The organism is Mycobacterium gallinarum (assembly GCF_010726765.1).
In the GTDB taxonomy this organism is placed as follows: domain Bacteria; phylum Actinomycetota; class Actinomycetes; order Mycobacteriales; family Mycobacteriaceae; genus Mycobacterium; species Mycobacterium gallinarum.
In genome coordinates this window covers 4,263,320-4,378,662 of record NZ_AP022601.1, presented here as the reverse complement: position 1 = coordinate 4,378,662, position 115,343 = coordinate 4,263,320, and the positions used below count along the sequence as shown (strand labels likewise).

The 115,343-nt window shown below is 65.0% G+C and carries 105 protein-coding genes and 3 pseudogenes (1 of these 108 cut by a window edge); 46 read left to right on the top strand and 62 right to left on the bottom strand.

Annotated elements, in window-relative coordinates; genetic code table 11:
* The 6 genes from trxB to G6N42_RS21560 form a co-directional block, all read right to left on the bottom strand.
* Positions 1-647 carry the 5' portion of a thioredoxin-disulfide reductase gene (gene trxB, locus G6N42_RS21585; protein ID WP_163732582.1) on the bottom strand. It extends 328 nt beyond the left edge of the window, so the window shows 647 of its 975 coding nt (coding positions 1-647); it begins with the start codon at positions 645-647; the stop codon falls past the left edge of the window.
* 91 nt (positions 648-738) lie between these two features.
* Positions 739-1,347 (bottom strand): RsmA family anti-sigma factor, encoded by a 609-nt coding sequence (locus G6N42_RS21580; protein ID WP_163732578.1) that lies wholly within the window; start codon positions 1,345-1,347, stop codon positions 739-741.
* A 27-nt stretch (positions 1,348-1,374) separates the two neighbouring features.
* Positions 1,375-1,974, bottom strand: a complete 600-nt coding sequence (gene sigM / locus G6N42_RS21575) for an RNA polymerase sigma factor SigM (RefSeq protein WP_163732577.1) — start codon at positions 1,972-1,974, stop codon at positions 1,375-1,377.
* 66 nt (positions 1,975-2,040) lie between these two features.
* Positions 2,041-5,925, bottom strand: a complete 3,885-nt coding sequence (murJ, locus tag G6N42_RS21570; RefSeq protein ID WP_163732573.1) for a murein biosynthesis integral membrane protein MurJ — start codon at positions 5,923-5,925, stop codon at positions 2,041-2,043.
* Positions 5,922-8,345 (bottom strand): DUF6049 family protein, encoded by a 2,424-nt coding sequence (locus tag G6N42_RS21565; RefSeq protein WP_163737979.1) that lies wholly within the window; start codon positions 8,343-8,345, stop codon positions 5,922-5,924. Before G6N42_RS21565 ends, murJ begins: the two co-directional genes overlap by 4 nt.
* Before the next feature lie 56 nt (positions 8,346-8,401).
* Entirely contained in the window at positions 8,402-9,172 is a 771-nt protein-coding gene (locus G6N42_RS21560) for an NUDIX hydrolase (RefSeq protein WP_163732570.1), read from the bottom strand.
* Positions 9,173-9,226: 54 nt separating this feature from the next.
* On the opposite strand from G6N42_RS21560, the gene G6N42_RS21555 reads away from it, so the two are divergent.
* Positions 9,227-10,717, top strand: coding sequence for a CCA tRNA nucleotidyltransferase (locus tag G6N42_RS21555; protein ID WP_163737977.1), 1,491 nt, complete (start codon positions 9,227-9,229; stop codon positions 10,715-10,717).
* A 5-nt stretch (positions 10,718-10,722) separates the two neighbouring features.
* A complete protein-coding gene (locus G6N42_RS21550; protein WP_163737978.1) occupies positions 10,723-11,211 on the top strand; it encodes a pullulanase in 489 nt (162 codons plus the stop codon).
* On the opposite strand, the gene G6N42_RS21545 is transcribed toward G6N42_RS21550, so the two are convergent.
* Positions 11,212-11,988, bottom strand: a complete 777-nt coding sequence (locus G6N42_RS21545; protein WP_163732567.1) for a TIGR03084 family metal-binding protein — start codon at positions 11,986-11,988, stop codon at positions 11,212-11,214.
* A 9-nt stretch (positions 11,989-11,997) separates the two neighbouring features.
* Positions 11,998-13,284, bottom strand: a complete 1,287-nt coding sequence (locus G6N42_RS21540) for an MFS transporter (protein ID WP_163732564.1) — start codon at positions 13,282-13,284, stop codon at positions 11,998-12,000.
* A 138-nt stretch (positions 13,285-13,422) separates the two neighbouring features.
* Here G6N42_RS21540 and G6N42_RS21535 point away from each other — a divergent pair, with 138 nt between their 5' ends.
* On the top strand, positions 13,423-14,028 hold the full coding sequence (locus G6N42_RS21535) for a YqgE/AlgH family protein (RefSeq protein WP_163732561.1): 606 nt from the start codon (positions 13,423-13,425) through the stop codon (positions 14,026-14,028).
* 21 nt (positions 14,029-14,049) lie between these two features.
* Here the strand turns inward: G6N42_RS21535 and G6N42_RS21530 are convergent, their stop codons facing one another.
* A complete protein-coding gene (locus G6N42_RS21530; RefSeq protein WP_163732558.1) occupies positions 14,050-14,403 on the bottom strand; it encodes a hypothetical protein in 354 nt (117 codons plus the stop codon).
* An 82-nt stretch (positions 14,404-14,485) separates the two neighbouring features.
* Positions 14,486-15,496 (bottom strand): LpqN/LpqT family lipoprotein, encoded by a 1,011-nt coding sequence (locus tag G6N42_RS21525; RefSeq protein WP_163732555.1) that lies wholly within the window; start codon positions 15,494-15,496, stop codon positions 14,486-14,488.
* Between the two features lie 184 nt (positions 15,497-15,680).
* On the opposite strand from G6N42_RS21525, the gene leuS reads away from it, so the two are divergent.
* On the top strand, positions 15,681-18,530 hold the full coding sequence (leuS, locus tag G6N42_RS21520) for a leucine--tRNA ligase (RefSeq protein WP_163732551.1): 2,850 nt from the start codon (positions 15,681-15,683) through the stop codon (positions 18,528-18,530).
* 97 nt (positions 18,531-18,627) lie between these two features.
* Positions 18,628-19,485, top strand: a complete 858-nt coding sequence (locus G6N42_RS21515) for a DUF559 domain-containing protein (protein WP_163732548.1) — start codon at positions 18,628-18,630, stop codon at positions 19,483-19,485.
* Between the two features lie 37 nt (positions 19,486-19,522).
* Here G6N42_RS21515 and G6N42_RS21510 read toward each other — a convergent pair whose 3' ends face one another.
* Entirely contained in the window at positions 19,523-20,218 is a 696-nt protein-coding gene (locus tag G6N42_RS21510) for an SDR family oxidoreductase (RefSeq protein ID WP_163737976.1), read from the bottom strand.
* Between the two features lie 83 nt (positions 20,219-20,301).
* Between G6N42_RS21510 and ggh the strand changes: the two genes are divergently transcribed.
* Positions 20,302-21,642: a glucosylglycerate hydrolase gene (ggh, locus tag G6N42_RS21505; protein ID WP_163732546.1), complete on the top strand. Its 1,341-nt coding sequence runs from the start codon at positions 20,302-20,304 to the stop codon at positions 21,640-21,642.
* Positions 21,643-21,646: 4 nt separating this feature from the next.
* Here the strand turns inward: ggh and G6N42_RS21500 are convergent, their stop codons facing one another.
* From G6N42_RS21500 to G6N42_RS21445, 12 genes are all read right to left on the bottom strand, one after another.
* Positions 21,647-22,093, bottom strand: coding sequence for a MarR family winged helix-turn-helix transcriptional regulator (locus tag G6N42_RS21500; RefSeq protein WP_163732543.1), 447 nt, complete (start codon positions 22,091-22,093; stop codon positions 21,647-21,649).
* Between the two features lie 58 nt (positions 22,094-22,151).
* A complete protein-coding gene (locus tag G6N42_RS21495) occupies positions 22,152-22,892 on the bottom strand; it encodes an amino acid ABC transporter ATP-binding protein (RefSeq protein WP_163732540.1) in 741 nt (246 codons plus the stop codon).
* Positions 22,892-24,664 carry an ABC transporter substrate-binding protein/permease gene (locus tag G6N42_RS21490; protein WP_163732537.1) on the bottom strand — a complete coding sequence of 591 codons (1,773 nt, stop codon included), beginning with the start codon at positions 24,662-24,664 and terminating at the stop codon, positions 22,892-22,894. The genes G6N42_RS21495 and G6N42_RS21490 overlap by 1 nt, the downstream gene beginning before the upstream one ends.
* Before the next feature lie 48 nt (positions 24,665-24,712).
* Positions 24,713-25,390, bottom strand: a complete 678-nt coding sequence (locus G6N42_RS21485; protein ID WP_163732533.1) for a GntR family transcriptional regulator — start codon at positions 25,388-25,390, stop codon at positions 24,713-24,715.
* A 59-nt stretch (positions 25,391-25,449) separates the two neighbouring features.
* Positions 25,450-26,253, bottom strand: a complete 804-nt coding sequence (locus G6N42_RS21480; RefSeq protein ID WP_163732530.1) for an LLM class F420-dependent oxidoreductase — start codon at positions 26,251-26,253, stop codon at positions 25,450-25,452.
* 20 nt (positions 26,254-26,273) lie between these two features.
* A complete protein-coding gene (locus G6N42_RS21475; protein ID WP_163732527.1) occupies positions 26,274-28,346 on the bottom strand; it encodes a PhoX family protein in 2,073 nt (690 codons plus the stop codon).
* A gap of 187 nt (positions 28,347-28,533) precedes the next feature.
* Positions 28,534-29,442 carry an alpha/beta fold hydrolase gene (locus G6N42_RS21470; protein ID WP_163732524.1) on the bottom strand — a complete coding sequence of 303 codons (909 nt, stop codon included), beginning with the start codon at positions 29,440-29,442 and terminating at the stop codon, positions 28,534-28,536.
* Positions 29,443-29,523: 81 nt separating this feature from the next.
* On the bottom strand, positions 29,524-30,600 hold the full coding sequence (locus tag G6N42_RS21465; RefSeq protein WP_163732520.1) for an inositol-3-phosphate synthase: 1,077 nt from the start codon (positions 30,598-30,600) through the stop codon (positions 29,524-29,526).
* A 44-nt stretch (positions 30,601-30,644) separates the two neighbouring features.
* Positions 30,645-31,190 (bottom strand): PadR family transcriptional regulator, encoded by a 546-nt coding sequence (locus G6N42_RS21460; RefSeq protein WP_163688827.1) that lies wholly within the window; start codon positions 31,188-31,190, stop codon positions 30,645-30,647.
* Between the two features lie 115 nt (positions 31,191-31,305).
* Positions 31,306-32,166 carry a DUF1707 SHOCT-like domain-containing protein gene (locus tag G6N42_RS21455; protein WP_163732517.1) on the bottom strand — a complete coding sequence of 287 codons (861 nt, stop codon included), beginning with the start codon at positions 32,164-32,166 and terminating at the stop codon, positions 31,306-31,308.
* Positions 32,167-32,183: 17 nt separating this feature from the next.
* Complete coding sequence (locus tag G6N42_RS21450; protein ID WP_232076242.1) at positions 32,184-33,083, bottom strand: DUF1707 SHOCT-like domain-containing protein; 900 nt, start codon at positions 33,081-33,083, stop codon at positions 32,184-32,186.
* 24 nt (positions 33,084-33,107) lie between these two features.
* Positions 33,108-33,959 carry a DUF1707 SHOCT-like domain-containing protein gene (locus tag G6N42_RS21445; protein ID WP_232076239.1) on the bottom strand — a complete coding sequence of 284 codons (852 nt, stop codon included), beginning with the start codon at positions 33,957-33,959 and terminating at the stop codon, positions 33,108-33,110.
* 205 nt (positions 33,960-34,164) lie between these two features.
* Here G6N42_RS21445 and G6N42_RS21440 point away from each other — a divergent pair, with 205 nt between their 5' ends.
* Genes G6N42_RS21440 through G6N42_RS21430 form a run of 3 tightly spaced genes read left to right on the top strand, consistent with a single transcriptional unit; the run spans position 34,165 to position 38,856 of the window.
* Positions 34,165-34,599 carry a DUF5318 domain-containing protein gene (locus tag G6N42_RS21440; protein ID WP_041301577.1) on the top strand — a complete coding sequence of 145 codons (435 nt, stop codon included), beginning with the start codon at positions 34,165-34,167 and terminating at the stop codon, positions 34,597-34,599.
* A 46-nt stretch (positions 34,600-34,645) separates the two neighbouring features.
* Positions 34,646-37,156 carry a transglycosylase domain-containing protein gene (locus G6N42_RS21435; RefSeq protein ID WP_163737966.1) on the top strand — a complete coding sequence of 837 codons (2,511 nt, stop codon included), beginning with the start codon at positions 34,646-34,648 and terminating at the stop codon, positions 37,154-37,156.
* 35 nt (positions 37,157-37,191) lie between these two features.
* Positions 37,192-38,856 (top strand): glycosyltransferase family 87 protein, encoded by a 1,665-nt coding sequence (locus tag G6N42_RS21430; RefSeq protein WP_163737963.1) that lies wholly within the window; start codon positions 37,192-37,194, stop codon positions 38,854-38,856.
* Here the strand turns inward: G6N42_RS21430 and G6N42_RS31050 are convergent.
* Positions 38,829-40,757: a patatin-like phospholipase domain-containing protein gene (locus G6N42_RS31050; protein WP_197905547.1), complete on the bottom strand. Its 1,929-nt coding sequence runs from the start codon at positions 40,755-40,757 to the stop codon at positions 38,829-38,831. The genes G6N42_RS21430 and G6N42_RS31050 overlap by 28 nt on opposite strands.
* A gap of 95 nt (positions 40,758-40,852) precedes the next feature.
* On the opposite strand from G6N42_RS31050, the gene G6N42_RS21420 reads away from it, so the two are divergent.
* Both G6N42_RS21420 and G6N42_RS21415 read left to right on the top strand, forming a co-directional pair.
* Complete coding sequence (locus tag G6N42_RS21420; protein ID WP_163732514.1) at positions 40,853-41,584, top strand: SGNH/GDSL hydrolase family protein; 732 nt, start codon at positions 40,853-40,855, stop codon at positions 41,582-41,584.
* Positions 41,585-41,632: 48 nt separating this feature from the next.
* A complete protein-coding gene (locus tag G6N42_RS21415; protein ID WP_163732511.1) occupies positions 41,633-42,547 on the top strand; it encodes an alpha/beta hydrolase in 915 nt (304 codons plus the stop codon).
* A gap of 13 nt (positions 42,548-42,560) precedes the next feature.
* On the opposite strand, the gene G6N42_RS21410 is transcribed toward G6N42_RS21415, so the two are convergent.
* Complete coding sequence (locus tag G6N42_RS21410; RefSeq protein WP_163732508.1) at positions 42,561-43,868, bottom strand: adenylate/guanylate cyclase domain-containing protein; 1,308 nt, start codon at positions 43,866-43,868, stop codon at positions 42,561-42,563.
* A 142-nt stretch (positions 43,869-44,010) separates the two neighbouring features.
* On the opposite strand from G6N42_RS21410, the gene rpsF reads away from it, so the two are divergent.
* The 5 genes from rpsF to dnaB all read left to right on the top strand — a co-directional run bounded on the left by rpsF (position 44,011) and on the right by dnaB (position 48,823).
* On the top strand, positions 44,011-44,301 hold the full coding sequence (gene rpsF / locus G6N42_RS21405; protein ID WP_083126552.1) for a 30S ribosomal protein S6: 291 nt from the start codon (positions 44,011-44,013) through the stop codon (positions 44,299-44,301).
* A gap of 79 nt (positions 44,302-44,380) precedes the next feature.
* Positions 44,381-44,917 (top strand): single-stranded DNA-binding protein, encoded by a 537-nt coding sequence (locus G6N42_RS21400; RefSeq protein ID WP_163688831.1) that lies wholly within the window; start codon positions 44,381-44,383, stop codon positions 44,915-44,917.
* Between the two features lie 38 nt (positions 44,918-44,955).
* Positions 44,956-45,219, top strand: a complete 264-nt coding sequence (gene rpsR / locus G6N42_RS21395) for a 30S ribosomal protein S18 (protein ID WP_014210198.1) — start codon at positions 44,956-44,958, stop codon at positions 45,217-45,219.
* Between the two features lie 17 nt (positions 45,220-45,236).
* A complete protein-coding gene (rplI, locus tag G6N42_RS21390; RefSeq protein WP_163732504.1) occupies positions 45,237-45,695 on the top strand; it encodes a 50S ribosomal protein L9 in 459 nt (152 codons plus the stop codon).
* A 491-nt stretch (positions 45,696-46,186) separates the two neighbouring features.
* On the top strand, positions 46,187-48,823 hold the full coding sequence (dnaB, locus tag G6N42_RS21385; protein ID WP_163732502.1) for a replicative DNA helicase: 2,637 nt from the start codon (positions 46,187-46,189) through the stop codon (positions 48,821-48,823).
* An 835-nt stretch (positions 48,824-49,658) separates the two neighbouring features.
* On the opposite strand, the gene G6N42_RS21380 is transcribed toward dnaB, so the two are convergent.
* From G6N42_RS21380 to G6N42_RS21350, 7 genes are all read right to left on the bottom strand, one after another.
* Positions 49,659-50,351 (bottom strand): acyl-CoA dehydrogenase family protein, encoded by a 693-nt coding sequence (locus G6N42_RS21380; protein WP_163732499.1) that lies wholly within the window; start codon positions 50,349-50,351, stop codon positions 49,659-49,661.
* Positions 50,352-50,980: 629 nt separating this feature from the next.
* On the bottom strand, positions 50,981-51,466 hold the full coding sequence (locus tag G6N42_RS21375) for a DUF5994 family protein (RefSeq protein ID WP_232076237.1): 486 nt from the start codon (positions 51,464-51,466) through the stop codon (positions 50,981-50,983).
* A 59-nt stretch (positions 51,467-51,525) separates the two neighbouring features.
* Positions 51,526-52,047: a GreA/GreB family elongation factor gene (locus tag G6N42_RS21370; RefSeq protein ID WP_163732492.1), complete on the bottom strand. Its 522-nt coding sequence runs from the start codon at positions 52,045-52,047 to the stop codon at positions 51,526-51,528.
* A gap of 29 nt (positions 52,048-52,076) precedes the next feature.
* Positions 52,077-52,628 carry a GreA/GreB family elongation factor gene (locus tag G6N42_RS21365; protein WP_163732489.1) on the bottom strand — a complete coding sequence of 184 codons (552 nt, stop codon included), beginning with the start codon at positions 52,626-52,628 and terminating at the stop codon, positions 52,077-52,079.
* A 130-nt stretch (positions 52,629-52,758) separates the two neighbouring features.
* Positions 52,759-54,024: an NAD(P)/FAD-dependent oxidoreductase gene (locus G6N42_RS21360; protein ID WP_163732486.1), complete on the bottom strand. Its 1,266-nt coding sequence runs from the start codon at positions 54,022-54,024 to the stop codon at positions 52,759-52,761.
* Positions 54,025-54,488: 464 nt separating this feature from the next.
* A complete protein-coding gene (locus G6N42_RS21355) occupies positions 54,489-55,037 on the bottom strand; it encodes a DUF5994 family protein (protein ID WP_163732483.1) in 549 nt (182 codons plus the stop codon).
* Between the two features lie 62 nt (positions 55,038-55,099).
* Complete coding sequence (locus G6N42_RS21350; protein ID WP_163732480.1) at positions 55,100-55,315, bottom strand: hypothetical protein; 216 nt, start codon at positions 55,313-55,315, stop codon at positions 55,100-55,102.
* A gap of 171 nt (positions 55,316-55,486) precedes the next feature.
* Here G6N42_RS21350 and G6N42_RS21345 point away from each other — a divergent pair, with 171 nt between their 5' ends.
* The 5 genes and pseudogenes from G6N42_RS21345 to G6N42_RS21325 all read left to right on the top strand — a co-directional run bounded on the left by G6N42_RS21345 (position 55,487) and on the right by G6N42_RS21325 (position 61,879).
* A complete protein-coding gene (locus tag G6N42_RS21345; protein ID WP_163732477.1) occupies positions 55,487-55,840 on the top strand; it encodes a hypothetical protein in 354 nt (117 codons plus the stop codon).
* A gap of 219 nt (positions 55,841-56,059) precedes the next feature.
* Positions 56,060-57,583, top strand: coding sequence for a PucR family transcriptional regulator (locus G6N42_RS21340; RefSeq protein ID WP_163732474.1), 1,524 nt, complete (start codon positions 56,060-56,062; stop codon positions 57,581-57,583).
* 639 nt (positions 57,584-58,222) lie between these two features.
* Positions 58,223-59,486: pseudogene (locus tag G6N42_RS21335) on the top strand (NAD(P)/FAD-dependent oxidoreductase).
* A gap of 518 nt (positions 59,487-60,004) precedes the next feature.
* The gene (locus tag G6N42_RS21330; RefSeq protein ID WP_232076235.1) at positions 60,005-60,523 is read left to right on the top strand and encodes a GreA/GreB family elongation factor; all 519 of its coding nucleotides are present in this window, start codon (positions 60,005-60,007) and stop codon (positions 60,521-60,523) included.
* A gap of 180 nt (positions 60,524-60,703) precedes the next feature.
* Positions 60,704-61,879 (top strand): MSMEG_1130 family ribosome hibernation factor, encoded by a 1,176-nt coding sequence (locus G6N42_RS21325; RefSeq protein WP_163732468.1) that lies wholly within the window; start codon positions 60,704-60,706, stop codon positions 61,877-61,879.
* A 549-nt stretch (positions 61,880-62,428) separates the two neighbouring features.
* Here G6N42_RS21325 and G6N42_RS21320 read toward each other — a convergent pair.
* The 10 genes from G6N42_RS21320 to fdxA form a co-directional block, all read right to left on the bottom strand.
* Positions 62,429-62,740, bottom strand: a complete 312-nt coding sequence (locus G6N42_RS21320) for a hypothetical protein (protein WP_163732465.1) — start codon at positions 62,738-62,740, stop codon at positions 62,429-62,431.
* Positions 62,741-62,814: 74 nt separating this feature from the next.
* A complete protein-coding gene (locus G6N42_RS21315) occupies positions 62,815-63,330 on the bottom strand; it encodes a Dps family protein (protein ID WP_163732463.1) in 516 nt (171 codons plus the stop codon).
* A gap of 954 nt (positions 63,331-64,284) precedes the next feature.
* Entirely contained in the window at positions 64,285-64,476 is a 192-nt protein-coding gene (locus G6N42_RS21310) for a ferredoxin (protein ID WP_163732460.1), read from the bottom strand.
* A 109-nt stretch (positions 64,477-64,585) separates the two neighbouring features.
* Entirely contained in the window at positions 64,586-66,040 is a 1,455-nt protein-coding gene (locus G6N42_RS21305; RefSeq protein WP_163732458.1) for a catalase, read from the bottom strand.
* A gap of 246 nt (positions 66,041-66,286) precedes the next feature.
* On the bottom strand, positions 66,287-66,958 hold the full coding sequence (locus G6N42_RS21300; protein WP_434059592.1) for an Rv1733c family protein: 672 nt from the start codon (positions 66,956-66,958) through the stop codon (positions 66,287-66,289).
* Between the two features lie 297 nt (positions 66,959-67,255).
* The gene (locus G6N42_RS21295) at positions 67,256-67,594 is read right to left on the bottom strand and encodes a cupin domain-containing protein (RefSeq protein WP_163732454.1); all 339 of its coding nucleotides are present in this window, start codon (positions 67,592-67,594) and stop codon (positions 67,256-67,258) included.
* A gap of 17 nt (positions 67,595-67,611) precedes the next feature.
* Entirely contained in the window at positions 67,612-67,899 is a 288-nt protein-coding gene (locus G6N42_RS21290; protein ID WP_163732451.1) for a hypothetical protein, read from the bottom strand.
* A gap of 35 nt (positions 67,900-67,934) precedes the next feature.
* Positions 67,935-68,321: a hypothetical protein gene (locus G6N42_RS21285; RefSeq protein ID WP_163737957.1), complete on the bottom strand. Its 387-nt coding sequence runs from the start codon at positions 68,319-68,321 to the stop codon at positions 67,935-67,937.
* Positions 68,322-68,359: 38 nt separating this feature from the next.
* Entirely contained in the window at positions 68,360-69,055 is a 696-nt protein-coding gene (locus G6N42_RS21280; protein WP_163732448.1) for a helix-turn-helix transcriptional regulator, read from the bottom strand.
* Positions 69,055-69,399: a ferredoxin gene (gene fdxA, locus G6N42_RS21275; RefSeq protein ID WP_163732445.1), complete on the bottom strand. Its 345-nt coding sequence runs from the start codon at positions 69,397-69,399 to the stop codon at positions 69,055-69,057. The genes G6N42_RS21280 and fdxA overlap by 1 nt, the downstream gene beginning before the upstream one ends.
* A gap of 47 nt (positions 69,400-69,446) precedes the next feature.
* Here fdxA and G6N42_RS21270 point away from each other — a divergent pair, with 47 nt between their 5' ends.
* On the top strand, positions 69,447-69,737 hold the full coding sequence (locus G6N42_RS21270) for a DUF2249 domain-containing protein (RefSeq protein WP_163732442.1): 291 nt from the start codon (positions 69,447-69,449) through the stop codon (positions 69,735-69,737).
* A gap of 334 nt (positions 69,738-70,071) precedes the next feature.
* Positions 70,072-71,808, top strand: coding sequence for an aa3-type cytochrome oxidase subunit I (ctaD, locus tag G6N42_RS21265; protein ID WP_163732439.1), 1,737 nt, complete (start codon positions 70,072-70,074; stop codon positions 71,806-71,808).
* Positions 71,809-71,874: 66 nt separating this feature from the next.
* On the opposite strand, the gene G6N42_RS21260 is transcribed toward ctaD, so the two are convergent.
* The 3 genes from G6N42_RS21260 to G6N42_RS21250 all read right to left on the bottom strand — a co-directional run bounded on the left by G6N42_RS21260 (position 71,875) and on the right by G6N42_RS21250 (position 75,132).
* The gene (locus tag G6N42_RS21260) at positions 71,875-73,125 is read right to left on the bottom strand and encodes an NAD(P)/FAD-dependent oxidoreductase (protein WP_163732436.1); all 1,251 of its coding nucleotides are present in this window, start codon (positions 73,123-73,125) and stop codon (positions 71,875-71,877) included.
* A gap of 65 nt (positions 73,126-73,190) precedes the next feature.
* Positions 73,191-74,297 (bottom strand): transaldolase, encoded by a 1,107-nt coding sequence (gene tal, locus G6N42_RS21255; protein WP_163732434.1) that lies wholly within the window; start codon positions 74,295-74,297, stop codon positions 73,191-73,193.
* A 79-nt stretch (positions 74,298-74,376) separates the two neighbouring features.
* Complete coding sequence (locus G6N42_RS21250; protein WP_163732431.1) at positions 74,377-75,132, bottom strand: helix-turn-helix transcriptional regulator; 756 nt, start codon at positions 75,130-75,132, stop codon at positions 74,377-74,379.
* A gap of 91 nt (positions 75,133-75,223) precedes the next feature.
* Between G6N42_RS21250 and G6N42_RS21245 the strand changes: the two genes are divergently transcribed.
* The gene (locus G6N42_RS21245) at positions 75,224-75,703 is read left to right on the top strand and encodes a DoxX family protein (RefSeq protein ID WP_163732428.1); all 480 of its coding nucleotides are present in this window, start codon (positions 75,224-75,226) and stop codon (positions 75,701-75,703) included.
* Positions 75,704-75,883: 180 nt separating this feature from the next.
* Positions 75,884-76,069 (top strand): annotated as a pseudogene (locus G6N42_RS21240) (GTP cyclohydrolase I); the annotation flags it as partial.
* A 44-nt stretch (positions 76,070-76,113) separates the two neighbouring features.
* Here G6N42_RS21240 and G6N42_RS21235 read toward each other — a convergent pair.
* Positions 76,114-76,473: a DUF488 domain-containing protein gene (locus tag G6N42_RS21235; RefSeq protein ID WP_163732425.1), complete on the bottom strand. Its 360-nt coding sequence runs from the start codon at positions 76,471-76,473 to the stop codon at positions 76,114-76,116.
* Between the two features lie 200 nt (positions 76,474-76,673).
* Here G6N42_RS21235 and G6N42_RS21230 point away from each other — a divergent pair, with 200 nt between their 5' ends.
* On the top strand, positions 76,674-77,366 hold the full coding sequence (locus tag G6N42_RS21230; protein WP_163732422.1) for a helix-turn-helix domain-containing protein: 693 nt from the start codon (positions 76,674-76,676) through the stop codon (positions 77,364-77,366).
* A 171-nt stretch (positions 77,367-77,537) separates the two neighbouring features.
* Here G6N42_RS21230 and G6N42_RS21225 read toward each other — a convergent pair whose 3' ends face one another.
* Entirely contained in the window at positions 77,538-78,041 is a 504-nt protein-coding gene (locus tag G6N42_RS21225) for a VOC family protein (RefSeq protein WP_163732419.1), read from the bottom strand.
* Between the two features lie 1,212 nt (positions 78,042-79,253).
* On the opposite strand from G6N42_RS21225, the gene G6N42_RS21220 reads away from it, so the two are divergent.
* The 5 genes from G6N42_RS21220 to G6N42_RS21200 all read left to right on the top strand — a co-directional run bounded on the left by G6N42_RS21220 (position 79,254) and on the right by G6N42_RS21200 (position 83,050).
* Positions 79,254-79,826, top strand: coding sequence for a DUF5994 family protein (locus tag G6N42_RS21220; protein ID WP_163737953.1), 573 nt, complete (start codon positions 79,254-79,256; stop codon positions 79,824-79,826).
* 501 nt (positions 79,827-80,327) lie between these two features.
* Positions 80,328-81,236 (top strand): slipin family protein, encoded by a 909-nt coding sequence (locus G6N42_RS21215; protein WP_163732415.1) that lies wholly within the window; start codon positions 80,328-80,330, stop codon positions 81,234-81,236.
* Positions 81,237-81,333: 97 nt separating this feature from the next.
* Positions 81,334-82,107, top strand: coding sequence for a universal stress protein (locus tag G6N42_RS21210; protein ID WP_163732412.1), 774 nt, complete (start codon positions 81,334-81,336; stop codon positions 82,105-82,107).
* 105 nt (positions 82,108-82,212) lie between these two features.
* Positions 82,213-82,740, top strand: a complete 528-nt coding sequence (locus G6N42_RS21205; protein ID WP_197905546.1) for a DUF488 domain-containing protein — start codon at positions 82,213-82,215, stop codon at positions 82,738-82,740.
* Positions 82,700-83,050, top strand: a complete 351-nt coding sequence (locus G6N42_RS21200; protein ID WP_350310130.1) for an MGMT family protein — start codon at positions 82,700-82,702, stop codon at positions 83,048-83,050. Before G6N42_RS21205 ends, G6N42_RS21200 begins: the two co-directional genes overlap by 41 nt.
* A gap of 69 nt (positions 83,051-83,119) precedes the next feature.
* Here the strand turns inward: G6N42_RS21200 and G6N42_RS21195 are convergent, their stop codons facing one another.
* The 3 genes from G6N42_RS21195 to G6N42_RS21185 form a co-directional block, all read right to left on the bottom strand.
* Positions 83,120-83,800 carry an ANTAR domain-containing protein gene (locus G6N42_RS21195; RefSeq protein WP_232076226.1) on the bottom strand — a complete coding sequence of 227 codons (681 nt, stop codon included), beginning with the start codon at positions 83,798-83,800 and terminating at the stop codon, positions 83,120-83,122.
* Positions 83,801-83,935: 135 nt separating this feature from the next.
* The gene (locus G6N42_RS21190; RefSeq protein WP_174262128.1) at positions 83,936-85,747 is read right to left on the bottom strand and encodes a glycoside hydrolase family 15 protein; all 1,812 of its coding nucleotides are present in this window, start codon (positions 85,745-85,747) and stop codon (positions 83,936-83,938) included.
* Positions 85,744-86,787, bottom strand: coding sequence for a glucose 1-dehydrogenase (locus G6N42_RS21185; protein WP_232076224.1), 1,044 nt, complete (start codon positions 86,785-86,787; stop codon positions 85,744-85,746). Before G6N42_RS21185 ends, G6N42_RS21190 begins: the two co-directional genes overlap by 4 nt.
* A gap of 104 nt (positions 86,788-86,891) precedes the next feature.
* Here G6N42_RS21185 and G6N42_RS21180 point away from each other — a divergent pair, with 104 nt between their 5' ends.
* From G6N42_RS21180 to pstB, 3 genes and pseudogenes are all read left to right on the top strand, one after another.
* The gene (locus G6N42_RS21180; RefSeq protein ID WP_163732398.1) at positions 86,892-87,368 is read left to right on the top strand and encodes a MarR family winged helix-turn-helix transcriptional regulator; all 477 of its coding nucleotides are present in this window, start codon (positions 86,892-86,894) and stop codon (positions 87,366-87,368) included.
* Positions 87,369-88,166: 798 nt separating this feature from the next.
* Entirely contained in the window at positions 88,167-88,691 is a 525-nt protein-coding gene (locus G6N42_RS31780) for a copper chaperone PCu(A)C domain-containing protein (protein WP_163732395.1), read from the top strand.
* Between the two features lie 65 nt (positions 88,692-88,756).
* Positions 88,757-89,032: pseudogene (gene pstB, locus G6N42_RS31290) on the top strand (phosphate ABC transporter ATP-binding protein); the annotation flags it as partial.
* A 2-nt stretch (positions 89,033-89,034) separates the two neighbouring features.
* Here pstB and G6N42_RS21165 read toward each other — a convergent pair.
* Both G6N42_RS21165 and G6N42_RS21160 read right to left on the bottom strand, forming a co-directional pair.
* Entirely contained in the window at positions 89,035-89,280 is a 246-nt protein-coding gene (locus tag G6N42_RS21165) for a DUF6328 family protein (RefSeq protein WP_286201646.1), read from the bottom strand.
* Positions 89,281-89,530: 250 nt separating this feature from the next.
* Positions 89,531-89,902, bottom strand: coding sequence for a hypothetical protein (locus G6N42_RS21160; RefSeq protein ID WP_163732385.1), 372 nt, complete (start codon positions 89,900-89,902; stop codon positions 89,531-89,533).
* A 1,074-nt stretch (positions 89,903-90,976) separates the two neighbouring features.
* On the opposite strand from G6N42_RS21160, the gene G6N42_RS21155 reads away from it, so the two are divergent.
* From G6N42_RS21155 to G6N42_RS21135, 5 genes are all read left to right on the top strand, one after another.
* Positions 90,977-91,708 carry a general stress protein gene (locus G6N42_RS21155; protein ID WP_350310129.1) on the top strand — a complete coding sequence of 244 codons (732 nt, stop codon included), beginning with the start codon at positions 90,977-90,979 and terminating at the stop codon, positions 91,706-91,708.
* The gene (locus G6N42_RS21150; RefSeq protein WP_163732382.1) at positions 91,705-92,760 is read left to right on the top strand and encodes a S1C family serine protease; all 1,056 of its coding nucleotides are present in this window, start codon (positions 91,705-91,707) and stop codon (positions 92,758-92,760) included. The genes G6N42_RS21155 and G6N42_RS21150 overlap by 4 nt, the downstream gene beginning before the upstream one ends.
* Positions 92,761-92,980: 220 nt before the next feature.
* Positions 92,981-93,496: a nitroreductase family deazaflavin-dependent oxidoreductase gene (locus G6N42_RS21145; RefSeq protein WP_163732379.1), complete on the top strand. Its 516-nt coding sequence runs from the start codon at positions 92,981-92,983 to the stop codon at positions 93,494-93,496.
* A 233-nt stretch (positions 93,497-93,729) separates the two neighbouring features.
* A complete protein-coding gene (locus G6N42_RS21140; protein ID WP_197905545.1) occupies positions 93,730-93,975 on the top strand; it encodes a hypothetical protein in 246 nt (81 codons plus the stop codon).
* A gap of 791 nt (positions 93,976-94,766) precedes the next feature.
* Complete coding sequence (locus G6N42_RS21135; protein WP_163732374.1) at positions 94,767-95,690, top strand: DUF1295 domain-containing protein; 924 nt, start codon at positions 94,767-94,769, stop codon at positions 95,688-95,690.
* On the opposite strand, the gene G6N42_RS31740 is transcribed toward G6N42_RS21135, so the two are convergent.
* The 6 genes from G6N42_RS31740 to G6N42_RS21100 form a co-directional block, all read right to left on the bottom strand.
* Positions 95,662-95,964, bottom strand: a complete 303-nt coding sequence (locus tag G6N42_RS31740; protein ID WP_434059625.1) for a BCCT family transporter — start codon at positions 95,962-95,964, stop codon at positions 95,662-95,664. The two genes, G6N42_RS21135 and G6N42_RS31740, sit on opposite strands and share 29 nt — an antisense overlap.
* 248 nt (positions 95,965-96,212) lie before the next feature.
* Positions 96,213-97,103 carry an alpha/beta hydrolase gene (locus G6N42_RS21125; protein ID WP_410506705.1) on the bottom strand — a complete coding sequence of 297 codons (891 nt, stop codon included), beginning with the start codon at positions 97,101-97,103 and terminating at the stop codon, positions 96,213-96,215.
* Positions 97,093-98,016 carry an SDR family NAD(P)-dependent oxidoreductase gene (locus G6N42_RS21120; protein ID WP_197905544.1) on the bottom strand — a complete coding sequence of 308 codons (924 nt, stop codon included), beginning with the start codon at positions 98,014-98,016 and terminating at the stop codon, positions 97,093-97,095. Before G6N42_RS21120 ends, G6N42_RS21125 begins: the two co-directional genes overlap by 11 nt.
* 100 nt (positions 98,017-98,116) lie before the next feature.
* Complete coding sequence (locus G6N42_RS21115) at positions 98,117-99,376, bottom strand: cytochrome P450 (protein ID WP_410506706.1); 1,260 nt, start codon at positions 99,374-99,376, stop codon at positions 98,117-98,119.
* Positions 99,377-100,488: 1,112 nt separating this feature from the next.
* Positions 100,489-100,755 (bottom strand): hypothetical protein, encoded by a 267-nt coding sequence (locus G6N42_RS21105; RefSeq protein ID WP_163732365.1) that lies wholly within the window; start codon positions 100,753-100,755, stop codon positions 100,489-100,491.
* A gap of 50 nt (positions 100,756-100,805) precedes the next feature.
* Positions 100,806-102,566 carry an alpha/beta hydrolase gene (locus G6N42_RS21100; protein WP_163732362.1) on the bottom strand — a complete coding sequence of 587 codons (1,761 nt, stop codon included), beginning with the start codon at positions 102,564-102,566 and terminating at the stop codon, positions 100,806-100,808.
* Between the two features lie 822 nt (positions 102,567-103,388).
* On the opposite strand from G6N42_RS21100, the gene G6N42_RS21095 reads away from it, so the two are divergent.
* Entirely contained in the window at positions 103,389-103,640 is a 252-nt protein-coding gene (locus tag G6N42_RS21095) for a helix-turn-helix transcriptional regulator (RefSeq protein WP_232076222.1), read from the top strand.
* 252 nt (positions 103,641-103,892) lie between these two features.
* Complete coding sequence (locus G6N42_RS21090; protein WP_232076221.1) at positions 103,893-105,035, top strand: baeRF3 domain-containing protein; 1,143 nt, start codon at positions 103,893-103,895, stop codon at positions 105,033-105,035.
* Positions 105,036-105,325: 290 nt separating this feature from the next.
* Here the strand turns inward: G6N42_RS21090 and G6N42_RS21085 are convergent, their stop codons facing one another.
* Positions 105,326-106,315 (bottom strand): TerC family protein, encoded by a 990-nt coding sequence (locus G6N42_RS21085; RefSeq protein WP_232076220.1) that lies wholly within the window; start codon positions 106,313-106,315, stop codon positions 105,326-105,328.
* Positions 106,316-106,610: 295 nt separating this feature from the next.
* Between G6N42_RS21085 and G6N42_RS21080 the strand changes: the two genes are divergently transcribed.
* The 4 genes from G6N42_RS21080 to G6N42_RS21065 are packed head-to-tail and all read left to right on the top strand — an operon-like array spanning position 106,611 to position 111,613.
* Positions 106,611-108,131: a proton-conducting transporter transmembrane domain-containing protein gene (locus G6N42_RS21080; protein ID WP_163732356.1), complete on the top strand. Its 1,521-nt coding sequence runs from the start codon at positions 106,611-106,613 to the stop codon at positions 108,129-108,131.
* A complete protein-coding gene (locus tag G6N42_RS21075; RefSeq protein WP_163732354.1) occupies positions 108,128-110,686 on the top strand; it encodes a DUF2309 domain-containing protein in 2,559 nt (852 codons plus the stop codon). The genes G6N42_RS21080 and G6N42_RS21075 overlap by 4 nt, the downstream gene beginning before the upstream one ends.
* A 17-nt stretch (positions 110,687-110,703) precedes the next feature.
* Positions 110,704-111,003 (top strand): P-II family nitrogen regulator, encoded by a 300-nt coding sequence (locus G6N42_RS21070; RefSeq protein WP_232076219.1) that lies wholly within the window; start codon positions 110,704-110,706, stop codon positions 111,001-111,003.
* A 22-nt stretch (positions 111,004-111,025) separates the two neighbouring features.
* Positions 111,026-111,613: a carbonic anhydrase gene (locus G6N42_RS21065; protein WP_163732346.1), complete on the top strand. Its 588-nt coding sequence runs from the start codon at positions 111,026-111,028 to the stop codon at positions 111,611-111,613.
* 64 nt (positions 111,614-111,677) lie between these two features.
* Here the strand turns inward: G6N42_RS21065 and G6N42_RS21060 are convergent, their stop codons facing one another.
* Entirely contained in the window at positions 111,678-112,670 is a 993-nt protein-coding gene (locus G6N42_RS21060) for a zinc-dependent alcohol dehydrogenase family protein (protein ID WP_232076218.1), read from the bottom strand.
* 150 nt (positions 112,671-112,820) lie between these two features.
* On the opposite strand from G6N42_RS21060, the gene G6N42_RS21055 reads away from it, so the two are divergent.
* Positions 112,821-113,816 carry a GlxA family transcriptional regulator gene (locus tag G6N42_RS21055; protein ID WP_163732344.1) on the top strand — a complete coding sequence of 332 codons (996 nt, stop codon included), beginning with the start codon at positions 112,821-112,823 and terminating at the stop codon, positions 113,814-113,816.
* Positions 113,817-114,113: 297 nt separating this feature from the next.
* Here G6N42_RS21055 and G6N42_RS21050 read toward each other — a convergent pair whose 3' ends face one another.
* The gene (locus tag G6N42_RS21050) at positions 114,114-114,668 is read right to left on the bottom strand and encodes a CIA30 family protein (RefSeq protein ID WP_232076217.1); all 555 of its coding nucleotides are present in this window, start codon (positions 114,666-114,668) and stop codon (positions 114,114-114,116) included.
* Between the two features lie 119 nt (positions 114,669-114,787).
* On the bottom strand, positions 114,788-115,174 hold the full coding sequence (locus G6N42_RS21045; RefSeq protein ID WP_232076216.1) for a DUF4174 domain-containing protein: 387 nt from the start codon (positions 115,172-115,174) through the stop codon (positions 114,788-114,790).
* Positions 115,175-115,343 lie beyond the last annotated feature (169 nt).

Here is a 115,343-nt window from a genome sequence, read left to right as displayed (position 1 = left end):
CTGACCTTGGGATCGCCCTCGATCGAGATCACCTGGGTGTTGGTCAGGAAGGTGATCTTCTCGTTGGCGCGAGCGCGCTCCAGCATGATGCGCGATGCGCGGAACTCCTCGCGGCGGTGCACGATCGTCACGCTGCGGGCGAAGCGGGTGAGGAACGTCGCCTCCTCCATTGCGGAGTCGCCGCCGCCGACCACGACGATGTCCTCGTCGCGGAAGAAGAAGCCGTCGCACGTGGCGCAGGTGCTGACGCCCATGCCGATCAGGGCTTCCTCACCGGGTACTCCCAGGTGGCGGGCTTGTGCGCCCATCGCGAGAATGACCGCGCGCGCCTGATAGGTCTCGTCACCGACGGTGACGGTCTTGATGGGGCCCTCCAGCGAAACGGAGTCGACGTCCTCCATCCGCAGATCGGCGCCGAAGCGCAGCGCCTGTTCGCGCATCTGGTCCATCAATTCCGGCCCGGTGATGCCGTCGCGGAAGCCGGGGTAGTTCTCCACCTCGGTGGTGGTCATCAGCGCGCCGCCGAACTGGATGCCTTCGAATACCAGCGGGGCCAGCTGGGCGCGCGCCGCGTAAATGGCTGCGGTGTAGCCCGCGGGCCCGGATCCGATGACGATCAGGTCATGAACCGTGGGATTGGAGGTCATGGGCGCCTTTCGACCTTTCTGCCGATTCGCAACCGGCACGGGTGTAACACCAGCCTAGGCGTGGGTGTTCCCGCCCGGTCTGGTGGACAGATTACGTCCGACTGACCAAGGACTTCGCCAACAGGCCGGTGTGAGCTCCGCTGCAACCCGGCTCGACGACGACGGCCACGACATCGTCGGGTGAATCGCTGGGAAGCAGCAGCAACACCCCGGGCTGTCCCCGCATGTCCAGTGGCCGGGCACCCAGCACCGTCGTTCCCGGGGAATAGCCCAGTCCGCCGAGGCAGGAACCGCGGCGCCGGGGGTCTGTCAGCGGCCCGAAGTCCGGGGTCCGTGACAGCAGCTCGATGATCTGCGAATGCGGCAGCGGAATCGCGGCGGCCCGGTCGACGGTGATCATGTTGGCGGTCGGGCCCGCGGGAAACGTGGGTGGCTCGGGGCGGTTCACCATCACGGCCCCGACGATGACGGCGGCCACCGCGGCGCCGAGGCCGACGACGAGCCCGATGACCTGCAGCCGTCGCAACGGCGCCCGCGCGACCGTGTGGGCGGGTTCGACGCGCAGGGCGGCGAGGACGCGCTGCGTCACCTGCGGCGGCACGTCGGGCGCCGAAGCCTCGTCCGACCCCAGCTGGGCGAGATCGCGACGGACACGCTCGACCACCGCGGGATCGAGGTCGTCCTCGGTGCCGTTGTCCATCGCGTGCTCCCGCCGGTTGCCCTGACGTCAGCCAGTCTCCATCACCGGGGGATTAGACGACGACGAGGCCGCCGCGGTTCCATCGAGCGCGAAATAGTCCAGCGTCTCGGCGAGCTTGCGCCGGGCGCGCGAACAGCGGCTCTTCACGGTCCCCTCGGCGACACCGAGCATCCGCGCCGTCTCGACCACGGAGTAGCCCTGCATGTCGACCGCGACCACGGCCGCCCGTTGTTCGACGGGCAGCCGCATCAGGGCGCGCTCGACCACGATCGCAGTGTCCACGTGCGGCATGGGATCGCCGGCGTGGCAGGTGTCGTCGAGCAGTGTGGTGGTCGGGCGGGTCTTGTTGCGGCGCAACCGATCCAAGCAGGCGTTGACCACGATGCGATACAGCCAACTGCTGACGGCGGCGTCGTAGCGGAAGGCCGGAGCGGTGCGGTGCGCAGACAGCATCGCGTCCTGCAGCGCGTCGGCGGCGTCCTCCGGGTTGCGACTGGTCAGCTGGGCGAGCCGATACAGCTGGCGGTGATGGCGGCGGAACAGCTCCTCGAACGCGTATTGCTCACCCGCGACGTGCGCGGCGAGCAACTCTCCATCGGTGCGTTCCTGTTCGCCGAAGGTCCCCACAGCCGAACACTAAACGGCGCGCACGGGCCCCTCCGACACATCTTTGCCAGGCTGGGGATAGTTCGGTTAGCCCGCCGCCTTGAGGGTGATCTCCGCGATGTCCGAACGGTTCTCGCCATCGACGGTGCCCAGGGTCGACACCCAGACCAGCAGGTAGGACGTCGGCTCGGCGTTGTCGAGCTTGATGGTGTTCTGCCCGGGCTGCAGGCTGGTGGCCGACTTGAGCACGGTCGTGTCGGCCAGCGAGGCCGGCGTCTGCGACTGTGCCGACCGGATCTCCACGGCCGTGCCCGTGCTGTTGAGATCGATGTCGACCTCGCCGATCTTGGTGGGCTCGGGCAGCTGCAGAATCAGACCGACACCGTTCTTGAAGTTCGGGAACGGCACCGGGTCGGTGTACGTGTCGATCGGCCACACGGTGGTCGGGTTGCCGTCGATTGCGAGGCGGGCCTCGGCGGGCGCGTCCGCCTCGCCCTCGGGCGAAAAGACCGTTGCCGAAACGGGTTTCACGTCTTCCCCGGCGCCAACCTCGCCGGCCTCCGACGTACCCGGCGCATTGAGCCCCAGTTCGTCACCGCCGAGTCCATCGCCGACGTCGCCGAAGATCCGGGTCAGCACGGTGCCGAGCACCACCAGCGCGACGATGATGATCGCGCCGCCGACGCTGAGCCCGATCAGCAGAGCCTTGCGGCGGCGGGCTTGCGCGTCGGGATCCTCGGGGTCTCGCTCGCGGAACCGTTGCGGCGCCGGCGCAGCGACCGGCTCGTCGACCGGCTCGATGAGCTCGGTGCGATCGGCGACCGCGGTGGCCTGCTGTAGCAGGTTCAGCAGCGTCGGCGCACTACGAATCCCGCCGCCCTCCTGCACCGCGCGGGCCGCCGCCGCCGAGATCTGGAACGGAATCTGACGGTCGACGGAGCGCGGTTCGACGGGCTGTCCCGCGGGATCGAGTTCGGCGGATTCCAATCCGCTGCGCACGCCTTCCTCGCGCAACGGCCACTTGTTGACCAGCAGCGCGTACAGCGCCGCGCCGATACCGCGGATGTCATCTTCCGGGGTGGCATCGGGCAGCGTCGCCGGGAACGCCAGCGCGACGTCGCCCTCGATGCTCACCCGTATGCGGCTGGGGTGATCGATCGACATCGCCACACCCGCGCGATGCGCGGCCTCAGCGGCAGCCGCCAGGGATTGAATCGCCCGCGCGCCACCAATCGGGGAGGGCGACGTCTCGGCCACCTCCGCCAGGGACCCGCCCCGGATCCACTCCGAAACCACCAGACCACCGGAACCGGTGTTCGCCACGTCGAGCACCCGGGCGACACCGGGCATGTCCAAGCGGCTCAGCTTGAGTGTGGCGGCCAGGATCTTCTGCAGCTGCTCGTCGGGCAGCGTCGCGTCCGGGTCGACGAACGTCAGCGCCACCTGGCGATCGAGCGCGGTGTCCAGTGCCTGCCAGAACTGCAGCGTCGGGGGCCCGCCGTGGAAGACGAGCAGCCGGTATCGGCCGCCGCCGATGACCGCGCCGGGGATCAGATGGACATCCTCATCGGACGTCGCCGCCTCGATCGGCGGCTCGCGAGGCACGTCGAAGGGCAGCGATTCGCGGGTCGGATCGCCGCCGTAGTCCGACGGCGGCCGGCCGGATGCCGGGATCGGCGCGGTGCCGTTGGGTTCCGCCGTCGACAGGCGGGCCGTTGCGCCGAAGTCGACGGGCTCCTGCACGGTCGCCTTGAAATCGGCGGGCGACGGGGCGCTGGGGATATCGGGAGTCGGCACGTCGGGCTGGAAGTCGTCGGCGGCCACCGGTGATTCGTGGTCGGTCGGGGGCGGCGGTACCGGGATCTTCGCCGTGGCGGTGTTGTCGGGCGCGGAGCCGCCTGCGGGTTCGTTGCTCACCGCTGGTCCTTTCCCCATTTCATGCCTGACAACCTCCCCCGAGGGTTCGCGCCCTACGACCGGCGGGGCCGGGCGTCGTATTGACGCGGACGAATTCCTTTGACGAGCGTACGTGAGGGGAGTGCCCGGCGGAGGCTGGTCGGGCAGCATTCTCGGTGGTGAGGCCACCCTCGCCGGTGTCGCTGGCGCGGGTCGGGTGCGGCCCAGGCGACGACGCACCGCACCGAGGGCGGCCTCTGCTTCGGGTACCTTGGCGGCGAGAAGCACACCGGCGATCGTCGGCGCCATGATCAGGCCGAGCACCAGCAGCCGCAGCAACGACCCCGCGCCACCCCAGTTGGTGGTCAGCGACTCGAGGCCGAACAGTTGGTCGACGACGTGGGCGATCAGACCGGCGATCAGCGACGCGCAGATCGTGACGAGGATGGTGCGGACCACCTGCAGGCCGATGAGTCGTCCGCCGGGTGGGTTGAGGTTCGCGCGCAGCAGGAAGAAGCCGACTGTCGCGCCGGCGAGGAACCCCAGCCCGTTGGCCAGGCCGAGATAGCCGGCGACCAGATCAGGATCGTCGGTGAGGTGCGGCGCGGCCACCGACGCCGCGATCTTGACGACGGTGATCACGACGATCAGTGCGATCGGCGTCCACGGCTGCTCCCGGGCGTAGAACACCCGAAGCTGAAGCAACACCAGGGCATATGGGATCAACGTGAACGCGGACAGCGAGATCGCCATGCCGAGGTAGCCGGCGTCGACGTCGCCGAAGTTCCCGTAGGCGAACAGCGCGCTGCCGATGGCCGGACCGCCGACGGTCATCATCGCCACGATCGGGATGAGCGTCACCATCGTCAGCCGGGTGGCCAACGACAGGTCGGCCAGCACCGCCGGATTGTCGTTCGCCGCGGCGTTGCGGCTCAGCCGCGGCATCACCACCGTCAACACCGTCACCCCGATCATGCCGAACGGCAGCATCAGGACGAGCCAGGTGTAGTTGTAGATCGCCGGGCCGGAAGCCGCAGCGCCACTGGCGATTCGGTTGCCGACGATCAGTCCGATCTGACTGATCAGGACGTAGAGCACCATCGCCGACGCCATCGCACCGAACTGCTTCAACCGGGCATCGATGCCCCACAACGGACGCAGGCTGACCCGCTCGCGCCGCAACGCGACGAGGAGCACCACCACCTGAGTCACCGTCCCCAGCGTCATGCCGATGCCAAGGACAAGCAGCTTCGCGTTGCCCATCTGGACCGGATCCACCGAAAGCTCGCCGGGCACAACGAGATAGAGGCCAAGCGTGGCGATCGCGACGACGTTGTTGCACACCGGAGCCCACGCGGGCGGCCCGAACACGTTGCGGGTGTTGAGGATCGCCATGAACACCGAAGAAAGCCCGTAGAACAGCACCTGCGGCAGCAGCAGATATGCGAACGCCTTGGTGAGGTCGCGGTTCACCAGAGGGTCGGCGCCGAGCATCAGCTCGACCAGCAGCGGCGCCGACACGATGGCCAGCGCGGTGGTGAGCAGCAGCAGCGTGGTCGCCAGGGTGACCAGCCGGCGCACGAACGCCGTCCCGCCGTCGGGGTCGTCGCGTTCGGCGCGCGCGAGCACGGGCACGAAGATCGCGGTGAACGTCGCCTCCAGCACCAGCGCGGCGATGAGGTTCGGAAGTTGATAGGCCACCGAGAACGCACTGGACAGCGCGGCACCGAGGATGGTGGCGATCAGCACGATGCGGGCGAACCCGGTGAGGCGACTGATCAGGGTCGCGAATGCCATGCCCCACGAGCGCGAAACGACCGCGGCGTCGGACAATTCGGGGCGTCCGGCGCGGCGCCTGGGTGCGGGGCTGCGGGGCAGCCGTGGCGGTGGGGCCGAACGCCTGCGGGGCGGCGGCGGTGGGGGACCGGGCACCGGGTTGCGGGCACCGAACGGCCGCGGCGGCCCGGTGCGGGACCGTGGCGGCGGGGGGCCACTTAGGTCAACGCGGGGAGGGGGCGGCCCGGGGCGGCCGCGCGGGCCTGGGCCCACGCTCGGAGAGCCCGGGACGGTACTCATTTCTCCCCGGTCTGAGCAACCGTGTCCTCGTCGAAGCGCATCGCGACCTCGAGGGGATCGGGTCTGTCGAGGTCGGCGCGGTCGGGCTGGCCGCGGAATCGGTGCCAGAGCCGTCTGCCGACGAGCAGCGCGAGGATCGCCCCGCCGGTCAGCGTGATGAAGAAGAGCACCTTGCCGTACGCGTTGGAGTGCACTGAAAGTCGCACGGGTTCGCCGAGCGGCAGACCGTCGGCGGTGCGCAGTGCCACGTCGACGGCGACGCGCTGGGTGAAGTGCACCTCGATCGGAACCTTGAGCGGCAGGAAACCGGGCGGCGCCACGATCTCGCCGATGTCGGTCACGGTCATGCCCGGCGGCGCGTCAACGTCCAACCGCACCCGGATCGGCACGGGCAGGTTGTTGCGGACGGCGAGTGGGAGGGGGCTGCGTTCGGTCGCCAGCGTGTAGGAGCCGCCGGGGTTGACGATGGTTACCGCGTTGAAAAGGTCTTCGACCGTGCGGCTCACTGTCGTAAGCCGTTGCTGCGCAAGGCCGTTGCGCGCATCCGGTCGCACCGACTGGCTCAGCGCGCGCAGCGAGTCCTCGCGCAGCGGCGCCGTGTAGCCGTAGCCGGTGAGGCCCGTGCGTTCGTCGGTGGTCAATGCGGTCGTCAGACCCCACAGCCGGGCCGTTACCGCCGCGATGCCCGACACCACGGCGTCGTCGAACCGCCCGCGCGAATCTCCGAGGTTGGCGTCGGGCAGCGGCGCGATGCGCTGCGGCGGTACGGCATTGCCGTCGGTGATCACCTGGGTAAGCGGGCGCGGCCGCGCCATCCCGGCGTTGATCATGGTGGCCGCCGCGGTGAGGATCGCCTGTGCGTCCGCCGGCTGGGGGCTCCACGCCATCGGCGGCATCAGGATCTCGGTGCGGGGCTCGATGTCGGGCTGCAGTGCCCGCCACATCATCGCGCCGACGGCGTCTTGTCTGCGCGCCACGTCCGAACCGTGGTGCAGGGGAACGTCCAGCGAAGGGTCGACGTATGACGGTGTGACCGGTTCGGCGCCCGCCCCGGCCAGCGCGGCGCCCACCGCGGGGTCGAACGGCGCCGCGACGACGTTCGGCGCGTATCGCACCGGCCGCGTATCGGCGGGTTCTGGCGCGGTGCCGTTTGCGCTGTCGGCATCCGATGCCGCGACCTCGGCGGCGCCGATCGCGACGGTCTGCTCGCCGCTGCCCTGCGGGCGTGGGCCCAGTGCGGACAGCAGTTGCACCGCCGGCCCGGTGAGGGGTCCGTCGCCGATGAGGCTGGCGCCTCGGACCGACGCGATCCCGAGGATTTGGTCGACGATGTCGCCCGCGGATTTCACGGCGATGGTGGACAGCCCGGAATCACCGACCCGGTGCAGCGCGTCGAGGTCGGCCTGCGCGTAGGTGGTCGATACGACGCACATGCGCTGTGCGATGCCGCGGAGCCGGTTGAGCCAGGCCACGGCGGCGTCCTGGCCGGCGCCGGGGTGCGTCGGGGTGCCCGGCCCGGCGTCGGGACCATCGTTGACGACGTAGCCGCCCGTCATGGCGTTGACGGTGACGAGCAAGTCGGGGTCGACGGCCAGACACGTTGCGAGGCGGACGTTCCCGTCGGGATCGACCTGCGGGCCGGTGGCGAATTCGATGGCCGAAAGCAGGGTATCGAGCCGTCCGCCGGGTGCCAGGGACGTCGCGAGGTCGTCGTCGATGAATCGGATCGGTGTGGTGCCACCGGGTGCGCCCGCAGCCAGCCGCGGCCGGTCGGCGATGGGCCACAACAGGGTCAGGCCGACCGGTTTGGAGGTGTCCGGCGGGACCACCGCCGTCAGCGCGTCGTCGGTGTCGGAGGCAGGATCGGGCGGGACGCCGAGTACCGGCAGCAGGAACCGGGCGTCGTCGAGGCGTGCGGGCGACCCGTAGTCGGGCGTCCCGTTGACGTTGACCATCACTGGGTAGACACCGGGCCGCTCGATGCCGAGCGACGGTTGCTCCGCGGACCGCAGCGGGTAGGACAGAGTGAACGGGACAGCGCGCCCGCGCGCCAGTTCTGGTGCAAGAGTGACGAATTGGGCCACGGGTTCGAACTGATCGACGTTGCCTGCGAGGTTGGTGCGCAGCCCCGCTGACGACGTGACGGCCGCGGCGTCCTCGAGGCGCACCATCACGTCACGCACGGGACGGTCGCCGACGTTCTCCACGGTGCCGGCTACAGTCACGACGGGTTCGCTGGTCGTGGTGACGACCTCGGGGGTGACGCGGTCGATGCGTACCGTCAGGAACGGCGTCGAACCGGGTTCACCGGCGGCGGCGCGGGGGAGTGCGAACGGTACGACGAACAGTGCCACCAGCCCGATCGCGACGAGCAGGCGCGTCACTCCCCGACCTCCCCTGCGCTGCGCGCGTGGGCCCATCGGGTGTGGGCCCAGCCCGCCAGGCGTGGGCCCGGCGAGGGTCCTGCGCGGGGCGCTCACGGCCCTTGGCCGCAGCCGTTCGTCCGCCGAGTTGTCTTATCGTCGGGACGACGGTTGCGGGTGTGCGAGTGCGTCTGGGCCCGTCGCCGCGGCGAGGTCCGTGGCAGCGGCGGCAACGCGGCGGGCCCGTCCGCGTGCAATCGGTCGATGAGCTCACCGGCGACCTCGGCGAGCCGACGTTCGTCGGCGTAGGCCAGCCGCGACGGCAGCTCCTTCAGCGGCACCCAGGCCACCTCGCTGACCTCGACGTCCTCGTCGGACAGCTCTCCTTCAAGGAATCGCATCAGGTAATGGTGCACGGTTTTGTGCACTCGGCGCCCCTCGGTGACAAACCAGTAGTCGATGCTGCCCAGCGCGGCCAGCACGCTGCCCTGGATTCCGGTCTCTTCGGCGACCTCGCGAATGGCAGTCTGCTCGGCGGTCTCACCGAGTTCGATATGGCCTTTCGGCAGCGACCAGAGCATCCGGCCGCGCCGGTCGGTGCGCCCGATGAGGGCGGCTACCTGGCCGTCTTTGGGACCGTCGATGCCGTCGATGACGAGCCCGCCCGCTGAGGTCTCGTGGACTGTGCGCAGCCGGTCCGGTGGTCGGCGCGGACGTGACTTCTGCGGCTTGGGCTGGGCGTTTACCTGGTCTTTTGAGCCGTTGACGGACGAGTTGTTGTGGTGGTCGGCTGGCTGGGGACCGGCCTCGGGAGGACCTGCCGCGCGGCGGCCGCGACGTCGCCCGCGGCGCCGTCGTGGTCTTGCATGTTCGCCGTCCGACACCCAAGCGATAGTAGCTGCCACGAAGTATCGCTCCCGCCACACTCACCGGTCGTGATGGACCCGTTGCTATTAGGGTGTCCGAACGTGGCCGGATCGGGTGCTGATGCTGAACTGCTTGCCGCGGCGCAAGTTGCGCTGAACCGGCATGGCGACGTCCTGCGCGAGCTGGGCCGGGTGTTCGCTGACGCGGGGCACGAACTCTTCCTCGTCGGCGGCAGTGTGCGCGATGCCTTGCTGGGCCGTCTGGGCAACGACCTCGACTTCACCACCGATGCGCGGCCGGAGCAGCTGCAGGCGATGCTGCGCGGGTGGGCCGACGCGATGTGGGACACCGGCATCGAGTTCGGAACGGTCGGGGTGGGCAAGGGCGACGACCGCCTGGAGATCACCACGTTCCGTGCCGACACCTACGACCAGGTGTCACGCAATCCTGAGGTGCGGTTCGGCGACCGCCTCGAGGACGATCTGGTGCGTCGCGATTTCACGTCGAACGCGATGGCCGTGCGCATCACCGCCGACGGTCCCGGCGAGTTTTACGATCCCCTCGGCGGCCTGGCGGCGGTGCAGGCCAAGGTTCTGGATACCCCTGCGGCGCCGGAGATCTCGTTCGGTGACGACCCGCTGCGGATGCTGCGCGCGGCCCGGTTCGTCTCGCAGCTCGGGTTCACCGTTGCGCCGAGGGTGGTGGAGGCGCTGATCGAGATGGCGCCTCAGTTGCAACGCATCTCCGCCGAGCGCGTGGCCGCCGAACTGGACAAGCTGCTGCTGGGCGCGGACCCGGTCGCCGGTATCGACCTGATGGTGCAGACCGGGCTCGGCGACGTCGTGCTGCCGGAGGTCGGCGGCATGCGGATGGCGATCGACGAACACCATCAGCACAAAGACGTCTACTGGCATTCGTTGACGGTGCTGCGTCAGGCGATCGACCTGGAATCAGACGGCCCGGATCTGGTGCTGCGCTGGGCGGCGCTGCTACACGACATCGGCAAGCCGGCCACGCGCAGGCACGAAGCCGACGGCGGGGTGAGCTTTCACCATCACGAGGTGGTGGGCGCGAAGATGGCGCGTAAGCGGATGCGCGCGCTGAAGTATTCCAAGCAGATGATCGAGGACGTCTCGCAGCTGGTGTACCTGCACCTGCGGTTCCACGGTTACGCCGACGGCAAGGGGACCGGCAGGTGGAGTGATTCGGCAGTGCGGCGCTATGTCACCGACGCCGGCCCGTTGTTGCCGAGACTGCACAAGCTGGTTCGCGCCGACTGCACGACCCGCAACAAGCGGCGCGCGGCGCGCCTGCAGGCGGCCTATGACGATCTCGAGGCGCGCATCGCCGAGCTGGCCGAGAAGGAGGATCTGGCGCGCGTCCGGCCCGATCTGGACGGCAACGAGATCATGCGGCTGCTCGACATCCCGGCCGGGCCACAGGTCGGCGAGGCGTGGCGGTATCTCAAGGAGCTCCGACTCGACCGTGGCCCGCTGTCGCATGACGAAGCCGTCGAGGAATTGACCACATGGTGGAACGCGCGAGGCGACCACACCGTCTGATCGGTATGGAGTACTGCCTCGGCGACGGTGACGGGTCGGCCACCATCTGGAGCGCTGCCCCGGATATCGACCTGAACAGTGATGGTGCGCTCGACGCCGTCGGTCTGGACTTCGACGGGGACGGTCTGCTCGACGATGCGATGGCGGATCTGGATGCCGACGGTGTGGCCGATCACCTGGTGCGCGATCACCTGTCCGACGCGGCCTACTTCACCGACGACGGCACCGGCACGTGGGTGGTGAGCCTGGACCGGGGCGGGTCGTTGAGGTGGTTCGGGCTCGACGGCGTGGAGCACTCGGGGGGTGCGGTGGTCGACGTCGATGCGGACGGCCAGGTCGACGACCGGCTGCTCGACGTCAACGGCGACGGGCTGGCCGACCGCGCGGTGAGCGCCGAGCACGCCTTCGTCGACACCGACGGCGACGGGCGGTGGGATATCAAGCTGAGCGACGGTGACGCCGACGGCAAGGCCGATGGGGCTGACGAGCTCTGATCAGGCCCGCCCCGGTCCGGGTGGCCCGGCGAACGCCTGCGCGATGCCGAGCCACCGCTCGGCGTCCGCACCGGTGGCCGTCACATCGAGCTGCGACCGTGGCCGGCGCTGCGTGACCAGCATGCAGAAGTCCTGCGCCGAGCCGGTGACTCGTTGCGCCGCGTCGTCCGGCCCCCACGACCACGTCGACCCGTCCGGAGCGGACAGCTGGACGAGGAACGGATCTGCCGGTGGCGCAAGGCCGTTGACGGCGAAGGCGAAATCGCGGGTCCGCACGCCGATGTGGGCGATCGACTTCAGGCGCGCGGTGGCGGGCCGGTCGACACCGAGTGCGTCGGCGACGTCGAGACCGTGCGCCCACGTCTCCATCAGCCGTGCGGTCGCCATCGACGGGGCGCTCATCGGCGGACCGAACCACGGCAGCTTGCGTCCGTCAGCCACTGTCAACAGCTCGTCGTGCAGACGGCTGCGGGTGCGGCGCCAATCGGCCAGCAGTTCGTCCGGCGGCGTCAACGCCAGCTCTTCGGCGCCCGCATCGACGAATCCCGATGGATCCTTCGACGCCTCCTCCAACACGGCGGCGAATCCGGCTTCGTCCGTGACGGCGGTGAGTGCGACGCGATCGGTCCACAACAGGTGCGCGATCTGGTGGGCGATGGTCCATCCGGGCGACGGTGTGGACTCACTCCAACGTGCGGCGGGAAGGTCGGCCACCAGCGCGTCGAGTTCGTCGCTCTCGGCGCGCAGGTCAGCGACCATCGGCTCGGCACCAGCCATGCCGTCACCTTAGCCTTGGCGTCGGCTCCGCCCGAGCGTGGCGTGCGCGGCCAATCCGAGCAGGTAGATGCCGGCACCTGCGAGGACGAGCGCCGGTTGGTGGCCGCCGGGAGGAATCACCGCGGCGCACGCCGTCACGGCGAGGATGAATGCGATCCAGAACAGCGCGTCCTGGACGGTGAACACGTGGCCGCGTAGCGCGTCGTCGACGTCCAGCTGCATCGCGCTGTCCGCGCAGAGCTTGACCACCTGGCCGGCCAGTCCGATGAAGAAGCCGCACACCATCATCACCGCCAGCTGCAGGCCGGAGCCCAGTATCTGAATCACCGCGGCGATCGCCAAGGCCCCGTTGGCTGTCGCGTACCGGCCCCACCGTGCGACGGCGACCGGCATGACCGCGGCTGCCAGGAACTGTCCGATGCCGACGGCCGCGAAGAACAATGCCGTCGTCCCCAGACCCGCGACGTCCGGCACATCGACGTCGGCGTGCCGGACGAGCACAAGCACCAGCAGGCTGTTGATGCCGAGCACCATGCGGTGCGCGGCCAGCCCCGCGAGCGTCGCGGCCACCGACGGCACCGCCGCGACGGTGCGGGCGCCGTGTCCCCAACCGGTGGCCACCGCGTACACGATCGATCCGTGGACCGCGCGTTTGCTGTCGTCGGGACCGAGCAGATGCGGGGGGAAGCGCCACGACAGCCACAGCGCAAACGCCACCGGCACCGCGACGATGAAGATGATCGTCGAGGCGCCGACGTCGTTTGCCCCGAAGAGCCAGCGCGGCAGGAGCATGAAGATGGCGCCGAGGAAGGCGGCGGCCCCGCCGGCCGCGGTGGCGACCGAGTTCATCGACACCACCTGCTCTCGCGGCACCACGTGCGGCAGTGCCGCCGACAGACCCGAGGAGACGAATCGGGTGAAGCCGTTGACGATCAGCGCGGCCACCAGAATCGCCAGATCGTGAGCGCTGGCCGCGAGCAGCGATGCGACGACCAAGACCATGAGCAGGCGTCCGATGTTGGCGCCGATGAGCACCAGGCGCCGGTCCCAGCGGTCCAGCAGCGCGCCCGCGAACGGGCCGAGCAGCGAGTACGGCAGATAGAGCACCGCGAATGAACCGGCGATGGCCCACGGCGTCGCGGCCCGTTCAGTGCTGAACAGCAGCCCGCCCGCCAGGCCGGCGGCGAACAGCCCGTCACCGAACTGACTGACGAGCCGAAGCTCGAGCAGGCGTCGAAACTCGGGAAGGGCGCGTACCGATTGCCACAGGGCGAGCGGCGAACGTGCCTCGACCACGACAATCCCGTCCCTGCTGCATCGCCGGGGCGGCTTGCGGCGATCGATGTTCGGCGGCCCCCCGACCCACAGTACAAATATCCCGCCGGACCGGCTTTGTTCGCCACGTTCGCTGGTTGCTGATGCGATGATGGTGTGATGGCGCACTCAGAGGACCCGGAGGACTTCATAGCGCCTGCGAAACACCGGGTCCGCGCGGGCACACTCCTGCTCGCCAACACCGACCTGCTCGAGCCGACGTTCCGGCGCAGTGTCATCTACATCGTCGAGCACAACGACGGCGGCACGCTGGGTGTGGTGCTGAACCGGCCCAGCGAGACCGCGGTCTACAACGTGCTGCCGCAATGGGCGAAGCTGGCCACCAAACCGAAGACGATGTTCATCGGGGGCCCCGTCAAGCGCGACGCCGCACTGTGCCTGGCGACCCTGCGGGTCGGTATGGACCCGGCCGGCCTGCCCGGGTTGCGTCACGTGCAGGGCCGCATGGTGATGGTGGATCTCGACGCCGAACCCGATTCGATCGCACCGGTGGTCGAAGGGGTGCGGATTTTCGCCGGTTACTCGGGGTGGACCATCGGTCAGCTGGAGGGTGAGATCGAGCGCGACGACTGGATTGTGCTGTCCGCGTTGCCAACCGACGTACTCGCCGAGCCCCGGATGGACTTGTGGGCTCGGGTCCTGCGCCGTCAGCCGCTGCCGCTGTCGCTACTCGCGACGCACCCAATCGATATCAGCCGCAACTGAAAAGCGCTGCGCGCCAACCGTTCAGCCGCATGACAGCGTGCATGTCGCGCAGGCACCACCACAACCGTCCGCACCGCCCGCAGCGGCCGCCTCTCGGCTCGCGATGACCTTGGCCGCCTGCCAGCAGCCGGCCGCGACCGTGCTCACGGCACCGATTACGCAGACGACGACCACGACGAGCGCGGTGTCGGGGTGGCTTGAGAGCGCCACGGTGCCTGCGGAGGCCAGCATCGCCGCGGCGGCGAGCTGGGTCGGGGCCACCCCGCGGAGCACAGATTGGATCGGATCCGCCGTCCGTGGCCGAGTCAGCAGCCAAACACCGAGACCTGCGATCGCGACTGCGGCGCACAGGCACAACACCGCGACGATGAACATGCGCCACAGAATACGAGGCGGCGGTTCTTGGGTTCAGGGCGTCCCCCCGGGCGCCAGGCTTCGCCCGGGGGAACAGGCCCTGTTATCCAGTTAGTCCAATGGCCGGAGCCGCGGGGGCGGGCGCAGCCGGCTGACCCTGCGGTGCGGGAGCGGGTGCGCCCGGGGGCGGGGTTCCCGGGGGCGGGGTTGCGCCGGGGACGCCGACCTTGAAGCCCCGCACGATCGCGTCGGTGGCGTCGGCCGCCGCGACGACCTGGTCCACGCTAGTGGTCACCGCCAGCGACACCAGGTACTTGTCCGGACCCGCGGTGGCGATGATGTGTCGGCGCGACGTGTCCAGCGTCATGGAGTTGTCGCGGTAGGTGCCTTCGATGGTCGACGTCGGCAGCCCGGCGACCTCGGCGATCGACCCGTTGGTGGACCGCCAGGCGGGAAGCTGCTGGCTGTCGACGAACCCGTGGCTGATCGCCTCGCGCGGGTCGAAGTCGCCGACCAGCTTGTACACCACGACCTGGGCGTTCGAGGAGTACAGGCCATTGCCGCCCACGCGGTCGGCGATCACGGCGAACGCGTCGGGCACATTCGGATCCGGCACGTGTGCCCAGCCCCTCGGCATCGGCAGCACGATGTTGAGGGCCTTGAAGTTCTGGCTGACCTGAGGTTCCATCGCCACGCCCTTGGACTGGAAGAAGTCCGACAGCTTGCCCGCGTTGGCGGGGGTGATCGGTACCGCCGCCGGGGCGGCGACCTGCGGGGCCGTGACGCCGCCGGGCGCGGCCGCGGCGGCGACCGGCGTCGCCGGGGTCAGGGCGGGGTTGGCCATCGCCGGTGCGACCGCGGGATTCGGTGTCGACGGGACCGCCAGCGCGGCGTTGGGTGCGGCGGGGACGGTCAACGCCGTGTTGGGAACGGCGGGGGTGAGGGCGGCGTTGGGTGTCGCCGCGGTCTGCGACACCACGGCGGGACCGGGCTGCGGCGCGACCGGCTGCAGTGGCTGGGCCGCGGCGGGGACGCCGGCGAAGAAGAGGACGCCGACGGTGGCCGCAGCCACACCGGTAGCCGGAGTCCTCCAGCGTCGGGCGTTGTCGTTCATCGCCGTCGGTCCTTTCACTGTCGGGCTCGTCAGCCATGTGGTCAGGCGCCGACTGTATCCACGGCGAAGCGACGGTCACCAGGGCCGGAACCGACCTGGGATCAAGCTCTGACCGACCGGTGACGTAACCGAGACCAACCTGTGGCCGGCGAGAGCACGATCGGCGGGCTTATACCCTGTTCACGTGACTGAATCGCCCGACGCCGGCACTGATGTCCCGCAGCACCGCTATACCGCGGAGCTGGCCGGGCAGATCGAGCGTGCCTGGCAGCAGCGCTGGGCGGACTCCGGGACGTTCAATGTGCCCAACCCGGTGGGCTCGCTGGCCGAGCCTGATCGCGGCCCTGTCCCCGCCGACAAGATGTTCGTGCAGGACATGTTTCCGTACCCGTCGGGGGAGGGCCTGCACGTCGGACATCCGCTCGGCTACATCGCCACCGACGTCTATGCCCGCTACTACCGGATGACCGGGCGTAATGTGTTGCACGCGTTGGGTTTCGATGCCTTCGGTCTACCCGCCGAGCAGTACGCGATTCAGACTGGGACGCATCCGCGCACCAGGACCGAGGCCAACATCGTCAACTTCCGCCGCCAGCTGGGCAGGCTGGGGCTGGGGCACGATGCACGGCGAAGCTTCTCGACCACCGACGTCGACTTCTACAAGTGGACGCAGTGGATCTTCCTGCAGATCTACAACGCCTGGTTCGACCCGTCGGTGGACAAAGCGCGGCCGATCGCCGAGCTGATCGCCGAATTCGATTCGGGTAGCCGGACGTTGGATGATGGCCGGGTTTGGTCGGAGTTGAGCGCCGGTGAGCGCGCCGATGTCGTCGACTCGTACCGACTGGTGTACCGGGCGGACTCGCTGGTCAACTGGTGCCCGGGTCTGGGCACGGTGCTGGCCAACGAGGAGGTCACCTCCGACGGGCGAAGTGACCGCGGCAACTTCCCGGTGTTCCGGAAACGCCTGCGGCAGTGGATGATGCGCATCACCGCTTACTCTGACCGGCTGCTTGACGATCTCGACCTGCTGGACTGGCCGGACAAGGTCAAGACCATGCAGCGCAACTGGATCGGCCGGTCCACCGGTGCGGCGGTCCAGTTCGCGACCGACGCCGGCGACATCGAGGTGTTCACCACCAGGCCCGACACGTTGTTCGGCGCGACGTACCTGGTGCTGGCGCCTGAACACGAGTTGGTCGACAGGCTTGTGGCCGGCCAGTGGCCGGCCGACGCCGACCCACGCTGGACGTTCGATGCGGCGACCCCCGCCGAGGCGGTCGCGGCCTACCGCGCGACCGTCGGAGCCAAGTCGGATCTGGAGCGTCAGGAGAACAAGACCAAGACCGGCGTGTTCCTCGGCGCGTATGCGACGAATCCGGCCAACGGCCAACAGGTTCCGGTGTTCATCGCCGACTACGTGCTGCTGGGATACGGCACCGGGGCCATCATGGCGGTGCCCGGTCACGATCAGCGCGACTGGGAATTCGCCACGACGTTCGGCCTGCCGATCACCGAAGTGATTGCCGGCGGCGACATTTCGCTGCAGGCCTACTCCGGCGACGGCGAGCTGGTCAACTCGGACTATCTGAACGGGCTGTCCGTCGCATCGGCGAAGGAGGCCATCACCAATCGGCTGGTCGCCGACGGGCGCGGGCAGGCCCGCGTCGAGTACAAGCTGCGCGACTGGTTGTTCGCGCGGCAACGGTATTGGGGCGAGCCGTTCCCGATCGTCTACGACGCCGACGGCCGGGCACATCCGTTGCCCGAATCCGCGCTGCCCGTAGAGCTGCCCGACATTCCGGATTACGCCCCGGTGCAGTTCGATCCCGACGATGCCGACAGCGAGCCGTCGCCGCCGCTGGGCAAGGCGACCGAATGGGTGCACGTCGAGATGGATCTCGGCGACGGCCTGCAGCCCTACACCCGCGACACCAACGTCATGCCGCAGTGGGCGGCGAGCTCCTGGTACGAGTTGCGCTACACCGACCCGCTCAACAAGGAAGAGTTGTGCGCCAAGGAGAACGAGGCGTACTGGATGGGACCGCGCCCGGCCGAGCACGGGCCGGACGATCCCGGGGGCGTCGACCTGTACGTGGGTGGCGTCGAGCACGCGGTGCTGCATCTGCTGTACTGCCGCTTCTGGCACAAGGTGCTCTACGACCTCGGCCATGTGTCGTCGCGCGAGCCCTACCGCCGGCTGGTCAACCAGGGCTACATCCAGGCGTTCGCCTACACGGACGCGCGCGGTTCGTACGTGCCTGCCGCCGAGGTCGTCGAACGCGACGGAAAGTTCTACTGGCGCGCACCCGACGGTGAGATCGAGGTCTTCCAGGAGTTCGGCAAGATCGGGAAGAGCCTGAAGAACTCGGTGTCGCCCGACGAGATCTGCGACGACTACGGCGCGGACACGCTGCGGGTCTACGAGATGTCGATGGGCCCGTTGGAGGCGTCGCGGCCATGGGCGACAAAGGATGTCGTCGGCGCCTACCGCTTCCTGCAACGGGTGTGGCGGTTGGTGGTCGACGAGCAGACCGGCGCCGAGCGGTCGGCTGCCCACGAGGCGTTGGACGACGACACCCTGCGGGTGTTGCACCGCACGATCGCCGGAGTATCCGACGACTACACAAACCTGCGCAACAACACCGCCGCGGCCAAACTGATCGAGTACACCAACCACTTGACCAAGCAGGGGGTGACGGCGCGGGCGGCATTGGAGCCGTTGGTGCTGATGGTCGCGCCGTTGGCGCCGCATCTCGCCGAAGAGCTGTGGCGGCGGCTGGGCCACGACACCTCGCTGGCGCACGGGCCGTTCCCGGTGGCCGACCCGCAGTACCTCGTCGAGGACACCGTCGAACTGCCGGTACAGGTCAACGGCAAGGTCCGCGGACGCATCACTGTGCCCGCCGACGCCGATGCCGATGCGCTGGAGGCCGCAGCGCTCGCCGATGCCAAGGTGCAGGAGTTTCTCGACGGCAAGACGCCGAAAAAGGTGATCGTGGTGGCGGGTCGGCTGGTCAACATCGTCGCCTGATTGCGATTTCGGTGTAGTCGGTCGCGCTCACCGCGACTGTTGACACCGAAATCGCTGGCTAGGGAACCCGGCGGACCATCGCTGCGTCCTTGTCGAAGTGCTCAACGAGTATCTGCGTCGACACGACGGTGTGTTGACACTGCGACAGGCTCGCGATGTGGGACTGAGCAAGCACGCCGTCAATCGGCGAGTGCAGTCCGGTCAGTTTCGGAGATGCGCGCCTGGCGTCTACTTCTCAGACGACCGGCCCTTCACCGACGCTGCGCGAGTCCGCGCCACGGTATGGGCCTACGGCGACCTTGCAGTAGCGAGCGGCCTGGCGGCCGCATGGTGGCACGGTCTTACCAACTTCGCGCCGGATCGCGTCGAAGTGACATTGCCACGGAACGGAAGTGGGCGATCGAAGCCAGGTTCGGTCATGCGCAGGCGCGACTTGTCCCTCGCCGACATTGTCGAGCGGCGTGGCCTGCGTGTAACCGCACTGCCGTTGACGGTCATCGAGGCAGCAGTCAGGCAGCGCGGTGGGGTGAAGATCATGGACAAGGCCCTTCAACAGGATGTCCAGCTGTGCGAGCTGTGGGACGCGCACTTGCGGAACAAGGGTCGTTACGGGGCGCCGGCAGCGCGAATACGCCTGCAGGCGGCTTCTGATGGCGCACGGTCTGTCGCCGAACGCCTTCTCGTCAGATGCCTGCGCGAAGCGGGCATCACCGGTTGGCGGACGAATTACCCCCTCGGTGGCTACAAGGTTGACGTCGGGTTCCCTAGACAGAAGGTGGCGATAGAAGTTGACGGGCTTGCGTTCCACAGCGCTACCGAAGACTTCCACGCGGACCGATTGCGTCAGAACAACATCATGCTGATGGGGTGGCAGGTGCTGCGCTTCACCTGGCTGGACCTAACTGAATATCCCGATCGTGTGACCGCCATCATCCGAAACGCGATTTCGGTGTAGCCGGTCGCGCTCACCGCGACTGTCGACACCGAAATCGCTATCGGGGTCGGACGATCACCTCGTGGATGTGCGCGTCGGGCGGCGCGTTGACCGCGTCGGCTATGACTTTCGCGACAGTTTCGGGGCTCAGGTACTTCGAGGGGTCGTACTCACCGCCCTCGTAGGCGACCAGACCTTCCTGCATCTCGGTCGCGATCCGGCCCGGGTGCACCGAGGTCACCCGCAGCGACGGCTCGTCGTTGCGCAGGGAGTCCGCGAACCCGCGTAGTGCGAATTTGCTCGCGGTGTAGGACGCCAGGCCGGGAGACGCGTTGATGCCCGCCCCGGAGTTCACGAAGACGACGTGGCCTCTGGCTGCGCGCAGTGCAGGCAGCAGCGGCAGCGTAAGTGCCGCCGGACCAACGACATTCACGATCATGGTGGAGCGCCACTCGTCGACTGTCGAATCCGGAACGGTGGCCGGGTACGCGACGCCCGCATTGTGGATCAGGACGTCCAGCTCGACGATCGGTTCGACGGCGACCTCGATGGCGTCGAGGTCACCGAAATCGACCGGCCAGGTGGTGGCCCCGTACTCGGCGGCGACCGCGTCGAGTTCCGCCGACGGCCGCCCCGCGAGGAACAACGTGTGGGTGGGTGCGAGTGCGCGGGCGATGGCCGCACCGAGCCCGCGCGAGGCCCCGGTGATCATCGCCGTCGGCTTCGGAGCCGCGCCGGCGGCGACATTCGGCATCCGGGCCGCGTCGGCGGCGACATTCGACACGAAGTCACCCTACCGACCTGCAACTCGTGCCCGGCCGTCGCATCATTGACACGATGGCCCACGATTCCGGCTTCGCGCCGACGCAACTGGCGGCCCGCGCCGCGTATCTTTTGCGTGGCAACGACCTGGGCACCATGACCACGGCGGCGCCGCTGCTGTATCCGCATATGTGGAGCTGGGACGCCGCTTTCGTGGCGATCGGGCTGGCTCCGCTGAGTGTCGAACGCGCCGTCGTCGAGCTCGACACCCTGCTGTCGGCGCAGTGGGCCAACGGCATGATCCCGCACATCGTCTTCGCCAACGGCGTGGACGGATACTTCCCAGGACCGGCGAGGTGGGCCACGTCAGCGCTTGCCGCCAACGCCCCACGTAACCGCCACACATCGGGCATCACGCAGCCGCCGGTGCACGCGATCGCGGTCCAGCGCATCCTTGACCACGCCCGCAGTCGTGGCCGGTCGACCCGCGCCGTCGCCGAGGCGTTTCTCGACCGCCGGTGGGACGACCTGGTCCGGTGGCACCGCTGGCTCGCTGAGGCCCGCGACCCCAGATCGCGCGGCCGGGTCACGATGTACCACGGCTGGGAGTCCGGCATGGACAACTCGCCGCGGTGGGACAGCGCCTACGCCAATGTCGTCCCCGGCCGGCTGCCTGAATACCAGCGTGCGGACAACGCGATCGTCACCGACGCCAGCCAACGGCCGTCGGACATCGAGTACGACCGCTATCTCTGGCTGCTCGAGGAGATGAAGTCGGCTCGTTACGACGACGAGCTGCTACCCAAGGTGATGAGCTTCGCCGTCGAGGACGTGTTCGTATCGGCGATCCTCGCCGTGGCGTGCGATGTGCTGGCCGAGATCGGCGAGGACTACAAGCGGCCACGCTCCGACGTGCGGGACCTGTACGCCTGGGCCGAACGGTTCCGCAGGGGCGTCGTCGAAACCGCCGACGAACGTAACGGCGCGGCAAGGGATTACGACGTGCGGGCCGAGAAGTGGATAGCCACCGAGACGGTCGCGCAGTTCGCGCCGCTGCTGTGTGGCGGGCTGCGGCACGACAAGGAGCGTGCCTTGCTGCGGCTGTTGGAAGGGCCGCGCTTCTGCGGGCATCCGGACCTGAAGTTCGCGCTGATTCCGACGACGTCGCCGGTGTCGCGCGACTTCCGCCCCCGCGAGTACTGGCGTGGGCCGGTCTGGCCGGTGACGACGTGGCTGTTCTCGTGGTGCTTCGCGCGTCGCGGCTGGGCCGAACGGTCGCTGATCCTTCGGCGCGAAGGGCTGCGGCAGGTCAGCGACGGCACCTTCGCCGAGTACTACGAACCGTTCACCGGAGAACCGTTGGGCAGCATGCAGCAGTCATGGACCGCCGCGGCGGTGCTGGACTGGTTGGGCTGAGGGGTTATTCGGCGATGCGCTCGAGCGGGACCAGCGCCTTGGTCAGCGTCTCGAGGTCTTCGGGTCCGAGCTTTTCGAGCAGCTTGGCCAGGAAGGCCCGCCGATTGGCCAGCGCTTCCTGATGCTGGGCCAGGCCCTCGGGGGTGATGTCGACCAGGACCGCCCGTAGGTCGGAGGGGTCGCGGGAGCGCTTCACCAGCCCGAGTTTCTCCAGCCGGCGGATCGCGACCGTCGTCGTGGGTGTGCGCACCCGTTCGTGCGCGGCGAGCTCGGTCATCCTGATCGGTCCCTGCTCCAGCAGGGTCAGCAGAATCGACAACTGGGCAAGAGTCAGATCGCCGGTGGCGGCATCCCGACTGGGATCGCTCCGGCGGAGCACGGAGAACACGCGGGAGAGGACGCGCTGCAGCTCTCCGGCCAGCTCAGCGACCTGCGGTTCGGTCTCCACCATAATTTCGGCAGTCTAACCTGTCTGAGGCTGCCAAGTTGTGTGACGAGCACGTAAAAGCTCAGAGAACTTGCGAAAGGAAGCGTTGGAGCCGGTCCGTCTCGGCGGCCCCGAACACTTGGTCGGGTGAGCCGGACTCGACGACCTTCCCGTGGTCCATGAACACCACGGAGTCCGACGCCGATTGGGCGAACCCCATCTCGTGGGTGACGACGATCATCGTCATGCCATCGGCGCCGAGCTCGGCGATGAGCGCCAGGACGCCCTTCACCAACTCGGGGTCGAGCGCGGAGGTGGCTTCGTCGAAGAACATCACCTGCGGCGCCATCGCCAGCGCCCGCGCGATCGCCACCCGCTGTTGCTGCCCGCCGGACAGGGTCGACGGGCGCACCCCGGCCTTGTGCCTCAGTCCGACGCGGTCCAGTTGGGCCAACCCGAGTTCGCGCGCCTGCTCGGCGTCGAGCCGCTTGAGCTTGCGCGGCGCCAGCGTCACGTTGTCCAGCACGCTGCGGTGCGGAAAGAGGTTGAACTGCTGGAAGACCATTCCGATGCGCTGCCGCAACTGGTCCGGATTGTCGGCCAGTACCGACCGGCCGTCGAGCAGGATGTCGCCGCGATCGGGCTCGTACAACCGGTTCAGCGTCCGCAACAATGTCGACTTGCCCGACCCCGATGGCCCGATGACCGCCGTGGTGGTGCCCGCGGGGACGTCGATGTCCACACCGCGCAGCACCGCGTTGGGACCGAACGACAGGTGAATATCGTTGGCGCTCAACGATACCGGCTCAGCGGGGCTGGTCATCAGATCATCTCCTGACTTCGCGACAGCTCCAGCGGGTCGTCTTCCGCGGTGGGTTTGTTGCCGCGCCGCAATCGGCCGTCGATGTAGTTGACCAAATGTGTCAGCGGGACCGTGAGCAGCAGGTAGAAGATTCCGGCGGCGACCAGTGGCGACAGGTTGCCGGTCTGCGCGTTGAGGTCTCGGCCGACCTGGAACAGCTCGCGCTGGGTGGCGATCAGCCCGAGGAAGTACACCAGCGACGACGCCTTCAGCAGCGAGATGAACTGGTTCATCAAGGCGGGCAGCACCCTGCGGATGCCCTGCGGGATCACCACCAGGCGCATCGACGACGGATACGAGAAGCCCAGCGCGCGTGATGCTTCCATCTGCCCGGACTCGACGCTCTGGATGCCTGACCGGAAGATCTCCCCGACGTACGCGGCGGCCATCAGCCCAAGGGCGGCGATGCCCAGCGGATACGGGTTGTTTCCGGTGAGCCCGCCGACCACCGGGCCGAGCCCGAGTCCGATCAGCAGGATGATCACCACTTCGGGCAGTCCGCGGAAGATGTCGGTGTACACCCGCGCCGGCCAACGGAGCCAGCGATGCCGGGAGATGCCCGCCACCGCCAGTGCCATGCCGAGCGTCAAACCGATCACGGCCGCGCTGACCGTCAGAATCAGGGTGTTGGGCAGGCCGGTCTTGAACAGATCGGGAATGGCCTGTTTGTACAACTCCCAGTTGCCGAACGCCGCAGCCAGTTGGGACAGGGTCGACTTGGGCTCGGACGCAGCCGTAGGCGCCTCCTGGTTCTCGGCGGCGATCGCGGTGAAGTCGGGCAGCTGCGGTGCGGGCGCAGCCTTGGAGCCCGGTTTCCATCCGGGCGGCAGCGCGCGCGGCACCCAATCGGTGTAGAGCCGCGACCAGGTGCCGTCGGCGATGATCGCGTCGAGCCCGGAATTCAGCGCGTTGATGAGCGGCGGGTTGTCGTTCGCGACCGCCCACGCGACGAAGTTGTCCAAGCTGAAGGTGTTTTCGATGATCTCGGCGGGATCGCCCGGTTGCACCGTGCCCGACGCTTGCTGTGACGGCGCCACCCAGGCGTCGATCTGCCGGGTCTTCAGGCTGGCGTAGACGGTGTTGTAGTCCGGGAATTTGACGGGATCCAGGCCGAGCGTGTCGATGACGTACGCCTCCTGGACGGTGCCTTGCACGACGCCGATGCGCTGCCCGGCGGCGAGCTTGTCGAATCCGGTGATCGGCGATCCGGTCGGCACGACGAGCGAGAAGTAGCCGAAGTCGTAGCCGTTGGTGAAACCGACTGTGCGGCGGCGCGCGTCGGTGGTGGTGATGGACGACGACCCGACGTCGAAGCGTCGCGACGCCACCTGTGCCAGCAGGCCGGAGAACTCGGTGCCGACGAAATTGATTCTCAGACCCAGCTTTTCGGCGATGGTCCGCAGTAGCTCGTTGTCGAAGCCAGTGAACTGACCCGCCGAGTCGATGCAGATGCTCGGCGGTGCGTCCGACAATGTGCCGACGGTGAGCGTGCCCGGCACGCTCAGTCCGAGCGATGTGACGTCGATGGAGTCCAGCGGCTGCACTGTCGCGGTGGTGTACCGGTCCTCGTCGGGTCCGGTGGCGGCGGCCGCGAGGTTGGTCGGTAGCGCGCTGGCGCTGGTGATGCCGGGCGGCGCGCACTGGTCGATCTGGGCCGCCGCGGGGGCGGCCATCCCGATGCTGCCGACCAGCAGTGCGATGAGCGCCACGGCGAGTGTCCTACAGAAGCTCATCCCTGCAAGGTATCGACCTCCGGCCCGGACGCACCGCCTTCAGCTCGATCAGAACTCAACGTGCGCCACGCCCTGGGGCGGCAGCACACCGCGGCGCACCAGTTCGGTGAGCATGATCTGCGCCATGAGCGCGGCTCGCCCGTTGTTGGCGGCACGCGCGGCCGGGCCGTCGCCGGCGCGTACGGCGTCGTAGTCCGCCTCCAGAAACCGCAGCAGATCCCGGTGATTGTCTTGGTAAGCCGGCCAGAATGCCCGCGGCAGGAACGACTGCGACCCCCGGATGACGGCGAGTAGCCGTGGGCCCGAGTACTCCTCGTTGATCAGGACGCGGAATTGAAACGCCGCGTCCTGGAAGGCGCGCGAGTCGATGTTGGCGCGCATCGTGTCCAGCAAGGTACTGAGCTGGTGGAGGTGCGCCGGGTTGCGGGCTTCGGCGGCGCGTGCCGACGCGACACCGCTGAGCATCCCATAGATTTCGTGGTGCTCGCGGACGACGGATTCGTCGAACGTCTCCACGTAAGCGCCGCGGTGATATTGCGTCGATAGGATGCCGTCGTGCTCGAGTTGTACGACGGCTTCCTGAATGGGCACCCGTGAAACACCGAGTTCGTGCGCAATCTCGTTGCGGTCCACTCGATCTCCGGACCGGAGTTTGCCGGTCAGAATCAGGTTGACCACGTGCGCCACCACGAGGTCCTTCTCTTTGAATCCATACTTCTTGGGCATGGCGGTACAAGCCTCTCACGGCATATACCCGACCCGGAGCAGTTACGCAGCTTCAGTAATTAGCCGGTGCGACTCGCGCGCCAGCGACACAAAGCCTCCGCCCGCGTCAGATCGTAGTCGGGGCCGTTGACGCCGACGGTCAGCAGGGTCACTCCGAGCCCCGCCAATGCGTCGGCCTCCTTGAGCAGCGCGTCCTCGTCGTCGCCCGCGACACCCGCTGACCTCTCGATTTCAGCGGGATCGCGCCCGACCTCGGCGCAATGGCCGTCGAGCACCTCGGCCTTGCGTGGGTACTCGGCGCTGTCGGCGAAGCTGTGCCAGATGTCGCCGTACTGGGCGACCAGGCGCAATGTCTTCTTTTCACCACCGCCACCGATGAGGATCGGAATGTCGCGCGTCGGTGCCGGATTGAGTTTGGCAAGCCGGGATGTGATCCGCGGCAGCGCGCCCGCGAGGTCGTCGAGGCGGCTGCCCGCGGTACCGAATTCATAGCCGTATTCGTCGTAGTCCTTCTGCTTCCAGCCGGAACCGATACCCAGAATCAGCCGGCCGTCGCTGATGTTGTCGACGGTGCGCGCCATATCGGCGAGCAACTCGGGATTGCGGTACGAGTTGCAGGTAACCAGCGCACCGATTTCCAGCCGGGTCGTCTGCTCGGCCCATGCGCCGAGCATCGTCCAGCATTCGTAGTGCGCACCATCGGGGTCGCCGTACAGCGGGAAGAAGTGATCCCAGTTGAACGCGACGTCGACACCGATGTCTTCACAGCGGCGCACCGCATCGCGGAGGTGGCTGTACTGCGGTGCATGTTGGGGTTGCAGTTGAACGCCGACACGGACTTGTCTCTGGGAAGGGAAGCTCACATCTCCAACCGTACGTTCGCCTAGACGCCGATGTTCCCGTCGGTCCGCCATACCGCGACCACCGACGGCCGTGCCGTCCCGTTGCCGCCTTCGGGCCAGCGTGACACGGGGTCGTCGATGCTGTTGTCGTCGTACTCGCCGGGATGCTGCACACACACCGTCACCAGATCGTCGGTGACGACCGGGCCGCACGCCTCCGCGCCGAGTGGCACGGTGAGGAACTGCTTGGTCTCACCGCGGCCAGGACCTTCGAGCGCGACTGCGAACAGCCCGTCGTTGGAGTCGAGCGCGTTGCCGTCGGTCGATATCCACAGGTTGCCGTGGCTGTCGAACGCCAGGTTGTCCGGGCAGGAGATGGGGCTGACCTTCGTCTTGTCGAACCCGCCGAAGTAGGTGTCCGCCGCGGCGGGGTCGCCGCACACCAGCAGCAGATCCCAGGTGAAGTCGGTGCCCGCGTGGTTGTCGGTGATCTCGAGGACCTGGCCGCTCTTGTTGTCGTTGCGCGGGTTGGCCGCATCGGGTGGGGCCTCCCCGGGGGCGCCGCGCTCGTTGTTGTTGGTCAGCGCGACGTAGACCTTGCCGGTCTTCGGGTTGGCCTCGAAGTCCTCGGGCCGGTCCATCTTGGTGGCGCCCGCTTTGTCGGCGGCCATCCGGGTGAAGACCGCGACCTCCTGCGGCGAGAAGCCGTCGACCAGCGACTCGGCCTGCCCGTCGGGGCCGGAGCGCACCAGCGGCAGCCAGGTGCCCGCGCCGCTGAACGACCCCTTCGACGGCAGCTTGCCCGAGCCGTCGATCTCGTTGGCCGGGATGTCACTGGAGAGCTTCGCGACGTAGAGCGTGCCCTCATCGAGCAGCGTCATGTTGTAGGCGATGGCGGCCGGATCGGTACCGGGGCGCATCTTCTTGCTCGAGACGAATTTGTACATGTAGTCGAAGCGTTCGTCGTCGCCGGTGTACGCGACCACGGTGCCGTCGCCGGTGACGTAGATGTTGGCGCCCTCGTGCTTGAGCCGGCCCATCGCCGAGTGCTTCACCGGCGCCGAGGCCGGATCCCACGGGTTGAGCTCGACGATGTAGCCGAAACGGTTGGGCTCGTTGGGCGTGGCCACCAGGTCGAAGCGTTGGTCAAACGTCTCCCAGAGCAGTGTCGACGGTTCGGCGGAGATGCCGTAGCGGTCGAGGCGGTCGGCGTCCACCGGGGCAGGGGCGGGCGATCCCTCGGCGGCGCCGAAATAGTCCTGGAAGTTCTCCTCGCCGGAAAGCACTGTGCCCCAGGGGGTGACGCCGCCCGCACAGTTGGCAAAGGTGCCTGCGACGGTGCGCCCGGCCGGGTCGGCGGCGGTCTTGACGAAGTCGGTGCCCGCGGCGGGACCGGTGAGCGTCATCGGGGTGTCGGCGGTGATCCGCCGGTTGTAACGGCCCATCACGGGCTTGAGGCCCTGTGGCGTGCGCTCGACCTCGACGACACCCATGCCGACGGCGGCGATCTCGACGTCGAACTGCTCACGGGTCGGCTTGTCCTTGTCGTAGCCGGGGAACATGAACATGGGGTCGACGTACTCGAAGTTGGTCACCAGCAGGAAGCGATTCTGCTGACCCGGGATCGGCAGCAGACCGGCGAAGTCGTTGTTGAAGCCGAATTGTGCCCGCTGGGCGGCACCGGTCTGCCCTGCCACGTCGAACTTGGGCGCACCGGGCAGCACGGGGTCGCCCCAGCTGATGACGACCGCCTGCTGGTAGCCGTCGGCGATGACGACGGCGTCCTCGCTGTTGGGCGCAACCGAGGTGAACCTCATGCCCGGGGGCGGCTCGGCGGGGGCCGTGGACGACGAGGTCGGTGTGGCGGCCGGCTGTTCGTCGCTTCCACAGGCGGCCAATGCCGAACCGGCACCCACGGCCAGCACCGCGATGCCGCCGGCCCGCAGCATCGAGCGGCGCGACAAGGCTTTGACGATGTCGCCGAAGTACTCGTTGTCGCTGGTGTTGGGGACCGGCTTGGAGCATGCGTCGCCGCATTTGTAGACGCAGGTGATGTGCTGACGCTTGGACTTGCCGTTGTGGGTGACGAGCAGATTGAGAGGCACGAGCGCCATGGCTGCGGTTCCTTCTGTTGGGCTGCCCGGCCAGGGCTGCGGCCAGACGCGCGAAAACCTACGACAACAGGTGTAGCAGTCGGCAAGCAACAGATGAACGGAAATCAAACGATCGAGCGCGGCGGTTGTAACGGCACGGCGAGGAATCGCGCGAATTCCCGCCACCCCGTTACATTCGGCGACGCGCCTAGTCGAGCAACCCGCGCAAGATCTCGACGAGGCGCACCGGCTGATCGCTCTGCACCGAGTGTCCGGAGTCCTCGACGATGTGCACGTTCTGGAATCCCGGTGCGATGCGGGCGAATTCGGCGGCATCGTCATCGTTGACGAAGAACGAGTTCGCGCCCCGCACCAACGTCGTCGGCGTGGTGAGTTTGGGGACGTCGTCCCACAACCCCTGAAAACCTGAGTAGCCCTTATCGCCCCGGATCGAGTCGTAGCGCCATGTCCAGGTGCCGTCATCGAGCCGTCTGGCGTTGTGGAAAACACCGCGCCGCAACGACTCCCGGTCCCGATGCGGTGCGGCCGCAACGGTGACCTCGAGCATCGCGTCGAAGCTCGGGAACGACTTCTCGCCCTGAACCAGCGCGACGGTGCCCTTCTGCTCGTCGGTCATCTCGGTGTGCCGCTCGGGCGCCGACGGCGTCACGTCGACGAGAACCAGCTCGCGGACGAGTTCGGGTGCGGTGACCGCCAGTCGCAGTGCCGTGAGCCCACCCAGCGACATTCCGACGACCAGGTCGGCGTCCGACGCGAACGCACGCACGACGGGTTCTATGGCGGTGGCATTCAGCTTGGGCCCGTAGTCGCCGTCCTCGCGCCATGCCGAGCGCCCGTGCCCCGGCAGATCGATCGACAGGGCCGGCTCGCCGAGGCCGATGATCACGGTGTCCCAGGTGTGCGCGTTCTGTCCGCCGCCATGCAGGAACACGACCCGTGGCGCGGCATCGCCGAACTTCAGCGCGCTGATGGCGGCGGTGTCGATGCGCTCGACGGACGGCAGCGAGCCTGTCACACCGGCCTGCTTGGCGTTCTCCTTGAGGAAGGTGAACTCCGAAAGGGAGGCGAGCTCGTCATCAGCGCTGATGTCGGTCATTAGCTGACCCTAACTGACGGCGATTTGTGCACGTTCAGGAGCGCTCACCGCTCCAAAACGCACACAAATCGCCGGGAAGAATCAGCCCTCGATGAAATCTTCGAGCTGCGCGCGAGCAATGTCGTCGGGCAGCTGCTTCGGCGGGCTCTTCATCAGGTACGCCGACGCGGCGACGACGGGTCCGCCGATGCCGCGGTCCTTGGCGATCTTGGCGGCACGCACCGCGTCGATGATGACGCCCGCCGAGTTCGGCGAGTCCCACACCTCGAGCTTGTACTCCAGGTTCAGCGGCACATCACCGAACGCGCGACCCTCCAGCCGCACGTACGCCCACTTGCGGTCGTCGAGCCAGCCGACGTGATCGGACGGGCCGATGTGGACGTCCTTGGTCTTGAACTCGCGCTGCAGATTCGAGGTGACCGCCTGGGTCTTCGAGATCTTCTTCGACTCGAGGCGCTCGCGCTCGAGCATGTTGAGGAAGTCCATGTTGCCGCCGACGTTGAGCTGCATCGTGCGGTCCAGCTGCACGCCGCGGTCCTCGAACAGCTTGGCCATCACGCGGTGGGTGATCGTCGCGCCGACCTGGCTCTTGATGTCGTCGCCGACGATCGGCACGCCCGCGTCCTCGAACTTCTTGGCCCACACCGGGTCGGAGGCGATGAAGACGGGCAGCGCGTTCACGAACGCCACCCCGGCGTCGATGCAGCACTGCGCGTAGAACTTGTCGGCCTCTTCCGAGCCGACGGGCAGGTAGGACACCAGCACATCGACGGCGTTGTCCTTGAGGATCTTGACGACGTCGGCCGGCTCGGTGTCAGACACCTCGATGGTGTCGGCGTAGTACTTACCGATGCCGTCGAGCGTCGGGCCGCGCTGCACGACCACATTGGTGGGCGGCACGTCGGCGATCTTGATGGTGTTGTTCTCCGACGCGAAGATGGCTTCGGAAAGGTCGAAGCCGACCTTCTTGGCGTCGACGTCGAACGCGGCGACGAACTTCACGTCGCGCACGTGGTACGGGCCGAGCCGCACATGCATCAGGCCGGGAACCGTGGCGTTCTCGTCGGCGTCCTTGTAGTACTGCACGCCCTGTACCAGCGACGACGCGCAGTTTCCCACGCCGACGATCGCGACGCGCACGTCTGATTTAGAAGTCATGACGGCTTCTTCCCTTCTGTCCCTGTCCTACAACCCGGTCGTAATTACGGCTGTTCAGCCCGTTGCTGCGCGGTCCGTTCCGCCGCAATCAGTTCGTTGAGCCATTTCACTTCGCGCTCGCTGGACTCCAACCCGAGCTGGTGAAGCTGCCGGGTGTAGCGGTCGATCGAGCTGCTGGCCCGCGCCACTGCTTCGCGCAGGCCCTCGCGGCGCTCCTCCACTTGACGACGGCGGCCCTCCAGAATCCGCATCCGCGCTTCGGCGGGTGTGCGGTTGAAGAAGGCGAGGTGAACGCCAAATCCGTCGTCGGAGAAGTTCTGGGGGCCGGTGTCGGCAACCAGTTCGGTGAATCGTTGGATGCCTGCTTCGCTGAGCCGGTAGACGCGTCGCGCGCGGCGCATCTTGGGGATGCCTTCCGGGGCGGCGTCCTCCACGATCAGTCCGTCGGCCTGCATGCGCCGCAGCGCGGGGTACAGCGAGCCGTAGGAAAACGCCCGGAACGCGCCGAGCAGACCGGTCAGACGTTTACGCAGCTCGTAGCCGTGCATGGGAGATTCGAGCAGAAGGCCCAGGATGGCGAGCTCCAACATCAGATCGCCCCCTTTGCTTTCCGTTACGGCGGTCCAACACCTCCGCCAATAGTATCGCGCCGATATATTCAGCGCCAACGCAGGGTTACGCCGCGGTGCCTCGCGAACCCGGCGGTCAGGTGACGTCGTCGATGCGTTTGACCGTGCCGTCGCCCGCGAAGGTGACCGAACCGCTGCCGAAGTCACTCGACACGTTTGCGCGCAGCGTCAGTTCGCCGGGGGCCGTCGGATCTTTCGCCGGGTCGATGGTCAGGTAGGTGCTGTCCTTCTTCACGTCGGCGGGGTTCAGGCCGACGGTCTCGGCGGCGCCGCGCAGGATGCCGACCGCAGTTTCGACGTCGAACGCACCCAGGTCCACCAGGACGTCATCTTCGCTCTTGGCCGAGGTGGTCGGATCGTCGAACCCGCCGCGATAGGTGTAGCTCAGCTTGCGGCGCTCATCGCTGGGGTCGGGCCGGTACAGCACCGCGTACTCCGGATAGATCACCATGTCGTATCCCATGGTGTCGCCGAACTGCTGGCGCATCTGCTCGAGCAGCCCGTTGAGACCACCGAGCGACTGGAGCTGCTTGGGCGGCGTCAAAACCTTCCCCGGGATGCCGTCGGACTTAGCACCCGGATCGGAGGTGAAGCTCAGCGGCGAGGTGGTGTTGCCGTAGAGGCCCCAGCCGATGCCGATGCCGAGCGCGACCAGCACGCCGGCCACGGCCAGGCGGATTCCCCACCCTCCGCCGCCCGACGGCATCTTGGACTGCCGCTTGAGGTCGGGTAACTGAACGGGTGCATTGCCGGTCTGCAGGTCGGAGATCAGCGACTGCAGGTCGCCGAGCGTCTCCGACTGCGTCGCCAGGGCGACACGGGTGCGGTGCTCTTCCATCGACAGCTGCCCGTCGGCGAGCGCGCTGTCGAGAATCTGGCAGGTGTCGTTGCGGTCGCTGTCTTTGGCCCGCGTTCCTGCTGTTTGCCGGTTCGCCACGACGACGATCGTAAATGTCAGCCGGGGTACTCGACGCGCTTGGTGTTGCCCGCGCTGTCGAGATAGATGTATCCGTCCGCGCCGGACGTGCTGGACACCTGCACCAGCAATTCCAGCGCGGGGGCGCCATCGGGACCCGGCACCTCATCGATGTCCACGACGATCTCTGAGACATCGGAGGGCTGGACACCGACCATCTCCGGCGCGGCGCGTAGAGCCTCCACCACCGCCTCCACATCGAAGGCGCCGAGGTCGGTGGGGTTGTCTTCGTCGTCCCTCGGTCTGCTGGTGGGATCCCCCCAGCCGTTGTCGAACGTGTACAGCAGTTTTGACTGATCGTCGTTGGGGTCCGGGCGGAAAAGCATGGCGCGGTCGGGAAAAATCGCGAGCTCGATGCCCGTGGTGTCGCCGAACCGCGCGCGCATCTGGTCGAGTAGGCCCGTCATGCCACCCAATGTGTGCAACTGTTTCGGCAGGCTCAGCACCGTCGGCTCCACGCCGTCGGGTGCGGCTCCGGGGTCCGCGGGCTTCTTCGGCGCGGCCGGACCTGCCGGCGCTGGGGGCGCTGCGACGCTCGGCTTCCCGGTATCCGGGTCTGAACTATTGGCGATGACCACGCCGACCACGATGACTATCGCCAGTACCCCGCTCACGGCGGCCGCGACCAGCAGTTGGCCCTTGCCACTCATCCCGAACGTTCGACGCGGGCGCGGCGTCACGGGCGCGCTCGTCGGCTGCAGGTCGGTGATCAGGTCCTGGAGTTCGCCGAGTGTGCCGGCCTTGGTCGCGAGGGCGACCCGATGGCGATGCTCTTCCATGGAGAGTTGCCCCTCGGCGAGTGCGCTGTCGAGGATCTGGCAGGTGTCGTTACGGTCGGTGTCCCTCGCCCGCATCCGTGGTGTGTGCCGCGCAGCCACGTCGATGATCGTAGGGGCAAACCTTCAGAGAGGTTGGTCGATCTTTTTGACGTTTCCGGCCCCGTCGAGGTCGATGAATCCGGTGCCGAAGCTCGTGGAGACGTTGATGCGCACCGTCACCGCCTCGGGTGCGGACGGGTCGTCGGCGGGCTCGACGGTGAACCAGGTTCTGATGATGTTCATCGGCTTGAGGTCAAACGTCTGAGGAATGCCACGGATGACCCCGAGGACCGCTGCCGCGTCGAACGCGCTCAAGTCGACGGTGTCGGCGCCGGAACTGGGGTTCGTGTATGGACCCTTCCACGTTCCGGCTTCGTACCGGTACCGCGCCTCGAAGCGTTCGTCGTCGGGATCCAGGCGGATCAGTTCCGCGTAGTCGGTGTACACCGACAGTTCGTAGCCCGTGGTGTCGCCGAACTTCCCGCGCATCTGCTCGAACAGGCCGTTGATCCCGCCGACTGAGTGAAGCAATCGAGGTCCACTGGGCGTCGCGGTGGTCACGGCGTCGGGGTCACCACCCCGGCTGTCGGTCACCGCGGCCGGTGCCTCGCCCCGGTCCGGTGGGTCGTTGTCGAACAACCCCCAGCTGATGACGACGCCCAGCACCAACAGGACAGCGGCGGCGACCCCAGCCTGGATCACCCAGCGGGGTGTGCGCGACCGCTGCGGAGGTTTCACCGGAGCGTTCTGCAGTTGAAGATCCGTCAGCAAGCCCTGCAGCTCCCCGAGCGTCGCGGCCTTGGTTGCGGTGGCGATCCGTTGCCGATGCTCTTCCATGGAGAGTTGGCCTTCGGCCAGTGCGGTGTCGAGAATCTGGCAGGTATGACTGCGGTCGCTGTCCTTCGCCCGCATTCCCGGTCTCTGCCGCCTCGCCACGTCTGTAGATCGTAAAGTTCGATCCCGTCGAGGTCAGCGGATAAGCCCAGGCGATCTCAACGCGGACTCACGCTCGAGTGCAAAGTCGCACCGTCCAGCATTGACCTTTTCTTGAGAATCGAATGTCCAGATCAACCACCCTTGAGATCAGGTCCCCGGCGCCGTCGCGCCTCCGTCGCCGCGCGGTCGACGTACTCTGGTCTCCGTGCGATTGCAGCGACAGGTGGTGGACTACGCCCTTCGGCGACGGTCCCTGCTGGCGGAGGTCTATTCGGGACGCACCGGCGTCTCCGAGGTCTGCGACGCCAATCCCTATCTGCTGCGAGCCGCGAAGTTCCACGGGAAGCCCAGTTCGGTGACGTGCCCGATCTGCCGCAAGGAACAGCTCACCCTGGTGTCCTGGGTGTTCGGCGACCATCTTGGCGCTGTGTCCGGTTCGGCGCGTACGGCCGAGGAGCTGGTTCTGTTGGCGACCCGTTACGACGAGTTCTCCGTACACGTGGTGGAGGTATGCCGCACCTGCAGCTGGAATCACTTGGTCAAGTCGTACGTACTCGGCGCCATCCCGCCACCGAAGGGGTCGCGCACACCGAGGCGGACCCAGACGGCGCGCAGTCGTGCGCGCACGGCCAGTGAATAGCGAAGGGCGCCACGACCGGTCAGCCAACGACGCCCGTGCCGGGCGGATGGCTGACGGCGTGAGCGACCCGGGGCCGAAGCATTCCGAGGGCGTGGCACGTCACTCCGACGACGCTGGACGCCATCGACCGCAGGCCGAGGGACCGCCGCCGCCGCGGACGCGCAGCCTTCCGCCCGACGACAGGAGAACCGCCATCCTGCCGCCGGTGCGTGAAGCACCGCCGCCGCAGTGGCGCGACCCCATCGACGTGGTGAAGGCCGCGCTCGACGGCACACCGGCGCCCAAGCAGCCGCCGCCGCTACCGCCGCGCCGCCCACCTGGCGGTGGGGGGCCGCCGGAGGGTCCGGGGGGTGGGCCGCCGCGTCAGCGTCCCCAGATCAACTGGAAGTGGGTCCGGCGCGGAGCCCTCGTCGCGGTGGTCGCGATGATCGTGCTGCCGATCATCACCTTCGCGATGGCGTACATGATCGTGGAGGTGCCCAAGCCGGGCGACATCCGCACCAATCAGGTGTCGACGATCCTGGCCAGTGACGGCAGCGAGCTCGCGAAAATCGTTCCGCCGGAAGGCAACCGCGTCGACGTCAACATCGACCAGATACCCGTGCAGGTGCGCAACGCGGTGATGGCCGCCGAGGACCGCGACTTCTACTCCAACCCGGGTTTCTCGTTCACCGGCTTCATCAGGGCCATGAAGAACAACTTGTTCGGTGGCGACCTGCAGGGTGGTTCGACCATCACGCAGCAGTACGTGAAGAACGCGTTGGTCGGTGACGAGCGCTCGGGTGTCGGCGGCCTGATCCGCAAAGCAAAAGAGGTGGTCATCTCGACGAAGATGGCCGGCGAGTGGTCCAAAGACCAAGTGCTGCAGTCATATCTGAACATCATCTATTTCGGCCGCGGCTCATACGGCATCGCTGCGGCGTCGAGGGCGTACTTCGACAAACCCGTCGAACAGCTCTCGGTCGCCGAGGGCGCGCTGTTGGCCGCGCTCATCCAGCAGCCGTCCGGCCTGGATCCGGCCGTCAACCCCGAGGGTGCGGTGGAGCGCTGGAACTGGGTGCTCGACGGCATGGTGACCATCGGTGCGCTCTCACCGCAAGAGCGTGCGGAGCAGGTCTTTCCGGTGACCGTGCCCCCTGAGCAGGCGCGGTCGCAGAACCAGACGACGGGCCCCAACGGACTCATCGAACGGCAGGTGCAGCGCGAACTGCTCGAGCTGTTCGACATCGACGAACAGACCCTGAACACCGAGGGTCTGCAGATCACCACCACGATCAACCCGCAGGCGCAGCGGGCCGCCGAGGAGGCCGCGGCCGAGTACCTCGAGGGGCAGGACCCCGACATGCGCACCGCGATCGTGTCGATCAATCCGAAGACGGGCGGGGTCGAGGCCTACTACGGCGGAACCGACGCCAACGGATTCGACTTCGCCCAGGCCGGTCTGCCGACGGGCTCGTCGTTCAAGGTGTTCGCGTTGATCGCCGCACTGCAGCAGGGAATGGGCTTGGGCACGCAGGTCGACAGTTCCCCGGTGTCGATGAACGGCATCACGATCAACAACGTCGAAGGCGGCGGCTGCGGCACCTGCAACATCGCCGAAGCTCTGAAGCGCTCACTGAACACCAGCTACTACCGGCTGATGCTCAAGTTGGAGAACGGGCCCGCTGACGTCGCGAAGGCCGCTCACGAGGCGGGCATCGCCGAGAGCTTCCCCGGCGTCGACCACACGCTGTCCGAGGACGGCCAGGGCGGACCGCCCAACAACGGCATCGTGTTGGGCCAGTACCAGAGCCGGGTCATCGATATGGCGTCGGCGTACGCGACCATCGCGGCGTCCGGCGTGTATCACAAACCGCACTTCGTGCAGAAGGTCGTCAACGCCGCGGGCGAGGTGTTGTTCGATGCGTCGCAGCAGGACAACGAGGGCGAGCAGCGCATCGACAAGAAGGTCGCCGAAAACGTCATCTCGGCCATGCAGCCGATCGCCGCGTACTCCAACGGCCACGCGCTGGCCGGCGGACGTCCGTCGGCCGCGAAGACGGGTACTAACCAGCTGGGGGACACCGGCGCCAACCGTGACGCGTGGATGGTCGGCTTCACACCGTCGTTGTCGACGGCGGTCTGGGTCGGCACCACCGAAGGCACCAAACCACTGGAGAACAGTTACGGCTCGCCGGTCTACGGTTCGGGTCTGCCGTCGGACATCTGGAAAGCGACGATGGACGGCGCGCTGGACGGAACCGACAACGAGACGTTCCCGAAGCCCGAGGAGATCGGCGGCTACGCCGGTGTGCCGCAAGCCCCGGCGCCGCCGCCGTCGAGCCCGCCGCCGGACGTCCCGCCCGTGCCGCAGACCACCGTGATTCAGCCGACGATCGAGCTGGCGCCCGGGGTCACGATCCCGTGGGGCCCACCCACGACTGTGCCCGTCGGCCCGCCTGCGCCCGTCGCACCCGGCGCGCCTCAGCCTGTGCCCGTCGCGCCCGGTGCGCCGGTCGCGCCTGGTGCGCCACCGCCGCCCCCCGGCGTGCCGGGTGCACCGCCTCCGCCTCCGTGACCGACGTGCCAGACCGCGACGACGGCGAGCCACCGATGGCATCGCCGGCTCGGCCGGCAGGGTTTGAATCGCCGGCTCGGCCGGCAGAAGACCGGCGGAGCCTCGACAACCGGGACATGCCCAGCCGCACGGACACCCTGGGCGCCGCCCTGTCCGGAATGATCGGCGGCCCGGTCGGCAGGCACGCACTCATCGGCCGCCAACGGTTCTTCACCCCGTTGCGCGCCATGCTGCTCATCGCGCTGGTGTTGCTCGCGCTCGGGTACTCGACCAAGGCGGCGTGCCTGCAGACCACCGGCACCGGCCCGCCTGACCAACGCGTCGCCAACTGGGACAACCAGCGGGCGTACTACCAGCTCTGCTACTCCGACACCGTCCCGCTGTACACCGCTGAACTGTTGAACCTCGGCAAGTTCCCGTACAAGTCCAGTTGGACTGAAAAGGACGGTGAGGGTAAGCCGAAGATCAGGTACGACGGCGATGTCGCGGTGCGGTACATGGAGTATCCGGTGTTGACCGGGCTGTACCAATACGGGTCGATGGCGCTGGCGAAGTCGTACACCGCGTTGGCAAAGCTGGTGTCGCTGCCGATCCTGGCCGAGGTGGTGATGTTCTTCAACATCGCGGCCTTCGGACTGGCGCTGGCGTGGCTGGCGACGGTGTGGGCGACGTCGCGACTAGCCGGCCCGCGCAGGGTGTGGGATGCGGCCCTGGTGGCGGCCTCGCCGATCGTGATCTTCCAGATCTTCACCAACTTCGACGCGCTCGCAACGGCTTTCGCGACGGGGGCGATGCTCGCGTGGGCGCGACGAAAGCCGGTGCTGGCCGGCGTGCTGATCGGCCTGGGCGTGGCGGCGAAGCTGTATCCGCTGCTGCTCCTCGCGCCGCTGCTGGTGTTGGCAGTGCGCACCGGCAAGGGACGTGACGTGGCTAAGACGGCACTCGCCGCCGTGGTCACCTGGGTGCTGGTGAACCTGCCGATCATGGTGCTGTTCCCGAGGGGATGGTCAGAGTTCTTCCGGCTCAACAGCCGTCGCGGTGACGACATGGATTCGATCTACAACGTGATCAGGTCGTTCACCGGCTGGGGTGGTTTCGATCCGGATCTGGGAGTGTGGGAGCCGCCGACGGTGCTGAACACCGTGTCGGCGCTGCTGTTCGTATCATGTTGCGTCGCAATCGCTTATATCGCGTTGACGGCCAAACAGCGGCCGCGGGTGGCGCAGATCGCGTTTCTGGTGGTCGCGGCGTTCCTGTTGACGAACAAGGTGTGGAGCCCGCAGTTCTCGCTGTGGCTGGTGCCGCTGGCGGTGCTCGCCCTGCCGCACCGGCGCGTCCTGCTTGCGTGGATGACGATAGACGCGCTGGTCTGGATTCCGCGGATGCTCTACCTCTACGGCCAGCAGAACAAGGGCCTGCCAGAGCAACCGTTCACCGTCGTGGTGGTACTCCGGGATCTCGCGGTGATCGGCTTGTGTGCGTTGGTGATTCATCAGATCTATCGACCCGACAAGGATCTGGTGCGCTTCGGCGGTGAGGTCGATGACCCGGCGGGAGGAGTCTTCGACCGCGCGCCCGACGCCCCGCCCCGATGGCTGCCCGACTGGCTACGCCCGGATCGGGACAGGGTGCGGGTGGGCGCGCCGCAGCCCGATCCCGATCCTGATCCCGATCAGCTGGTGGGCAGTTCGTCGCGCTGAGTGCGCTCGTTGAGTTCGGTGACGGGCTCTCCGCGCGTGCTCAATATGAGTGGTCGGAACGGCGGCTTACTCACTACGTTGGCGGTGCCGAAATCGACGGCGGCGAGCGCGTCGATGCCAGCCGTGAGGGCGATGCCGGCGGTCGCGCTCCAATCCGATCGGTAGGGCAGGTACTGCAGCGTCTTCGCGTTGGCAGCCAGTTCAGCGTAGGTGAAGTTGTTGGCGTGCGGTCCTTGTTGGGGCACAGCGGGTTTCGCCCAGCCGGACTCGACGTCGTCGGAGTAGCTACCCGCGCCGAGTGCCGTCGAGCGCAGCCGCGTCCACCGGTGTCTGGTCCACTGCGTCGCTGCTTGATCGGATTGATCGGGATCGGCGTGCTCCGGGATGGTCCCTCGCACCATCCAGCCCAGGTTCTCTCCGGCTGCCTGTCCGCGCGGAGCCAGGCCCTTGATCGTCGTACTCGCCATGTCGAGGTTCATGCCGCCCTCTTTCGAGCTCAGCCGAATGGTGCAGACACGATCACGTATGCCGAGCGATCTGGTCGCCGAGTAGTCCGACCAGTTCTGCATCGTGGTGATTACCGCGCCCAGCAGCTGGGCGGTGGAATCGATGTCGGAGATGGGAGCTCCTGCACCGGATCCGGTCCGGATCGGGCGCCACACGTTGCGGTGTGCGCGGGCCATCACCGAATGGTCATCGCCGGGTTCCGCGTCGTCGTCTGTCGCACCGGAGCCGAGGTTGATGGCGTAGGTCGGGCGCGACGGCAGTGGATGGTCGAAGAGGTGGACGGGCATGTTCGAGCAGATGCCACCGTCGGACAGCCACACCTCGCGGTACTCGGTGACCCACTGGCCCCCGCGCCGAATCGGCGTCAATCGCCATAGCGGAATCGCCGAGATCACCACGGGGAACGACAAACTGATCCGCGCACCGAGGATCACCGGCAGCTCCGGTGCCGGCGGCAGCTGCAGCAGTCCCGCCTTTTCGAGTGCCGTGCGCTGGTCCGAGGGTTCGGTCGCGGCCTGCCCCCGACGTTCGAGATGGGAAGCGACCTGCTCGGGGAACAGCGTGCGGATGTCGGCGGGCCGGAACGCCCATGTCAGGTCCGAGAAGGGAAAGGTCTCGCTCGAGGTCTGCGAGAGGTTGGTCGTCAGCGTGACGAGGCCGATGTCGTGGCGCGCGAGGTCGCCGTAGGTCAGCGGTGATTGACGATCGCCGCCCGCCAGTCGCTCGATTCGTTCGTGCAGCCAGTCGGTGAGTCCCATCTGGTCGCCGACCGACCGCCCGTTGACCAGGCCGTGCATGTTGGCGGCGACGGCCTGCTGCGCGTCACGGACCATGTTGATGACGCCCGCGACCACGCGAGCGACCAGGTAGGTGACCACGCCGACGAGCACTGTCAGCACGGCGAACGCAATTGTTCCCGGTGAGCACGCGAGCACCGCCCATACGATCGCCGCCAGCGGAAGGACGACGGCAAAGACATTGGCCACCTTGAACTTTGGAAAGGTCGGGCTGTGTCGGAGGAGGGTCGGAAGTACAGCTTTGGCGCGTGTGAACAGCCCTCCCTCCAGCTTCTTCTGCTGCCAGAACAGGTCGAAGTACTCGCGGGTTTCGGGCTGCGCCACGAAGAGTCGCTGCAGCATCGTCTGGCGGGATGGCGTGTCCTCCTGCGCCAGTTGGTCGGGAATCGCGTTCAGTTCGTCGAACCCGCCGCCGCCGGTCTGGCGCCCGTATTCGGCTGCCGCAGCGGCGACGGCGGCGATCGCTCCTGCCGAAGCGCCGCCGATGTTGTGGAAGCGGTGGTCGCGGGCAAGCTCGACGATGGCGGTGGGGTAGACGACGCCGCTGGTGATTCCGCCCTTCAATACGAGGTCGCAGTCGAATGGCAGATCGGACATGGTCACATCTCCAATCAGGGTGGGCCGACGGAGAACAGGCCGAGTCTAAGCCGAAGCAGGGGCGGCGCAACGGCACTCGAAGCTATTCTCGACGGGTGACCCGGCGGACGCGACGCCTGCTTGCGGTGGCCTGCCTGGCCGCCGCGCTGGTCAGCTGCGGCAAGTCCGAGAGCCCGGCACCGTCGTCGCCGACGGCACAGCAGCCGGAAGGTGGCACGACATCCGCCGTGCCGGACGACGACACCGTGCGCTATCTCGCGTTGGGCGATTCGCTGAGCCAGGGCGTCGGCGCGCCGGACGAGCAGACGGGTGCTTTCCCAGCGCTGCTGGCCGAGCGGTGGCGCGGTGAAGGCTGCCAGGTAGAGCTGCAGAATGGAGGCATCAGCGGCTACACGGCCGAGCAGGTGCTGACCGACGAGGTGCCCCAGATCGACTCGTTCGCACCGACGTTGATCACTTTCCAGGCCGGCGCCAACGACATCGTCAACGGCGTGACGATCGAGGACTATCGGAAGAACGTGAAGTCGGTACTCGATGCGGCGACGGCCAGTGGTGCGCGCGTGATCGTGCTGGCGCAGAACGAATGGTTTCGGTCGCCCGAGGGGCAGACCTACGGGGAGGACCTCCCTGCGCAGCGCGAGGCGTTCGACAGCGTGCTGATCGAAGAGGCCAACGCGGCGGGCGCCGAATTCATTGACATGCGACCGTTGTACACGCAACAGGCCGATGAAAACCAATGGGTCGAGGATGGGATTCACCCGACCCCGGAAGCCTACGAAGCGTGGGCGATGGAATTGTCCAGCGCAGTGCCTGCGCCGTGCCAGTGAGCTGGGAAAAAGACAACGTTGCGTGACGCAGACGCCTAGCCTTGGGCGATGAAGGTCGGTCTGTCACCCGCCGCGATGCGTCCTGGCGCCCGCGTCCTCTGTCGCTGGCTGTTTTCGCCGACCGCGTCGTGGTCGACGATTCGCAGGCGCATGACGCTCGCGCTCGCCTATCCGCCACCGCCGAAGGGGACGATGGTGACGCCAACGACCATTGGTGGCGTTCGGGCAGAGGACATCCGGCCGCCCGGGGTCGCCGAATCGCGCGTGCTGCTCTACGCGCACGGCGGCGGGTACGCAGTCGGAAGCGCACGCTCGCATCGCGCGCTCGTCGCCGCGATCGGTACCGCAGCGGATGCGCGGGTGATCTCGCTCGACTACCGGATGGGGCCGGAACACCCGTACCCCGCCGCGGTCGACGACGGGCTCGCTGCTTATCGCGAGCTCGTCGCGCAGGGTGTCGATCCGAGCCGCATCGCGATCGCCGGTGACTCCGCCGGCGCCGGGTTGACGCTCGCCGTCGCGCTGCGTCTGCGCGAAACCGGCGAGGCTCTGCCGGCCGTGCTCGGTCTCATCTGTCCCTGGCCCGACCTCACCCCGGGCGCCCATGTACGACGTGGTCCGGCGCCGCGGGACGCTGCGCTGACCGCTGACCTCTTGATCCGTTTCGCTGACGCCTATCTGCCGTCTGGTCAGGATCCGGCCGAGCCGACGATCTCGCCGATGTTCGCCGACCTCGCCGGGCTGCCGCCGATTGTCATGCACTCGGGCGGTGACGACATCCTCGCCTCGGACGCACGCGAGCTCGAAAAGCGGGCGCGCGCGGGTGGCGTGGACATCGAGCACCGCGCCTACGACGGTCTTTGGCACGACTTTCACCTGTTCTCGCCGTTCCTCTCGGGGCCCAGCGGCGACGCCCCACAGGAGTTGGGTCGGGCGCTCGGCCGTAGGCTCGGACCCGGCTGAGTTCACATACACGTCACGTCGACGCGACGGCGAATAGCCGCCATTCGCCGGGCACGCCTTTGAGTTGATGGGTGCCGTGGTCGTCGAACTCAAGCCCCGAGCCGATGACAAGGTCGTGCAGGGTGCTAGAGACGACGACGTCGTTGGCGCCGGCGAGTGCGCTGACGCGGGCGCCGATGTGTACGGCGATGCCGCCGATGTCGTCGCCGCGGATTTCGACCTCCCCGGTGTGCAACCCTGCACGCACCTCGATGCCGAGTGCTTGCACCGAGTCGCGAATTGCCATGGCGCAGCGGATCGCTCGCTGCGGGCCGTCGAAGGTGGCCAGGAAGCCGTCGCCGGTCGAGTTCACCTCGCGGCCGCGGAAGCGTGCCAGTTGCGAACGGACGACGGCGTCGTGCGCGTCGAGCAGCGCATGCCAGTCGCGGTCGCCCATCTCGGCGGCGCGCCGCGTCGAGTCCACGATGTCGGTGAACAGCACGGTGGCAAGCACACGGTCGTCTGCCACGTCTGGCTGGTGACCGGTCAGAAACTCGGCGATTTCTTGAAACGACTCACGCCACGGCTGGACGAAGTGATACATGTTGCGGCCCGGCAGCTCAACGTATTTCGCATCCGATATGCGGTTAGCGATGTCGCGTCCCATCGTGGGAGTGATGTACGGGTCGTCGGCGTGCTGCACGACGAGTGTCGGCACGCGCACACTCGGAAGGACCGCTCGGACATTCATCTCCGCAACGAAAGGCAGCATGACCGCGGCGGTTCCGGGGCTCGCCGCGAGACGCTCCATACGCGCCCACGACGCCCGGATCTCCTCGTTCCACGGCATGTCCGGGTTGATTGCACGCTGCAACTCGCCCGTTCCCCACAGGGACAGCATCTCCGTGCGCCCGTCTGTGCGGTCGTCGTCGATGAGCACGTCCGCATATCCCTCGAGCGAGATCAGTGCTGTCGTGCGCGACGGATGCGTCGCCGCGAACAGCGCACCGGTGGAGAAGGCGCCGTCGACGGCAATCAGGACCGCCTCGGTGCTGTCGAGGTCGTCGAGCACTGCGATGACGCTGTCGGTCCACTGCTCAAGGGAGGGGTGAGCACCCTGGGCGACGGGGTCGGACGCCCCCGTTCCCGGTTGGTCGAAGAAGATCAGTCGGCCCAAGGAGGTCATGGCCTCGATCCAGCCGTGCAGCAGCGGCATCTCGGGCACGACCTCGCAGTGGGTTAACCAATTGGAGAGGAAGACGATGTCGCGATCGCCAGGCGCCGAGGCGCGGTACGCGACGTGCAAGTCTCCGTTCATTGCATACCGCGTCTCGGAGAACACGGGGGAAGCGTAAGCCGCCGAGCAGTGCGATTTCGCAGATCAGCGGGCATTCCTGTAGCCTGGGCCGGTTGCCGACGCAGGTAACCCTCCTGTCACGGAACGACCGTGGCCGAACAAGACCGTAGGAGGTGGTGTGGTTCTCATGCGTCCATACGAAATCATGGTCATCCTCGACCCCACTCTCGACGAGCGCACGGTTGCTCCGTCGCTGGAGACGTTCCTCAATGTCATCCGCAAGGACGGCGGCACTGTCGACAAGGTCGACATCTGGGGCAAGCGCCGACTGGCATACGAGATCGCCAAGCACGCCGAGGGCATCTATGCCGTCGTCGATGTGAAGGCCGAGTCCGCAACGGTGTCCGAACTGGACCGCCAGCTCAACCTGAACGAGTCCGTCCTGCGGACCAAGGTCATGCGGACCGACAAGCACTAAAGGCTGCCGTACGTCGGAGCGGCTCCGTAGGCTCGCCTGCGACTGACTTCGCGCCGACAACCCAATCCAGGAGGAACTCGTGGCTGGTGACACCATCATCACGGTCATCGGAAACCTGACGGCAGATCCCGAGCTTCGGTTCACGCCGTCAGGCGCAGCCGTCGCCAACTTCACCGTGGCGTCGACGCCGCGCATCTTCGACCGTCAGACCAATGAATGGAAAGACGGCGAGGCGTTGTTCCTCCGCTGCAACATCTGGCGTGAGGCGGCCGAGAACGTGGCCGAGAGCCTGACTCGCGGCTCGCGCGTGATCGTGCAAGGGCGGCTCAAGCAGCGCTCCTTCGAAACCCGTGAGGGTGAGAAGCGCACCGTGGTGGAGCTCGAGGTCGACGAGATCGGCCCGTCACTGAAGTACGCCACGGCCAAGGTCAACAAGGCCAGCCGCAGCGGCGGTGGCGGCGGCGGGTTCGGCAGCGGTGGCGGTGGTGGTTCGCGTAGTGCGGCTACTGGCGGTGCCGGCGGTGCCGGTGGTTCCGACGGCCGGCAAGACGATCCGTGGGGCAGCGCGCCCGCGTCGGGCTCGTTCAGCGGCAGCGACGACGAACCCCCCTTCTGACTTATCACTGATCAGCAATTCCAGAAAGAGATAGACACATGGCCAAGTCCTCGACCAAGAGGCGTCCGGCTCCCGAGAAGCCGGTCAAGACCCGCAAGTGCGTGTTCTGCTCGAAGAAGGGCAAGAACCAGATCATCGATTACAAGGACACCGCACTGCTGCGGACCTACATCAGCGAGCGCGGCAAGATCCGTGCCCGCCGCGTAACAGGCAACTGCGTTCAGCACCAACGCGACATCGCCATCGCGGTGAAGAACGCCCGCGAGGTGGCGCTGCTGCCGTTCAGCTCCTCGACGCGATAGGCAGAGGGAAACAAGACATGAAACTCATTCTCACCACCGAGGTGGAGCACCTGGGTACTTCCGGTGACATCGTCGAGGTCAAGGACGGCTACGGCCGCAACTTCCTGCTGCCCCGCGGCATGGCCGTCGTGGCATCGCGTGGCGCCGAGCGCCAGGCCGAGGAGATCCGCCGGGCCCGCGAGGCCAAGGCCGTGCAAGGGCTCGAGCACGCACGCGAGTTGAAGACGGCACTCGAGGGTCTGGGCGCGGTCGAGCTGTCGGTGAAGGCCGCCGGCGACAGCGGCAAGCTGTTCGGCTCGGTCACGGGCTCCGACGTGGTCGCTGCCATCAAGAAGGCCGGCGGCCCGAATCTGGACAAGCGCACCGTGCAGTTGCCCAAGGCGCACATCAAGTCCACCGGCACGCATCCGATCACGGTGCGGCTACATCCCGAGGTCGACGCCTCGGTGTCGTTGAGCGTCGTCGCCGGACAGTAACGTCAGCGCAAATACGGCCGGGTGAGGATCGAATAGATCTTCACCCGGCCATTGCTGTGCGCGCAGGCAGGTGCTGGCGAACTCGTCAAGGTGTTTAGGTCACAGCGAAGCTAACCGGCTGTTAACCTGCATGGCCCCGATCGGAAACACAACACGCCCGAGACCGCAACCTATAGCGACACGCCGTGCGAATTCCCATCCACAGAATTCCATGCGGTTTATGGTGCGGCTATCTGCACGGATGCGCTGAAAAAAGCAAGTTATACACAGGTTCTCCCCAACGACTCAACATGGCTGTCCAGACCTATCCACAGCCCATCCACAGGTCCATGAACAGGGGGCACTTGCATCGCTCCCAGCAACGTCTAGCGTTGGCCGTCGCGAGTCCATCAGGGCGACCGATTGGGGGCGGATGTCCGACGCTTGTCACTGTGCCGCGGTAGCGTTTGATCGAACGTCAGTTCGACCTAGTTCAGGGGAGGTGTAGCTCCGTGGCTGTCGTGGACGACCTTGGCCATTCGGACATGGACACCCCTCCATCCAGTGAGGAATTCGGCCGCCAGCCTCCGCAGGACGCCGCTGCCGAGCAGGCGGTCCTGGGCGGCATGCTGCTGAGCAAGGACGCGATCGCCGACGTGCTGGAGAAGCTGCGGCCGGGTGACTTCTACCGGCCGGCGCACCAGAACGTGTATGACGCGATCCTGGACCTGTACGGCCGTGGTGAGCCGGCCGACGCGGTGACGGTCGCGGCGGAGCTCGACCGCCGCGGGTTACTGCGCCGGATCGGTGGAGCACCTTATCTGCACACGCTCATCTCGACGGTGCCGACGGCCGCGAACGCGGGGTTCTACGCGGGCATCGTCGCGGAGAAGGCACTGCTGCGTCGGCTCGTGGAGGCGGGCACGCGCGTCGTGCAGTACGGCTATGCCGGCGCCGATGGTGCCGATGTGGCGGACATTGTGGACCGCGCGCAGGCCGAGATCTACGACGTGACCGAGGGTCGCAATACCTCAGAGGACTTCGTGCCGCTGGAGCAATTGCTGCAGCCGACGATGGATGAGATCGACGCGATCGCCTCGCAAGGCGGGATGTCACGCGGGGTGCCGACGGGCTTCGTGGAACTCGACGATCTGACCAACGGTCTGCATCCCGGGCAGATGGTCGTCATCGCGGCACGTCCTGGTATGGGGAAGGCCCTCAAGCTCGATACGCCGCTGCCGACTCCGACAGGCTGGACGACGATGGGTGCGGTCGCCGTCGGCGATCAGCTGATCGGAGCCGACGGAAACCCGACACGGGTGGTCGCGGCAACAGAGGTGATGTTCGGGCGGCCCTGCTTCGAGGTCGAGTTCTCGGACGGAACCGTGATCGTCGCCGACGCCGAGCACCAGTGGCTCACAGATACGCGAACGTCACGCAAGTCAGCTCAAGCCGCCGCCGTCGGGTACAACCGCACCAAGAATCAGCGCACATTCGCCGAGGTCCGCACGACGCGCGAGATCGCCCAGACGCTGCGGTGCCGGACCGCCGATCGCAGGCTCAACCACTCAGTCGTCAACGCTGCGCCGTTGCAGGCTCCGGAACGTGATCTGCTCGTCCCGCCATACACGTTGGGTGCGTGGCTGGGTGACGGCACGACCGCCTCTGCCCAGATCACCACGGAAGACGCGGAAGTCATTATGCGTATCGAGGCCGAGGGCTTCGTCGCGCACCAATCGAGGGCTGCAAAATTGCGCTATCAATTACGCCTGCCCGAGTTTGAGGACGTCGCCGCGCGCAACTGTGTTGTCTGCGGTTCACCGTTCGTTCCGCGGACGAGCCAGGTACGTACCTGCGGCCGGACCTGCGGAGGACGCGCACGGTTTATGTCGGACCGGGTACCGGCGCCCACCTGCGGTCGTTGCGGCGGGCCGTCGTGCGGATTGAGGTTGTGCCAGGAATGCCGCAACGCGGTAGGGACGCTGCAAGCGCGGCTGCGCACCGTCGGCGTTTTGGGCAATAAGCACATACCGATCGAGTACTTGCGTGCGTCGGAATCGCAGCGGCGAGCACTGTTGGCGGGATTACTTGACACGGACGGCACCGTCACCGCGAGCGGCGCGGTCCAGTTCTGTGTCACTGATCGCCGACTGGCGGCCGACGTCGCGGAATTGATCGTCAGCCTCGGCTATCGATGCCAAACCTCCCGGAAGCCGGTCAACGGCCGCCGTGCGGATACGTCGATCGCGTACATCCTCAACTTCTCGACCGAAGATGATGTCTTTGGACTGACGCGAAAGAGCCTGTTGCACAAAGAACGCCGAGCAGGTCGTGGAATCGCGCGGTCGAACTCAAGGTTCATTGTCGATGTGCGTCCCGTGGACAGCGTTCCGGTGCGCTGTGTCCAGGTCGATAACGACGACCACATGTATCTGGCAGGGCGCGCCATGGTGCCGACGCACAACTCGACTCTTGGACTCGATTTTTTGCGGTCGTGCTCCATCAAGCACCACATGGCGAGCGTCATCTTCTCGCTGGAGATGAGTAAATCCGAGATTGTGATGCGTCTGCTGTCGGCCGAGGCGAAGATCAAGCTGGCAGACATGCGCTTGGGTCGGATGAACGACGACGACTGGACTCGGCTCGCGCGACGGATGAGCGAGATCAGCGAGGCGCCACTGTATATCGACGACTCACCGAACCTGACGATGATGGAGATCAGGGCCAAAGCGCGTCGGCTCAAGCAGAAGGCGGACCTGAAGCTCATCGTCCTCGACTACCTGCAGCTGATGACGTCAGGCAAAAAGGTCGAGTCGCGTCAACAGGAAGTGTCCGAATTCTCGCGTCAGATCAAGCTTTTGGCCAAGGAGCTCGAAGTTCCCGTGGTCGCGATGAGCCAGCTGAACCGTGGTCCGGAACAACGCACCGACAAGAAGCCAATGCTGGCCGATCTACGCGAATCGGGATCGATCGAGCAAGATGCGGACATGGTGATTCTGCTGCACCGGCCCGACGCGTTCGAGCGCGACGACCCGCGTGGTGGCGAGGCCGACTTGATCATCGCCAAGCACCGCAGCGGTCCGACAAAGACGATTACCGTTGCGCACCAACTACATTTGTCGCGTTTCGCGAACATGGCGAAGGCTTAAGGCGGCACTCGTGCTGGCAGGAAAACTGCCGGTGTGATTTCTCATACTTCATGACCAAATCCCATCTAAAGTGACCACCGAATGACCAATTGGTCGCGAAGTGTGAGACAAGCCGTGTCGTTGGAGGTTCATCGCACCGAACGTGCGAAATTCTCACGGGTGGCGGCGGAGCGATGGCGCATCCGCCGTGTCTGTGTGAAGACACGCGGTTGCCAATCCACTGAGCGCTGTGTTCGAGGTTCCCGCAGGTAAGTTGTGTTTCGGTCGTCGGGTGGTTGGCTTTGGGGCTCCGTTGTCAGTGATGTCTAATCGCGGTTCGCTCGACGCGCGCAGATGGCGACGAGGCTTCGCAGGCTCGTCTCACGTGTTGTCGCGCCGGAAATCGGTGCTGGCTGGCGCGCCGATAGACGTCGGTCAGGTGCGCGGACACCCGCGCAACGCGAAATCAGGACTGACAAGACGATGCCGACTGGCAACCAACACGGCAGGTGAAAGATACTGTCGTGTAGGCAGTTACAGATGAGTGACATGGAAATCCGCTGCATCCGCGGCCTTTTAACCGTTGCATCTTGCAACAAAAGAACTGTTGACGCTGTCAATAGAAACTATTGACGCGGTCAACCCAAAGAGGTTTATACCGTTCGACTTTCGTGTGGAGGTTTGATCTCGGCTGCATCCCGATTCGATCTGGGGGTTGGCGCGGATAGCACTGTGCGACTCATTCTCGAAGGCATGACTACCGCCGATGGATGAGAACTGATGCCATGCACAAACACAGAGGTGCAGCCGTCCGTCACGGTTCGTGACGAGACGGGTGAACTGATCGATAGGCCGCTCAACGACTTGACGCCCGACGTGCTTTGTCGGGCGCAACCGTACCGTACCTTTCGCTGGTACCGCGGACAGAGGCACTACTCGGGCGCGCGTCAGAAGTTACGTATTGACGTAGTTGGTCATTATCGGCGGGCTGCGGACAGACGAATTGCAGTAGCAACTCCCGATGATGTGTGGCGTCGCCATAGAGGAGTGCGTTGGTACGTGCGCGGCGCAGATTGAGGTGTAGATCGTGCTCCCAGGTGAATCCGACACCGCCGTGTAGCTGCAGGGCCTCGCCAGCGACACGGGTGATCGCGTCGGACGCACAGACCTTGGCAACACTGACGGCCCGAGCATGATCGGATGTCTGTGCATCGATGGCCATCGCTGCGTAATACGTTGCGGCGGTGGCTGATTGCACCCACATGCGGATGTCCGCGCACTTGTGTTTAACGGCCTGGTAGCTGCCCACGGGTCGCCCGAACTGCACTCGTTGGGCGGCATACTCCAGTGTCATCTCTAGAAGTTTCTTGCCGACGCCGGTAAGTTCCGCGCAGGCCAACACTGCGTTGACGTGAGACGACCGTGCGATCTCAGTCTGGGCCGCATCGCCTGATGCAAACAGTGCGTCGTCGGAGACGATGACGTCGTCGAGCGTCACGTCGGAGTACACTCGCGTAACGTCAAGCGTCTGCTGGCGCTCGATCCGCATTCCGGGTAAATCTGGTGGGACTTGGCGGGAGCTCCCGCGGTCATCAATCCGCCATCACGCTGGTCGAGCCGGGTTAGCTCCTGGTCGCAATCCCCTTCGAGGGTAGAAGCTAATTGTATTGCGACCGCTCGGGTCCGGGTAGCGCAAGCAGCAGCACTAGGCATGGGTGGTTCCTTCGGCGTGGTTTGAAATATGGCTGACGGGGCCGGCTGTGGGCGACCAGGTCACAGCTGAGTGGCTCGGCGGTTGTGTTGGTGGTGCTAAGCGTGGCCTGGAGGGTCGAGCGCACCTCCCTCGGCTTCCCACCGCTGGATAGCGATAGGAGCGAGGCTGTGAGTGCTGGCGATGTACTTGTTGGTTGCGGGCAGGGGGCGTAAAGCCGACGTATCAATGACGCCGCCGGCTGGCCGTGCCATGCCGACGGGGCGTGTACTGGAAATTCTCTGACGGGTTGCTGACATGTCATGCCTCCGGTGATTGTCGGAACACAGGTCCACAGCGAGTGTTGTTGGCGGACAAACTCTGTCGAGGGTTCACGCTCATCGCTTCCGAGAATTTGTCATGGTCCATGACCGGGAGCCCTGCGGATGGGGCGTCGCGCCACAGGTTCCTCGGGCGTAGTCAAGTGCTCATGCGTCCTGCATCTGAGGTTGTATTGGCGATGCAAGTGGCACTGCTCCTCCGTCGGCTTCCCATCTTTCAAGCGCGGTGGGAGAGAGCAGCCGATGATCACTGCCGCGTGTGATACCGAGTAGTTGGTCGGGTGTCGAGGTGTCGTTGACGCTGACCGCTTTGGTCACCACGTCGTAGGCGTGCGTGGGTTCGGTGTACGGGGGTACGACCAGCAGGTCGAGCCTTCCGAACCGGGGTCCGAGTACCGAGATGACGTTCGGCCAGCCTTGGTGGGCGCTGAGGATAACTTGATCGCCTTGATGCGTAGTGCTCAAAGGTGCTGGTGACCAGTCATTTTCGTGGTAAAGCACGCTGTCGATCGCGCCGAACCGTAGCGAGAGTGCCCCCAGCAGGGCAGGCAGTTCGTTCCCGAGTTCGCTCGATCGAGGCCACCAGGCGCCCTGAACGAAGCCGCACGACCGGTGTGCGGGTTTCAGCTGCATTCGCAAGCTCGCTATTGCTGGCCGACGCGTCGATGTGTCGCTTATGTTCTCGGTAATCGTCAACATGTGCTGCCTTTCGTTGTTGTGCGCTTAACTTCGACGTTTTGTGCGGGCTGGTCCACGTCGGCAATGTGGAGGCCGTAGGGCACCGCTTTGAGAAGGGTGACGGCCAGGGGGCTGCCACTGGGCAGTTCGAAGGTGCGGCGTTCACCGGCGCGTGCTCCCGCGATGGCGGCGCCCAACGGGCATTCGATGGAATAGACGGGCATGTCTAGGTATTCGGCGTCGTGAACGCCGAGTAGGAACGTTTCGGTGTCGCCGGTAGCGTGACGGCGAATCGTAACCACCATGCCCGGTTCGGCCAAACCGTCGTCGGGTGGGTCGTCCCCGACGGCGGCGTTTATCAGGAGGTCATGTATCTGTTGAATTCGCCGCTCCCACGCACGTCGCACTACGGTGGCATTCTCGTCGGTGCCGTCGTCGGCGATTCCGGCGGAGAACAGAAAACGCAGGGTGTCCAGTTCGCGGTGGAGGCGCTCGTGCGCTTGCGCTGAGATCCACACGCGTGTCGTACTGGTCATGTCGGTTCCTTTAAAGTTCGTAGTTGCAGTTACTTCGTGTTGACCTGTGCTGTTACCCGGGTGGGTCGGGCAGGGCCGCTGATGCGTTGCGGTGAGGCAGATTGTGCCCCTGACGATTTGGGCGTACGCATTCCATAGGGCACCGCCTTGAGCAGCGTGACGGGCAGGTTAACCCCGCTAGGGATGGAGTAGGTGCGCTGTTCACCAACTAGTGCGCCAGCGATCGCGCTGCCCAGTGGCGATTGGACTGAGTACACGTCGATGTCGCCGGCGTCGACGCCGCGCACGCCGAGCAAAAAGGTTTCGATCTCGCCGGTGTCGTCGTAGCGGACGGTCAAAACCATTCCCGGTTCGGCGATACCGTCATCGGGCGGGTCTTCACCGACCACGGCATTGGCCAGCAAGTCTTGAATTCGACGGATGCGGGCTTGTCGTGCCGCGTACTTCGCGCCGAGGTTGTCGTCGTAGTCCATAAAGTCTTCAGGAACTTCGATGTTGGGACGTGAACGCAGGGCGGCAAGTTCTGCCTGCAGCTCACTGTGAGCCTGGGGTGTCATCCAAAGACGTTCGGTTGTAGTCATTTTCGCGGTGTCCTTCTATTTGAAGTCGGGGTGTCGTCAGGGGCGGTCGGTGGCGTGGGCTCCGCCCCTGACGACCGGGGCGCCCGTGATGGGTTTTACGGGCGTGTGGACTAAGGAGGGTGGCGGAGGTCTAGCGCCCGGTTCTGCGCAGCGGGTCGAAGGCGCGCAAGGCTTCGGGTTGCTTGCCGGTGGTGATCTGTTCGGCCAGCAGGCGACCGGTGATCGGCCCGTGTGCCAATCCCCACATGCCGTGGCCACCGGCCACAAAGACGTCTCGCGAGATTTCGCCGATCAAGGCCCGCCCGTCGGGGGTGACTGGGCGGGGGCCGACCCAGATGTCGCTGCGTTCGGCCCACCGTACTCCTTCCAGCAGTGGGCTGGCGGAGGCGACGAGTGCGCCAACCCTCTCGGGTACCGCCGGTTCGTGCGGGTCGCGGAATTCCATCGCTCCCGAGACACGCAGTGCCCCGTGGTAGGGCGTACACGCCACCCGCACGTCGGGTAGGTAGATCGGCCCGGGAATGGGACGGTCCACGGGCACGGTGAACGAGTAGCCGCGACCGGCCTGCACGGGCACGCGTATCCGGTTGTCTGCCAGCTGGGGCAGCCATGCGCCGGTAGCGATCACCGCGGCGTCGGCGGTCAGCCACTTACCGCTGCGCGGGTATACCTGGACGCCGGTGCTTGCGGACAGCACGTCGCTGACTTCCAGCGTGCGCATCGTTGCGCCCCTGTCGACGACCGCTCGCCCCAGCGCCTGCACGAACCGGCCTGGATCGATGAAGCGCTGACCGTTGATGTTGAGCGCGGCGGTGATTTTTGGGGACGCCAGCGGCGCTTGCTCGCGTAGCGCCTCGCCCGCCAGTCCGGTGACAGACAGTGTCTGCCCGGCATTTTCGAGTTGGCGAAGGTCACGCAGCATGCGTTCGGCATGTTCGGTGTTGCGAAACAGCGCGGTGATGGGGGCGTCGGTCACCGGTGCGTCGACGCCGTTGGCGACCAGCACGTCGAAGGCTTCGATGGCTTCCTCGTTGAGCGGCACGTTGGCGCGCACCGCGCGTTTCCACGACGAATGGCGACAACTGGCGGCGAACTGCATCAGGAAGGCCCCGAGCGCCGTGTCGGCGGTCATCGGGATGTGCAGCGGGGAGGACGGATCGACCAACGAGCGCAGCCCAGCGCGCAAGCCCGCCGGCGCGTTGAGCGGAAGGGCTAGTGACGGTGAGATCCAGCCGGCGTTGCCCCAAGACGCGCCAGCTGCCACGCCGCTGCGGTCCACGACGGTGACGTCGACGCCGCGCTCTTGTAGGAACCATGCCGTCGACAGCCCGACGATGCCCGCGCCGATCACGATCGCCGACCGGGGGCCGCCGTCCATGCGCTCGCCGCCGCTCATTACCAAACCTCCACATCTGAACTTTCGTTGTTGTCTCCATGGTGGAGCGGACGACGGGCGATCGGTTTGCTGGAACCCGACAACGCGATAGTGCGCCGTTGTCGGGATCGAACAAACGCACTTATTGGTGCCGTCCGCACCGCCCAGACAGCGAGTTGACGTCAAGTGCGTGCACGCGAATGGCCAGCCAGGTGGAAAATTTCTTGACGTCGAATCGGGCTAATCGGAGGAGGTTTTGCGGCGTTGCCCGTCGTTGACTGCGACGATGCACCCGTCGGCGAGCTGACAGCCGGCGGTGTGCTGTGTATGAGCGAGCTCGTCGACGCGACATGGGTGCGGTGACGACGGTTCCGGCGATGTCTGCGGCCGAATAGCTGGTCTGACCGGAGTGACGCAGGGACTGTTGGCACGCATCCGCGGCCTGCGGTCGCCGACGATGAGTGTCACTGAGCGTGTCGAATTTCTCATGCGATGGCAGATTCGCTGCGGTTATGTCCTCGACGGGGTACTGCTGCGTCGTCGGACCCGCAGCGCGGCTGTGTCACTAGTGCGCGGCGGCGCCGCCGTCTCGTCGGTTTCGCGATCTGCAGTAAATCCTCGGCGCTCGAGACGTTGTCGGGGTCGGCCGCCATCGTCACGGCAGTGGTGGCCGTGGCCTGGTCGGTGTCGTGGGGCACCACCAGCAGTACGAGCGTTCCGAACCGCTTGCCGCTCAAGGTCAGTGAGTTGGGCGAGGTGGTGCTGGGCTCAAGGATCACGCTGTGTCCCTGAAACTCCTGCCTCAATGCTGCGGGAGCCCAATTGTTCTCGTCGTAGATCACCCGCTCGATGACACCGGACCGAGACGGTAAGGCTGCGAGCAGCAGCGGAAGTTCGATGTACAGTCGGTCGCTTCGAGGCCACCACCCGCCCTGTACGAAACCCGCAGAGCTGTGTGCGGGCTTCAATCGCAAGCGGGGATATGCGATCGTCAACCGGCGTGGTTGAGCGAAGTACACGGTGGGTGCGGACATAAGTGAGTTCCCCTTTGTTTTTGGTCGTGAATCGATTAGCTCGATGAGGGAGCGACGGTGGTTTACACCGCACTGGCAAGCGGTATGGCCAGCAGCGACACCGTGATGGCGAGCGCCAATACCAGTGCCTCAATCCGATCGCTGCGCCATACCAAAGGATTACGGCTCACCAGCCCGAAGATGGACCAGTGTGGTAGACGAACCCCGGATGTCTCCAGGGCCTCTTCGGGTGTCGCCCGGATGCTGATTGGTTGATCGTGCGGGCGGGGGACGAGCATCGAAATATTCTGTTGGCGAGTCGAGTTCGAGCTTGAATGGGGCGTGAGCCGTTGGCGCGTAGACACAGGCGGGGATGGCGCAGTGGCAGACGCGGGTTCGCGGCTCTCGGCGATAGGCGACGGCCCCAACGCGACGCGTACCGGTGCGGCCGCTGACCGCGGTAGCCGATCATGGCTGTCCATGAGCTCTCCTGCACCAATCGCATCTATAGCTTGTCCATTTTCATGGTGGTCGCGATTGGCGGCTCAGGTCTTGCCCGGCCCAGACAACGACGCCGCCGTGCTTTGTCGAATCTCGACAGCGGTCATGGTCACCCGAGACGGATCGTTCGTGATCGTGCCGAACCGCCGGTAACGCACGGTGTCTTGGCACGCTCAACGCTGATCCGGGCCGAGGCCCAGTCCGCCCTGGTGCTTCAAACAGCCCACAAGGTCGGCGACGGAGGCGATGTGTGCGCGGCCACGGCGACGCTCGCCGGCTCATCGATGAGTTTGGCACTGAGTCATTCGACCGATGCGCATTGATCGGTCCCGGTCATTTTCAAACAACGATCGGATACTGCTTGAGCCATCAGCCGGGGATTGCGCATAGTTTAGCTATCCGGCTATCACCTGTCAGGAGCCGTCGAGCGCGTCGTGACCTCGGGCACCGCATACATTTCAACCAGGATCGATCGCGAAGCGTTCGTCGTTCGGCGGGGCCGATCCGTGGTTACGATTATCAGTTCGGGATGGGAGCGGGTCGTGATCACTCTGGACCGCTTGGTGAACGTGCTCGGTGGTTATGGCGTGCGTCTGCGTTGGTCGTCGGTGCCCAGGTCCACTGAGCTGAGTAGCGTGGTGATCCACGAACCGGCCGAGCACCGCGCTGTGGTGGGCGATGTATTGCTGGCCATTGGTGCTGGATCGGTCAGGGAAGCGGTGCGGTGGGCGGCATCGGCGCGCGCGGTCGTGGTGCTGATGCGCGGTGCTGAGAAGCCGACCAAGTTCGACGATGACGTCGAAGCCGGCGCGGTGATGGTGGTCGACGAGGCTGTGTCGTGGAGTGATTTGGCCGCCGTGGTCTATGGGCTGGTTTTGGAGGGCCGCGAAACAGAATCTGGTCGTGGCCCCACCGATTTATTTGCACTTGCCGACAGCCTGGCGCACGCCATCGGCGGTGCGGTCGTTATCCATGATCGACTGTTGCGGGTGTTGGCGTATTCGAGGCAGCAGCAGCACGCTGACTCGGCACGGGTGGCGACGATCTTGGAACGACAGACACCAGAGCCGTTGCGTGAATTCTTCGAGGACCGTGGCGTCTTTGCGCACCTGGCGGTTTCTGATGAGCCGTTGTTTGTCGGCGAGGACGCCGGACTCGGGTCGACCGGGCGCATGGTGGTGGCGGTGCGCTCGGGCCGAGAACTCATCGGCTCGGTCTGGGTAGCGTGCCCGGCACCACTGGATGTCGCCGCGCGCACCGCCCTGACTGATGGCGCGCACACGGTGGCCCTGCACGTGTTGCGGTCTCGCGCCAGTGCCGACCTTGAACGACAGGTCGAATCCGAGCTGGTGATCCGGTTGCTGGAGGGCGCCGCTGATGGCGACACGCTAGCCAGCAGGCTGGGTTTGGCGCATGGCCGATTACGGGTGATTGCCCTGCAGGCGTTCATCGGATCAGACCGTGATGCCGCCTTGCTGTTGGCTTTCGAGCGTGCCACCACCGGATTTGGTTGGTCACGGCCGGGCCGCAGCGCCTTGGCCGGCAACACCGTCTACACGTTGCTGCCCGGTGAGCAATCGTCGCTGGCGCGCCAATGGATCACCGGTTTGCGGGCGGCATTGCCCGAAGGGGCGACGGTGTTGGCCGGTATCAGCGGTACGGCCGAGGTGGGCGACCTCGCCGCCGCCCGTCTGGAGGCCGATGAGTGTCTGGCGCTTCACGAGGTGTCTTCTCGAGTCACGCCCCCTGCCTACGACGAATCCTGGGATGAAATCCTTCTGCAGCGGTTGCGCACGGCGGCGCGCTCAGGTCGGTCTCCGGACCGGGGACCGGTGGCCGATCTACGCCGCCATGACCGCGCCAACGCATCCGACTACGTGCTTACTCTGCAGGCCTGGCTGGAGGCTCAAGGCGACCCAGCCGAGGCCGGTAAACAATTGGGGGTACACGAAAACACCGTGCGTTATCGCCTGCGCAAGATGGCTGAGATCACTAGTCTGCCCTTAGGCGATGCGAGAAAGCGGCTGGCCATGATGATCGAACTGGCAGCTACCGACACCGAATAGCGCTGGGCCCGGCTCGTGAAAGCCGCGGTTTCGAAATGCAAATTACGATCAGCGGGCGTGTTGTTGACTGCCGATCGCGAATCCGCCCATCGCCACGAGTCGGATTAAATCGACTCGATACGAGCGGCGGTCGATCACCCACGTGGTCATGTATTTCTAGGATTTCGTGCCATTCCAAAGGCGCACGAAAAACTCCAGGGTCAGCGTCAACCCTTGCGCTTACGCGAACGCGGCGGTGTCGCCTCTATCGCCCTGGCGCGCTTGATAGCCCGACGTTCTTTAAGGGACAGCGCGGGTTTCCGAAGGTCTTTTCCTGCAGATTTATTAGCCATTGTCGCTCCTTTATACGAAGTGGCAACCACTGCTATCTACCATACGTGAGAAAAAATAAAATGCCACTCGCCTCATTATTTGCACACTCTTTGACAGGAAGATTTTCGTGTCGGCCCAGTTTCTGGTCTTCAGCGAAATACCTTCGCCACCTAATTTCGGTCCTATGCACGGTCTTAGTCCCCGGCTCGAATTGTCGGTTAGCGACAACGCCCTCTCGGGGGGTTGTCGAATTCGGGCAAGCGTCGCGGCGGTCATCCACACGACCATGGAATTAGACAGGCCAGGTGAAACTACGGAGGATTTGTGATGCTGCGCGTCGAACGCATTGATGGGGGGCCACGGTCGGCGATCGTCGTCGGTGCAGGCATCGTCGGGCTATCCACGGCGTGGTTCTTGCAGGAACGTGGTGTCGAAGTCACCGTGGTGGACCGCGCTGGCGTGGCGGCCGGCGCCTCGTGGGGGAACGCTATGGATCGCGCCGAGTTTGACTATCCCGCTGAACTCGTCGGCCGTGCTGCGCTATGCGCTGCGGTCCCTCGGCAACCCGAGCGCGCCGCTACACATCCCGTTGACCGCCGATTCAGCGTTCGCGGTCTTCTTGATTCAGTTCGCCGCCAACTGTCGGAGATCATCGTGGAATAAGGCGGTGCAGGCCAACGTGCCACTCAACGAGGAGGCCATCGAAGCCTATGACGTGCTTACCGCCAACGGTGTCGATGCGCCCATCACCGATACCCCGATCACCGCATTGTTTCGCACCATTGATGACGCCGAACAGATAATGGGGGAGCTGCGGCAGCTCCAAAATGCCGGGCAGTCAATGTATGTCACGGCACTATCGGGGGCGGCGCTGCGTGAACAGGTGCCGTTAGCGTCACCGGGCATCACCGCTGGACTCAACATCAACGGCCAGCGATTCATCGATCCGGGCCGATTTGTCCATGCCCTAGGCCAAGCCGTACAGGAGCGAGGCGCAACGCTGCGCACCGAGGAAGTCAGAGGCGTGTTCAGCTCAGGCAACTCCGTAGAGGTGCAATTATCCAGCGGGCCGTCGCTGACCGCCGATGCTGCCGTGATCGCGACCGGGGCGTGGCTGTCGCGGCTGGCCGGTAATCGAGTGTCGGTTCCGGTGCAGGCCGGTCGCGGCTACTCGTTCACCGTGCCAGTGGACCGCCCGATGCCCACCCCCATCTATCTGCCGGACGTGCGGGTGGCGTGCACGCCGTACCGAGGGGCCATGCGGGTCTCGGGCACCATGGAATTCCGCGACCCGCACGAACCGGTGATACCGCAGCGGGTGCGCGCCATCGTCGCGTCAGCCGGCCCCCTGCTTGAAGGTGTGCGCTGGGCGGAACGCAGCGACGTCTGGGTAGGTCCGCGCCCGGTCACCCCGGACGGTCGCGCCCTAATTGGTGAAATTTCCCGGGGCGTGTATGTAGCTGGTGGCCACGGCATGTGGGGGCTAGCGCAGGGCCCGGTGACCGGCCGGTTGTTGGCCGAACAGATCACCACCGGCAAACAACCCGAGATCCTGCGGGCGTTCGATCCGCTGCGCCGATCGCTGCGTTAGCCAACCCGCGAGATACCGAGCGCGGCTTGATTCCGGCCGAACGGCCTTACGCCAACCCGGGTCGGAAAGGATGTCAACACTGGCCAGGGCCCAGCGCTCCTGAAGAACCACCGCTTTGTGCACGGCGATTTAGTACGAGTCGGTGGCAGGCCACCTGCCATGAAAGGGAACATGATGGGGAACACAGCACGCGGGTGGATTTCACCAGCTCGTTGGCGGTTGGCGAACCCCGAGCCCTCACCTCGTAGCGGCCACGATATGCGTTGTCGGAGCACAACAACGGGCGTGCCAATGATTGTCGACGAGAGGCAACTGTTCGTGGGCCAATGTCGACGACCATTGAGGTAGCAGCAGTATGGCCGAGACCCTCAAGGTCGCGACGACCGACAGTGGCCAAACGTAGCCGCCGACACGACGGCCGGCTGACACAGCTGCCGCAAGCCCAAACAACGGGCACCCGTCCTCACGGCACCCACGCAGAACGAGATACCGAAATGCCCATAAAGAAACATATTTCAATGACACGACAGGCCCGAATCCGCCTGAAGAAGGAACTCGCGACGCTGCGAGGCCGTCCAGGCATCGAAGTCCCCGACGACTACATGGATACCGACGAAAATCGCGACGACTATCGAGCGCGGCAATCGCGCATCGGTGCCATTGAAACGCTACTCACCGACGCGATCGTCGTGGACGATTCGACAGATGACCGCATCGCCGCGCCCGACATGGCGATCACCGTCTACTACGACGACTCCGGCCACATCGACACCTTCGTCCTCGGCGGCTATGGAGCCGGAGACCACGACAACAAGATCTACCCGTTGCGATCCCCGATAGGCCGCGCCGTAGCCGGCGCACGGCCCGGTGAACACCGCACCTGCACCCTGCCCGGAACAGCACCGATCGCGGTCACGGTGCTGAAAGTCGAGCCGGCGTCCCGGGGCAGATTGAACAAACACCCCACATCGGCTTCGCCCGCGCAGCGGGCGCCCCACTCGAAAGCCGGGCCGTATAACGGCGACCGAGCTGCGTGAATCCTTGAGTGAACCCCTGTGGGCGATCAAATATGTTGGAACACACAAATTGTCACGCGATCTGTCGGCTCCGCGGCCGGCCAAACACCAACGCAGTCGCGCGAACGTGTGCGACGTGTCCGATCAGAGCATCCAGCTAGCGACTCGACACACACCGATGAAAGAAACAGGTGACACATCATGGTCATGATTGACCGCCTTGACGATATTGGTCTGCGAGACCTCTCCCGGCGCACCGACCCGCTCGGCGTGTTGTCGGTCTACGTAAACGCTGACCCTCATCAAGACCCGAATCTGCGGGCCGCCGCAATCGACCTTCGAAACAGATTCGCCGAGCTGCAGCACCGGATCAGCCAAGGCAGTGGCGGCGATCGAAGCAACGAGATCGCCGCCCAATTAGAGCGGCTCTGGCCGCAGTTGGATATCCTGACAAGCCCCATCGCATCTGGGCGAGGCCGCATCGCCTTCGCCGCGCTAGGTGCTGACTGGACCGTGCGACTGGAGAGCGCGATGCCGGTACCCACCCGGATGGTGTTAGACGACGGCCCGTTCATCCACCCGCTACTGGAACTCGTCGACGAAGGCAGCCCGGCCGGGGTCGTCCTCGTCACCGCCGAAGAGGCCCGTCTGCTGGAGTGGCGGCTCGGCTCGGTGACGACGGTCGACCGGCTGCAGCAGCAATATGTCCAGGCGCCGCACGAGCGCGCTGGCCAAATCGGTGGCGGCCCGAAGGGGCAGTTCCACACGCCGATGCGTGAACAGCGTCAATCTCGGGAAAGACAACGCACACAGCGATTCTTAGAACGGGTAAGCGTGCGTGCAGTCGAACTTGCCGAAAAGCTCGGCTGGGATTCAATCCTGGTCAGCGGCGGCGAACGGTGGACCGAAACGATGATTTCATTGTTCCCGCAAGCGCTGCGCGACAACATCATCGCTGACCCCCGGAACTTGTACGGCCTTGATGACGCCGCTCTGGCCGACGCGGTCACCGAGCAGGTCCACGAAGAACACAAGGACCGTGAAAAACGGCTGCTGGCGCGAATCGGCGACGCCGCAGGCGCGGGAATGGCAGCCCTGGGATTGTCCGAAGTGGCCGCCGCCTTGAACGCCGGCAGGGTCGCGCACTTGGTGTATGACCCACAGGTGCGGTACACGGGAGCTGTCGGTGCCGACGACGCGCTCTACGGCGGTGACGAGGTCGGCCCCGGCAGCCAGCAGCCGCGACCGGAACCCCGGTTGACCGAACGGCTGGTCGAGCGCGCCCTCGACACCGCAGCATTGATCACTCCTATCGAGGGCGCGGCCGCCGGCGAGCTGGCCGACGCAGCCGGAGTCGCTGCGCTGCTGCGGTGGTGACATACACGGCGGATACGAAACGGAATCACGCTGCCGCCGGTTGGTGAATCCTGAACGGGCCCTGACAGCGCCAGATTGCGACGGCTGCCGACGCCGAGCATTAGCGAGTCCGGTGCGTTCACAACGCGACGATAGGCCATTCAGGGCACGGCATCGGCCCGCAGCGATCGCCCATTGTCCACGCTATTGGCGGACGAGCGCTGAAACCGCGGAGCCAGTGTTGTGCAGCCGGCCTACGAACAGCCGTCAGATCATGCGCGCCGCAGTGTCGAGCAGCCGTCGGGAAACGACAGTGCCCCGAGGACCACCTGTGTCGACAGTGCGAGTGTGACGGCGTCTTCGCCGAGTGCGAACGCGTGCCCGAACTCGGCGCCATCAGAAACCGCCTACCCCCGCGCCGAACAGTATCGCGATCCCTCGGTATAGCGTTGACCATCATACGGCGGCGGAAGGTGCGCGCTTTGCGCGCCGACGCCGCGAGATCGTGGCCTGGCGGCATCGGCGAGGATTGTATGTCGCTTCGGGCGCGGACGCGAGTTGATCTTGCTTCTACGCGGCGTACATCGCAGCACCAGGGATTGACAGAGTGACCAGCATCAGCACGAGCAGGAACCATCCGGCGCCCTGCCATGCCGGCCACGCGCCCTGGTGTTTCCACACCCGGTAGGTCTTCACGAATGCGCCGATCCCGCCGGCCAGCAGAATTGCCGGGATCAGTGAGGCCGCGATCACCGATTCCCGCGCGGTGAATGCGTAGACGGCGAATGCCACCGCGGCCACTGCGACGAACGCCCCTGCATACCGCGCGGCTGCTCGGAATGTGGGGGGCCGGTCAAATCGTTTCTCGACATCGTGGGTCATCGGTCTGGATCCTTTGTCAATGCTCGCAACAAGTCACGCGCCGTGCATTTGCAATTTCGTTCTGCGGCGGCCGTTTAGGCCCCCCGAGCTAACCGACTGATGAAGCCGTCGGCGGTTTCCAGGTGAGCTCGTAGGAACCACTGAAATTTCTCCAGCTCGGCCGCATGCCCGATCAGCACATCTTGGGTAACGACGTCCAAATCCTCTAAGCGCTTGACGTTTTCGCGCGTCTCGGCGATGACCCCGCTGTAGACTCGCTCGAGCGCGGCCAGATGGACGTCGGCACAGTCTCGATCATGCGGGTACTCAGTCCAGCCGTGCTCGTTCATGATCGCGTCCGCAGTGCCCCGCGGCGATCCGCCTAGCGTCGCGATGCGTTCGGCGACTTCGTCGGCGTAGCCCCGTACAAGGGCCACCTGGGGATCGATCATCTGGTGTACCGCGATGAAGTTCGGACCGATAACGTTCCAGTGCACGTGCTTGAGGGTCAGGTGCAAGTCGTTGTATCGGCTCAGCTGTGTTTGCAGCATCGCGGCGACCTCAGCTCCCTGTTTGTCGGACAAACTCGGAACGGTGTAGTGGCTAGACATCAATGACTCCTTTTTGATTGAACATTTGCATAATGAGGGCAACTGGCTATAGCACGTTGTTGCCGAAACCATCTCTACGGCAATCTCTTTCGCCAAAAGTGAGGGGGACAGCATACTTCGGACGCTGCTGTGACGTCGCGGCAATCCAGTGTTGCGCACGCGCCACTAACTCGGGCCTGTTGTCACGCCACCTGCGTAGAGCTCGCCGCGAAGTCCGCTACGGCCGCGCCCACACCCACGGTGACTGCCGCCCAGCCAACCCAGGGCTCATTCGAATCCACCACTTCGTACTCCTTTGACATATTCGTTGACTGCTCTCGTTGCTTTACCTGCAGCCGTCGACTTGGTGGGGGACTATGGGCTCCCCGGCAGCAGCGATCGACTCTTTCCATCGTCCTGCGAGGTGTAGGTCTGGGACCTGCCCGCACTGAACAATCTCGCTGCCTGGCTTTGTCGAGTTTCGACAGCACGAGCGCGGCGGTTCTGCTGTTGAACAAGCTGGAGTCTCGGTCGAAACCCGCCAGTTGAGCGGGCGCCCGCCGACAACCAGGATGCCGCAACATCATTCAGGCCCGAAAACGATGCCGAATTTTCGATGTTGTGGCACACGCGTGTTCGTCGGCGCCGGGCCGAACATACTCGCGTCCGACTCCGGTGTGCCGGAAAACGTGCTTGGCACGTCTGGGCCGAACATCGCCACGACTGTAATGAACAAGACGGCATACGTGACGCTGAGCTGCTAACCATCCACAGGTTTTAATCGGTCCACCTAGGGTGGGCGGGCCGCCCTGGACAGGGGTCCGCCACCAGTCGTCTGCAGCTCAATTTGTCGGCCGCTTCTCCTCAGGCCCGGCACCGTTTCGGCAGGCGACGGTGGCTACGGTCGGGTCTCGACTCGAATTACCGACGGAGTGTTGGTGTCGGACTTTCCATCAGAATGTGACCTGGCGCCGCCTAATCTTTGCGCGACAGGGCCGCGCGCGGGCACTCGGCGATGGCTTCCTCGGCGAGCGCCTGCTGGCCGCCCGGGACGGGGTCGGCAGTGACCACGGCGTAATCGTCATCGTCGAGTGTGAACACCTCAGGCGCAATTCTCACGCACACGGCATTGCCTTCACAGCGGTCACGGTCCACTACGACACGCATATGCGTCCTCCTTCACCTCGCCTCGAGTTAGATACTGGCTGTCCGAGGATGCCGGGGATCACCGTGATGAACGCCGTTGCGGCCAGCGATGCCCTCGCGATGGCTGGACTCATTGCAGGACACCCTTTTCGATCCGATCGCCGAGGTCACGGTCGATGTTGCGCCAGTAGTCGAAGGCGCGTTGCAGTACCGGTTCGCTGACGCCGGCCCGAAGATGACCAACGACGTTGTCCACCAATCGGTCCCGCTCGGCCTCGTCCATCACATCGCGGACAAGGGTGCCGGCCTGGCCCCAGTCGTCGTCGGCGGCGCGCAGCGTGTAGGCGGTGCGCACCATGTCACCATCGGTGTGCCAACCCCCTGCATCGCCGTAGCGGGCGGTGTCGGCGGTGGGCCCGCCCTTGGAGTTGGGCGCGTACACCGGATCGGTGGCCAGCTGGTAACGCATGTGACCGGCGGTGCTGTAGCAGTGCACCGGCGACGTGGGTGCGTTGACCGGGAGTTGGTTGTAGTTGGCTCCGATGCGGTAGCGGTGGGCATCGGCGTAGGCGAACATCCGGCCCAACAGCATCTTGTCCGGGCTGGGCGCGATTCCGGGCACCATGTTGGACGGCTCCCAAGCGCCCTGCTCGATCTGGCTGTGATTGTCGGTGGGATTGCGATCCAGCGTCAGCTTGCCGACCTCGATCAGCGGGTAGTCGGCGTGCGGCCACACCTTGGTCAGGTCGAACGGGTTGAACCGGTAGGCCTTGGCCTCGTCGAATCCCATGATCTGCACCTTCAGCGTCCAGGACGGGCGCTCGCCACGATCGATCGACTCGAACAGGTCACGGGTGTGGTGATCGGTATCGAGTTTGACCAGCTCGTCGGCCTCGGCCTGAGTCAGGTTCTGCACGCCCTGATCGGTGATGAAATGGTATTTGACCCAGGATCTTTCGCCGGCGGCGTTGATCCACATGTAGGTGTGGGAGCCGTAGAGGTTCATGTGCCGCCACGTCGACGGGATACCGCGATCGCCCATCAGGTAGGTGACCTGGTGGGCGGACTCTGGTGAGAGCGTCCAGAAATCCCACTGCATGTCGTGGTCGCGCAGGTTGCTGTCGGCGCGGCGCTTCTGCGAGCGGATGAAATGGCCGAACTTGAGCGGGTCGCGCAGGAAGAACACCGGAGTGTTGTTGCCGACGATGTCGTAGTTCCCCTCTGTGCTGTAGAACTTCAGCGCCCAACCGCGCACGTCGCGCCAGGTGTCTGGGCTGCCGCGCTCACCGGCCACAGTGGAGAACCGGATCACCGTCTCAGTGGTGGTGCCGGGCGCAAACACCGCTGCCTTGGTGAACGCACTGACGTCATTGGTGACATCGAAGCGCCCAAAGGCCCCGCTGCCCTTGGCATGTGGTTGGCGCTCGGGGACGCGCTCGCGGTTGAACGCCGCCATCTGTTCGATCAGATAGTGATCGTGCAGCAGGATCGGCCCGTCGGGTCCGACGGTCAATGAGTGCTCGTCACTTTGCACCGGGATGCCGGCATCGGTCGTCGTCGGCGGTATGGGTGTCGTGTCGGTCATGTCGTTGCCTTTCGGTCGAGGGTGGGTATTCGGGATCTACTGGGCCGATGCGGCCGGCAATTCATCTCGTGCACGGCGTGTTCGGTATGCACAGCGCGCCAGCGTGATTGGGCCGTGCGCGGATCCGTCGCGCGATGTCTGTCGTCGCCGCCCAGCGCTTGGCCGGCTGTGGATGAATCGTTGGCGCTGGTCGCGGTTCTTGGCAGGCCGGATGCAGGGCCGGTGGAGGGCGGTGCAATCACGGCGTCACCGTTCCGACGTGCGGCCGGGATGATGTCCACCGCTGTTGTCGACCAAGTTGTCGAGATCGTGTTGCCATCCGGCGAAACGGATACGGTCACAAACGGCCCGGGTGACGGTGAACAGGGTCGCTGCGATGGCGGCCACGCTAATCCAGATCACGAGCGCGCCCATTGCCGCCTCAACGGCGGCGCGTGTGGTCGGCAGTGGTGCGGGGACCTGCGCTCCGGTGTTGTCGACCCAGATCTCAATGGAGTCACCGGTCTGGGTTGTTGATTGCGCCTCGACCGTGCCGGTGTGTTCGGCGTCGCCGGTCGTCCATCGGGCGGCAACGGTGGTGGTACCTGTTCGCAAGATTTGTTGGGAGGCAGGGACGTCGGTGACCGTCGCGGTCACCGTGTGGCGGGTATGGGCCTGCTCGGCGTAGAGGTGACGGCTCGAGTCATAGACCGCGGTGCCCACGGCCGCTGTGATCGGGAGCGCGAGCAGCGACACCACGACAGCCAGCACCAACACCAGCGCCTCGATCCGATCAGTCGTGCGCACCAGTGGATCGCGACCGGCCAGCCGCAGCACAACAGGCCACCGAGGCAGCCGCACCATGAAGGTGTCCATCGCGGCTGCGCCAGCCCGATGGTGAGCCGTCGCGCGTTGATCGTGGGGACGGTGGGGGTTCATCGACGGCACCCTTCGGCGACTCGCCTACGTCCGGCACTGTACCGACTGCTACCGGTGTGATCAGCAGCGGTGGCATCCATCCGCACGCTGGTGACCATCACCCACCTCCACAGCTCGACCATCCGATGCTTTTCATCGTGGCCTGGATCTCCCGCGCAACGATTGCCGTAGCCAGACAACGAGGCCGCGACGCTTTGTCGGATTCCGACAGCGCGCACGTAGGTCGGCGTCGGCGGCCGTGAGTGTGGTCGCCAAGCTTCATAGCCCGGGCAGGTCGTCGTCATAGATGGATTCGCGCTAGCGCTGAAGGGATTTGGCGACGGTGAGCAGCACGACGCTGTCGTCAAGCGCGTGTAGTCCGTGGCGGGTCGGGGGGATCACGAGGTGATCGCCGAGGCGACCATCCCAACGGGTGTTGGCGCTGGTCAGCTGGACTCGTCCGTGTAGCACCTGCAACGTGGCCTCGCCAGGACTGTCGTGATCGTCGAGACGCGTGCCCGCGGTCAGGGCAATTACGGTTTGGCGCAACGAATGTTGATGTCCGCCGTAGACGGTGTGCGCGCTGCGGCCGCTGGGGCTGTCGTGCGCGGCGGCCAGCTGCTGTCGGCTAAGCACGGTCAGCGAGATTTTGTCCATGGTGGCTATCGCGATCCTCAGTGGCTCGACGTCCGGCTCAGCTGCCGGTGTAGGTCGGCGATATATCCCTCGTACGCCGCGGCGACCGCGTCGAGGTCGACCTGCTCAGGCAAGTCGTCGGCGCTCTGACGGTCAATTAGGTAGGCCGCTGTTGCCTCGACGACGCGCTGCTCGTTCTCAGCGATCTGTGCAACCACGGCAGGGTCGGCGTACACGCGCACAACTACGGTGTCCTCGTCCCGCACAAACCGCACGAGGTAGTCATGATCGCCGAGCGCCTCGAGTTCTGGCTGATGAACGCTCATGTGACTTCTCCTTCCTTGTGTCGTTGTCGGGTTGGTCATGCCGCCAGCAGGGCAGCGCCCAGGACGACCAGGGCGGCCGCCTTGAGCACCTCCAACCCGATGTAGGCGTGGTGCGCCCGGGAGCGGGGCGCCTCGTGGCCGCCCAGTACGTACGCCGATCGCCGGTTGAGCCGGGGCCGCACAAACAGGAGTTGAACGGTCAGCAGCACGGCGATCCCCGCAGCCACCGCGACCAGCGGGCTCGAAGGCCCGCCGAGGATTAGGCATGTCGCGATGACCACCGCCCAGATCAACTCGACGCTGTTGAGGGCACGGAACACGACGCGCCCGATCGCCAGACCCACCGCCAACTCGAGACCTTCGGCGCGAAACTTCAGCGGTGCTTCCAGAAAGGAGATCGCCAAAACCATTCCCAGCCACATCAGCGTGGCAGCGGCCGCCACCCGGATAGCGATCTCGGTCACGACGATGCCTGATCACCCGACGACGCGGCAGCCAGGTGTGCCACACACAAGTCGGGCTCGACGAACGGGTCGAGCCGACCCACGGTGACCGGGGCGCGCATCGCGCTCAACGCGCCCTGCATCAAGCCCAGGTGCAACGAGCAGATCACCTCGCCGTGTTCTTCGGCCAGATTTTGGAAAGGGCAGTGTCGCAATCGGATCTCGCGCGTGCGCGGACTGTACGCGGGTTCGGGCTCAAACCCTAGCTCCGCCAGTAACTCCACCAGTTCGTTGACCGCGCGGGTTTTCGACGGTGCCCGACGCTGGCCGGATGACTCCAACAGCCTCGGGCTCGTCGCACGTCCCAGCCGGGTGGCGACGGCGGCGGCGTCGGGTTCGCGGGCCAGATGGTCGGTGAGGATGCCGGCAAGTAGCCGATAGTTGGTCGGCCCTGCGGGGTCCATCCGGCGGCTGGCGCGAAACAGGATTGGGGGTCGGCCGCGACCGGCGGAGTCACCGAGGACTTGTTCGACGCGGCCAGCGCGCGCCAGCGCATCGAGGTGAAACCGAACAGTGTTGGGGTGCACCTCGAGCTCATCGGCGATGCTGGCAATACTGCACGGCTCCGCCGAGGACCGCAGCAGCGCCAGGATGACATCTCGGCGGCCCGGCGGCCCCTTCTCCGACGGATGCGCGGTCGCGTCGGTGCGCATCAGTGGCCCTGCGGCGGCAGAGCCGCCACCATCGGCGTATCGGCTTCGACCGGACCGAGTTTTGCGGCTCCTCCCGGCGACCCCAGCGGATTGGTCTGTCCCGGCAGGGTGTCGGTGAAAAACTTGACGTTCTCATCCTGATAAGGCTGTAGCGACTCGGGTAGGTCGTCTTCGTAGTAAATCGCTTCTACCGGGCATACCGGTTCGCAGGCACCGCAATCGACGCACTCGTCGGGGTGGATGTAGAGCATCCGAGCTCCCTCGTAGATGCAGTCGACTGGGCACTCGTCCACGCAGGCTCGGTCCTTGATGTCCACGCACGGCTGCCCGATTACGTATGTCATGCCAACTAACTTACTCTAATTACCACTTGTAGGAATAGGATGAGGCTATGACTATCTACGACGAACTGCGCGCCCCTGCTGATACCGACGAGTTGGACGTGCGCCACATACCCAAACCGCAACGGCACCCGATGATTTTCGCGCGCTTTGACGCACTGGCAGCGGGCGAGTCGTTCGTGCTCGTCAACAGTCACGACCCCAAGCACCTGCGCGAGGAGTTCGCGCGCGACCGGCCCGGCGCCTATGACTGGCGCTACCTGGAAGGCAACCAGACCGAACATCTGTGGCGGATCCGGATCATCCGAATCACCGAGCCCGACCTTTTCGGTCTGCTCTGACATCGCACCCAAGATGCTCACCGCCACCCTTGCGTCGCCGAAAGCTCGATTGGCTCGGCATCAGACGAGTGCGAGCAGACGGACTCTGCCCGAGTGGGCGGTCGCCAAGACCAGCATGGCGAGAGCGGAATTGTCTGTGCCCCAGCCGGATTGGCAGGGGTGGCCTGGAAAACGGGTTGGTGGACCAAACGATATTAGAGGAGTACAGTCCTCCAAAATAGGTTAAGGATGGACGGCCCATGGCGGATGGGAGCGCGAAAAGCGGCAGCGACGTTGTCGCGCAAGCGGAGAGCCCGGCCGGACCCACCGCGGAAACTCACACTGAGAGCACGCCGTGAGCGCCGTAGCTGAACTGATTGCGACCCGGCCGTTCCCGCAACGTCGTGGGTTTAGGGGCACGTTCGTCTACAGGTTGGTGACGACGACTGACCCCAAGCTGCTCGGGATGATGTACGTCGTCACCTCGATCGGCTTCTTCATGGTCGGCGGATTGATGGCGCTGTTCATGCGAACCGAGCTTGCGGCGCCGAGTTTGCAGTTCTTTTCGAACGAGCAGTACAACCAGCTGTTCACAATGCACGGCACCATCATGCTGCTGCTGTATGCCACCCCGATCGTATTCGGTTTCGCCAACTGTGTTCTGCCGCTACAGATCGGCGCACCCGATGTCGCATTCCCGCGCCTCAACGCGCTGAGCTACTGGCTGTTTCTGTTCGGCGCGCTGGTCACGGTGTCGGGCTTCCTCACTCCCGGGGGCGCCGCGGATTTCGGCTGGACGGCGTACACGCCGCTGAGCGATGCCATCCACTCGCCAGGCGCTGGCGGCGACCTTTGGATCATGGGCCTGATCGTCGCAGGGCTCGGGACGATTCTGGGCGCCGTCAACATGATCACCACGGTGGCGTGCATGCGCGCGCCGGGGATGACGATGTTCCGGATGCCGATCTTTACCTGGAACATTTTGATAACGATGATCATGATTTTGATCGCGTTTCCGCTGCTGACTGCCGCGCTGTTCGGCCTGGCCGCCGACCGCCACCTCGGCGCTCATATCTATGACCCGGCCAACGGCGGTGTGATCTTGTGGCAGCACCTCTTCTGGTTTTTCGGCCATCCCGAGGTCTACATCGTGGCGATCCCGTTCTTCGGCATCGTCACCGAGATCGTTCCGGTGTTCAGCCGCAAACCGGTCTTCGGCTACACCACGATGGTCTACGCGACCGTGTCCATAGCGGCGCTGTCCACCGCTGTTTGGGCCCACCACATGTTCGCCACCGGCGCCGTTCTCCTACCTTTCTTCTCATTCATGTCGTATCTGATCGCGGTGCCTACCGGCATCAAGTTCTTCAACTGGATCGGCACGATGTGGCACGGCCAGTTGACATTTGAGACACCGATGTTGTTCTCGGTGGGATTCATGCTCACCTTCCTGCTGGGCGGCTTGTCCGGGGTCATGTTGGCCAGCCCGCCACTGGACTTCCATGTCACCGACACCTACTTCCTGGTCGCTCACTTCCACTACGTGCTGTTTGGCACCATCGTGTTCGCCACCTACGCTGGCATCTACTTCTGGTTCCCGAAGATGACGGGCCGCCTGCTCGACGAGCGGTTGGGCAAGCTGCACTTCTGGCTGACGTTCATCGGCTTCCACACCACCTTCTTGGTGCAGCACTGGCTGGGTAACGAAGGTATGCCGCGCCGTTACGCCGACTATCTACCAACCGACGGCTTCACCACCTTGAACATCGTTTCGACGATCGGCGCGTTCACCCTCGGGGTATCCATGCTGCCGTTCGTGTGGAATATCTTTAAGAGTTACCGCTACGGCGAGCCGTGCACCGTCGATGATCCTTGGGGCTACGGCAACTCGCTGGAGTGGGCGACCAGTTCCCCGCCTCCGCGGCACAACTTCATCGAGCTGCCTCGGATCCGTTCTGAGCGGCCAGCTTTCGAATTGCATTACCCGCACATGTCGCAGCGGATGCGCGCCGAAGCACACATCGGCCGCGGACCGAATTCGCCTGCAGCCACCCACGACTTCGCCGTCACGAACCGGTTGTCCGGTCACTGAGCCGGCGCGCCGCGGCATCCACCTTTTCCGAATGCGACGTTCTCATTGTCCGGGGAAGCTGTTGTGCTATCGAACGTGAGTCGCCTTGCCGGCCAGGCCCATTAGAGGCACGTCGGGGTCGGCGAGCTTCGCGGCATCGACGTGGGCGCCGGAGCGCACGAGCGCCTCGATCGCGTCGGTGACACCCCACGTGTTGACGTTCATGCCGGCCAGGACCCGCCGTTCGCGCAGCCAGAAGGCGATGAAATCACCGCTGGCGACGTCGCCGCGGAAGACGACCTCGTCGTAGCCGTCTGGCCCGACATAGCCGGAATACTCCATCCCACAGTCGTATTGGTCGGAGAAGAAGTAGGGCACGTGGTCATAGGAGGTAAGTGTGCCCATCATGTTCGCCGCCGCGACCGGTCCTTGGTTGATGGCGGCCGACCAGTGCTCGAGGCGCAGGTGAGTGCCCAGCATGGGGTAGTACGAGTTGGCCACGTCCCCGGCGGCGAACACGTCGGAGTCGGCGGTGACCAGGTGCTCATCGACGACGATGCCATTGTCGAGCGGCAGGCCTGCCGCGTCGGCCAGTTCGGTGTTGGGGGTGGCGCCCACGCCGATCACGACTGCGTCGGCCGGCACGACGTCGCCGCCGGCGAGGCGCACGCCGGCCGCCTTGTCGCCGTCGCCGATGATTTCGGCGACTTCGGCATTGGGCCGCAGCTCGACATCATGCGCGCGGTGCAGCGCCGCACACGTCTCGGCAACTTCCGCGCCGAGCACGCCCAGCAGCGGTAGCTTCCCCCGCTCGAGAAGGGTGACGTGACACCCGGCCTCCCGGGCGGCGGCGGCGGTCTCCAAACCGATCCAGCCCGCCCCGATGACGGCCACCTGCTGCGCGGCGGCGAACGCCGCCCGCAGTGCGTCGCTGTCGGCAACCCTGCGCAGGTACTGGACACCGGGGAGTTGGGCGCCGGGCACCTGCAGTCGCCGGGGTCTGGAGCCCGTCGTCAGGAGCAGCTTGTCGTAGTCGAGCGTCCAGCCCTGCGCTGTGCTTACTTTGTGGGACACGCAGTCGATCTCGGTGACTCGGGTACCTAGACGCAGGTCGATGTCGTTCTCGAGGTGCCACTGCGCCGGATGGATGTAGATCTTCTCCCGCTCGGTGCTGCCCAGAAGGTAGCCCTTCGACAGGGGTGGACGGTCGTACGGGCGGTAGGTCTCATCCCCGATCAAGATGACCTTCCCATCAAATCGGTTGGAGCGCAGCGCCTCAGCGGCCTTGGCGCCGGCCAGCCCGGCGCCCACGATGACAAACGTCTGCCGTGCACTCATCTGGGCCTCCTATTCGTTGAGAGGGCGGTATCGAGTTCGGTTGCCTCGCAGCGGGATCCCCGCGGTCATTGCTTCGCGAGCTGGTGTGCTTTGTTGCGCAAGGTGACCAGCAGCTCGGAGAACGACTGATGAAATCCGTCGACGCCTTGTTCTTCGAGGCTGCGGCCGACGTCGTCCATGTCGATACCGATCGTGCGCAGGTCATCCATCACGCGGGTCGCCTCATCTAGATGGGTATCGAGGGTCGCCTCGACGATGCCGTGGTCCTCGAATGCGGCGATCGTGGATTCGGCCATCGTATTGATCGTGTCGGGTCCGATGAGGCTGTCGACGTAGAGGGTGTCGGGATAGTCAGGGTTCTTCGTCGAGGTGGATGCCCACAGTGGCCGTTGCGGGTTGGCCCCCAGGGTCGCCAGTTTCTCCCACCGCGGACCGCTGAACCGGTCCCGAAAGATCTGGTAGGCCAGGCGTGCCTGCGCGACGCCGGCACGTCCGCGCAGCGCCGCCGCGTACGCGTCGCCGATCAGGTCCAAACGCTGGTCGACGTGTGTGTCGACGCGGCTGACGAAGAACGACGCCACGCTGCGGACCGCGGGCAGCACGCCGCCGCGCCCAGCAAGGGTTTCCAGACCAGATAGGTAGGCCTCGATCACTTGCTCGTAGCGGGACAGGGAGAAGATGAGAGTGATGTTGATGCTCAGACCTTTGCCGATCAATGTCGCGATCGCCGGGATGCCTTCGGCGGTGGCGGGGATCTTCACCAGCAAATTGGGGCGGGCGATTCGCTCGTGCAGGTTGGTGGCCGCGGCGATCGTAGCGGCGGTGTCGTGCGCGAGCTCCGGCGCGACTTCGACGGATACGAAACCGTCACTGCCGTGTGAGCGATCGAAAGTGGGACGCAGCACCGCCAGGGCGTCGATGACGTCGCGCACGGCGAGTTCCCAGTACGCGTCTTCGGCCGAATGACCCGAGGTAGTGAGGCCGACGAACTGCGTGTCGTAAAGATCGGACGCCTCAATGGCTTTCGCCAAGATCGTCGGATTGGCCGTCACCCCGCGTATCCCGTCGGCCACGTAAGCGGCCAATGTCCCGTCGTGCAGGTACGGACGGGTGAGGTTGTCCAGCCAGGGGCTTTGCCCTCGCTCGGTCTGTAGGCGCTCCAGACGTGTCATCGCCGCCGCCCACCCTGCTCGAAGGCCACGCCGACTGGGCGATCGGTCCTGGGTAGCGGACTCAACGAGATCTTCGACGTCATGGTGACCTCTCTTCACTCGTCGTCGACTCGGGGTCGGTCCGGCCGCGCAGCGACGATGGCTGTGGTGGTGACAGGCGTGCGTGTGGCGGGTGCACATCGTGCACCACCACGCAGCAGCGGTCAGGGTCCGGCTCGAGTTCGGCGTGCGCGCGGGGGTCCCCGCAGCCGGCGATGATTCCTTCGACGAGGCGCAGATTCAGCCCACACACGACATCTCGGTGATCCTGAGCGACGACGTGGAACGGACAGTTTCGGAGGATGATGCGGCCGTCGCCGACCCGCGGCAGGTAGCCGCAATTGCGCAGCGCCCCAGCGACGTTGCCGCCGGACTCGCGGCCCGCGCGGCGGCCCGCCTGCGCGGCGGACTCGTTCACGGCTGTTCGCACTGCTCCACTGGGGTCCTGCTCGACCGATGCGACCAGCAGTGTCGCCAGCAGTTCGTAGTCCCGGGGGGGAACGGTGATTGTGAGCTCCTGGGTGGCGCGGGTGTAGAGCTTGGCCGGGCGTCCGGCCCCCGGCCCCCCGCGGCCGGCGGGGCGCTGGTAGCTGATCGTCAAGAGGCCCGCCTCGGCCAACTTGTCCAGGTGGTAGGCCGCGAGAGTGCGTCCGATCGACGCATCGGCCGCGGCCTGTTCGCGAGAAACCGGCCCGTCGGCCTCGGCCACGTACTCGTACAGCTTGCGCCGCAACGGGTCGTCCAGGTGACTCAGACCGCTCAGTGCGGCCAGGTCGCCGGGGCGGGTGATGGACATAATCCAACTCTAACACCAAAAAGTATTGACAAATGGGCCTGAGCGGCAGATTCTAAAATTAGCCAGTATTGGTTTTACAAAGGAGATTGCGATGACCGCTTCAGCGCTACCCGGTTCAGCCGCCCACACCTCCTCCGAGGTGCTGCTGCGCGCCCGCTCCGACCCGGCTTACGCGGCGTTCCTGCTGCTGCGGATCGGATTCACGGTGCTGCCGATCGTGTTTGGGCTCGACAAGTTCACCAACGTGCTCACCAACTGGGAGGGCTATCTGGCCCCGTGGATCGTGGATCTCAGTCCAATCAGCGCGCATCAAGTGATGCTGTGCGTGGGGGTGATCGAGATCGTGGCCGGCATCGCCGTGGCGATCAAGCCGCGCTATGCCGCTTACATCGTCGCGGCATGGCTGGCCGGCATCATCGTCAACCTCGTGAGCTATCCCGGCTTCTACGACATCGCTCTGCGCGACTTCGGCCTCTTGCTCGCCGCGCTGACCTTGGGCCGTCTGGCCTTTGTGTACGACGCCGCCTGGCGTCGGCCGACCCCCTCCGGCACCGATACGCCTGTCGGATAGTCGAATCCACCAGGTTCCTCCCTCCGCGCACCCCGGCGCTGCCTACGGCTGCCACCGGTGGCGGAGGGATCGCCTTGTCTTCCGGAAGGACTCCACTGCAATCCAGCGCCGCACTGCAACTCGTGCACCCCTCAGAGCGGAATCTATCCGCCGCGGAAGTCGCCGCCGCGGCATTCCTTTTGGCTTGACGCTCAGTTGCAGCCTCGTGGTGTCGGCGTGGTCATCGAGGCCGGGCACACCTGCATGACCCTGCGGGGGGTGCAGGCCGCCGGATCGACGACCATCACCTCCACGCTGCTGGGTGCCCTGAGTGAAGATCCCCGAGCGCGCCAGGAATTCTTCGCGCTCGTCGACGTCCGCATCTGAGCCGCGGCGAGCGGGTTCATCGGGGTTGGGCGGAGAGACCCCGCTTACTGCAGAATCGCTGCGAGCACGGTGGCCTCACTGATATCGACGGCTTTGCTCGCTGTCAGCAGTGTCAGCGGTCCGGCTTGCGCGAGGTCGCGTAGGTGCGCGAGGGCCTCGGCGCGCGCCGGGGTGGTCAACTCCGCCTGGTAGCGGCAAGTGAACTCTTCGAACCGCTCCGGAGCATGGTTGTACCACTTACGCAGTTCAGTGGACGGCGCGATCTGTTTGCACCATTCGTCCAAATCGGCCTTCGCCTTGGTCATTCCGCGCGGCCAGACCCGGTCCACCAGTACCCGGGCGCCGTCGCCGCGTGCTCGATCCTCATACACGCGCCGCACCCGCACCGCGTGGGTGCGTCCCATTCGGTCACCTCCCTCGCAGAGGAAGGCAGCCCGCCTGTCCATGGACGTCCGAATCCCTAGACCCCTGCTAATATAAATGAAGTATATCCGTTAAAGAGTCTTCAAGGCGTCAGGTGGACGACGAAACAGACACTGCGGCCGGTTCGCGTCGGCGACGAAATCGCCTGCCGCGCAATCGGCAACGTGAACGAACGCTTCAGATGGTGCGCGAGCGCGGCGGTGCGATCGATGCGGTCGAGCTTGCTTCGCTCATGAAGTTGCATGTCACCACCGTGCGATTCCACCTCGATGCGTTGTGCGACGAGGGAGCGATCGAGCGCATCCGGATGAACCGGGACGGCAGGGGTCGCCCACGCACCGGATACCGCGCCGTAGCGGAGCGCCTGGACTATCGCATACTCGCCGAGATCCTTGCGATGGAGCTCGGCGAGACGGTAGAAACACGCGCTCGGCGTGCTCAGCGCGCGGGAGTGCAGTGGGCCGAACGGATCGCGACTTCGCGGCCTGAAGCTGTTGGGGGTCAAGGTGGTACGGACGCGGCGCGGGCCGGTGACCTGTTGGATAGAGGTGCCGTGCTGGCGACTGAGGTGTTCGACCGTATGGGGTTTGACGCCGAACTGGCCGCTGAATCAGAACCATCGGCATCGCTGTCGGCTGATAGCGAGCAGGTTTTCGGGGCCGAGCGGGTCATTCGTCTACACGCCTGCCCAGTGCGCGATTTGTCTCGAGCCCACCCCGAGGTGGGTTGCGGCCTACACCTGGGGTTGCTGCAGGGCTTGGTCAACCGGGCCGCGGGTGGACATGCCGACCACGACGAGGTGTCAGTGTCCGCCAGGCTCGAGCCCTTCGTCGAACCCGAACTCTGCATTGCTCGGTTGGGGCCTCGGCAATAACGGAGTGGTTGAGGTGCGGCCACCGCTGGAGGGCTCTCTGCATCCTGTCAAAGGGCTCGATGATCTCCGGGGACACCATCCTGGGCAACACCGCGCATGTCGAGCGCTCCCGCGTATCGGCGCTCGCATTCCTCAACTACCTTGAGGGTCAACGAATCCGGTGCGGGTGGCCTAGGCCGCGAGGTCTCTGGTGCGCAAGCGTCGCCGAAGAGAGCGCAGTCGTCCCCGCAGTCGCGAGCCGATCACCTCTCTCGGGAGCTGGCTCGGACTTGGGTGTGTCACGATGACCCGTCCGCCGTCGGGGTCACATCCCTCGACGAAAGTAACCCCATTTTCGGTGTAGGTAAAAGTCGCGACATCATAGGCGAATAGACGCTGCGATATCCGCAGCAGTTCTGCTCGGTTGTCGGTCGCCCACATAAGGTACTGGACGCCCGTGGCGCCGATACGCCGCCGCCGGGGCGGTGCTTCCGAACGCAGATAGATCTGAAAACCGCCCGTTGTCAACAGTAGTGCGGTGTCCTGCTCCTGCAGCACCACCTGGCACGAAAACACATCGCAATAGAAGTTGATCGAGCGGGCCAGATCGGAGACCGTCACCAAAGACGACGACACTGTGGCGGTGCCCCCACTGGCCGACCCGGGTTGACCCTCGCGGTCCGGGTCCGTCTTCATGACGACCTCCGATTATAGATGATTACTATCATTCATAATACGCTTCTCAGGTTTAGCAGAAAAGCTTCCGACTAGAAACCGGGATCGCTGAACGAGGTCCGTCTCGACGACCGCTGTCTTGCGGCGTCGGTGGTTACGGCGCCGGCCAGACAGAAGCATCGAGTTCTGCCGAGTCATTGCCCGATGTGGGCGGCGGCGCATCGCGCGAACAATTCGGACGCTGGAATTTTCGCGTGCTGGCGACTGGGTTGTGTACATATGGTCGATAGTCCCAGTCAAACACGATGTGCTGCGGGAAAAGATGGGCGGCAAGCGCGCGCCGCTCATGCCCGCACGAATGAGTGCCGACTACCACGAGTCGCACATCACCATCAGGTGTGATCCCAGCTGATTCAACAGGATCTTCGCCGACCGCTCAGCACGGATGTCGTTGTGAAGGACGCGGCCGTTGAAGGCGGCGTAGCGGCGCCTCGCACCAACGCGATCGGTAGATCCAGCGGCCCGACGAATCCTGGGGTTGAGCATGCGACAACTTATCTCGCACCCTTATCAGGCACATTTTTAAATGATAGAATTCCTTTATATTGACCGTCCCAACGAGAGAGGTAGGCAGCCGTGATCGTCGGCGATGTCTACGGCGGAGGCGCCGGACTACCGGAGATGGCCGAGTTGGGGCGTTGCAATACCGTCTTCTCGTGGTCGAAACCCAACGGCTACACAAGCTTGCAGTTGGTCATCGAAATCCCCGTCCGCTCGAGAAATCGGACCCGATTGGTGCCCGTCGAGGTGCAAATCAAAGCCCTCGCACAGGATCTGCGGACCAACAGCGAGCACACGATCGATGACAACTCCCCGCACGCGATACCTAGCCTGGCGCTCGGCCCGCTGACCCAAACCGCCCATGCCGCCCACCGACTCAATAGGGCACTGCAGCCAGTACAAGGCCACGTCATGCCCTCGGTCACATCGAATGCTGATGACGGCGACCGGAACTCACCGCCTGGGATCGACCTCGACGCACGTGCCCCACGCAGGACGGCTGCGATGACGCGCCCCGTCACAACCCCAACGACGCAGACAACGGGCAAGGCGGAAGCGCGCGTGAGGCCGTCGAGCACCCAAAGCTGCTCCGCGTACGCGAAACTGGCCAGCTCGATCCCAAGGCTTCAACCAACTTTTTCCCGGTAGGAGGCAACGTATGTCCGCGCAACTCTGCACGGCAATGCACCCCTGACACGTCCCAGCGTCGAGCGAGGTCTGCGATTTAGATTGAAGCCCGCACACCGATCCTCCGGGTTCGTGCAGGGTGCGTGGTGGCCCCGCACCGATCAACTACTCACTGAACTTCCGCCTCTGCTGACGGCCCTCACGCGGCGGCTCGGCCAGATCGACCACGTGATCTTCGATGAGACGTATTGGACGCCAGCATCATTGCGCATGGAGGTTATGGGTCGCAGCATCCTCCTGGAAGGCTCTGCGCAATCATCCACCAACACGCTGACGGTGATCGGTGAAGGGTTCGGCAAGCTAGTTCTCCTGGTCGTTCCCCCCTATACCAAACCAGCGCGCGCATACGCGGCCGTGATGACAGCATCGAAACCCGATGACGTGTCAAGCCCCGACGAACTGTTGGGGATCGGACCTCGGGAGGCGCAGGGTCGCCGCCGCGCAGTGCTGGCGCGCCAGCGTTGGCAGTCCGAGGGCAGAGTGCCGCGCCGTCTGGACTGTCAACGCGGTAACGGCAGCGTTGTAGAAATATTTCCGGAGGTGCGGAGTGCTCAGTGACAATGAGTTCGCAGCGCTGCGCGACATCGAGCGCCGGTTCTATCGGGGGAGCCCGGAACTGTTTCGTCTCTTCGACAGCGTAGAGCCGCAGTCGGTGACGAATCAGCGTAAGCCGGCCAGGACCCGAATGCTGATAGCTGCGGTCGCGCTTTCGTGGTTGGCGCTGCGGGGACCACGCATGCTCAGCGCGACCGAAGTCCGAATCCTGCGGCGCCAACCGCTGCCGCGCACCGCGCGCGCAGACAACGCCGCCGCCGAACGAACCGGCCTAGTTTCGGGTCACTCTGGTCCGGTCGAGGACGTGGGCGTATTCCTCGCGCAGTCAACCACGGTCACGGCGCCCTCCTACGGCTCATATACGGAAGAGGGGCCTGGCCGTCTCGATCGGGAACCCGAGCACGTCGAGTCGCCTAGTCAAGAGGTGTTGGTGTTTCCACAAATAGCAGTCCGAGCTCGCGAACGAGTACCAACAGCCAAAGCCCGGGCGGAACTGGAGAGAAAATGATTGTCCTCTATGCAGTGGCCGCGGTCTGCGGGCTTGTCGTTCTCTGGCTGGGATCGCATTTTCGCGTCATCAAACAATATGAGCGGGGCGTTGTCTATCGATTCGGACGGGTGCAATCCGGCGTTCGCGGACCGGGGCTCACGTGGTTGATTCCAATCTCCGATCGCCTCGACAAAGTGAACATGCAGATCATCACAATGCCGATACCCGCCCAAGACGGCATCACCCGCGACAACGTCACCGTCCGGGTCGACGCCGTCATCTATTTCAATGTCGCCGATCCGCAGCGCGCGTCTGTGGACGTGCAGGACTACATGTCCGCAGTAGGACAGCTCGCACAAACATCGCTGCGTTCGATCATCGGCAAGAGCGAGCTCGACGACCTCCTGTCCAATCGCGAAGGTCTCAACCAGGGCCTGGAATTGATGATCGACAGCCCCGCGCTGGGCTGGGGGATCCACATTGACCGCGTTGAAATCAAGGACGTGGTGCTGCCGGATACGATGAAGCGCTCAATGTCGCGCCAAGCCGAAGCCGAGCGCGAGCGACGGGCACGGATCATCACCGCCGACGGCGAACTGCAGGCATCCGACAAGCTGGCTGAGGCGGCCGAGGTGATGGCCGAGCACCCAGCCGCGCTGCAACTGCGACTCTTGCAAACCGTCGTCGAGGTCGCCGCCGAGAAGAACTCCACCCTGGTACTTCCGTTCCCCGTGGAACTGCTCCGTTTCCTTGAGAAAGCCACCCCGCAACAGCAGGGGGCCACAGTAGGCACCACGCCCGCCGAAGCGGTCCCGCTTCTCAACGGTCAGACGCCGAATGTAGATATCCCGACGACCCACGACGACGCTCGCAGTCTGCCTCTCGAAAGTGTTGCAGGCCAACCCTTCCGGCTGAACCAGTAGCGCCCGTATAGCCGACATTGCCTGCCCGTCAGACCGTCGTGGGCAGTGGTGACTACAGCGCCCACTTCCAGAACAGATCGGAGCTAGGACAATAGCCATGACGGAGCAAGCCCAAACTCAAGCAGTGGTCGTTGGCATTAACGGCTCTCAGGCCGCGATCGACACCGCCGCTTGGGCGGTGGCAGAGGCGGTCAGCCGCGGCGTGCCCCTACGCCTCGTATACGTCCGCCCCGCCACTTACACATCGCGCGTGGCTGTTAAGGGCCGTCCATGGGACGTCGTACGTGCCGAAGCAACCTTAGACCGCGCGGAGATGGCCATTGACCACATGGGAAAGCCGATACAAGTCGAAACTGTCATCCGGCGCGGCCGTCCCGATTGTGTGCTCGTAAACGAATCCCGTGGAGCGTCACTGATCTGTGTCGGCTCGGAGAGAAAAGGACCCTGCGCACGAATGCCGCTCGGTTCGACCGCGGCGGCCCTAGCGAGGCATGCGCACTGCCCGGTAGCGATCGTCCGGTCCGGCGGCACAGCGGAATCAGACATCGGTTGGATCGCTGCTGTGCAAAACGACGACGCCGACAATGACGCGGTCGTGCACCGCGCGATGGAGGAGGGGCGGCTGCGCAGAGCGCCGGTTCTTCTGATCGATATGCGAGTCGATAGCTGGGTGCGACGCTATCCGGACGTTCATGTGCAAACCGTTGCTGTGCGCCGAGGTGCGACACGACGCAACGACATCCGCAGTGATTCAATCCAATTAGCGGTGGTGGGTAGTGCAGATGCCGAGCACGTCGCTCGACTCGTCTGGCCGGCTTACCATCCAGTACTGGGCTACGCCAACGGTTCAGTGCTGCTGGTCCGTCAGTGATCGTGACATCGCCAGAAGCGCGCCGCGCCCACTGGTGAATCAAGCCGTCGCCCGGAAAAATCGCTGATGCGTTCGATCACCTCGACCAAAAGGGAGGGTTTGATATTGGCCATTCGTGTCTGGACGATCGGTCATTCAACACGCGCCTTCGAGGACGTAGTGACCATGTTGCGCGCCACCGCGATCACCGTTCTGGTCGATGTGCGCTCCTATCCGGCGTCGCGAAAGTTCCCGCAGTGGAACCAAGCGGCGATAATCGAGGAGATGCCGACCGACATTGACTACCGGTGGCTTCAGAAGCTGGGTGGTCGGCGCCATACCCCGGCTGGTGTCGAAAGCCCGAACGGAGGGTGGCGAGTCAAGGCGTTCCGTGACTACGCCGACTACATGCAAAGCACCGAGTTCGCCGATGGGCTGAGCGAGCTGCTCCAGCTCAGCGACCACCTCCGTCCGGCGATCATGTGCAGCGAGGCGGTCCCCTGGCGCTGTCACCGCAGACTGATCACCGATGCGCTGATCGTCGCCGGAGCCGAGGTCCGCCACATCATGTCCGCATCGACCACGACCCGAGCGACGTTGAGCGACTTCGCCCATGTCGATGGCGGCAACCTCACCTACCCGCCCGCCGGATGAGGACCAGGTGAGCATCGTCGATGACGTCTGTGAAGACGTCCAAACCATTCCTCTTGGCTCCGTCACGACTTACGGAGACATCGGCAGCAGGATCGGAGTCGGCCCCCGTCAGGTCGGCCGCGCAGTGAGTCTGCTCGACGCCAATGTGCCGTGGTGGCGAGTCGTCCGCGCCGACGGGACCCCCGCCACCTGCCATGGTGGCCGCGCCCGCGCGCTGCTGATCGAAGAAGGCGTCCCCTTCCATGCCAATGGATGGCGCGTAGACATGAATCGTGCTCGATACCCGGGGGCCGGAGCTCGCCGACAATGATCGTTCGAGAATTCACCGGACATCTTCGTGTCGGGTGGACGATCAGTATCGCCTGAGCGACACCGACATTCATACCACGGAAGATCGCAAATCCCGCCGGACAAAGTGCAGGTAATCCTCGGCGGTGTGGTATTCCGGTCGAGGCGCATCGGAGGTGCAGTCGTCGACAATGCGTCGAGATACATCGCGCAGTTTGACGTTGCAGTCCTGTGACAGCGATTTCAAGACGTTGAATGCGTCGTCGGCCTTCAGGCCAAACGACTGCATAAGCATTCCCTTCGCCTGCTCGATGACGGGCTGGCTGGTCAACTTAAGACGCAGTTGCGCAATCTCCCGAAAAATCTCGTTCCCATTCAGGGCTGCGAGCGGTCTCCCATCCAGGACCTCTACTCGTGCCTCGCCGACACTGTGGTGAGAAGACGAGCGAAGTGTTGTGACAGCGTTCACAGGACTCGGGTGGCTTTCAGGGGGAGCCAATTCCTTCACTTCGGAGCGCCCATCAAACGCATCAGCCCACTGCGATCGCACCGCTCGGGCGGCATGGTCCGGTTCTGTTTCACAGCGGCCTGCCGCCAGGTTAATCAGCGCTTGGGCCAGCGCGAAGAGCGGTACGTTTCGCCGCGTGGAAGTCGTGACAAGCTCGTCAAAGGCTTGCTCTGCACTGCAGTGACGTAGCGCGATGAGAATTCCCTCTGCGACATCCAGAACGCGTCGTCCATCGGTCGGATCGTTCGTGGGTCGCTGACTCACGACTGCCTCCCATCGGTCACAGTGGCGTACTTCCGTTCTAAACATTTAATTGCGTAGGCGCAATCATTGCGTACTAAGAAGTAGCTGAGAAACCCCGAGGGTGTGCGGGCTATTGCTGAGGTGAGCTGGAGATCGTTAGAGGGCATCGAGGTGTTGCGCGCTGCTGCGGGCACTCGTCGTCGTCTCATGGCCACTGAGTTGTCTGGCGCTGTTGATCAAGCCGACCAGACTGAACGCCTGGGGCGTGTTGCCCAGATGACGTCGCGCAGTGGGGTCGTATTCCTCGCTGAGCATTCCGACGTCGTTGCGCAGTTCGAGCAGCTCCTCGTAGAGTGCGGCCGCCCGATCACCCTGACCAATGCCGCAGAGGGCATCAACCAGCCAGAAGCTACAGGCCAGAAACGCACCCTCTGAGCCGGGTAGTCCGTCATCGCTCTTCTCAGGATCATAGCGGAGCAGCAGCCCGTTCCAGCTCAACTCCTCGCGAACCGCCTTGACGGTGTTGATTATTCGACGATCCGTCCAGGGCAGGAAGCCGACGCGAGGTAGCAGCAACAGTGCGGCGTCAAGGTGCTTCGAGCCGTACGACTGTGTGAAGCAGCCACGGGCCGGGTCGATGCCGTGCGTGCAGATACTGCGGTGAATCTCATCGCGCAACTCGCGCCATCTGGTCAACGGCCCTGGCAGGCGATGATGCTCCACGGTGCGAACCGCTCGGTCGACCCCGGCCCACGCCATGACCTTTGAATGAACGAACTGTCGCGCAGGGCCCCGAACTTCCCAGAGGCTGTAGTCGGGCTCGTCCCAATGACCTTCCAGGAAGTCCAGGAGCGCAAGCTGAACGTCCCACGCAGTGTCGTCGGTGGGGAGGCCCGAAGCGCGGGCGAGGTGCAGGCCGTCGAGCACTTCACCCCACACGTCGAGCTGTCTCTGCCCAGAAGCGGCGTTGCCGACGCGCACCGGTCGCGATCCTTCATAACCCGCAAGCCACGGCAGTTCGAATTCCGGCAGTCTTCGCCGGCCGTCGAGCCCATACATGATCTGCAGGTCCCCTGGGTCACCCGCCACCGCCCGCACGAGCCACTCGCGCCACGCATGAGCCTCGTCGACGAAACCGGTACCGAGCAGCGCCTGCAGCGTGAAGGTGGCATCGCGTAGCCAGCAGTATCGGTAGTCCCAGTTCCGCGGTCCGCCCATCTGTTCAGGCAACGAGGTAGTGGCGGCGGCGACGATGCCTCCGGTAGGCGCGTAGGTCAGGGCCTTGAGCAGTAACAGTGCCCGACGTACCTCCGGTTGCCACCGGCCGGTGTAACGACACTGCCCCATCCATCGCCGCCACCACTCCTCGGTCTCACGCAGTGCTCGCTCGGCATCGACGGGTTTTGACGCCGAAAGATGGGACGGTCGGTGGGTCAGCACGAACGAGATCCTTTGCCCGGCTTCCACGTTGAAGTCGGCCACAGTGGTCAGATGTTCGCCCCGAGTCTCGACCGGCGTGCGCAGCCATACCGCGTCGGGACCGGCTATCGCCAAGAGACCGTCACTCCGGCGACGCACCCACGGCACGACATGGCCGTAGTCGAAGCGCAGCCGCAGCGACATCGTCATCATCACCCGTCCGCGTATACCCTCGACGATGCGTACGACGTCGGCCGACTCGCCCCGTGGTGGCATGAAGTCGATTAGTCGAACCCGACCATCGTCGGTGTCCCACTCGGTGTGCAGGATCAGCGTGTCGTCCAGGTACGTCCGCCGATCGGCCGACCGTGCGCCCACCGGTGCCAACAACCAGTGGCCCGCGTCCGGTCCATCGAGCAAGGCGCCGAAACAGGACGGGGAGTCGAATCGGGGCAGACACAGCCAGTCGATCGCGCCGTCTCGACCGACGAGCGCAGCGGTGTGCAGATCGCCGAGTAGCGCGTAGTCCTCGATGGGGGCCACGGTCATCGATCGCTATCGAGGGTGATGATGACCTTAACGTCGTCGGGTTGCTCGGTGAAGGCCTCGGCTGCGCGATGGAGCGGAACACGTCGTGTGATGAGACTCGCCAACCAGTCCTTGTCTGCAGATGCCAAGGCGACGGCGGCTTGGCGGTAATGACGCAGATTGGCGTTGACTGAGCCGAAGACGGCGTCGTTTTCCAGCACGAGTTCGCGGTTGAGCGAGCCGGCGTCGATGCGTAGTCGGCGACCCGCGGGTGACACCCCCGTTAGGCAGACGATGCCGCACGTGGCGGTGCCGGCGATCGCGCCGAAGACAACAGGCGCAGCGCCGGTGGCCTCGATGATCACGTCCGGGTTCAGTTTCGCGGTGACGTCGTCGATGTCGTCGGCGTGGTAGGTGGCGCCGAGTGCCTCCACGATGGCCGGTTTCGGTCCGTTGGTGACCCGATCGAGTACGTGAGTATCCAGTCCGTGCTGAATTCCGAGCAGGGCGGCAAGCAAGCCAATGGGACCCGCGCCCGTGATCAGGGCGCGCCGTGGATCGAAGTATCCTCGCTGACCTACCCGGTGCACCTGTTCCCAAGCTTTGGCTACCACCGTGGTGGGTTCCATCAGAACCCCCACCGCTTCAAGAGCTGGGTCGATCGCCACCGCGAACTCGGTCTCGACGGTCCAGCGTTGGCTGCCGTACCCGTCGCGTTCCTTGATCCCCCTCTCGGTGTAGCGACCGTTGCGACACATGTCGAACTCCCCGTGGCGGCAAGCCGCGCATGGCACCGGATCTGGTCGGCGTACGACCCCGACGACGAGGTCGCCTTCCCTGAATCCGCTGTGAGCAGGCGCCTCGGCGACTCGGCCCAGGGACTCATGGCCCAAGATCAACCGGTCACGTCCTTTGGGCGGACACCCGTATTCCCCGCTGACGATCTCCTTATCGGTGCCGCAGACGCCGATAGCCAAGCCGTCGACCAGTAGCTCGTCGGGTGGGCGGCGCGGGTCCGCCACGTCCTCGACGCCTAGCGATTCGGCCGTCTTGGGTTGCACGGTCAGAGCTTGCATACTCGAGTAGTTGCCGGACTGCAGTGGTTGCAAACACGCAATGGTTGCGGTGTGATAACAATTAGGCGGTTCTTGTCGATTGGAGGGTTATGGCTGAGCACAACAACAGCCGGGTATCGGCGGATCAGGTGGAGTCGGTACTCCGCGCGTCGCGGGCTTTGGTGGGCATCACCGCAGCTTCGATCGCCGAAGTCGACGATGTTGTCACCGTCCCACAATTGCGCGTGATGATGATGCTCGCGACCCGCGGTCCGTTGAATCTGGGGGGCGTCGCCGTCGGCCTGGGAGTGGCCCCGTCCAACGCTAGCCGTATTTGCGATCGACTACTTAAGCTCGGCATAGTCGACCGCCGCGACGACCCGTCAGATCGCCGCCAACTGGAACTAACGCTTACCGCCGACGGAAGCGCATTGATCGAGCGCGTCATTCGTCACCGCCGGACCGCGATCCGGCGGATTCTCCGCAAGTTGGCTTCCACTCAACGCGATCAACTGGCCGCTGCACTGGACGACTTCGCGACTGCTGCCGGCGAACCCGTCGCCGAACATGATCGCGCGTTCATATGAAGAAGTCGGGCCTATCGACGCCGTCTGTTTCTTATGCGCTTCTGCTGATCGGGCGACCACAGTGTGCGCGACGCTGAGCCATCGCACAAGAGTTATCGCACCTTCAGACTGGGATTGTGAACTTCCAGGTCGAGAGTGAAGATTTAATAGGACTGGCTTCCGTCCTGATGCCGCATTTTGCAAACGGAAATCGGTCACGCTCCAACCCCCGCAACGCCTTTCGCTGAGAGTCGCACGTTCTGCAGACACCATCTCGGCGGCCAACGGTCTCGGAGGCTCACCGCGAATGTCACGAACGCGAACGCTCGTGCCGATAGACAGTGCGTCCCGTTTGTGGACGTAGAACCGTTCGACGCCTGGACACTTTCGGCCAAGCGATTCGGCGACAAATTTTCATATCGCCTCGTTCAAATAAGGAAAGCCAAGCCCAGTAGCTCGACGAGGTAGCTCGCCGAGCGCCGGGATGTCCAGGACGATAACCGTTGGGGAGACTCGGTATGCATCGCGAGTTCGCGCTCGGTGACGGTCCCCAATCCCGGCGCCGCGTTCGATGGGTTTCGTGGGCAGATACCGGCTAAGTTGCCCGACCTGTGCATGGGAATCCTCGGACAAGTCATACCCATGGTCCACGCTGAACGTCAGTTCCTCACCGAGCAGGGTCACCGCGGCGGTCCTGGTTCCTGGACGCTGTCGGCTCTACCACCATCGGGGCACGCAATTTGACGATTGGTCTGGTCAGATCTGGGTTGCCGAAATGCTGTGGGATTAGTCCGGTTCAGATCGGGTTACCCGCAACTTATGGTGTATCCAGCGAGGCTAGGACGATCTGCGACAGTTGGTGTCGCGCTACTGACGACGCTAGCCGCCGGTTGCGGAAACGATGCCGACTACAACTCGTCGAACCGCGGATCGGGCACCGATACCGAGCCAACATCAGTCGAGAACGCGTTCATCGTGCCCAAGTTTCTGCCAGGCTCGTGCGCGATTCAGGTCGGAGAAAGTGCGAACCTCCGTTTCACGGTGTCCAACATTAGACCCGCGGAATCAGAGCGACTGCTTGGGATCACGACAGACGCCGCCGACATGGTTCGGATCTCGCCGACTGCGACGGTGGAGATTCCGCCCAAATCAACCATCGCGGCGGGCCAGCCCGTGGAAAACCTTGACGACCCTGCCGCACCGGACGAGCCGTTCACCGTGACCCTGGAAGGCATGAAGGGCAACGTCACACCCGGGAAGTCGGTGGACGTTACGTTCCGATTCGAGAAGCGCGGGGAGCTGGAGTTCCTGGTTCCCATCGAGGCGTGCCCCACCCAGAAGTAGCTTGACCATCTACCAAGTCACCTAATCCGCCGTCGCACAATCTATTGGGCGGAGTGCCCATATGCGTGGTCCTGTTGAACGAGCCGTGCTCGGCGCTGGTTCCGGTCTCGACACTGGCAATCGAGAACTGATCAACGAGCTGAAGAAGGTTAGATTTAACCATCGTCATCGTCAGGCACAATATGCAGCAGGCGGCGCGGGTGAGCGACTGCACCGGGTTCGTCAACATCAAGGACACCGGCGCGCTCGGCAAGCTCGTGGAGATGGACGACACCGAGAAGATGTTTTCCAACCCGAATCAGAAAGCTGCCGAAGACTACGTTGTCGGCCGGCTCGGATGATGCTAACGCGACATCGGTCGCGTCGGGATTCCGCTACGCATTCGGCGCCATAAAGGCAGCCCGAACCAGGTCGTTGCGATGACGATCAGCACGATGATGGTGACTGGTGTCGAGCCGGTTGGGCCGAATATCAGGTCGGTGATGAGAAAGTCCACCGAACCCATGCCCGCAGCGAGCAGAACCATCGCGGTTGTCATCTGCCGACCGGCCGTCTTGACCAATCGGGCCTTTGTCGTAAGACTTCCCACGCAGCCGGCGGTAGGCGGGCTCGCCGAGCAGAAAGATTACCGCCAGCGTCGTGGACAGGAACGCCACAAAGTAGACGCCCTGCTGTTTTCGGTTCAAAGCCGGACATCAGCACCGTTACTCCGGGGATGATCATGCGAAGCTCGCCGCAAAACTCATCGAGTTCGCGGTCAAGGGTTTCCGGGTCACGATCCTGCGGATCCGGAGCATCTGCCCTCGGTAGACATGAATCGTTTTTACCGTGACGTGCGCCTATGAGGGTTGTTCGCCGGTGGTTGCGGATTCGACGTAGCGGGCCGCCTCGGCGGCATGCTCGGCGGCGACGTAGACGTCGTAACGCTGGGCTCGGAGGGTCTGCACGCTGGAGAAGTCGCGTCGACCGCGCGTGGACCAGTGCGACGCGAAACCGAAGATCGCACCCCAGATGGCGCCGACCACGACGGCGACCAGCACCATCCACAGCCACAGCGGGCCTACGACGACGATGGCGAAGAGCAGCCCGACGAGCACGCCGAACCAGGCGCCGCTGGCCGAACCGGCGAGGGCGGCCTTGCCCTTCGTCATCACTTTCGGTGACGTGCTCGACGTACGGACACCATCACCCACGATCCGGACATGCTCCACCGGGAATCCGCAGCCCGACATTCGGTCTACAGGTGCTGGGCCGCCAAGTAGTGGGGCGAAATGTGTTGTTGATTGGGTGTGCCCATATGTTGGGTTCGTCATCTGCATCTGCTCTCTTAAGGTTCCGCGTGACGGGCGATTGAGTTTGTGGTACGCACCATGGAGCGGCATTTCTCTCGCACCAGATCCGATGCGGCATCGTTATGGCGTGGGCGTTCGTCGATTGGATAATGCGCCGAGCACGAGGGCCCCGATGACAGCGAGGGCTCCGACGGCAGCCAGGGTGATCGTCCAGATCCGGCGATCCTCGAGGTCCAATTGACACAGCCGAGTGAACTTCGTGTCGACCACGATCCCGCCGGGAACAGGGATGTTGGCGGCGCTTCCGTCGTCGTTGGCACGGGCGGCAGACAGGTCGGGAGCTATGGCGCTTCCGCACCCGACAGAAGACTCCCCTTCAGGAGAAACCGAAAGAGGAACAAGTAGACCCGCCGTTGCGACGATTAACGCCACAACCCCCGCGAACAAGGCGATCCGTCGCACGATCACACCTGACCGCTTACCCGGGCTGCGTGGTTTCAACCCCCGACTGGCCGACGACCGTCAGCAGTTGGTCTCGATGGTGAAATCGTGAGCCGGTGCGCAGGCGCTCGCTGCGGCGAACCCGACCTGGCTGGCGGGATTGCTGACCCGCCGAGTGCCGCTAGCCGCCGACTGGCCGAGGCGCTGATCGTCGTGGAACCGCGCGTCGACGAGCGCGTACTCGGGTCGTTCGCCGTCCTGATCAATCGGGTCGACGAGACTGGTAGTCGGAGAATCGGCGAGACTGGTAGCCGGAGAAATGGATTCGCTTTCCGATTCGATCTACACCCACATCGGTGGGGCACTGACCGACACTCACGCAAACCGCTTCTGCCGTTAATTGCAAGGCGTACAACATGTTTCAGCAGCCTGAGAACATCAAAGCAGAAGATTCGATCAATCACATCTAGTCCTCAGCATTCGCACAGGGACTAGTGGTGCAGTAGTTGTGGTACGCGGATAGCTCCCTGGTGATACAGGTGTCAACGTGCTGTGACCCGGCGCCTCGTGTCGATCCGCGCAGTGCATGGATATCCACGGCACTGGATGCGCGCGCAGCATCTTGCACTCTGCGACAGAGCGGCGCGCTGGTGGATTCCCATGGCGCAACTCACGACCGATGCGAATCGCGGCTCGACACAGCTGAGCGACAGACCGCTGGGCGACAGTACGTCGGGAATAGAGACTCGGAAGGAGAAAGCAATGGTTGAACAACCAACACAAGCAGGTTCGACGGTGGCACCGCAGGAGCACCCACGGCAGGTTGTCAAAAGTTTCACCCGATACCGCGATGCCGAAAACGCAGTCGACCAACTCGCCAGTCAGCCGTTCGACATTGAACGCATCGCCATTATCGGATCGGAGCTGCAATTCGTTGAGGAGGTCAAAGGTCGGCTAAACCGCGGCGTCGCCGCCGCGCAAGGCGCGGCCGGCGGAGCCCTGGCGGGCGCCTTGATCGGCTGGATCTTAGGTCTGTTCGACCTGCTCCACCCGATCATCACCGGGCTCGTGCTGGCCCTTTACGGAGTCGTGCTCGGCGCCGCGGCCGGAGCCGTCGCGAGTCTCGTGTGTCATGCGTTGCGGGGTGGCCGACGCGACTTCCAAGCCTCCAGCGCGCTGCGGCCCCGGCACTATGACGTCGTCGCGGATGCTGCCGTGGTCGAGCGTGCCCGACAGTTGCTCGGCGCGCACGACACTGCGCCTTTTCAGCGAGAAGCCGGATGACGGCCGAAACGCGCACCAGGCGCGCCGGAATCCCGGCGCTGGCGGTTGCGGTCACGCTCGTGTCGGCAGGGTGCTTCAACCCGCCGGAACAGGTCAGCAATCCGTCAAGCGGGAGCCCAACCGCCACCACGACTCCGCTGGCCGAGGAGTCGTCGGGGGCGACGACCGGCTTTGTCGAGGTGGTCGAACGGGTCAGCCCCAGCGTGGTTACCGTGCTAACCGACGGTGGTCAAGGCAGTGGTGTGGTGTTGCAGCCCGACGTTGTCGTCACCAACGCCCATGTGGTCGGTCAACAACGCAACGTGTCGATCGTCTTGGCCGACGGCACACGATCGCCCGGGGAGGTGCTCGGCGCCGACGAGGTCACCGATGTCGCGGTGGTGCGCACCGAACGTGGTGATCTACCGGTAGCGCAGTTCCGCAAGGACCTCCCGCGCCCGGGCGAGCGGGTCCTGGCCATCGGCAGCCCGTTAGGGTTTCAGAATTCGGTGAGCGCCGGCATCATTTCCGGGCTGCACCGCGATGTCCCGGGCTCGGCCGCGCAGACTTATTCACTGGTTGACCTCATTCAAACCGACGCATCGATCTCACCGGGCAACTCCGGCGGCGCACTGCTGGACACCCAAGGGCGGGTAGTGGGCATCAACGAGGCCTACATTCCGCCCGCGGCCGGAGCGGTATCCATCGGATTCGCGATACCCTCGGCCACCGTGCTGGACGTGGCCGAGCAACTATCGGCCGACGGCACGGCCACGCATCCCTACTTGGGCGTATCCGCCGGCCGGCTGACCGACCCGATACGACGGCGACTCGACGTCCAGGTCGACCGCGGCGCGGTCGCACTCTTGGTCGACGAGGGCGCACCGGCCGCCCGCGCAGGTATCAAGTCGGGCGATGTGATCGTGGAGATAGCGGGTCAGTCGGTCGGCAGTGTCGAGGACCTGTTGAGCGCGCTGCGCCAGACACGACCCGGGCAACAGGTCGAGCTGGTGTTCGTTCGCGGTGATCAGCGCCAACATGTAGACGTCACGATCGGATCCCGACCCACCTGAACGCGAATGACTCACCGAGATAAAAACTTTCGGCGCTCGACGCACCATAACGGCAACGAACGTTAGGAGGATCTAGCAGTGCAGGCACTCACGGTGGTGTCGAGCTGGCCAAGCCCACCTCTTCAACGGATAGCTAGGCGATTCGGCACCGACAGACAGATCGCAGCGGAACTACCAGGGAGCCATGACATGCCGAGCCCAAATGAAATGGAGGCACATCATGTTCACAACACGTCCGTCGTCGATTAGTGTGGCCAACACGATCGCCAACGCAGGCGCGCGCCTACTGCAATCCCGCCGGCTCGTGCGCGCACCGATCTGGATATACAAGGCCCGCGCTGGGGCACTGCTGGGCTCACGGGTACTGATGCTCGAACACATCGGGCGCAAATCCGGTGCAGCCCGCTATGTCGTCCTGGAAGCCTTCGACCATCCCACGCCCGACACCTTCGTCGTCCCTTCCGGCTTCGGCGAGAAAGCGCAATGGTTCCGCAACCTCAAGGCCAACCCGCGGGTGCGGGTCTACATTCGCAGCCACGCGCCGGTCCCTGCCACTGCACGGGTCCTCGAGCAGCAGGAAGCAGACCTCGCGCTCGCCGCCTACATCCGTCGACATCCGCGCGCGTGGGCACGGTTCAAGTCCGTGATCGAGACAACCCTCGGCAGCACAATCAGTGACACCAACACCGACCTGCCGTTAGTCGAGTTGCGCCTCGAACCGGCGACACGGAAATGACAACGAATCAAGCCCACCGGACTCTGCCGACTTCAGCGCCCGGATGTGTCGTCGAGGTCGAAATAGGCTGCCGGGTGGTTGTTCGATCGGCTGGGGGCCGTCGTGGGCGCACCCTCAGCCCGAGACGACGATGGCCACCAGGACGCCATCGCGTCGACCAATAACCGTCAGGTCGGTTCGCGGTTCTGCGGTCAAGATGGAGGAAGAACATCCGACTCGAATAGGAGGGAATGATGACCACATATTTGAACGGCTTGGAGTCGGTGGACAGTGTTGCCCAACAGTTGATGGAAGAATTCGACGGGATCCTGCCAAAGCGGCAGGTGGCCGGCACCGTGCTGAAAGCAGTCGCCGACCTCGACGGGCAGGTGCCATCCGGCGCCTTACCCCAGATGCTGCACCAGCTCGCTCAGCAGCGGCTGCACAGCTCGATCTCCGAGGTGTGGCCCATAGCAGCCACCCCGGCTGACCGGCGCTGATCTCATCCCTTCGACCATTCGGGCCGTCGACCAACTCGCAATCGCTGCCAGCGGTGGGCCCGGCGTGGTGATCGGGTACGCGGCGCGCGCGGTGTCGCCGCGGCTTCCCGCCGCCGCTCAGCGATCACATCCTCAGTAACGGCCGCAAGGCGATAAAGCTGCCTGACGGCAACTAGGCTCCTGCGTAGATCATTGGCGACGGCCAGCAGCCCATCATCGTCAACGGGGGCGTCACGTAGCGGCAGCGCTCCAGCGCTTCCAAACCAACAGCTGGCACCTTGACCTGCGGGTATGCAAGATAGATTAACAAGCTTCCGCGACACGCCGAAGTCTTGTCAAAGTAGTCAGGCGTGTCCCGTCAATCTTCGTTGCACCTCTACAGAGGCTAGGCCAGCGGCGGACCGTCCGGTGGGAAGCGACCTGGCATCGGCCGTAACGATACTGGGATCTCTGGGCGTAAGGCATTGCGAATTCGGGATTAATGGCGCGCCTGCAGCGGCACCTGGGAGGGAACCGCAGCGCTCAAGATAACTACACGCTTATGCAGGGGATGCTGCCGTCCGCGGTCTCGCGTACCAGAAGGCGTCTGCGGGAGTTGTCCATTGTGTCGACCCGCACGGCAGCACCGGTCTAGACGCGTTGCAAGTCTGACGGCGGCCGCCGGATCACATACGCGCGTTCCCGGCCTCGTCCACGACTAAGCTCGCTGCGGTGTCGACCGTACAAGAGGCGAAGCGGCGAGCCATCATCGAGGCCCTGATCTGCGCCGCACAGGATTGCTTGAGCGTTCAATGAGCACCGGACGCTCGTCCAAAGCGCGGTCGCTGAGCATCGTCGCCATCGCCTACCTGACCGCGGTCGCAGTCGGCGCGGCATGGTTGATCGCCGGACCTGCCGCCGGCGCGGCCTGGTTGGACGCTCTGATTGCCGACGTGCTCGGAACCGTCGTGATCTTCGTGTTCAGCCGGGCCTTCCGAAACTCCAGCTTCTACGACGCCTACTGGAGCGTGATACCGCCGCTGTTGCTGCTCTACTGGTGGCTCGTCGCCCCCAACCCCGACCCCCTGCGGACGGTGCTGATCGCAATCGTCATTGTGCTGTGGGCGATTCGGCTCACCGGGAATTGGATCTACGCCTTTCCCGGTTTGCACCATGAAGATTGGCGCTACCCCAAGTTCAAGGCGAGCGCAGGCCGCTGGGAGTTTTTCGTCGACCTGTTCGCCATCCATCTCATCCCCACGGCCCAGGTTTTCCTGGGCATGATCCCGGTCTACATCGCGGTGACCCAACCGGGACCCGGCTTGCGGTGGCTGGCGTGGACGGCCTTCGTGGTGGGCATCGCGGCCGTCGCGATCGAATTTGTCGCCGACCTGCAGATGCACCGCTTTGTCGCGGCTGCCCGGCCGGGCGAGGTGATGGACCGAGGATTGTGGAGCTGGTCGCGACATCCAAACTACTTCGGGGAGTTCACCTTCTGGCTGTCGCTTGCCCTGTTCGGCATCGCCGCCGCTCCCGCGCACTGGTGGTGGCTCGGCATCGGCGCGATCGCCATGCTCGCCATGTTTCTCGGCGCAAGCATCCCCATGATGGAGGAGCGCAGCTTGCAGCGACGACCGGATTACGCCCAGGTGGTCAACCGGATACCGCGGTTCCTGCCGCGGCCGCCGCGCGCATCTGGGCGGGGTTCTAGGTCAGATGGGGACTCTGCGGGGTGACCGCTCGGTACTTCTCTCGTAGAAGCTTGCCAACGTCTGATCCGTCGATGTACGGACAGCTACGCGGCGAACTCGGCATCGCCGTTGGCGTCATCCTGTGCGCGCATGTCGACGCAGTCGCGGACGTAGTCACCAAGCACACTGGGAATAGGTTGAGGATCAACAGGTTTAGGCCGTTGACCAACACGAACACCGCAAGCACAAGTGCCAGCACCATGTTGATGTTCGACAGCCACTGGATCCCGCGTGCGATCCCGGAGACCGCCGACAACATGAAGGCCAGGGTCAACACGGCGATGATCATCACCAGTACCGGGGTGGCTACCGCGCAGACCCATCCGTTGAAGTCCATTTCCGTCACCGATTTGCAGGGCGCCCAAACCCAGCGACGCGGCCAACCCGAACAGGGAGGTGAACGCCGCGGATAATCGGCTGGACTGGCCCCTGCGGTACATGCCGTAACCGATCGCCGCGCTCCAGTCCACGTTGATCGCCAGATGCCGGCCCCGGCTCCCGCCCGAATCAGCTTGCAAACGCTGCCAGCAGTGCTTCGCACTGCCGATCGAAAAAGCTCTGCGCCACTGGAGTTTTGGAGGAGGTGATGTCGAATCCGTGGAACGCTCCGTCGACGACGTCGAGCTGACACGGCACGCCTGCGGCACGCAGCCGATGCGCGTACTCGACGTCCTGGCCATATAGCGGATCCACCGTTCCCACGCCCACCCATGCAGGCGCGAGATTGGAGTGGTCGTCGTGTCGTGCCGGGACCGCCGAATGGCGATCGGCCCCTTTCAGGTACGCCTGCCAGCCCAGCCGATCGCTCTTTTCGCTCCATAGCCGATAGTGCGGGCTCTCCAGACCTGGGCGACTGGACGGTCGATCGTCGACCATCGGATAGACCAACAACTGGAACAACGGTGTCACCTCGCCGCGATCGCGGGCCAGCAGCGCAAGCGCCGCTGCCAAACCTCCACCCGCGCTGGCGCCGCCGATCGCTATCCGGTCGTGAACCACCCCGGGCTGGCGAGCCAACCAGGTCAGCGCCGAATAACAATCCTCCAGTGCGGCCGGATAAGGATCTTTCGGAGCGAGTCGGTAGTCGACGGACGCGACCGGAACGCCGACGCGGCGGACGAACCGTCGGCACAGCGCATCGTCTTGGGCTGCCGTTCCGATGACGTATCCGCCGCCGTGGATCCACAGCAGTGCGCCGCCGTGCGTGCACTCGCGTTCGGGTCGATAGAGCCGGACCCCGGCGCTGTGCGTGATCGCGAGGACTTCCACACCCTCTGAGGTTGCCGGCGCAAATCGGGTCAGGGCACGCATTGCCGGCAGCGTTACTTTGTTGAAGGGCGACCGGGGGAGCACTCGCGCGATGCCCCTCAGGTCAGGGTGATAGTGGTCAGATCGGATACGTGACACCGGTCAACTCCTCGGACACTGTCCACAAACGTTGTTGCGTCTGCTGGTCGTACGACCTCTTGCTCGACCGCACCAGTGTGGGGCGACCCGCCATCTCGAGGAACCCGCCTGGTCCCCAGTACTGACCACCGCGCACGTCAGGCATCGTCGCGGCGTACAGCTGTGGCAGTGCACCTTTCGCGGGATCCTGACCGATGAAACGGTCGGAGAACTTCATCATGGCCTGGACCGGTTTCCACATGTTCCTGAAGAGGTCAGACTTCGTGTACCCGGGGTGAGCGGTAACCGCTATCAGGGGCGCGCCCGATCTACTCAAGCGTCGATGCAACTCATAGCAGAACATCAAATTCGCCAGCTTGGACTGGGCGTAGGCGAGCGCACCACTGTACCGGCGCTCCCACTGGAGATCATCGAAATGAATTGCGCCGCCGAGCTTGTGGTCCAAACTTGCCACCACCACCACCCGCGCCCCGTCAACGCCGAGCATGTTCTCCAGCAGGAGTCCCGTCAGCGCAAAGTGGCCGAGGTGGTTGGTGGCGAATTGCAACTCGAAGCCGTCAGGTGTCGTCGTCTTGGGCGGGAACGCCACCGCGGCGTTGTTGATGAGTAGGTCGATCCGCGGATGGGCGGCACGCAGTTCGGCCGACGCGGCCCGAACCGCCTCGAGTGACCCCAGATCGAGCTGCTGCACCGCTACCTGCACCTCCGGCACCGACCGGCGAATCTGGTCAGCGGCCGCTTTGCCTTTGTCCGCATTGCGCACAGCCAACACCACCTGCGCGCCGCGTGCCGCAAGCACCCGCGCGGTGTCCAACCCGAGGCCCGTATTGGATCCCGTGACGACGGCAACTCGACCCGATTGATCCGGAACGTCGCTCTCGCTCCACTTGTGCTCGTTCATCATCCGTCAAAGTCCCAATCGATCGCGATGTCGGCGGTCTCGCAATTCCTTACCTGTGCCGTCACGTGAGCCGCCGCGTTGGGGCCCGCCGCGCAGCCCACCATCAGCATTTCTGAAGGTGGACAGGCAATTTGGTCGGCCCTCGCAACGAGCTGTTGGTCGACCACGTTACGGGCCCCTCTGTGGAAATCCTCTCGACACGACTGACGAGCTCCCCCAGGACGGCTTCGGCTTCCATGCGGGCCAGCGGTGCGCCGAGGCACATGTGGGCCCCGTACCCGAAGGCGACGTGCATGCGTGGATTGCGGTCGGCGATGAAGGCATCGGGATCGTCGAAGACCAGCGGGTCACGGTTGGCAGCGCCGAAGGACAACAGGACTCGTGATCCGCTGGGGATGGTGACGTCGCCAATCGCGTAGTCGGCGCAGGTGTACCTGTACAGGTTCTGGATCGGGCTGGTGAAACGGAGGAGCTCTTCGATGGCCATCGGGATGAGATCCGGATTGGCCCGAATCTTGTCGTACTCTTCGGGGTTTCGGGCAAAAGCCTCGAACATGCCACCGAGGAGGTTGGTGGTGGTCTCATTCCCAGCGATGAGAAGCAGTACGGCGATGAAGAACAATTGTTCGTCCGTCAGGTTGCCGTCGGTACTGTGCTCGAGCAGGCGTCCCAGCACGGTGCCCGACCCCTTGAGGTGGCCGCTCGCGAGTTGTTTGAGGAAATAGCGGCGTAGCGCCAGAGCAGCGTTCACGGACTTGGCGACACTGATCACGCCGCTCGGAGTGGGGGTGAAATTGATGAGTTGCACTGCGCCCTCGGACCATCGACGGAAATCAGCGATATCGGTCTCCGGGATGCCCAGAATGCCGGCGATCACGCGCAGCGGCATAGGGATGGCAAGCTCCTCGACCACGTCGCAGCCCGGATTGGCGACAACGTTGTCGACAAGTTCAGTCGCGAGGCGGCCGGTGATCGCCTGCCAGCTCTCCAGAGCGCGTTTGGTGAATGCGGGCTGAACTTGCTTGCGCAGTCGACTGTGCTGCTCGCCGTCCGTGACCACAACCAAGTCGGCGGCCATGCGCACCCGGGTGACGCCTTGGCTGCTATTGATTCTGTCGGTGTCTCGCAGGGCGGCTCGTACATCGTCGAGGCGGGAGACGATCCACGTTGCCCTATTCGGGTTGTAGTGGACGCGCCCACCGCTGTGCAGAGCACGGTAAGCGGCGAAGGGTTCGGCGGCGGTGGCCGGATCAAGGGGGTCGTAGGCGGTATTGACCGCCCCCGTCCACCCCTTTACTCCGCGCCGCCTGGTGCGAATCGCGGCGCCGATGTTCATCTGCACGGCGGTGCCGAACGGCCGCATCGACGCAAGCACGCCAGTGTTGTTGTGATCTGCTGTCATCGCTGCTTAACCGGTGTCCTTTCTTGCTGATCAAGACCGCCGCGGCTGCATTCCCACTGCGCGACGAGGCGGGTCACGAATCGTGTGGTGGTCGATGAATGGCTTTTCGCTGGAGCGTGGGGTGGAGCCGAGATACGCCTATGCCGAACCGTAGTGGCGCGTCGGCCCGGGACGAGCGATCCTCAGCCATGGCGTACCCGGTCGGACGCGGCGAACCCGGAAGGTGTCCACACGTCGACGTGGGTGGTCTCACCCATGACATCGCGCGTGCAGCACCGACCGAGTGCAACGTCGACCTTCGGGATGCGCCTCTGCCATGGCATCAGGCTGGCGAGGCGACTGGACCCACGTCAATAGGCCGAGCAGATGTTGCGACGTGTGCTACGCCAGCGACACCTCCTCGATTCTCAAGCTAGTCCGCTGACCAGCGGTTAAGATGCAAAAAGCAGACGGCTGTTTCTCATCTCGAGACATGGTGTGTCCGACGAAGCAGCTTCGCTGGCGGGGCCGAGAGCCCAAGCCGATCTTCAGGATTTCGACAACGATGCGAGATCTCGCACCGACCCGCGACTGCAGTGGGCACATTGAACAGCGAGGGTGCCATCGACGCCGCGCTGACACTGCCCGGGGATTGCAGTGAGGGCAGATGCTCGGTCCAGACGACCGCTACGTTGCGGCCATGGACTGGCCGACGGTGACCGTCGACGTCCGCATCGCGGCGTCGACGCAGCGGGTCTGATCGCTGGTGTCCGATATCGGCTTGATGCCTCGGTTCAGTAACGAGTTGCAGGCGGTCGAGTGGATCGAGGGCGGTCGCCCGAAGAGGGGTGCGCGCTTCATCGGGACGAATTCCCATCCGCTGATCGGTACGTGGTCGACGCGATCGCATATGTCGATTGCACGCCGCCGAGCGTTTTCGCGTGGGCGGCGGGTGATCCTGAAAAGACAGCTGCGACAGGGTGTTTCACCTTGAATGAGGCCGCGCATGGAACCGACTTGAGTTATACGGTGTGCGTCGGTCCCGGCCGGTCGGGGGTTTCGATGCTCGTTGACCGCGAGCCGCTGAGGCGCGATCAGATCGTGACGAACCGGCTTGCCCAGTTCGAACGCAGGGTCTCTTCGACTGAATCTTCGGCCAGGCCGGGGTCGGCCACCAGCTGACGCCAGGGATCGTGCTCGTCCAGCATCACCGACACCGCGTTGCCGTTGAGATTGACCGCGGTCTCGAAGCCGATGACGATGCCGATCTTGGCGAACCGTTGCCGGTCGGGCTCCGGGATCGCGAGCAGATCGCTGATTAACCCGATCGGCAGCGGGAACAACCCCGCACCGCTCGGCACGCGTTGGGCTGAAGCGCATTTGAGCGATCTCGGCGACGACGAGCGCCAAGTCACGAGGCGATGAACTGCTCCGACCCGAGCGCAGACGGCGATGCCGCCGGCACGGGCAGGACGATGGCTGAGGCGGTCCCTCTGCTGGTGGGGATGGTGATGGTCTGGCCGGGCAGGCCGTAGAGGCCGGAATCCTGTGTTCCGGTGAACATGTCGTTCACCCATCCCGCGGCCAGTGTCTGCACCGCCTCGACGTTGCGCGCAGAGGAGAACCCGGTGAACAGGTAGACCCCAAACTGAATGAGCGGGTTGCCGCCTTGCACCGAATCCGAGTGCAGCCCGCCGACGACTTCGACGCCGACGAACTCGCCTGGGCGCGCGGCCACGAGCTGACTGCTTGCCAAGCCGTCCCTGTTCCACGAGTAGGGCTTTGCCGCCAAGTTGTAAACGGGAATGTCAGCGGGCAATCGACTCAACGTATCGGGAATCTCGTTGCCGGCCGGTACACCGTCATACATCAAGACTCCGGCCAGTTTGCCCACTGTGCCGTTATCGATCATGTAGCCCGCGACCGCGACGGCCAGGCCGCCGCCGGCCGAATGCCCGGCCAGCACGACTCGCTGCGGCATCGCTCCGGTGTAACCGGCGCGGCGCGCGCTGTCGGCAAGTGCGGGGTTGTCGTCGAGGAAGAGATTGGCTATCGCTCGGCGCATCGGGTCACCGTTGAGTGCGCAGCCGTCACACGACAGCGGGTTCGAGCTCAACGATGTCACGACGACGATGCTGTTGGTCTGCTCGGCGAGATTGGCCGCGGTGTAGCTGTACCACGCCCCGCTGCCCAGAAAGCCGTGCTGCAGGTAGATCAGCCGCTCCGGCGGATCCTCGTTCGCGCCGGCCGGGATGTACCAATCGGCGGGCACGTCGTAGCCGTCGCCGCAGTCGATCCTCAGCGTCGTGCTGCGCACGGTGACCGTGCTGCCTGGTGGAAGCTGCGGCGGCCCGCTCAATACGCGTGCCGCCAGCGCGTAGAGGTTGAAGATCAGCGTGCTGATAGCGGTCACCAGCGACGTGATCGGCGACGCGGTCGCGGTGGGGCTGACCGTGGCACCGAACAGCATCGGCGTCGACGTCATCGCCGTTGCGTTGACCGGCGTTGCGTCGGCCGCCACAAAGTCGAGCGGCTGGACCGCGGCAACGTCAAATGATGCGTCCGCGTCGAGCCGCACTGCAGCCAATTCGCCGGGGATAACGTTGCTGGGGTCCTGTTGGCCGGTGTCGCCGTGATCAGGCTCCGGCGACACATCATCCAACACCACGACGTGGGCGGTCTCGGGGTTCAGAGCCGCGGTCTCGTCGTCGGACCGGCTGTTCGCCGGTACGGATTCTGCAGGGGCGATCGGTTCGACGGGCTCGATCGGTTCGACGGGCTCGCTCGGTTCGACGGGCTCGACCGGTTCGGTGGGCTCGACCGGTTCGGGCAGCGCGGGAGGATCGTCGGACTCCGTCTGCCCGGCGGGCGTCTCCGTAATCTCCTCGTCCACCTTTGGCGGCGGCGCAGAGGTTGAGCCGCCGGATGAACCCCTGCCCACGGTTCCGACGCCATCCTCGCTGATGTCGGACTCCCGCTTCGATGGCTCGTCGGTCGCGGTGGCAGACGAACGGCCAGTTGCGTCGGAAGATTCAGTTGAGCTTTTCGTCGAATTGTCACCCGACGCGGAGGACTCCTCGGCGGTCACGACGCCCGCTCCCGCAAGTGCGGCGGCCGAGAGTCCGACCATCAGCACGGCCGTTCCGAGCCACCTCGCGTAATTGTCGCCCATGTCAAAGAAACCTATTCCGCGGACCTCACCGCGTCGTGACTTCGATGCGAGACGTCACAATCTCGTCCGTTCTTCGGCGAACGATCGGCAGCTTCGCGCGCGTGTTCATCGTCGGCGTCGCCGTGGGGATCATGTCGCGCCGAGGAATTCCCCAAACGTGCCGGGTGAGCTCTGGTAAACCCCCGCTCAGCTGTTGTGCGTACCCGCTCGCTGCGTACCCCGTCGATGGCGGCCCGATGTGGCACCCGAGTCGCGGCATCCCGAAACGCAGCCTGCGCCGGTCCGCTCGGCGAGCCACGGCATCTCTGTTCGACCAGACAATCGGCCGGTGGTCCGGTCGTTGGGGGTAGGAATATGCTTGTGCGACTGGATAATCGGCCTGGCTAACCGCTCCGCCTGTTGTGGGGAGGCACTGGAGCACGGCCGACCCCTCGCGCCAACAATGCCCGAACGGCCGCTGGTCATGAGATCCGGATAGCACGCCGGAACCTATGGCCTCAGGACGAAATTGCAGTGTCGGCAGCGTTTGACGCACGTCGGCTGTTCCGGCGTCAAATACGTTGTGCACCTTGACAAACACACAGACACGTATTGCGAATTGTCTCCTTGCACTCTCGTGCCAGATCGTCGGTCTCGGCATGTAATTTTGCGAAACACGATACGCGAAAAGCGTGGTACGGTTTGCCGATGGCCGGTACAGCAACCAGCACTGCACGGACGCAGTCGCGCGCTCGAACCGCCGATAAGCGCACGCGCTCCGAAGGGGGGCGCCCCCGCAAGTCCACGGTCTCAGCCCCTGCTCCAGAGCGCGGGTGGACGTTCTTGACCAACCACGCTCACGTGCTGCTGTGCTTGGCCCACAGTGGTTCGCTGACCGCGCGAGAACTGGGACTGCGCATCGGTATCACTGAGCGCTCCGTACAGGCCATCCTCGCCGATCTTGTTGCCGGCGGCTACCTCGAGAAGACAAAGGTCGGCCGTCGAAATCATTACACCGTCAATTCGTGGGGACGCCTGCGCCACCCGGTCGAAGCGGCCCACACCGTGGGAGAACTCATCGAGGCACTCAACTGAGGCTGTCGACCGGGCTGTGTGGCCTCAACGATCGCCGTGCCGGGGGCACTCTCATCCGTCCTTGACATACGAAAGACATTTCGGCATTCTTCTTGCGAGGGGAGTACCTCTTCAACGTCCTCCGTCGTCACCACGACTCGGGCCACCCCGATCCGGCGCAGGAGTCCGCATCACGTGTGCTGCACGGCGGACGAGGAAGACCACACCAACTGTCAGCGCTGTTTGTGACGGCGCCAATCAGATGGGAAACCCGTGAGTCTGACCGATGACACCCCCAACACCACGATCTCGGCCGATCCGTCACCGGCGCTGCGCAGCTTCCGAGGCGGCGTAGCGGCCCAGCTGAACGCCGATACCGTGACCGTCCTGCAGGCGATGCGCGCCTATCCCAGCATCTCGCTGTTGGCCAACACCACACCGGGGCCTCGGCTCGAAAAGAATGACCTGGCAAAGCTATTGCGCCTGACCGCCGACGCGGAGCAGCGACTGCGAGACGAGGCGATCGAGGACCGCCATCCAATTCTGGACGCATTGTCAGACATGATTTCTCGGGCTGCCGGCGAACGTTGCGACCGCGCGGTAGCCCTTTTTGCCAGCCCCGCCCATCAGTGTCGGGTGACGCTTCCTGTCCCGGTCGTCGATCGGTGCGTCATCGATCCAACGTTCGCCACCCGAGATCTTGTGCGCAGCCTGCAGCATTCCCCACGCCACACGGTGCTTCTGCTGTCGCTCGACGAGGCGCGACTATTGCACGGGAACGGAACTGTGTTGAGGCCCGCCCCGGGCAACGCCTTCCCTGTGTACCGCCGCACCTACAGCAAGCATGGCGGGCGAGATTCCGAGCGCTACGACGACTTCCTGCGGAGGGTCGACCGCGCGTTGGGTGCCGCGTTACGGCTGAACCCCATGCCGCTGGTGCTGATTGCCGCCGAGCCGACCGGCTCGAAATTTCGCCGGATGTCGCGCAACATGTCGCGGCTCGCCGGACTCATCACCGGCAATCACCTCAACACCTCGGCTGCCACGCTTAGTGACCTCATTCGGCCGGTGCTCAGCGGGTATCTCCGGTCCCGCACGCAGGAAGCTCTCGAGCTCATCGAACGACGCGCCAATGAAGGCCTCGTGTTGCGCGATATCGGCTCCGCATGGATGGCCGCCCGCTGGGAAAGACCCGAAATGCTCGCTGTGGAGGAGGACTTCTTCTACCCTGCGCGTCTCGCGCCAGACGGTGACAGCCTGATACCAGCGGACGACGTCGACCACCCCGACGTCATCGACGACGTGGTCGATGAGCTGATCGAAATTGTGCTCGGCCGTGGCGGCTGGATTGCTTTACTCCCGACGGGGCAGCTCCCCGAGGGCACACAACTGGCACTGACCCTGCGGCGGCGGTGAGGAGCCGACAGCTTCGGGAGTGGTTTGCGCCGAGAGGATTTCGGCAATCAGCCGCAGGATAGAGGTCCTGGTTGATTCTCCAGCAGGGCGGTGACGGCGATGCTCAGCGCCGTCAGTGGGGCGTCGACGGTGGGCGCTGCGGCGCGGCACCGACGAGTGACAAAGCGATCCCGGTGATGAGCCCATGCAGGGCGATATGCCCAACGGGTTTGGGCGAGTATCGAAGCCTCGCCGGTAGCACCTCGCCGACCCGTACGACGATCAGGTCGGCGAGGCTGCCGTGTAGTGGATCAGGTGGTGTCGCGCGGTGCCCGCACCGTGTCATCGGCCGCCGCGTGGTGGTCATCCGTGGGCTCGGTGCGGGTGGCCAGCAGGCTCCACACAATCGAGGCTGTGAGAGTGACGACGATGACGCCCAGGGTCAACGGGATGGGCAGCTTGCCCACCGGTGTCTCGGAGAGAATGAGTTTGACGCCAGCGAACGCGAGCAGGACGGCCAAGCCGTAGTGCAGGTGGGTGAATCTGCGCAGCAGTCCGGAAAGACAGAAGTACAGACTGCGCAGCCCCAACACGGCGAAGGCGTTGGCGGTCCATACGATGAAAGTGCTGGTAGTAATCGCCAACACCGCGGCCACAGAATCCAAGGCGAAGATCAGATCGGTGGCCTCGACAGCGATGAGCACGACGAATAACAGTGTGGCAACGCGCTTTCCGTTGACGCGGGTGAAGAAGCGGTCTCCGTGATAATTCGGGTCGGTTGGCAGCACTCGGCGCACCAGCCGCACCAGCAGGTTCTTGTCCGGTTCAAGATCTTCATCGTGCTGGAACGCCATCTTGTAGGCGGTATAGAGCAAGAATGCGCCGAAAAGGTAAGCGGTCCAGAAGAACGCCGTCAGCAGCTCGGCACCGACGAAGATGAAGACGAGCCGAAACAGCAGTGCCCCGACAACGCCCCAGAACAGAACCTTGTGTTGATAGCGGTCAGGGACAGCGAAGTAGGTGAAGATCAGCGCGAAGACGAACACATTGTCGACCGAGAGCGCCTTCTCGATGAGGTAGCCGGCGTAGTAGGTGCCTGCGACCTCGCCGCCGTAGGCCCACCACACGATCGCGCCGAAGCCCAATCCGGCGGCGATCCAGATCGCCGACCACGCAGCGGCCTCGCGAAATCCGATCACGTGGTTGTCGCGGTGCGTGAACAAGTCGATTGCCAGCATCAGGCCGATCGCCACCGTCAGCGCGACCCAGCCCCACACCGGAACGACTACCGCGTCGGTCATCAGTACATGCACCTTTCGTTAGGAACTGCCCTTGGCAGTCGATTTGACGGGGAGCCCAGAAGCCAATCGACGTCCGATGGGTCTCCTGTGCAAACCATCTTCACCTGTCACCACCTACATAGGAAGACTAACACACGAAATACAATTCGTTTAGGGACCGAGTAGCTCACCGGGCGATCGTCAGGAGTTGCAGCGTAGGCAACTTGTAGAGCGACGGATCCGGCGACCCGCCTCGACACGTCGACTTTATCGCGAACGTTGACACATGCACCACATTACACGTAATTTATTTCGCATGTGGATGTGGACTGAGTCGGCGGCATTGGCCGCACTGGTGGCGGCACCTCTGCTGATGGCCGTGACGTCGGTGGTGTTGGGCCGGCGGGCGCCGGTGTTGACCGCGCGTCTGGGCGCTTCGGCGGCGGGGTGTGGTTTTGTCCTCGCCGCATTGCTGACTTTTGGTGCAGCGCGGGGCGAGGTCGCCTCGGTAGGCGCAGGCGTAGCGATCATCACCGCCGACCGACTCGCCGCCGTCATGTTCTTGTTGATCTTCGGTGTGAGCACCGTGGCGCAGGCGTTCGCAATCCGTTACCTGGCGGGGGATCTACGAGCCGGGTGGTTCACCGGCGGGGCCAGTCTTCTCACCGCCGCGTCTGCAGTGTTGGTCAGCGCTTCCACGCTGGTGGGCATCGCAGTTGGTTGGACGGTGGCCGGCGTCGCGCTGTGCCTGCTGTTGGGAACCTACCGGGAGCTCCCTAGCGCACGCGACGGCGTCCGCCGTGCCACCACGACATTCTTGATCGGTGATGCGGCACTGTGGGTGGCTGTTGCACTGATCAGTCTTTCCACAGGCTCTGTCGCCCTGAGCGACGGTGTCACCGCCCAGATTGGGGGGCCGGTAGCGGGGGTCGTCGCCATCCTGATCGTGATCGCTGCCTTATCGCGCTCGGCGCAGATCCCCTTTCACCGCTGGCTGCCGGCCACCTTGGCCGCGCCCACACCGGTATCTGCGCTGCTGCACGCCGGGGTCGTCAACGCCGGCGGAATTCTGTTGGTCAGACTGAGCCCGCTGCCCAGTCCCGCGTTAGCGGCCGTCCTCATCGTCACTGCCGGAGCCGCCACCATGGCCGTCGGCGCGGCCATCATGCTTGTCAAGCCGGACATCAAAGGCGCACTTGCCTATTCGACGATGGCCCAGATGGGTTTCATGATGTTGACCTGCGGACTGGGTCTGTGGGCGGCCACGGTGTTACACCTGATTGCCCACGGCTTCTACAAGGCCACCCTGTTCTTGTCCTCTGGTTCGGCGATCGCGCGTGGCCGTCGGCACGCCGCACTGCCGGCCGCGCCCCGGATGACCGGACGTCGCCGATGGCTGTCCGCGGTCTGCGCGCTCGCCTTGCCGGCGATCACGCTGTACGTCGCTACGCTGCTGGTTCCCAGCGGGACCCCTCACCACGCCGAACAGGCCCTGCTGTTGTTCGCGTGGGTGACCGGGGCCGCCGTCACCTGGGGTTGGCTGCAACGCCGGCCCGACGTCACCGGCGCGCTCAGTGCCGCGGCTTTTCTGCTGCTTGCCGCCTTCGCCTATGTCGCAATCATCAACGCGGTCAGCGCTTTTCTCGCCCCGGCACTGCCCGCCGCCACAGTTCCGCCACCCGTCGTGTGGGCGGTCGTCGGGACGGCGGTGATCCTGCTCGCTGCCCTTGCGGGTGTGCGGATGTCTTCTCCGGCCAACCCTGCGCACCGCCTCGTCTACACCAATGCCCTCAGCGTTGGAACCATCAACCCCACCACATCAGGAGCGCGCCGATGACCGAAACCGCCTCGACCTCAACCGATTCCCGCCGCGCCCGGCTTCGCAGCGATATCCGGCTGTCTGCACGTGTGCTACCCACCCACTACCCGCTGAGCACGTTCATCGCCGTCAACCCTCTCGCAGGTCTGCAGGACATGCCGTTCGAACAGGCCATCCGGCGGGCGGGCGACTTATACGGAACGCCCGGCACTCTGCCGGAAAGCACCTTTCGCTCCCTGTACCGCCGCGGACGGATCACCGACACCGATCTGGACAAGGCGCTGCTGCGTCGTTACCCGATCCTGGCCGAGGAACCCGATCTGCGACTGGCCGAGCGCACCCTCACCGCCACCGATCTGCTGCGGGCCGATCTGCTGCACGGCCAGCCGTGCCCAGACCCGATCCGGCGCTACCGCCTGCGCGCTGAGGAACTCGCCCCCGACGTGGCCGACACCGTCGACGCGCTCACCTCGAAGTGGTCGGCGGCGTTCCTGGGCCACGCAAGCTGGCCGATGCCCGGGCGAGAACTTGGCTTCTACGCGGCGTGGCGCACCCTCGCGCCCGGCGACCGGACTCTGCCGCGGTCCGCGCGCGCCGCGCTGCGCTGCGTCGCCGAACGGCCCGACGACGCCGCGCTACAAGCACTGGACGCCCTCGGAGTCGACGACGACGCCCGGATCACCTATCTGCAAGCCCATTTGACGCGACTGCCCGGCTGGGCTGCGCATGTGCAATGGTGCGGTGACCGAGGCGTCGGCATCGACCTGTTGCAGTACCAGGCGATGCGGTTGAGTTACGAAGCGGCGCTTATGCAGGACCACAATTGGCAAGGTGCGACAGCGCCCCCGGGGCAAGCGACGCCAACCGCCAGGCAGCGCGTCGAGCACCTGCTGCGCGTGTGGGGCATCACTGAGGCGACGGACAACGAGATCGTCACAGCCGCGCGAATTCTGTCCGCAGCACCGGTTCCTGTTCGAGTCATCGTGTGGCAGAGCGCCTTCGAGGACCATTACCGCGACCAGCTACTGGGCAAGCTGCAATCGCATCGGCCGCCCGCCTCGCCCCCCGCACATACGCACTTCGTCACCTGTATAGACACCCGCTCGGAGGGACTGCGTCGGCGCCTCGAAGCGTGCGGCGGATATCAGACCTTCGGGTTCGCCGGCTTCTTCGCCGTGGCCATCCGATTCAGCGATCTGTTGGGTGGAGAACCGGCCGACCTGTGCCCGGTGCTGATCGCGCCCAGGCATCACGTGGCCGAGCAACCGGCACCCAGAGCCAACAGCGAAGCCGCCCGCCAAGTAACGGGAACCAGGGACCTGGCCGGGGTCGAATCAGCTTTTCACGCCGCAAAGGAGTCGCTGGCAGCGCCCTATGTTCTCGCCGAAGCCGCCGGCTGGATCGCGGCCCCACTGTCGGTCGCCAAAACCCTGACCCCCACCGCCGTCGGCAACCTACGGCGCACGCTGCGTAACGCAATAGCGCCCTCCGCAAAGACTCAACTGAACGTGGAATCTATGTCGCTCGCCGAACGGGTTCTTTTCGCGCAAGTGACCCTCAAAACCATCGGACTGACAGCAGAGTTCGGTCGCCTGATCGTGTTGTGCGGCCACCACAGCGTCACCGAGAACAATCCTTACCAGGCGTCGCTGGACTGCGGCGCCTGTGGCGGTCAAGGCGGCGGTCCTAACGCGCGCACCGCCGCGCTGATCCTCAACCAGGCCGATGTGCGCAGCGAATTGCGCTCGATGGGCATCGCCATACCCGAACACACCCGCGTCGTGGCGGCTCTACATGACACGGCCACCGATCGGGTCACCGTGCTGGACACCCACCTCATTCCCCCCAGCCACCGCGCCGATATCGACCGTCTCGAAGCCGACCTCGCCCGCGCCGGCCGTGCCCTGGCCGCCGAACGCTGCACCACACTGCCCGGCGCCCGCAGCATGTCACCGCGCGCCGCGGGACGACACGTCGGACGCCGATCGGTGGACTGGGCCCAGGTCTACCCCGAATGGGCGCTGGCGGGAAACGCCGCATTCATCATCGCGCCAAGGGAACTGACCCGCGGCATCGACCTACAACGACGCACCTTCCTGCACTCCTACGACGCCGCCATCGACCCCGACGGCACTGCACTGGAAACGATCCTCACCGCGCCACTCGTGGTGGCTCAATGGATCAACTGCCAGTACTACTTCTCCACCGTCGCCCCCGATGTATTCGGCGCAGGCACCAAGACTGTGCACAACGTCGTCGGAAACGCCGGAGTCGTCGCCGGCCACGTCGGCGACTTACGCCTGGGCCTTCCGTGGCAGTCGGTCGCACATCAGGACCGCCTTGTGCACGAGCCGCAACGGTTACTCGCGATCGTGCAGGCACCTCTTGAACGCATCGACGTGGTCGTCGCGCGCAGTCCCATTCTGCAACAGATGTTCGGTAACGACTGGGTCTGCTTGGCCGCCCGCGAACAAGCCACCGACCCTTGGCAACGCTGGACTCGAGCCGGCTGGCAGGACTGGGCCGAAACCCATTGTCGTGAAACCGTTTACAACGAGGAGATGATCGGATGACACCTGTTCTCACCAAAATGACGAAGATAGAGGTCGTCGTGACCGGAAACGATGCGCCGGCCGTCCGAGAACTCATCGGTAGCGTCGGCGCCACCGGCTACACCAGCCTGTCGGGTGTCTCCGGTCTTGGTCATCACGGTTTCCACCAAGGCCGACTGTTGTTCAACCAGCAGGCCACCCTCGAACTGATCATCACCGTGGTGCCCGACAGCAAAGTCGAGGCACTGCTCGCCGGTCTGCGTCCGCTTCTGGACGCTTCATCGGGCGTGATGTTCGTGACAGAAACCTATGTCAGCCGCCCCGAGTATTTCAACTGACAACAAAGGAAAGGACACCACCATGACCACCCCACTTCTCGCCTGGGAGCAACTACGCGCGGGCAACCGAAGTTTGTTCGGGCAGCTACCAAATCAACCCATCGCCGCGGTCTTCCGATGCTCCGACATCCACTTCTCCAACGAAGAGGTGTTCAGCCAGCCCTCGGGTTCGCTGATCGACATCAGTACCTGGGGGCATCTCCTCGACACCAGCGTGCTGGGCAGCATCGAGTACGCCGTTGAGACGCTTGAGGTTCCGCTGATCGTTGCCCTCGGCCACGACGACTGCCCGGCCATGCATGCAGCATTACGCGCATGGGAAACCGCCGAAATGCCCGACGGGGCGATGCGCCCCGCCGTCGAACACGCGCTCCTGTCTGTCGTAAGCCGCGGTACACCCGCCGACTCAGTCGAGTCGGTCGCCGCAGCACACATCGTCGAAACCGGTGTCGCGCTCATGCAACGCTCGCCGGTGATCTCCAGCCGAATCGACACCCAAGCCTGCGGAATCGTCTGTGCGACATACGGATCTGTCGACCGACAGATCCGTGTCCACGCAACGTTCGGAGCAGTGGCCGACAACACGGACACACTCGTCGAACTCGTTTGAAATGAACCGCTGGGCGGAGGTCTCCGTCCGCCGACACAGGGGTCGATTGTGCAACGTCGGCCCACTAGGCGCGAGCGGGCAGGGCGACAGTGTCGCCTGCCACGTCGATCGCGACCTTTCCGTGAAGTGTGTACGACCGTCGATTTTCCAGGAGCTCATGAGCCTCGCCCATCCTCGCGAGCGGCAGGGTCGCGCCGATGACCGGTTTCACGAGACCGCGCTCGATCAGGTTGGTGAGTGCGTCCAGCTTGCCGCGGTTCTGCCGAGTGAAGACGAAATGATAGGCGGCGTTCTTGCCCCACGCCTCGATGAGATTCTGCGGCTGCGCGATGTCGACGATACTGACGACGCGACCGGAGTCTGCAAGCGTCAGTGGACTTCTCGTGAGCGCGTCGCCGCCGATGGTATCGAAGACGACGTCGACTCCCTGGCCTCGCGTCATCTCAGAAACGGCGTCCACGTAGTCGATCGTCGTGAAGTCAATCGTCGCATCCGCTCCGAGCGAGCGCACGATGTCATGGTCGGCCGCTTTCGCGGTGGTGATGACCCGTGCGCCCATCGCCTTCGCGATCTGGATCGCGATCGAGCCGACGCCCCCCGCACCGCCGTGGATGAGGATGGTCTCACCCACGGTGAGCTGAGCTCGCGTCACGAGGGCCTCCCACACTGTCCCGCCGACGAGTGTCAGGCTGGCCGCCTCGAGGTGGCTGAGATTCTCCGGCTTCCGGCCGACCAGATCGACGTCGGCAACGTGTTGTTCGGCATACGAACCGGCGCCGCCAAAGATCTGGGGTGTGTAGTAGACCTCGTCGCCAACGCGGAACTCGGTCACGTGAGAACCGACTTCCTCGATCACGCCGGAGATGTCGTGTCCGATGATCGCAGGGAGAGGGACGTAGTCTGCGTAGTCTCCGCGACGGATCTGAAAGTCGAGCGGGTTGACGGCGGTCGCATGGACGCGCACCCGCACCTGGCGGGGTTGGACATTCGGTACGGGGACGGCGCGCAGTTCGAAAGCGTCCGCACCGCCGAAACGGGCGAGGACGACGGCCTTCATGGTGTCAGCAATGATCAGAACTCCCCATCTGGAGTGTCGGCGCGACCGCGCCCGAACGGATGTCCTCTCAGTGTTCGGTATCGGCGATGCATGCTCCAGTGGCAAGATTGCCAATATGCGCGAGGATAGTGACAGCGAGGCGTTCCTGTGGTGAGCCGACCCCATCACGTTGTGGTCCTCGTGCTCGACGGTGCTCTTCCCCTGGACGTCGGCATCCCGGCGGAGGTGTTCCATCCCGAGACGGGGTTTCCCTATGACGTTTCGCTCTGCGGGGTTGATGCTGGAACGGTGCCGGCTCACGGGGGCTTCGGGTACGCCGTCTCTCGCGGCTTGGAGGCGCTGGCCGGAGCCGACACGATCATCGTCCCGGGCTACGCACCGGCGGGTCGACAGGTACCGACAAAGGTGCACGAAGCACTTCGGAGCGCGGCATCGCGCGGCGTGCGGATCGCGTCGATCTGCTACGGCGCCTTCGCCCTCGCCGATGCCGGCCTGCTTGACGGTCTCCGTGCGACGACGCACTGGGACGCGGCCGAGCAGCTGGCGGAGCGATACCCCGAGATCACGGTCGAGCCGAACGTGCTCTTCGTCGACGAAGGACCCGTCCTCACCTCGGCGGGTGCCGCCGCCGGACTCGACCTGTGCCTGCACATCGTGCGACGCGACCTCGGTGTCACCGCGGCGAACGAGATTGCCCGCGGCCTCGTGACTGCGCCCCATCGAAGCGGAGGGCAAGCCCAGTATCTGCCGAAGAACAGCTCCGCGCCCCGCGGTGACACTCTGGCCGCGACCCGCGAATGGGTCATGGCGCGGCTCGACCAGCCGCTTACTATCGATGATCTCGCGGCGCACGCGCGAATGTCGCCGCGTACGTTCCTGCGTCGCTTCGCCGAAGAGACCGGCAGCACTCCGTTGCAGTGGATCTTGCGCGCTCGGGTCGACGCCGCCCGAGAGCTTCTGGAGAGCACGCGGCTGTCCGTCGACCAGATCGCGGATCAGGTCGGCCTCGGAACCGGATCGAACCTGCGGCTGCACTTCCGCAGGATCGTCGATGTGTCCCCTTCCGAGTATCGGGCCACCTTTTCTGGCGGGGCACTGGCTGCAAAGCCCATCCCTGTGTCTCGAATCGCAGTGGGCCGAAGCTAGTTCACGCGTTCACGACCGCCGGCACCGCAGCGCGCAGCGGACCCGCGCCCGGTTAGCACAATGCGCAGAACTGTTTACGCCGTTAGTACACTTATGCGCCATCCCACATGAATATCCCTGCGCTTGCTGCCCACCATTTTGGAGAACGTCGACCGTCATCGCTGATCCCGTCATCCACCATTCGGCCCGCCACCGCTGTCCCGATGGCGGGCCGAATGCGGTCAGCGGCGCGGATTACCGCTCCCACGTCGGCCTCCGACGACGCAGTCGCCATGGAACATGTTGTGGGAGGGGTAATCAGGAGGTGGCGTCGATCTTGCTGACAGTGAGTTCGAAGGGGCCCTGCTGCTTGTCGAGAATGTAGAGCGACACCTGGCTGATGCGTGACGGGTCCAAAGTCTGCGGCGCGTCGGGTGCGGGATCGAGTCGCATGCCAACCGGCTCGAAGCCCTCAACGGGCAGATCGTAGATCCGCTGAACGGCGGCCTCGGTCGCGAAGCGCTGGACGTAGGACCATGGCTGCCCCGCAGTGCCCACCTTCAATAGGTAGGTCTTACCGTCGCCCACCGCGTGCACGCGCAGCGACTTCGCGCCCGCTGCTCGTAAGCCGATATCGGGATCCTGCGGACTGCGGGCCGAGGCGAATCCGCCGTTGTTCTGCAGCGAGATGTTGCCGGAGAACACGAGACCACCATCGGCGAACGCGATTCTCGAGGTGGACATGCCGCCCATCACGGGGTCGTTGACCGTGGTCCAGGTGGCCACCTCGCCGGCGTCGTCGAGGTCGACCAGAACGGCGCCAGGTGCTTCTGGCCGGGGTGCTTGCGGGGACGATTGGGGAGTCTGCGCCACGTTCGTCGTCTCGTCTGCATCGACTGTTCGCCCAGTGCTTCCGCATGACACCGTCAGAAACGCCAAGCAGGCGAACAACACGCTGACTCGCCCACGTCGGTACCCGCGCCGCGCTGACATCAACACCGACTCGGGTTGGCGTTCATCTCGCGGCTTCGCATGGGCATGCCATCGATCACGGCAAAGATTACGGAGAGGTCCGGTACCTCGTTGACGCGCAGCTTTTCGCCGCCATCCTTTCCGATCAACACCACGCTGAAGGCGTTCTCGCCGATCGCATGCCGGTCTCTAAGCCGTTGTGACTCATCGGCGTTGATGGCTTGGCCATCTAGCGTGCTGTTGCCCTCGGTGACCACCAGGCCAAGCACCATGTCACGGCTGACAAAGTCGCATCGACTGGCCTCGATTCGCCCAAGCGTTTCAACGACCCGAGGATCGCTGTCTGTCGGCGCGAACACCAGCAGAGGGCGACGTTCCCACCGATAGTCACCGAGTTCGTCGGCCACGGCGGTAGCCGATCCGAGGGCAACGCTCGTTACCAACACCATTAGAACGAGCGCCAATCGCCGAATGCTGGGCTTCTTTACCATGATGATTTCGACTGTACTGACTCATGCTGGTGACGACTGCCTGTCGAGTATCGCCACGCGACCGCCTGAACGACGCAGGAGACAA

Bases quoted from the DNA above. Each gene is read 5' to 3' on its own strand.
- G6N42_RS21180 (WP_163732398.1), top strand. From the start codon at position 86,892: ATGGCTGAGCACAACAACAGCCGGGTATCGGCGGATCAGGTGGAGTCG.
- G6N42_RS21075 (WP_163732354.1), top strand. From the start codon at position 108,128: ATGACCGAAACCGCCTCGACCTCAACCGATTCCCGCCGCGCCCGGCTT.
- G6N42_RS21210 (WP_163732412.1), top strand. From the start codon at position 81,334: ATGACGGAGCAAGCCCAAACTCAAGCAGTGGTCGTTGGCATTAACGGC.
- G6N42_RS21345 (WP_163732477.1), top strand. From the start codon at position 55,487: ATGGCTGTCCATGAGCTCTCCTGCACCAATCGCATCTATAGCTTGTCC.
- G6N42_RS21215 (WP_163732415.1), top strand. From the start codon at position 80,328: ATGATTGTCCTCTATGCAGTGGCCGCGGTCTGCGGGCTTGTCGTTCTC.
- G6N42_RS21230 (WP_163732422.1), top strand. From the start codon at position 76,674: ATGGTGCGCGAGCGCGGCGGTGCGATCGATGCGGTCGAGCTTGCTTCG.
- G6N42_RS31740 (WP_434059625.1), bottom strand. From the start codon at position 95,964: ATGTTGTCGGCGGTCTCCGGGATCGCACGCGGGATCCAGTGGCTGTCG.
- G6N42_RS21475 (WP_163732527.1), bottom strand. From the start codon at position 28,346: ATGGCGCTCGTGCCTCTCAATCTGCTCGTCACCCACAACGGCAAGTCC.
- G6N42_RS21495 (WP_163732540.1), bottom strand. From the start codon at position 22,892: ATGACCAGCCCCGCTGAGCCGGTATCGTTGAGCGCCAACGATATTCAC.
- G6N42_RS21525 (WP_163732555.1), bottom strand. From the start codon at position 15,496: ATGAACGACAACGCCCGACGCTGGAGGACTCCGGCTACCGGTGTGGCT.
- G6N42_RS21350 (WP_163732480.1), bottom strand. From the start codon at position 55,315: ATGCTCGTCCCCCGCCCGCACGATCAACCAATCAGCATCCGGGCGACA.
- G6N42_RS21260 (WP_163732436.1), bottom strand. From the start codon at position 73,125: ATGAGTGCACGGCAGACGTTTGTCATCGTGGGCGCCGGGCTGGCCGGC.
- G6N42_RS21510 (WP_163737976.1), bottom strand. From the start codon at position 20,218: ATGCCGAATGTCGCCGCCGGCGCGGCTCCGAAGCCGACGGCGATGATC.
- ggh (WP_163732546.1), top strand. From the start codon at position 20,302: ATGGCCCACGATTCCGGCTTCGCGCCGACGCAACTGGCGGCCCGCGCC.
- rplI (WP_163732504.1), top strand. From the start codon at position 45,237: ATGAAACTCATTCTCACCACCGAGGTGGAGCACCTGGGTACTTCCGGT.
- G6N42_RS21565 (WP_163737979.1), bottom strand. From the start codon at position 8,345: ATGGGCCCACGCGCGCAGCGCAGGGGAGGTCGGGGAGTGACGCGCCTG.
- G6N42_RS21535 (WP_163732561.1), top strand. From the start codon at position 13,423: ATGGCGCACTCAGAGGACCCGGAGGACTTCATAGCGCCTGCGAAACAC.
- G6N42_RS21555 (WP_163737977.1), top strand. From the start codon at position 9,227: ATGGACCCGTTGCTATTAGGGTGTCCGAACGTGGCCGGATCGGGTGCT.
- G6N42_RS21310 (WP_163732460.1), bottom strand. From the start codon at position 64,476: ATGCGTGTCGTAGTGGACCGTGACCGCTGTGAAGGCAATGCCGTGTGC.
- G6N42_RS21325 (WP_163732468.1), top strand. From the start codon at position 60,704: ATGGTCATGATTGACCGCCTTGACGATATTGGTCTGCGAGACCTCTCC.
- G6N42_RS21365 (WP_163732489.1), bottom strand. From the start codon at position 52,628: ATGACTACAACCGAACGTCTTTGGATGACACCCCAGGCTCACAGTGAG.
- G6N42_RS21135 (WP_163732374.1), top strand. From the start codon at position 94,767: ATGAGCACCGGACGCTCGTCCAAAGCGCGGTCGCTGAGCATCGTCGCC.
- G6N42_RS21490 (WP_163732537.1), bottom strand. From the start codon at position 24,664: ATGAGCTTCTGTAGGACACTCGCCGTGGCGCTCATCGCACTGCTGGTC.
- G6N42_RS21550 (WP_163737978.1), top strand. From the start codon at position 10,723: ATGGAGTACTGCCTCGGCGACGGTGACGGGTCGGCCACCATCTGGAGC.
- G6N42_RS21080 (WP_163732356.1), top strand. From the start codon at position 106,611: ATGTGGATGTGGACTGAGTCGGCGGCATTGGCCGCACTGGTGGCGGCA.
- G6N42_RS21200 (WP_350310130.1), top strand. From the start codon at position 82,700: ATGTCGATGGCGGCAACCTCACCTACCCGCCCGCCGGATGAGGACCAG.
- G6N42_RS21360 (WP_163732486.1), bottom strand. From the start codon at position 54,024: ATGAGCGGCGGCGAGCGCATGGACGGCGGCCCCCGGTCGGCGATCGTG.
- G6N42_RS21500 (WP_163732543.1), bottom strand. From the start codon at position 22,093: ATGGTGGAGACCGAACCGCAGGTCGCTGAGCTGGCCGGAGAGCTGCAG.
- G6N42_RS21290 (WP_163732451.1), bottom strand. From the start codon at position 67,899: ATGAGCGTTCATCAGCCAGAACTCGAGGCGCTCGGCGATCATGACTAC.
- G6N42_RS21120 (WP_197905544.1), bottom strand. From the start codon at position 98,016: ATGATGAACGAGCACAAGTGGAGCGAGAGCGACGTTCCGGATCAATCG.
- G6N42_RS21305 (WP_163732458.1), bottom strand. From the start codon at position 66,040: ATGACCGACACGACACCCATACCGCCGACGACGACCGATGCCGGCATC.
- G6N42_RS21330 (WP_232076235.1), top strand. From the start codon at position 60,005: ATGACACGACAGGCCCGAATCCGCCTGAAGAAGGAACTCGCGACGCTG.
- G6N42_RS21245 (WP_163732428.1), top strand. From the start codon at position 75,224: ATGACCGCTTCAGCGCTACCCGGTTCAGCCGCCCACACCTCCTCCGAG.
- G6N42_RS21060 (WP_232076218.1), bottom strand. From the start codon at position 112,670: ATGAAGGCCGTCGTCCTCGCCCGTTTCGGCGGTGCGGACGCTTTCGAA.
- murJ (WP_163732573.1), bottom strand. From the start codon at position 5,925: ATGAGTACCGTCCCGGGCTCTCCGAGCGTGGGCCCAGGCCCGCGCGGC.
- G6N42_RS21415 (WP_163732511.1), top strand. From the start codon at position 41,633: ATGAAGGTCGGTCTGTCACCCGCCGCGATGCGTCCTGGCGCCCGCGTC.
- G6N42_RS21295 (WP_163732454.1), bottom strand. From the start codon at position 67,594: ATGGACAAAATCTCGCTGACCGTGCTTAGCCGACAGCAGCTGGCCGCC.
- G6N42_RS21100 (WP_163732362.1), bottom strand. From the start codon at position 102,566: ATGGGCGACAATTACGCGAGGTGGCTCGGAACGGCCGTGCTGATGGTC.
- G6N42_RS21285 (WP_163737957.1), bottom strand. From the start codon at position 68,321: ATGTGGCTGGGAATGGTTTTGGCGATCTCCTTTCTGGAAGCACCGCTG.
- G6N42_RS21115 (WP_410506706.1), bottom strand. From the start codon at position 99,376: ATGCGGCCGTTCGGCACCGCCGTGCAGATGAACATCGGCGCCGCGATT.
- G6N42_RS21190 (WP_174262128.1), bottom strand. From the start codon at position 85,747: ATGACCGTGGCCCCCATCGAGGACTACGCGCTACTCGGCGATCTGCAC.
- G6N42_RS21530 (WP_163732558.1), bottom strand. From the start codon at position 14,403: ATGTTCATCGTCGCGGTGTTGTGCCTGTGCGCCGCAGTCGCGATCGCA.
- G6N42_RS21280 (WP_163732448.1), bottom strand. From the start codon at position 69,055: ATGCGCACCGACGCGACCGCGCATCCGTCGGAGAAGGGGCCGCCGGGC.
- G6N42_RS21070 (WP_232076219.1), top strand. From the start codon at position 110,704: ATGACGAAGATAGAGGTCGTCGTGACCGGAAACGATGCGCCGGCCGTC.
- G6N42_RS31050 (WP_197905547.1), bottom strand. From the start codon at position 40,757: ATGTCCGATCTGCCATTCGACTGCGACCTCGTATTGAAGGGCGGAATC.
- G6N42_RS21430 (WP_163737963.1), top strand. From the start codon at position 37,192: ATGGCATCGCCGGCTCGGCCGGCAGGGTTTGAATCGCCGGCTCGGCCG.
- G6N42_RS21085 (WP_232076220.1), bottom strand. From the start codon at position 106,315: ATGACCGACGCGGTAGTCGTTCCGGTGTGGGGCTGGGTCGCGCTGACG.
- G6N42_RS21465 (WP_163732520.1), bottom strand. From the start codon at position 30,600: ATGACTTCTAAATCAGACGTGCGCGTCGCGATCGTCGGCGTGGGAAAC.
- G6N42_RS21235 (WP_163732425.1), bottom strand. From the start codon at position 76,473: ATGGGACGCACCCACGCGGTGCGGGTGCGGCGCGTGTATGAGGATCGA.
- G6N42_RS21370 (WP_163732492.1), bottom strand. From the start codon at position 52,047: ATGACCAGTACGACACGCGTGTGGATCTCAGCGCAAGCGCACGAGCGC.
- G6N42_RS21145 (WP_163732379.1), top strand. From the start codon at position 92,981: ATGTTCACAACACGTCCGTCGTCGATTAGTGTGGCCAACACGATCGCC.
- rpsF (WP_083126552.1), top strand. From the start codon at position 44,011: ATGCGTCCATACGAAATCATGGTCATCCTCGACCCCACTCTCGACGAG.
- G6N42_RS21580 (WP_163732578.1), bottom strand. From the start codon at position 1,347: ATGGACAACGGCACCGAGGACGACCTCGATCCCGCGGTGGTCGAGCGT.
- G6N42_RS31780 (WP_163732395.1), top strand. From the start codon at position 88,167: ATGGTGTATCCAGCGAGGCTAGGACGATCTGCGACAGTTGGTGTCGCG.
- G6N42_RS21545 (WP_163732567.1), bottom strand. From the start codon at position 11,988: ATGGCTGGTGCCGAGCCGATGGTCGCTGACCTGCGCGCCGAGAGCGAC.
- G6N42_RS21140 (WP_197905545.1), top strand. From the start codon at position 93,730: ATGACCACATATTTGAACGGCTTGGAGTCGGTGGACAGTGTTGCCCAA.
- G6N42_RS21380 (WP_163732499.1), bottom strand. From the start codon at position 50,351: ATGCGGATCGAGCGCCAGCAGACGCTTGACGTTACGCGAGTGTACTCC.
- G6N42_RS21315 (WP_163732463.1), bottom strand. From the start codon at position 63,330: ATGTCTAGCCACTACACCGTTCCGAGTTTGTCCGACAAACAGGGAGCT.
- G6N42_RS21270 (WP_163732442.1), top strand. From the start codon at position 69,447: ATGACTATCTACGACGAACTGCGCGCCCCTGCTGATACCGACGAGTTG.
- G6N42_RS21250 (WP_163732431.1), bottom strand. From the start codon at position 75,132: ATGTCCATCACCCGCCCCGGCGACCTGGCCGCACTGAGCGGTCTGAGT.
- G6N42_RS21460 (WP_163688827.1), bottom strand. From the start codon at position 31,190: ATGTTGGAGCTCGCCATCCTGGGCCTTCTGCTCGAATCTCCCATGCAC.
- G6N42_RS21485 (WP_163732533.1), bottom strand. From the start codon at position 25,390: ATGCCCAAGAAGTATGGATTCAAAGAGAAGGACCTCGTGGTGGCGCAC.
- G6N42_RS21435 (WP_163737966.1), top strand. From the start codon at position 34,646: ATGGCTGACGGCGTGAGCGACCCGGGGCCGAAGCATTCCGAGGGCGTG.
- G6N42_RS21225 (WP_163732419.1), bottom strand. From the start codon at position 78,041: ATGAAGACGGACCCGGACCGCGAGGGTCAACCCGGGTCGGCCAGTGGG.
- G6N42_RS21355 (WP_163732483.1), bottom strand. From the start codon at position 55,037: ATGTCCGCACCCACCGTGTACTTCGCTCAACCACGCCGGTTGACGATC.
- fdxA (WP_163732445.1), bottom strand. From the start codon at position 69,399: ATGACATACGTAATCGGGCAGCCGTGCGTGGACATCAAGGACCGAGCC.
- rpsR (WP_014210198.1), top strand. From the start codon at position 44,956: ATGGCCAAGTCCTCGACCAAGAGGCGTCCGGCTCCCGAGAAGCCGGTC.
- G6N42_RS21375 (WP_232076237.1), bottom strand. From the start codon at position 51,466: ATGCAGCTGAAACCCGCACACCGGTCGTGCGGCTTCGTTCAGGGCGCC.
- G6N42_RS21320 (WP_163732465.1), bottom strand. From the start codon at position 62,740: ATGACCCACGATGTCGAGAAACGATTTGACCGGCCCCCCACATTCCGA.
- G6N42_RS21065 (WP_163732346.1), top strand. From the start codon at position 111,026: ATGACCACCCCACTTCTCGCCTGGGAGCAACTACGCGCGGGCAACCGA.
- G6N42_RS21470 (WP_163732524.1), bottom strand. From the start codon at position 29,442: ATGACCGACATCAGCGCTGATGACGAGCTCGCCTCCCTTTCGGAGTTC.
- tal (WP_163732434.1), bottom strand. From the start codon at position 74,297: ATGACACGTCTGGAGCGCCTACAGACCGAGCGAGGGCAAAGCCCCTGG.
- G6N42_RS21300 (WP_434059592.1), bottom strand. From the start codon at position 66,958: ATGAACCCCCACCGTCCCCACGATCAACGCGCGACGGCTCACCATCGG.
- G6N42_RS21150 (WP_163732382.1), top strand. From the start codon at position 91,705: ATGACGGCCGAAACGCGCACCAGGCGCGCCGGAATCCCGGCGCTGGCG.